The organism is Campylobacter sp. CNRCH_2014_2452 (genome assembly GCF_025772865.1).
GTDB classification, from domain to species: Bacteria; Campylobacterota; Campylobacteria; order Campylobacterales; family Campylobacteraceae; genus Campylobacter_D; species Campylobacter_D lari_D.
The window spans coordinates 1-115,343 of the sequence record NZ_JAKMSX010000002.1 but is presented as its reverse complement, the minus strand read 5'-3'; the positions used below and the strand labels follow the sequence as shown (position 1 = coordinate 115,343).

The following is a 115,343-nucleotide window of genomic DNA, read 5'->3' as shown; positions in this document are numbered from 1 at the left end:
TTCTTGAAGCTTGCAAAAGTGCATTACCTAAAAGATAAGGCAAGTGTGTTTTGGCTATTTGAGCGTGTTTGTAGTCTGCATAGGCTTTTAGTGGTGGTAGATTTTTTTGATCTTTTTGATTTTTAAAATGATCTTTTTTGACTTTTCTTAGTTCAAAGGGTATTTTAAAATACCCTAGATAACTTTTGCTATTTTTCATGATAGCTTCTCCAAGCTTATAGCTTAATCTTTCTTTTATCCTTAAACTAGCTCCATAAAGTTTATTGTTTTGGTGGATAAATATCTCATATTCATTTTTTAAGCCTTTGTGATTTAAAAAACGCAAAAGATTATGATTTTGACTTTGTAAAAATGTTTGCATATCAAGTTTTTTTAGTTCATGGTATTCTAGCACTAATTCTTTATAAAATGCTATAGGTGGTATCAAAAGCTCATAAGCATTTATAAGTTGAATTTTACATTCAATTTTTTTATCATCATCTTTTTCTAAAAGTAAAATTCCTATTAAGTCCACATAATCAAGTCTTGGTGTTTTTTCATTTGCTATGCTTAAGCCCGAACTTTCCTCGCTTTGCTTGATAATTTGTGTATTAACATACAAAAAGGTTTGCTCATCACAAATTGCTTTTTCATTTTGTATATCTTGAAAAGTATTGATAAGTCCAAAATTTTTTACTAATTTAAAAGATGAGTTTTCAATGCTTATAGATGATATAGCATGGGTTGATAAACTGGCGTGATTCCAAGTGTGTATGCCTAAGATTTGATAATTTTTGAACTCTTTTGGAAAAATGATTTTTTCATTAGCTTTAATCTTTGTAGTTTTTTCACAAAAAAATGAGTTTTTATGCTCTATTTTAGTTGAATTTGATGGCGTAAAGATATGAAATTTTCTTTTTGAGCAAATGATATTTTCTTTGGATTTTTTAAAGCTGTGTAAATTTTTAATGATGTTTTTACCAAGCTCTTGCATAGCTAGTGGCATAGGGTGGAATTTATAGTTTTGATCAAAATCATAAAGATTATTTTTTTGGTAGTAAAGATCTACATCGATTAGATTAAAACCATAATGAGCACAATTTTTCCTGTGAGCTTCATTGATAGCTTTTGATTTATCATTACAAGCTGGTATGGGGAGTATAAGTACTATAGTAATTTTGTTTGCTTTGTAAAGTTCTTCGTAAAAATAATCAATATTTCTAAGTATAATATTTAAACTCATATGGCTTAAATAATCATTGATATTTGATTCACTGATGAGAAAATCACTTTTATTTATAGTTTTTTCATGGCGTATTAATTCATAAAGATTTTGTAAAGAAGTACTAAGTCCTAAAGCGTAATTATGTAATGTAATGTCTTTATTTTCAAGACCTATCCTAAGACCATTTTTAACTACACTATTACTACCACCTAGTAAGATTACATCCATAAATTCTTTCTTTATTTTTTTAATTTTTATTTATTTTATAAAATATTTTTTAATGAATAATTTCAGAGTAAAAACCCCTCATTTTATCTTTAAATAGGTATTTGACAAAGATAACAACTTTAGCTATATTTTTAAATTCAGTATTAAATTTACTTAGGATGTTGATGGAAAAAATATGCCAAAAAAGAGATGTTTTTTATATAGCTGGTTATGATCCTAGAGGATATAGGCATTATTATGCTATGTTTAAAAAAAATTTAGCTGAGCAGAATATACTTTTAAATTATGATTATACTTTATCAAAAGCTCAAGTTAATATTTATCCTTTTTGGCAAATTCAAACCCCACATACAAGTACTTCTTACACCTTTTTAAGCTGGAATGATATAGTCAAAAAAAACTGGTCAGAGGGTATAAAAGATGCTCTGAGTGATTGTTATAGTTTTTTTAGAATTTATACCATCACAGGGCTTTTTTTAAAATTTGGTAAAGAATCCCCACATCAACTTATCACAGGTTATTATCCATTTTTTTATATGCTTTTGAGTTTGATTTTTACTTTATTTTGTGCTTTTGGAAGTTTATTTTATTTGCAAAATTTTCATATTATTTTAGGAATTTTAGCTTTTGTTTTATCGTTAGTGTTTTTACCAAAAATGCTTTATAAATTAGGCAAGAAATTAGCTGTTTTTTGGATAGCTAGAATTTGTTCTTTTTGTGCAAACTGGGAGAAAAATTCTCAAGGTGAACTTGAGTTAAGAATGGATGATTTTGCTAGAGTTATTTTTGAAAAACTAAAAGAAAATGCAAATGATAAAAACTATGAGCTCATCTTAAGCGCACATAGCGTAGGAACAGTACTTTGTATAAATGTTTTAGCAAAAGTGCTTAGAAAATGTGAAAAAGAAAATATTTCTTTTGAAAATTTAAAAGTTTTAACTTTGGGTGAGTGTATACCTTTGGTAAGCTATCAAAAAAGATCTTTTGAGTTTAGAAAAGACTTAGAGTATTTGGGAAGTAAGAATTTAATATGGTATGATTTTACTTCTATTATTGATGGGGCTTGTTTTGCACAAGTTGATTTTATACGCACAAGCGGAGTGAAAACACAATTTAGTCCAAAATACCTTTCGGCTAAATTTCATACCTTATATAAAAACAAAGATTATAAAAAAATCAAAAAAGATAAATATAAAGCACATTTTTTATATTTATTTGCCACACAAATTCAAGGAGTATATAACTTTTTTGAATTTATTATAGGTAAAAATAAATTAGAAGAAAAAATCAAATAGGAGGAAAACATGGGTCAGTGTCCTTTTCATCCAAAGCCTTATAAAAATAAAGCTTCTACATTAACTACTTTTTTACTAAAAAGAAGATCTTGGCTTGATGGACTTTATGAGCGAAGCTATAAAATGATGATGGGTAGAGTAAAAATGCCTGGATTTGATCTATATGTAGTAAATGATCCAAAAGAAGTTAGACGCATTATGGTAGATGAGGTTAGAGAATATCCAAAAAGCCAACTTTTACATGAGCTTTTAGAACCACTTTTGGGTATAAGTATTTTTACAACTAATGATAGAGTATGGGAAAAGCAAAGAGAACTTTTAAGACCTTCTTTTGAAATGACAAGGATTTCTAAGGTTTTTAATTTGATGAGTGAAGCAGCTTCTGATATGATGGCAAGATTTGCAAAGTATGAAGATAAAGCGATTGTAGAAGTAGATGAAGCTATGACTTTTGTGACTGCAGATGTGATTTTTAGAACTATTATGTCATCAAAACTTGATGAGCAAAAAGGTAAACTTGTTTTGGATGCTTTTGTAACTGTGCAAGAAGAAACAGTTAAAACAGCTATGCGAAGAATGTTTCGCTTTCCAACTTGGCTTTCAAATCTTTTGGGCGAGAAAAAAAGACTTAAAGCAGGTGGAGTTATACGCAAGGTTTTATCAGATATTATAAAGCCAAGATATGATAATGCCCTAAATGATCAAGGAAAATATGAAGATATTTTATCATCATTGCTTATGGTGGTAGATGCAGATACTAATGAGAGATTTTCTTTTAATGAAATTTTAGACCAAGTTGCCATGCTTTTCTTAGCAGGCCATGAAACCACTGCAAGCTCGCTAACTTGGACGCTATATATTTTAAGTATTTCTCCAAATGAACAACAAAAAGTTTATGAAGAAATCATGCAAGTTGCGGGTGATGAAGAGTTTAAAATAGAACATATTAGAGCAATGAAATATCTTACAAATGTGTTTAAAGAAAGTTTAAGACTTTATCCACCAGTTGGCTTTTTTGCTAGAGAAGCAAGAAATGATAACAAAATGAGAGATAAGCTTATTAAAAAAGGTTCGGGTGTAGTGGTAGCTCCATGGCTTATTCATAGACATGATAGTTTTTGGGAAAATCCACATGAGTTTGATCCAAGTCGCCATGAAGATAAAAGCAAGATTAAAAAAGACACTTATATGCCTTTTGGCATGGGAGAGCGTGTGTGTATAGGGCAGGGTTTTGCTATGCAAGAGGCTGTTTTGATTTTAGCTAATATTTTAAGGACTTATAAGTTAGAATTAGAAGAAAATTTTATACCCGATATAGTAGGAAGACTTACTATAAGATCAGCAAATGGTATGAATATAAGATTTATAAAAAGGCAAAAATGAAAGAAAAATTAGCAGGAACTATACTACTTTGTGCTATCGTTCCTTTGGCGGTGATTAGTTATCTTTTTATTGTTATAGTGGGTACTTTTGGTAATCCTGCTAGGGTTAGACAAGGTGTGAGAGCACTTGATCATTTTGTCAATGCTACTTTGTTTAATGGTTATGCTTGGGAGTCTTTATCATCTCATGCTTGGAGAGAACGCGATAAAAGATGGGCTAAAATAGTTATTAAAATCACAGATTTTTTTGATAAAAATCATTGCCAAAAGGCAAATAAAAGAGAACAACCTATAGTAGATTTAGTTTTAGAAAGAAAGCTTACCGAACAAACTGTCGGTAAGCAACTTTAATTTTCTCCAAATAAAGCTTTAAGATTTTTAAATGCTTCTTCTTGGTTATTAGTTTTATCTTCATTATTTACTTCATTAAGCTCTATCTCATATCCAAGAAGCATGCTAGCTAAGCGTATATTAATACCACTTTTTCCTATGGCTTTACTTTTTTGCTCGCTATTTAGTGTTACAATAGCTTTTTTATCTTCAATGCTAACTGAGTTTATAATGGCTGGAGCTAAGCTTCTTGTGATTAAAATTGCCATTTCATTAGAATACTCAATGCAGTCGATATTTTCATTTTTTAATTCTTTGCTTACAGCATTGATTCTAACTCCTTTTATGCCTACAGTTGCTCCTACTGCATCAACGCTTGGACTATTAGCTTGTAAGATGATTTTTGCTCTCTCGCCTGGAATTCTTGCACTTGCATAAATATTTATAAGACCATCTTTGATTTCAGGAACTTCAGCTTTTAATAAAGCTTCTAAAAATTTAGGGCTAGTTCTACTAAGCTCCATTCTCATACCCGATTTATCAATATATACATGTCTAATAACAGCTTTAATCACATCGCCTACTTTAAATTTTTCACCTTTGATACGATTTTTTCTAGGTAAATATGCACGAAACTCATCAATTTCTACATAAGTATTTTCTTCACTATCTACCCTTACTACGCTACCAAAAACCATATGTCCTACCATTTTTTGGTATTTTTCATAGATTTTTTCTTCTAAGAGTTTTTGTATATTGTATTCTAATTCTTTATGTAAGATATTTACAGCAGTACGACCTAAATTTTCTAAAGAACATTCATAAGTTAGCTCATCACCAATTTCTACATCTTTAGCTTCAGTCCTTGCTTTACTTAAAGCGATAAAATGCTCATTTTCATTTTCTAATCTTTCATCATTATCAGCTACTACGATGATTTTTTGATAAAGTTGTAAATTTTTACCTGAATCAACAAAAAATTCATACTTATCGCCATAAATTTTCTTAGCAGTATTAATAAGTGCTTTTTTAACTCTTTCTCTTACATCTTCTATTTGTAAATTTTTCTCATTAGCAATGGATTCAATTATATCTGTGATTTTTTCCATAATGACAATACAACCTTAATTTTGGATTTTAAAAGTTTGAAGAATAAAATTATATCTTTAATAAGTTTAATTAAAAGTAAAATTTGCTATAATTTCAGATTAAAAAAACTTGAGGATGATGATATGGACTTAAAAATAGCAAGAACCTCTGTTGATGAAAAGCCAAAAAGTATAAGTTTAGAAAGTATTGAAAAGGCTGTGGATAAAGAAGGTCAAAAATTTTTCTATTTCGATAAAGATAATGCCCATAAGCAATTAATCGCTTTGGTGGAGCATTTTGAAAAAAAAGGAAAATGTGTTTATCATAGAACAATCAAATATGGTTTAGATGATGCAGATTTTATGTATGAGGTACATATTCTTTGAGTAAAAAACTTTTTATACAAACTTTAGGTTGTGCTATGAATGTGCGTGATTCAGAGCACATGATAGCTGAACTTAAAGAAAAAGAAAATTATGAATTAACTCAAGATGCAAAAGAAGCAGATTTGATTTTAATCAATACTTGCTCGGTGCGTGAAAAGCCTGTACATAAGCTTTTTTCAGAAGTTGGAAGTTTTGAAAAAATCAAAAAAAATGGAGCTAAAATAGGAGTTTGTGGTTGCACTGCTTCACATTTGGGAGATGAAATTTTCAAGCGTGCTCCTAGTGTGGATTTTGTTTTGGGTGCTAGAAATGTTTCCAAAATCACAAAGGCCGTAAATACTCCAAAATTTTTAGGTAATGATATAGATTTTGATGAGAGTAATTATGCCTTTGCAGATTTTAGAAATAGCCTTTATAAGACCTATATTAATATCTCCATAGGTTGTGATAAGCATTGTACTTATTGTATAGTGCCTCACACAAGAGGAGATGAGATTTCTATACCTTTTGAGATTATTAAAAATGAAGCATTGAAAGCTGTTTCTAAGGGTGCTAAAGAGATTTTTTTACTAGGACAAAATGTTAACAATTACGGCAAAAGATTTTCTAATGCTCATGAAAAGATTAATTTTTCAGATCTTTTGGAAAAGTTAAGCGAAATCGAAGGTTTAGAGCGTATCCGCTTTACAAGCCCACATCCATTGCATATGGATGATAGATTTTTAGAGGTTTTTTCTAAAAATCCTAAAGTTTGTAAGTCTATGCATATGCCTTTGCAAAGTGGTTCAAGTGAAATTTTAAAGGCTATGAAACGCGGTTATACTAAAGAGTGGTATTTAGATAGAGCATTGAAACTTCGTTCTATGTGTAAAGATGTGAGTATTTCTACTGATGTGATTGTGGCTTTTCCAGGTGAGAGTGATAAAGACTTTGAAGATACCATGGATGTGCTTGAAAAAGTGCGATTTGAGCAAATGTTTTCTTTTAAATACTCTAAAAGACCGCTAACTAAAGCTGCAACTATGCCAAATCAAATTCCTGATGATATAGCTTCAAAACGCTTGAGTGTTTTGCAAGCAAGACATACAGAAATTTTAGATGAAATTGTTGTAAAACAAAAAGATAAAGAATTTGAAGTTTTATTTGAAGAATTAAGAAGTGAAGGTTTTGTAGCAGGTAGAAGTGATAATAACTTTTTGATTCAAGTTAAAGGTAGTGAAGAGTTATTAGGACAAATGAAAAAAGTAAAAATCACCAATCCTAGGCGTATGGTGTTAAATGGCGAAATCCTTTAAGATTAATCTTTTAGCTTTTGGAATTTTTTTATTACAATGGCTAATTTTTTTAACTTGTAGAAAGGTTTATTTAGGGCAAAAGCTTCCAAAAAGATCATGCGTGATACTTTTTTGGCATGGGCGTCTTGCTCTAATGCCTTTTGCTTATCGTAAAATGGGTATTAAAGGAAAAAAAGCTTATGTTATGATTTCACACCATAAAGATGGGGAGATCATTGCTAGAAATATTGCTTTTTTTGGTTTAGATACTTTAAGAGGTAGCACAAGCAAAGGTGCTTTGGCTTTATTAAAACAATCTTTTAAAATTTTAGATCAAGGCGATGATGTGATTATCACTCCAGATGGGCCAAGAGGACCTTATCATAGTGTTTCAGATGGTTCTGTGATGATAGCTTTGAAAAAAAATGCTCCACTTTTTTTGCTAAATTATGAAGCAAGTTCTTTTTGGGAATTTAAAAGTTGGGATAAAATGATTTTACCTAAGCCTTTTTCTAAGATTACTTATAGATTAAGTGAAGAAATCAAAATACAAAATTTGAATTTAGAAGAAGCTAAAGTATTGATAAAAGAAAAATTTGATATGATAAGTCAAATAGATAAAGGATAAACACCATGTTATCTTTTTTTAGAAAGTATATTTTGCAGCTTTTAATTTGTATTTGTTATGATGAAAAACAATACATTATAAGATGTCATACTTGGAAAAAATCTCAACCAGTTGATACTTTTGAAAAAAGTTTTGAAGATAAAGAAAAAGCAATAGAATATGTTAAAAATTTAAGTAAAGACTTTCAAATTTATTATATTTGTACTTTTTTTACACCTATTGCTCAAGGTGTAGTGCCAAGTTCAAATTTTAAAGAGCTTTCTAATTTTGGAGTAGAAGCAAATAATGTTAAATGTATTCCTTTTAATAATGCTTTGTTGTATGTTTCCAATCAATCTTTGAGTTCTTACAAAGAAGATTATGAGGCTTTTGGTGGTTTAGATTTGCTTTACTCACCTTTTTCTTTGCTTTATCATTGTATAGCAAATAGAGGTTTTGAAGAAAAAATAGGCCTTTATGTGTATAGATATCATGATTTTGTTGCGATGTTAATTTGTAAAAATGAGATTATATTATTTGGAAGTTATTTTAATATAGCTAGTCAAAATTATGACGAAGTTGATTTTTTTGATGACATTAAAGAAGAATTTGATTTGCAAATTGATGATGAAAGCCAAGAAGAAGAAAATGAACAAAATTATGATTTAAAAAGTTTAGAAGAGATGAGTAAAGAACTTGATAAGCTTGAAGATTTAGATGAGAATGAAGAGCAGCTTCCTATGGAATCTTTAGAAAATTTTAGTTCAGATATGAAAATGATAGAATACATCATTTCAAGTGTAAAAGAATTTTATCATAATCCTTTGTATGATAATAGTTTTTTAGAAGAAATTGTAATTTTTGATGAGGAAAGTTTTAGTGCAACCTCGCTAGATTATTTAGAAAATGAGCTTTTTATAAAGCCAAAAGTAGAGCTTATAGATACTTTAAATTTGATGAATGAGCTTGTAGTTAAGGATTTGAAGCTATGAGATATAGTTTAATAAAGCCTAAGATAAAACCAGTTTTTAATCTTTTTACTAGAATTTGGATTTATTTTACTAGTATTAGTGTGTCTTTGATTTTTGTGGTGTTTATTGTTGTTGTTTTTAAAAGCTACTATGCATCTGTGCAACTTGATGATAAGAAAAAAGAATTGGCTCAAATCATAGCTCAAATTAATTCCAATAAACTTAAATATCAAGAATTAGTAAGACAAAATAATAAAGCAGAAATGATTTTAGGGGATTTAGAACAAGAACGAGAGAATGGTAAAAATAAAGTTTTATTAAAAAGTATTCAAAACCTTTTTACTTTAGTGCCTAAAAATATATCTTTAGATGAGGTTTTAATGGAAGATAGGTCGCTTATTTTAAGAGGTATTACACCTACTAAAGAAATGTTTGCCTTGTTGTTAGAAGCCCCATTAAGAAGTATTTTTTCAAATTCTCAAACAAGCTATTATCAATTAGAAAATGGGTGGTATCGCTTTGTTAGTGTAAATATTACTATACCAGAGGAAATGTATGAACAAAAAAGATAAGAGCTTAGAAGAAGCTGATATATTAAAGATATTGATTTATTCTTTTTCATTTGTTGCACTTTGTGCAATATTGATTTTATTCTTAATTGTACCTTTTTTGAAGGATTATAAAATCGAACATTCCAGATTAGCTGCTCAACAAATTCAAAACACCAAAGCATTAAATGAATTACAAGCTTTGGAAAAGGTTATTAGAGATTTTCAAAGCACAAACGCGCAAAATTTAGCTCAAATCAATGCAGAATTTTCTCAAAAAGAATTAATGGATTTTATGAAAAATTATTTTGATGATGTCAAAATAAATCTTATTCCTATTAAAAAAAGACAAGAATATTTAAAATATCAATTTGGAGTTAGCGTAAAGATGAAAAATCCACAAGCTTTTTATTCTTTTTTAAATGATTTACAAAGATATAAAAATTTAATAGAAATAAGTACGCCTGTTGAATTTAAATCAGAAGAAAAACACATTGATCTTAAATTTAGAATCAAAGTGTTTCATGCTTTAGCTATTCAAAAATAATTACTTCATTATTTTGATAAGGAGAGATTTTTTCTTCCTTTTTACTATCTTGTTTTATATCTTGAGCTTCTAAATTTTCTTGTACTTTTGATTCTTCCTTGATTTCTTTTATATTGGTTTTTAAACTAGAAGTGATTTCTTTGTAGAAAGTAACAAAAACTTTATCAATTTCCAAAGCACTAGCTGCAAGACTTTCATTTACTTGGGTTGGGACAGCACTATAAACTTGTCTAAAACTTTCTATACTTGCTTGACCTTTTATAGGATAGTTTAAAATAATAGGATCATTTAATTTTGCTGAACTTGTTGTGCTTTGGAAAGTATCTTCTTGATGCAAATTATTTAAATGACTTTGAGCTTCTAAAATAATCATAAAAGAAGATTCTACACTATCGCCTCCAAGACTTGAATTTCTTGTAACTTTATCCTCATATAAGTTAGCACTGATGGTAATATTAAAAGCATAATCAGGATTTTCATTATCTATTGTATATCCTTTACTTTCTAATAGTGCTTTACTATCTTTAGATAGCTGTTTTTTTAGTAATTCTAGGCTTTTATTGATTCTTTGATTTAGGGTAGATTGTTCAAAATAAGAACTATAAAAAGTATTTTTAATAATTTCTATTTCATTGATTTTAATTTTTGGGCTATTTTCTTTTGTATTGTTATGTTCTTCAAAAGAACTTTTAAAACTTGGCATAGAAATATAATAAGTTTTTTGATTACCAGTGCAAGCACTTAAAAATAAAATTATGCTAAAAAATAATAATATTTTTTTCATTATCTCTCCTTGTTATTTTTATAATTATACAATTTTTTGCTATATTATGTGTTTTATTATAAAGGCTTTTTTATGGAATTTTGGCAAAATATTTATGCAAATTTTGATGTAGTGGCTTTTGAAATTTTTGGTTTAAAAGTGCATTGGTATGGTATTATGTATGTATTAGCCTTACTTGTTGCTTTAATGGTTGCAAAATACTATGCTATTAAAGACAATATGGGAATTTCAAAAGCTATGCTTGATAGTTATTTTATATGGGTGGAAATTGGTGTAATTTTAGGTGCAAGATTGGGTTATATTTTAATTTATGATGCAAATACTTTATGGTATCTTACGCATCCTTGGCAAATTTTTAATCCTTTTTATAATGGAGAATTTGTAGGAATTAGAGGTATGAGTTACCATGGTGCTGTTATAGGATTTTTAATAGCAACTTATGCTTTTTGTAAAAAAAATAAACAAAATTTATGGAAATATTTAGATTTGGTTGCTATTAGTGTGCCATGTGGTTATATTTTTGGGCGTATTGGAAATTTTTTAAATCAAGAGCTATTTGGTAGAGCTACGGATGTACCTTGGGGTATTTATGTAGATGGGGTATTGCGTCATCCTTCGCAACTTTATGAAGCATTTTTAGAAGGTTTTATAGTTTTTATCATTTTATTATTGATAAAAAAATATAAAAAATACAATGGAGAGCTTATTGCTTATTATACAATTTTTTATGCTTTAGCGCGTTTTGTTTGTGAGTTTTATAGAGAGCCTGACTTTGGTATAGGCTTTGTTGTTTTTGGTATGAGTATGGGTCAAATTTTAAGTATTATAATGTTTTTATTAGGACTAATTTTATCTTTTTATTTAAGAAATATTAAAAAAAATTTATAAATTTTTATTTTTTTTAAGAATAAAAGTTCTATAATTGCTCCGATATTATAAATTATCAACTTTTTAAAGGAGTAAATATGAGCCAACTCATTGAAGGTTTTTTAGGCAAGAGTGTTGATGGCAAAAAAAGCAAAATGCCAGCAAAACTTGACTATATTCAAAGTGCAACAGGCTTGATTTTAGGCTTGTTTATGTGGGCACATATGTTTTTCGTTTCTACCATTTTGGTTAGTGATGATTTTTTTGATTCAGTAGTTCACTTTTTGGAACTAAAATTTATCATTGATAGCCCTATGATGAGCTACATCACTTCTTTTTTAGCCGCCTGTGTTTTAGTGATTTTCTTTGTGCATGCAGGTCTTGCAATGAGAAAATTTCCTATCAATTTTAGACAATATCAACTTTGTAGAACACACTTAAAATATATGAATCATGGTGATTCTTCTTTATGGTGGGTTCAAGCTGCAACTGGTTTTGTAATGTTTTTCCTAGGTTCAGCGCATTTGATTTTTGTTATAACTAATGCAGATAAAATCAGTGCTGATATGTCAGGCGATAGAGTGGTAAGTCATTTTATGTGGTTATTTTATATTGCCTTATTAATCTGTGTTGAGTTACATGGAAGTATTGGTTTATATAGATTATGTGTAAAATGGGGTTGGTTTGAAGGTAAAGATGCAAAAGAAAGTCGTAAAAAACTTAAAAAAGCAAAATGGTTTATTAGTATTTTCTTCTTGGTTTTAGGTGTATTAAGCTTAGCTGCTTTTGCAAAAATAGGTCTTAATAATTACCAAAACAACTCTGTAGCGCAAATAGTAAAAACTTATGATGGAGCTAAATATGAACATACAATATAGTGATGCTTTAGTTATTGGTGGTGGTCTTGCAGGTTTAAGAGCTGCTATTGAAGTTGCAAAAAGTGGTCAGAGTGTAACTTTATTAAGTATTTGTCCGGTTAAAAGATCTCACTCAGCTGCTGTACAAGGTGGTATGCAAGCAAGTTTAGGAAATAGTGTAAAAGGCGAAGGTGATAATGAAGATGTGCATTTTGCTGACACAGTAAAAGGATCTGACTGGGGCTGTGATCAAGAAGTAGCTAGAATGTTTGCACAAACTGCTCCAAAAGCGGTTCGTGAGCTTGCTGCTTGGGGTGTGCCTTGGACTAGAGTTACAAAAGGACCTAGAACTGTTGTTATAAACGCTCAAAAAACTACTATCGAAGAAAAAGAAGAAGCACACGGTCTTATAAATGCAAGGGACTTTGGTGGTACTAAAAAATGGAGAACTTGTTATATAGCTGATGCAACAGGGCATTGTATGTTATATGGTGTGGCAAATGAAGCGATTAAACATCAAGTTAAAATCATTGATAGAATGGAAGCAGTAAGATTAATTCATGATGGTAAAAAATGTTTAGGAGCTATTGCTAGAGATTTAACTAATGGAGAATTAATTGCTTATGTTGCTAGAGGAACTATGATTGCAACAGGTGGTTATGGTAGAATTTATAAACAAACTACAAATGCTGTTATTTGTGAAGGTACGGGAGCTGCTATTGCACTTGAAACTGGACTTTGCAGACTTTCAAATATGGAAGCAGTGCAATTTCATCCAACTCCAATCGTGCCAAGTGGTATCTTACTAACTGAAGGTTGTAGGGGTGATGGTGGTATCTTAAGAGATGTTGATGGTTACCGCTTTATGCCTGATTATGAGCCTGAGAAAAAAGAACTTGCAAGTAGGGATGTTGTAAGTCGTAGAATGATGGAACATATTAGAAAAGGAAAAGGGGTAAAAAGCCCTTATGGAGATCATTTATGGCTTGATATTTCTATCCTTGGTCGTGCTCATGTTGAAAAAAATCTTCGTGATGTTCAAGATATTTGTAAAACATTTAATGGTATTGATCCTGCTGATGAGGGTCCAAAAGGCTGGGCGCCAGTTTTACCTATGCAACATTACTCAATGGGTGGTATTAGAACTAAACCAACCGGCGAAAGTCAATGGCTAAATGGTCTTTTTGCGTGTGGTGAAGCAGCTTGTTGGGATATGCACGGATTTAACCGCTTGGGTGGAAATTCATGTTCAGAAACTGTTGTTGCAGGTATGATCGTGGGAGATTATTTTGCACAATATTGTAAAGAAAATGGTTCAGAAATTGATACAAACATCGTTAAATCTTTCCTTTCTAAAGAGTATGATTACTTAAAATCTCTTGTAAGTAAAGAAGGAAAGCATGATGTCTTTGAAATCAAAAACAGAATGAAAGACATTATGTGGGAAAAAGTAGCTATCTTTAGAACAGGTCAAGGTCTTGAAGAAGCGGTTAAAGAGCTTGAAGAGTTATATCATAAATCACTTGATTTAAAAGTACATGATAAAGAATTAAAATGTGCAAATCCAGAGCTTGAAGAAGCTTATAGGGTTCCAAGAATGCTAAAAATTGCTTTATGTGTTGCTTATGGTGCGCTTTTAAGAACAGAAAGCCGTGGGGCTCATTATAGAGAAGATTATCCAAAAAGAGATGACTTAAATTGGATGAAAAGAACAAATACTTACTGGGTAGAAGGTGAAAGTATGCCTAGAGTTGAGTATGAAGATCTTGACATTATGAAAATGGAAATTCCACCTGCATTTAGAGGTTATGGTGCTAAAGGAAATATCATTGAAAACCCATTAAGTGAAAAACGCCAAGCTGAAGTTGATGCGATCCGTGAAAAAATGGAAGCAGAAGGCAAAGGTAGATATGAAATTCAACATGCTTTAATGCCTTATGAATTACAAGCTAAATTTAAAGCACCAAATCAAAGAATAGGAGTTGATTATGAGTAGAAAATTAACAATAAGAGCATTTAAATATAATCCATTAAGTAAAATTTCTAAGCCTCATTTTGTTACTTATGAGCTTGAAGAAACTCCATTTATGACGATTTTTGTGTGCTTAACTCAAATCAGAGAAAAAATGGATGCGGATTTGAGTTTTGACTTTGTATGTAGAGCAGGGATTTGTGGAAGCTGTGCTATGATGATCAATGGTAAGCCAAAACTTGCTTGTAAAACATTGACAAAAGACTATCCAGATGGTGTTATAGAGCTTATGCCTTTACCTGCATTTAGACACATAAAAGATTTAAGTGTTAATACAGGTGAGTGGTTTGATGGTATGTGCAAACGCGTTGAAAGTTGGGTGCATAATGAAAAAGAAACAGATATTTCTAAACTTGAAGAGCGTATTGAGCCAGAAGTTGCTGATGAGACTTTTGAACTTGATCGTTGTATAGAGTGTGGAATTTGTGTTGCTTCTTGTGCGACTAAGCTAATGAGACCTGATTTTATCGCAGCTACTGGACTTTTAAGAACAGCTAGATATTTACAAGATCCACATGATCATAGAACTATAGAGGATTTTTATGAATTAGTGGGCGATGATGATGGTGTATTTGGATGTATGTCTTTACTTGCATGTGAAGATAATTGTCCAAAAGAACTACCTTTACAAAGTAAAATTGCTTATATGAGAAGACAGCTTGTCGCTCAAAGAAACAAATAATCCTAGCCCCCAAGAAAAGGGGGCACTTAAAACCTTACTAAAACAAATTTGGCAAAATCATAGTGTTTATCTTGATACAAATACACTTTTTGATGAAAGTTTAATTGACGCTCAAAAAGCAGCAATTGTTTTAAGTACTAATCTTGATAATTATGAAAGATTTAGCGCTTTAAATGAATTTAAAAATTTGATGAAAAGTTTAAATTTACGCTTAGATCTTTATGGTATACAGTATGCACAGGTTTGTTTTATTAATGCTTTAAATTTGGGAATTTTAGATAAAAACGAGCTTTTAAAAGCCTTGGAAAAACTTCAAAAAATCACCGATAATACTTTAATATGTGCTTTTGTATCTAAACAAAAAGTTATTCAAAAAGATTACAAGCAAGAAGTTAAAAACTCACATCAAACACTAGATCTCATTAATCAAAACTTACAAGAGCTTTGCGAGGATGAAAAAGCTCAAAAACTTTTACAAGAAGCTTTGGTTAAATTTAGTAATATTGATTTTTCTATCGCGGTAACGGGTGTGGTAAATGCAGGTAAATCAAGCATGCTAAATGCGCTTTTAAAAAAAGATTTTTTAGGTGTATCTAATGTGCCTGAAACTGCAAATTTGAGTGTTTTAAAATACGGCAAAGATCAAAAAGCTAAGATATATTTTTGGAGTGATGAAGAATGGCAAGATATTTTAAAAAGCTCTAAAGATAATCAAGACATGCAAGAACTTATAAAACAATTAGAGCAAAATTTTAATCTAAATGAATATCTTGAAAAAGAAAATAAAAATATAGAAATAAAAATTGAAGAATTAAAAAATTATACTAGTGCAAAAAACAAAATCTCAGCACTTATTAAAAAAATAGAGCTTTTTTCATCGCTTGATTTTTTAAAAGATAATGTTTGTATAGTTGATACCCCAGGACTTGATGATGTTATTATCCAAAGAGAGCTTTTAACAAAAGCGTATATAAGCAAGGCTGACTTTTTAATCCACCTTATGAATGCTTCTCAAAGTCTTAGTCAAAAAGATTGTGATTTTATTATAGAATGTTTGCTAACTTCAAGGGTAAGTAAGCTTTTAATTGTGCTTACTAAGGCTGACTTGCTTAGTCAAAAAGACTTGCAAGAAGTAATTAACTATACTAAAAATAAACTCAAAGAAAATTTAGCACAAAAGCAGCTTAGCCAAGAATTATTAGATAATTTAGATTTTGTGTGTATTTCTTCAAAATTAGCTAATGATTTTTATCAAAAAAAAGGTGGAAATTTAGAACAAAGTAATATTTTAACACTAGAAGAACTTATAGCTAAAAGCTTATATGATAAAAACAAAATTGCTCTAAGTGCTTATAAAAAAGAATTATTATTACATTTAGAAAAAATAGAAGAAAAAATTAAATTTTCTAATAAAATGCTAAATTATGAAAGCTTTGAGCTTGATAAGCAAAATCAAACTATTATCAATAATTTTAAAGCAAAAAAAGAAAAATTAATGCAAGTAAAAGCAGAACTAAGTGCTATTTTTAACACAAAAGATGAAAATACTCAAGAAATTTTAACACTTTTGCATTTACTAGCTAAGAAATTAAAAGAAAAACTTATAGATGAGCTAAAATATAATCAAAATAATAAAATCAAAAACAACACTCAAAGACTAAATACTATCATTGATATGACTTTAAAAGATGGAATTTTTGATCTTTTAAGAGAGCTAAAACAGCAAAGTGAGTATAAAATTAATGAGCTTAAAACCACACTAAGTGTGAAATATGATTTTTTAAAAGCTATTTTAGAGCAAAATTGTGATGATTTTAAAAGTAAGGTTGAAACAAAAATAGAAAGCATTTTTACCAATGATCTTTTTATGGCATTAAAAGCGGAGCTTTTAAAAAATTTAGAATCCACGCAAGATATTTATAAACTAGAAAGCTCTTTAGAAAATCAAATTTTAGAAAAATTACAAACATTTAATATAGAAAAAATCGCCCTAGATTTAAAAAATAATCAAGAATTTTTTGCTAATTTAGAGCTTAGTTTAAATTTATATGAAAAAGAGCAAAAAGAACAAATCAAAGACTTAAAAGACTTGATTTTACAAATAGAACAAAATGAACAAAATTCCAAAGAGTTTTTAGAAAAAAATAATACAAAATTACAAAGTTTAAAGACTTTAAAAACGGAGCTTTTAAATGCAAAATGATTTGATTAATGATTTTTTAAAAGCTTATGAAAATGCTTATTGTAAAAGCTTTGATGATAGTTTTGAAGGAAAAATCTTAGCAATCAAAAATGCATTTTTAGAACCGAGTTTGCATTTAAATGATGTCTTTTTAAAAGATCTTGAGATGATTATAGCTAGCTATAAAAGAGCCATTAATGTGGCCATTATAGGGCAATTTTCCAGCGGTAAATCCACGCTTTTAAATTTGATTTTACAAAAAGAATGCCTGCCAACAGGCGTGGTGCCAGTGACTTTTAAGCCCACTTTTTTACGCTATGCTAAGGAGTATTTTTTAAGAGTTGAATATGAAGATGGCAGTGATGAGATTGTAGATATAGACGAGCTTGCTAAATTTAGTGATCAAAGAAATGAGCTAAAAGAAACTAAAAGTTTGCACCTTTTTGCGCCTATTGAACTTTTAAAAGATATCACACTTATAGATACCCCAGGTTTAAATGCAAACACCACCGATACGCTAACTACTTTTAAAGAGCTTTCTTTTATGCATAGTGCTATTTGGCTTAGTTTGATTGATAATGCAGGTAAAAAAAGTGAAGAAGATGCTATAAAGGCAAATGCTAAGCTTTTAGAGCGTGGTGGAATTTGCGTGCTTAATCAAAAAGACAAGTTAAATCAAGATGAGCTAGAAAATGTTTTAAATTATGCACATTTAGTTTTTGATAAGTATTTTGAAAAAATCATCGCAATTTCATGCAAAGAAGCAAAATTTGATTTGCAAAAGTCAAATTTACCTTTGCTTTATGAGTATTTAAAAGAACTTGATTATGAGTGCATTAAAAAAGATTTTATTAAAGAAAAACTTAGTAATTTATGCGAGCTTTTGTCAAATCAATATGATTTATTTCAAAATGCGCTAGAGCAATTAGAGCTTAAATTTAATACTATTTTGCAAACTTTCAAAACAAGCAAGCTAGAGCAAAAAATCAAAATTTTAAATCATAATTGTTTAGATAAATTAAAACTTGTTGGAGAAAAAATTGCTCAAGAAATTTTAAAATTTATCAAAGAAAAAGATAGTAGTTATTATAAAGAAGCTAAGGGTTTATTTAAGAAAAATCTTTATGAAAAAGTTGCTTATAAAGCACCATATCTTTCAAGTGATGATGCGTTTTTGGCTATGTTTTATAATTCTGAAGCAATGAATAAGGAATTTAAAAGATTAAAAAATGAAATTGCTTTAGAATTTAGTCAAATTAAAGATGATTTTTCCTTATTTTTTACTCATTTAGAAGAGCAAATTTTGCTTTTTAAGGCTCAATTTTCAAATTTACAAAAAGAAAATGCCTTAGAAAGTGAAAAAGAATTTGCTAGTTTTAGAAGCTTTGCTAGTGCTAGTGAAGAACTTTTTTTAAAAGATTTTAAACAATTATTGTTTAAAAGCCAACTTGAACTTGATCTATTTTTAGAAAAGCTTAATCTAAAGGCTTTGGCAAATTATGAAAGTGCTACTAAACTTACTTTGGGATTTTTTAGTACTAAAATGAATGCAAGTAAAGAATTTTACGAGCTTGATAGCACTGAGTTTAGCTTGTATCATCCTAAAGCAAGTGAAGTACATCAAAGAGTATTAACCGAGATTAATGTATATGAATTTGAAGATTTGCTTTTAAATAAGCCTGTGGTTTTAAAAATTTATAAAAATTATATGCAAAGTTTTGTTGATTTTATTGAGACTAAAAGACAGATTATTTTGAATTTAAAAAGTGAATTTGAGGCTAAAAAATCAATGATTTCTAGCATCAAATCCCAAATTTCTAAGCTTTAAAAATTTTTTCTAAGTGTGCTTTATAATTTGTGAAATATTCTTGTACTTGAGGATTTTTGATTACATCATTGGCTATAAAAGTAGGTAAAGCACTCATTCCTAAAAACTCATGTGCTTTGTGAAAGTGTAAATACACTCCATCAACTCCGGCTCCATTAAAGAATTCATTTTCATCATCAAAAGCTTGTATTGGAGCATTCCAAGTTAGTGAAAGCATGTATTTTTTATTTTTTAAAAGCCCACCTGTGCCATAATTTTTAGTAGGTTCATTATGACTTCTACCATCGTTTTTATAAAACACTCCATGCCCTGCTGTGAAAACATCGTCAATGTATTTTTTCACTATCCAAGGCTCTCCCATCCACCAACCAGGCATTTGCCAAATCAAAACATCAGCATTTAGAATTTTTTCTACCTCATCGTTTGTGTTATAGCCTTGATCTATGTGTGTTTGTTGAGTTTGTAAATCAAGCTCTTGTAAAGTCTTAAGTGCAAGCTCATGCAAGCTTGTGTTTAATCTTCCTTTGGAGTGTCCAAATTCTTTTGCACCATTTAATAATAATACTTTTTGCATATTTTTCCTTTTTATATTTTTAAAATTATAATTTAACTATAATTTTATTTCAATACTGAAATTTATGTAAGATACTATATAAAAGGAAAGTATATGGAAGAAAAGTGCGATTTTATGGAATGCGGATTTAATTATACTTTATCTTTGATTTCGGGAAAGTATAAGATGAGTGTTTTGTATTGTTTGTTTCGTTATGAAGTTGTAAGATATAATGAACTTAAAAGATATCTTGGTAATATTTCTTTTAAGACTTTGACACATACTTTAAGAGAGCTTGAAAATGATGATTTAATCACGCGTAAAGAATACCCACAAATCCCTCCAAAAGTAGAATACCGCCTTGCTAAAAAAGGACAAAGTTTAATTCCTATTTTACAAGCGATGTGTGATTGGGGCGAGGCAAATCAAAAGGAAGAAAAATGATAGAATTATTAGATGGTATAAATTTAGAAAAATACATGGGTACATGGTTAGAAATGGCTAGAAAACCTGCGTTTTTTCAAAAAACTTGCAAAAGTGCTAAGGCAGAATATGAGCTAGAGTATGAAGGCTCTACGCCTATAATTAAAGTCAAAAATATATGCACTAAAGAAAATGGAGAAATCTCTCAGGCAAATGGCAAAGCTAGGGTAAAATCACCAAGATCTTTAGCGGTTAAATTTAGTATTTTTATGAATGTTTTTAACAAGCCAAATTATGAGATTATTTACATTGACACAAGCTATCAAGTTTCTATCGTAGGTAGTCCTGATAAAAAATATTTATGGATTTTGTCAAGAGAGATTTTAGCAAAAGAGCAAATAAACTCTTTGCTTGAAATAGCCAAGCAAAGAGGTTTTGATACTAGCGATGTGATTTTTGATGAGTATTAATCCTGCTCACTCATATCGATTACATAACGGAATTTGGCTTTTCCTGAAGTGAGGTTTTCATAAGCTTTGTCAATCTCGCTTGGTTTGATGAGTTCAATTTCAGGATAAATTCCATGTTCTAAAGAAAAGTCAAGCATTTCTTGAGTTTCTTTAATGCCCCCAATAAGCGAGCCATATACTTTTTTACCGGCTTTATGTACAAAATGAATGATGTTAATGCTAGGACTTACTTCATGTGGAGGTAATCCTACTATAGCCATCTCACCACCAAATTTTAATAAATCCATATAAGCTAGCGGATCATAAGGGGTTGGTATGGTAGAGATGATGAGGTCAAATCTTTCTTTCACCACACTTTTATCTGTACTAGTATAAAAATTACTCACACCCATAGCTAGAGCTTCTGATTTTTTGTTCTCATTTCTTGCAAAAACACTTACTTTTGCACCCATTTTCACAGCATATTTTACTGCCATCATACCAAGTCCACCAAATCCTGCTACAGCTACGCTTGAGCCTTTTTTGATGTTTGAAAATTTAAGCGGTGAGTAGGTAGTAATACCTGCACAAAGTAAAGGCGCTACTTTGTCAAGTGGTGCATTTTGTGGCACATTGATAGCAAATTTTTCACTTACTACGATGTTGTTTGAGTAGCCTCCATAGGTGTTTTCATTATCATGAAATACATCTTTACAGTTATAAGTGTAGATGGTTTTACCATTTTCGCAAAATTGCTCTTGAGATTTTTTGCATGCTTCGCACTCTCCGCATGAGTTTACCATGCACCCAACCCCAGCATAATCGCCTACTTTAAATTTACTCACATTTTCACCTACTGCGATGACTTCTCCTGCTATCTCATGGCCAGGTACGCAAGGGTAGGTTGCTTCGCCCCATTCGCTTCTTGCAGTGTGTATGTCGCTATGGCAAATTCCTGCGTATTTGATAGCGATTAAGATGTCGTTTTTACCTACTTTATGGCGTGTAAATTCAAAAGGTGTAAATTTAGAATCTTTGCTAAGCATAGCATAACCTTTGCTTTTAACACGACCATTTTCTAAAAAGATTTTTGAGTCCATTTTATCTCCTTTGTGGTTTTTGAAATTATATTAAAGCTAGGTTTTTATTGCAATAGGGAAAATAAAGTAAGATACTATACTAAAGGTAAGTAAGTTTGTTTTTTTGAAATAATATAACTCAACTACCAATAAAAACTCGGTAGTTATGAATATTTTTTTATATTTTTATTATTTTTTCTCTATATAGTATGTACATCTTTATATCTAAAAGAATGTATAATTTTTTCTATATCTAAATAGATTTCAAGTTATATTTTATTTTTTTATAATCTTCACTTTGAAATCACCTTTTTGTGCTTTTAATATTTCTAAATTACCTTGTACTTTACCCAAAAACACCAAATCATCATTTGCCTTCTGTAATTCATAAAAAATACCAATATTTCCCCATGGTGCATAATAAAATAAATCCCCAACTTGTGGTTTATAGGTGCTATTTCCTTTTGCGTTTAATGTTTGTGGTAAATGAGCAATTTTTTCTTTTTTTGCAAAATCACTAAATTTTAATTCCATAGGTAAGGTATTGTAAAACTGCTTTGAAGTTTCATTTTCTTCTAAAATTATAAGCAACTCTTTATCGTCAAAAAGTAATTTTATCTGCATTTGTTCCCCTAGTAAAAAATTAAAACACATTAAACATGAAAACAATATTTTTATCATAATCAAGCCTTTAGAGTAAGGCTGTCAAGTACTACAATAGCGTTTAATGCCTTTGGATAGCCGATGTAAGGGATAAGCGCAGCTATGATATCTAGCAAATCTTCTCTACTTTGGCTCATATTAATATTCCCTTGCATATGAGCTTTTACTTGATTATCAGCTCCACCAAGTGAGATTAGATACACCAAGGTTAAAAGTTCTCTAGTTTTCAAATCAAGTCCATTTCTTGTGTAATAGTCTCCAAAGCAATTTGCACTTAAAAAATCATTTATAAAGTTTTTATCCTTAGGGGTAGATTCTATCATTTTAGTGATATTTACCTCGCCAAAAATCATATTTTGTATTTCTTTACCTTTTGTTTTACGATTAGATTTTGTAGTTGTACCTTGCGACTTTAAAGGCAGAGTAATATTTAACTCTTTAAATATATCATTACAAAGACTTAAAAAATCAAGTACCCTAGCAAAACCTATATAAGGTGTGGCTTGATAGATTATTTCTTTAATCTTAATAGGATCTATCTCATTTTTAATCGCCGCTTTAAGTAAAATTCCAAATTCTATTTTTCCACCCACTGCTAAAGTAGAAGCAAGTGTGATTAAAAAATATTTTTCTTTATCTAAATTTGCCTTTACAAAACTTTCGCCAAAAGTAAAATTAATGCGGTTGGTAAAATATTCTTTATCATTTTGTATAAGTGTCAAATTCTCTGTTTTTCCAAAAAATTTCTCAAAAATTTCTTTTGCTTTTTGTGTTAATTGCATGGTTTTTTCCTTAGTAGTTTTTAAAGTTTGCGAAAAAATCGTGTTAGATATTGCACTCAAAAATATAAAAGTTTTTATACTTAAATTTAAAAAGTTTCTACGTTTCATTTTTAAAATTTATCATATATTTGTAGAGATTTTATAAGCTTTACTCTTGCTTTCTTGCCTCTTTGAGTGCATTCTTATACTCTTCATCGCTAACTAATTCCAACCATTCTACATTTCTACCATCGATTTCACTTGTGAGTGCTATATGCACCCCTTTACTTGTATTCGTTGCTCCGTGGAAATGCTTTACTCCAATTGGACAGCTTATAACATCACCTTTTTTGGCTATTACAGCTTTTTGACCTGGTACTTTTGTAATAATTTCTCCTTCTGTTACGATTAAAGTTTGTCCTTTTGGATGGGTATGCCAAGCACTTCTGGCATTTTTGCTAAATTCTACTAAGCCACCACTAAAATCTCTCCATCCATTTGCTTTGAACATCATATGTATTTTAACATCACCACTAAAGATTTTAGAATCTCCTTTAAAGCTTTCATATTTTCCGGATTTTTCTATAGTTTGCATGTTTTCTCCTTTGTATGTTTGATTAGCAAATGTTAAAGTGACACTTGCAAGTGTTAAAAATAGAATTTTTTGCATATTCGCTCCTTATTTATAATAAATAAAATAGTTAATTTAAGGCATTAAAACAATATCCACTAAATCATTTTCTTTTATATCATCATGTGCTATCATAAGTGTAGCTTTGTTGTTTAAATTATTTATGATAGCGCTTGAGCCTTGTTTTTTGCCTTTTAAATTGGCATAAATTTTTCCATCTTTAAATTCTACATTACAAGCTACAAATTCTAAATGTGGACTTTTTTTCTTATAGTCAGTATTTGCAAATGCCTTAAATACATAGTCTTTTTCTTGTAAAAGCCAAACATTTAAAAGTTCTCTTACATATAAATTAAACATTACCATAGCCGAGTATGGAAAACCCGGCAGGGCAAAGATGAATTTATCTTCAAATTTGGCTATTTTGATGTGTTTGCCAGGCTTTACATCGACTTTATCTATGATGATTTCATACTCTTTAACAGCTTGCTTTAAAAAGTCAAAATCCCCCATGGAAACTCCACCAGTGGTGACTAAAATATCACATGCATTAAGTGCTTGTTTTAAAACACTCGGGGTTTTTTGCATATCATCTTTTAAAAGTGGGAAAATTCTAGCTTCAGCACCAAGTTTTTTTGCCATATTAGCTATGGCTACATGGTTTGATGAGCGAATTTGTGCAGGGTGTTCTAAGCTTTCGCCTAAGTCTTTGATCTCACTTCCGCTACTTAGCACGCCTATGATAGGTTTAGCAAAAACACTAATGTGAAAATATCCAAGCTCAGCTAAAAGTGCTATCTCGCTATAACCTAGTTTTGTGCCTTTAGTGAGTAAAATTTCGCCCTTGGTGTAGCTTTCGCCCACCTTTCTCACAGCAAAGCCTTGTGGAACTTTTTCTTTTATATAAACCACACCGTTTTTAACCTCAACTTTTTCCACAGGCACTAAGGTATCACAACCTTCACTCATCAAAGAGCCTGTAAAGGTTTTAACACATTCTTTATTTTGTATTTTAAAGCTTGGGAAAATTCCAGCAGGTACTTCGCCTATGATAGACAAAGGCTCATCTTGTTCGCTAAATTTGATCGCATAACCATCCATAGAGGCTGTGGGAAATTGAGGGTTGTTAGTAGAAGCTTTGATATCTATGGCTAAAATTCTATCTAAGCACTGTGTTAAAGCGATGTTTTCTATTTTTTCATATGTTTGTATGTGTGAATGAAGTATGTCTAAACTTTGACTATAAGAAGTTAGCATTTTAGTCCTTAGTGCTTAAAATTCCTGCTCCTTGAAGTTTCAAAGAGCGTTCTTTGGCATAAATTTTTTTGCCATTAATGATATCATATTTCCATATAGGTGCGCTTGCTTTAAAATCTTCTACAAAATCATTAATTAACTTAAGTCCTAATTTTCTTTGCTTGCTTAAAACCCCAGCAAAATAAGAACTCTCATGCACCTTAACCTCGCCGATAGAGTGAGCAAACATCAAGCTTACATTTTCATTTGCAAGTTTTTGGCACCATTTTTCAAACCAAGTTTTTAATAAAGGCTCATATATATCAAAACTCAAAGCCTCAATCTCATCTTCAGCCCTCACTATACCGCAAAATGTGATCAAAGCTCCGCAGTTTTTATCTTTAGCATATTCATACCATCTAGCATAAATGCTAGGAATTTCTAAGGCTCCTTGATGTAATTCAAACATAACTCATCCTCCACAAACCGGTGGTAATAAACAAATTTTATCCCCATCTTTTAAGGTAGTTTCATCATTAAAAACCATTTCATCGTTTAAGGCAACTGCACAAAGCTCAAGCCATTCTTTTAAGCTTTCATCTTGTCCTAAAATTGCTTTTAATTCTTTAAGATTATTTACATTTAGCTCCAAGCTTTCTTTGTTAATTGGCCCTAGAAATTCAACTTTTACCATTTTTTACCTTTATTCTTTGATTTCTAAAATTCCCATCATTCCAAGATCTTCATGCTCTAAAATATGGCAGTGAAACATTCTAATACCGGTAAATTTTTGACTCATTCTAAGTCTTAATTCTTCTCCAGGTCTTACATTAATCGTATCTTGCAATGCTCTGAATTTTGCTTTTGTTATTTTACCCTTAAATTTAGAAGATATGAGTTCAAATTGTGTTCCATGTATATGGAAAGGATGATCCATATGCGATTTGTTTTTTATTACCCATTCTTCTACTTCATTTAATTTTGAGGTTAAATCCGTTCTATTCATATCAAATGTTTTACCATTGATTAAAAACATAGAGGCAAGGCTTTTTTTGATTTCTTCTTCACTTTTTTTACTAATACCATGCATTTGCATATGATCTTCGCTCATAATCACTTCTTTAAAGCTTGTAGCTTCTTTTAAAGGTGAAAATTCTCGTAGCTTTTCAGGTATGTTTTCTATAGTTTTTTCTACTTTAAGATCAGCCAACATAAGAGTGTAAGGTTCTTCTTTAACAAGCATTTTATCGCGGTCATAATAAGTACTTTCAAGTTTAAATTCACCCTTACTTGCTTTGATTAGCACTTCTACTCTTGAAGCAGGACTTAAAAATAATTCATCTAATTCAACACCTTTTTCTATAAGCCCTCCATCAGTTCCTACTAAAATAAATTTAGCACCTTTAATGCGTAAATTTAAATATCTTGCCGCACAAAAATTATAAATACGAATTCTTTGAGCTTTGTCAAGTGTTATTTTTGGTTTTAATTGTCCATTGATAAGAACTAAATTTCCTTCTCTACCATTTAGCCAATCAAATAAATTATTATCAGGAATTTGTGCGTTTTTATCTAAACGCAGATCACTAATCACCCAATCTTGTTCTTGTAAATGCGACAACGCATCTTTTTTAGCTTTTACTACAAATACCCCTGCTAAGCCTTTATAAACTTGCTTTGCTGTGGTGTAGTGTGGGTGCGGATGATACCAGTAAGTTCCTGCTGAATTTTCTCCAAGTTTAAAGCGATAAATTCTTTCTCTACCAGGCATGATAGGATCGTGTGGGTTGCCATCTTGCTCAGGTGGTATGTCAAGTCCATGCCAGTGGATTGTAGTTGGTTCTTTTAAACTATTTTTTACCAAAATTTCTACAGTGTCACCTTCATAAACTTCTATTTTGGGTCCAGGTATAGAGCCATTGTAAGTGAAGCATTTTGTTTTTTTACCTTTAACAAGCTCTATTTGACTTTCTTTGATTTCTATACTTGATCTAAAGAAATTTTTCTTTGCACTTGTGTTTTTTAGAAGTTTTAAATTTGCTAATGTTTGTCCGCTAGGAAAGTCTTTTTCATCGAGTAGTTTAATGTTTGGATTTTCTAGTTTGATAAAAGAAGTATCGATTTCTTTTGTATCTTTTTGTGTATGTTTTGAGTGCATATTATGATGAGAATGATCCCCCATTGCATAAGCACTGCTAATACTTGCTAAACCTAAAGCATTAAATTTTAAAAATAACCTTCTATCCATTAAATTTTTACTCCTAAATTAATTTTGATTTGGATTTTGATTATAGCTATTATTTGATTAATGATTGTAAATTATAAAAACAAGATATAATGTTAATATGATTTGTTATACAAGTGGTTTTAAATCAAAAAATTAAGGACAAATAATGCTAATTAAAAATCATTTAGATAAAGACTTTCAAACCCCTGCTTATATTTTAGAAGAAGACAAGCTTAGAAAAAATTGTGAGCTTTTGGCTAAAGTGAGTGAGCAAAGTGGAGCAAAAGTCTTGCTTGCTCTAAAGGGTTTTGCTTTTTCAGGTGCTATGGATATAGTGGGTGAGTATCTATCAGGTTGTACTTGCAGTGGGCTTTGGGAAGCTAAATTCGCAAAAGAATATATGAACAAAGAAATTCATACTTTTTCACCTGCTTTTAAAGATGATGAAATAGATGAAATCATAGATCTTTCACACCATATAGTATTTAATTCTTTTAATCAGTTTAAAAAATTTAAAGATAAAGCAAGTAAAAAGTCTCTTGGTTTGCGTTGTAATCCAGAGCTTTCAGTGGCTCCAAAAGAACTTTATAATCCTTGTGGTAGATTTTCAAGATTAGGAATTCGTGCGATTGATTTTGAAAATGAAGATTTAAGTGCTTTAAGTGGGCTTCATTTTCATGCTTTATGTGAAGAAAGTGCGTATTCTTTAGAGCTTGTGTTAAATGCTTTTGAAGCTAAATTTTCAAAATTTATTAAAAATATGAAATGGGTTAATTTTGGTGGAGGTCATCATATTACTAAAGAAGGTTATGACACGCAAAAACTAATTGATCTTTGTAAAAAATTTAGCGATAAATATGGAGTGCAAGTGTATCTTGAGCCAGGTGAGGCTGTGGGTTGGCAGTGTGGGACTTTAGTTGCAAGTGTAATAGATATAGTAGAAAATGAGAAAAAAATAGCTATTTTAGATACTTCAAGTGAAGCTCATATGCCAGATACTATCATCATGCCTTATACAAGCGAGGTTTTAAATGCTAGAATTTTATCAAGTCGTGATGGACAAAATTACAGCGAGTTAAAAGAAAATGAATTTGCTTATTTACTTGGTGGTAATACTTGCTTAGCAGGGGATATCATGGGTGAGTATGCTTTTAATCAAGAGTTAAAAATAGGGCAAAAAATAGTATTTTTAGATCAAATTCATTATTCCATAGTTAAAAACACCACTTTTAATGGAGTAAGACTTCCAAATTTAATGTTCTTAGATAAGAATGAAAATTTATCTATGATAAGAGAGTTTTGTTATGAAAATTATTCAAAAAGAAACTAAAAATTGAGTTTTTTTGTAGTTTTTTGCAAATTTATGTTTTTTAAATAAAACTTTTTTTAAAATAAAAATGGAAACTGAAAATTAACAAAACTACAATGCTAAGCTTTTTCTAGCGTGTAATGTTTAGGAGTAATTTATGCATAGAGTTATACTAGCTCTTTTAGCCTGTTTTAACTTTCTATTTGCTCAAGAAAATTTTGAAGTTAAAAATACTCAAATTTGGGATGTGCAAAGAGTGATGAATATAGAAAGTTATCAAAATTTTGGTGCTTTGTGGACTAAACTGCAAGGTGAGTATATTGCAAGTGCTGTTTTGATTATACTTATAGTCGTAATTTCAGCTTTTGCTTTGCATTATATGGTCATAGGTCCAAAGAAATTTTCTCATGATGGTAAGAAAATTTACGCTTTTTCAGTATTTGAAAGATTGTTTCATTTTGTAGCAGCAATCTCTTGGATTATCCTTGTACCAACCGGACTTATTATGATTTTTGGATCGTATTTTGGCGGTGGATTTTTTGTAAGAATGTGTAAAAACTTACATGGTATTGCTACTATTTTATTTATCATTTCTATCATTCCTATGTTTTTGTGTTGGATTAAAAGAATGCTTCCTGCAAGTTATGATTTAAGATGGATGATGATAGTAGGTGGATATTTAAGCAAAGAGAAAAAACCTGTGCCTGCGGGTAAGTTTAATTTTGGTCAAAAATCTTGGTATTATATAGCTGTTTTTGGTGGCTTTTTGATGATAATCACTGGTGCGTTTATGTTTTTCCTTGATTTTAATTCTACTTCTTTGCAATCTATTTTTGGAATTTCTCATATAGATATTTTAAGAGCTTCAGCTATCATCCATAATATTTTGGGTATTTTATGTGCAGTATTTTTTGCTATTCATATTTATATGGCCGTATTTGCTATTAAAGGAAGTATCCACTCTATGATTAGTGGTTATAAAGAAGAAGAGGAAGTTTATATTTTACATTCTTATTGGTATAAAGAACTAAGCGATAAAAAACAAATCAATCCATCGTTTACTTACGATTCTAAAACAAAATTTTAAAATCTCACTTGATTTTTTTAAATTTTCCTTGTTATAATCAAATAAAAATAACAAGGAAAATTAATGATACAAGATATTGATCTTTCGCGTAAATATTTTTATGAATTTTTTTCAAAAGCTTTTAATTTTATCGATGAAAATGAGTTTAAAATTTGGCATGAGCAAGTTTTAGTTTTAGCTCAAAGTCCTTTAGATGATAGTTTAAAATTTGATTTTGAAAAACTTAGTGTATGTGATTTTGCAAGTTTTAAAGAAGAACAAAATGGAGTGTTTTTTGATTTTTCTTATGTGAATGTGCCTATTAGTGCTTCTTTTTATGATGAGGGTAGGGATGATGGCAAAATGAAGCTTCAAGCCTGTGAAATCATTAGAAAAACCAAATTTAGAAAAAAAGAAGATTGTAGGCAAAGTGAAGATGAATTTGGCTTTTTGTTTGCTTTTATGGCAAGTATTATTGAGCATGATTTAAAAGTTGCACAGCAATTATTTCGTTTTGTGATAAACCCTGTAATAGATGAGTTTATAGAAAAATTACAAATCCACAAAAACTCAAATTTTTACATTGCTATTGCCAATATTATGAAAGTCTTTTTTGTAAATGAAAGAGCTTATTTGGAAGTACAAGCACCTATAAAAAAAGAAGGTAAAAGTGTAGCAGATGAGGCTTTACAAAGACTTCCTTATGAGCCAAGACTTCCTACTAAATTTAGCAAAACAAATATAGAAGAACTTAGTAAATTATAGAAATTAATATGTATTTTGTTACCAAAATACATATTATCAAAATCATCTTTTTATGAAAATAGAAATTAAATAAAATCTTAAGTGAAAATATGCAAAATTTATTTTGTTAAGTGTATAAATACTTTGAAAATAAGTATTTATAGTTATTCTTTACTTTTATTTCAAAGGAGAGAACATGGAGGCCAATCAAAGAAGGGATTTTTTAAAAAAATCTTTGAAAATTGGTGCTTTAGGGGTAGTAGCTGGGGCAAGTGTGAATGCTTTAGCTAAAGATGATTACCAAGAGCAAAATACCGTAGTTTTAGGAAAAAGTACTAAAAAAGAAGTGCTTTATAAAAAAACTATGCATTGGGAAAAATACTACAAAATAGCTTATTAATTAAGAAAGGAAGAAGATGGCATTAGCAAGAAGAAATTTTCTTAAGCTTGCTGGTATTGCTGGTCTTGGAAGTGCGGCTTTTGGTAGTGAAAACAAAGCTATTAGAGCTGCAAGTGAACAAGAAGTAGCAAATCCTTATCCAGATTCTAAGATTGTTAGAACAATCTGTAGTATCTGTAGTGCAGGCTGTGGAATTAAAGCAGAAGTGCAAGATGGAGTTTGGGTGCGTCAAGAAAACGCTATAGAACATCCTATTTCTCAAGGATCACACTGCTGTAAAGGGATAGATCAAATCGATCTTACTAAATCAAAGCAGCGTATTAAATATCCTATGAAAAAAGAAAATGGCAAATGGGTACGTTTAACTTGGGAGCAAGCTATCAATGAAATTGGCGATAAAATGCTTGAAATCCGTAAAGAAAATGGACCTGATAGTGTTATGTTTTTAGGTTCGGCTAAATTTAATAACCAACAAGCTTATTATTTTAGAAAATTTGCAGCATTTTGGGGTACTAACAATATAGACCACGTTGCTAGAATTTGACACAGCGCAACAGTCGCCGGTGTGGCGAATACATGGGGTTATGGCGCTATGACAAATCATTTTGGTGATGTGACTAAACACTCAAAAATGATGATTATTTTTGGTGCAAATACTGCTGTGGCAAATCCTATCGGATTTAAACACTTATTGCAAGCAAAAGATCGTAATAATGCTAAATTGGTAGTTGTAGATCCTGTATTTACAAAAACTGCAGTACATGCTGATGAATATGTAAGAATTCGTCCAGGCACAGATATAGCTTTAGTTTATGGTATGCTTCATTTGATCTTCAAAAACGGTTGGGAAGATAAAGAATTAATCAAAACTAGAACTTATGGGGTTGAAGAAATAAAAGCAGAGGCTGCTAAATGGACTCCTGAAGTTGTAGAAGATGTAACAGGTGTTCCAGCTGCTCAACTTGAAAAAATCACAAGAATGTTAGCTACAATCAAACCTGCTACGCTATTTTGGGCTTTAGGTATTACTCAACACTCAGTAGGTAGCTCTAACACAAGAATTCTAGCTATCTTACAACTCGTTCTTGGTAATATAGGCAAACCAGGTGCAGGAACAAACATCATTAGAGGTCATGATAATGTTCAAGGTGCTACTGATATGGGCTGTTTGGCTGATACTTTACCAGCTTATTATGGGCTTGATGATAATGCGTGGAATCATTTTGCTAATTTTTGGAATGTAGATAGAGAATATTTAAATTCAAGATTTTATTCTAAAGAATGGATGCATGAAAAAGGTTTTTCACTAGCAAAATGGTGGCAAGGCGTTTTACATGAAGAAAAAACTTATTCTAACTCACCTATCCGTGTGCTTTGGGTGCAAGGAACGGGTATTACTTCTATGGCGCATACGGTAAAAATTCAAGAAGCGCTTAAAAAACTTGATATGATTGTAATCGCTGAACCTTTTGTAAATGAAGTAGCAGTTTTAGCAGATCGTTCTGATGGTATTTATATTATCCCTGCTTGTACTCAATTTGAAACAGAAGGTTATGTCACTGCGACTAATCGTGCTATGCAATGGCGTTCTCAAGTAGTAAAACCAATTTATGAAAGCAAAGAGGATCAAGAGATTATGTTTGCTTTTGCTAAAAAATTCGGTTTTTACAAAGAATACACTCGCGGTATGAAAATGGAATTGAAAGATCATAAGCTTGTGCAAACAAGAGATGATAATGATGATAATTTTATATGGCCTGATGATGCTACAAGAGAAATGAGTAATGGTCTTTTAAGCATAGGCTTAAGAGGTATTTCAGCTGAACGCTTAAGAAAACACCAGCAAAATTGGGAACATTTTGATCCTGATACTCAAAGAGGTATTGGTGGTAAAGTTAAAGGCGAATACTATGGTTTACCTTGGCCTTGTTGGGATGAACAACATCCGGGAACTTCTATATTATGGAATACTGATGTGCCTTATGAAGAAGGCGGTATGGGCTTTAGAAACCGCTTTGGTTTAGAGCATGAAGGACATTCTCAATTAGCAGATGATGCCTTTACTCCAAAAGGATGTAAAGTTAAAGGTGGTTACCCACAAATCACTAAGGCAAATATTGAAAAAGTATTTAATATCAAACTAAGTGATAGCGAAAAAGAATTAATGGGCGCTAGCTGGAGTACAGATATTTCAGGTATTATTTTAGAAAAATGTAGAGAAAAGAGTGCTTGCTGTTTAGGTAATGCAAGAGCTAGAATGAAAGTTTGGGAATTTGCAGATCCTATTCCGTTACATAGAGAGCCTATTCACTCACCTCGTTGGGATTTGGTTAAAAAATATCCTACTTGGGGTGATCAAGAGAAAAATTTCAGAGTTGAGAGTAAATTTATCAGCGAGCAACAAAAGAAAGATTGGAGTAAAGAGTTTCCAACTATCATTTCAAGTATGCGTTTAGTAAATTTAAGTGGTGCAGGTATGCTTGAGAGAACTAGTAAATATCTTGCTGCAATCACACCTGAAATGTTTGCTAATGTTCACCCTGAACTTGCCTTAAAATATGGTATAAATGATGGAGATATGATGTGGATTCATTCACCGCAAGGTACTAAGATTAAAGTAAAATGTGTGCATAATCATTCTGTTACACCGGATAGAATTTGCTTGCCTTATAACTTTGCGGGTATTATGCAAGGAGTGGATTTAAGTTATAATTATCCTGAAGGCACTAGACCTTATACTATAGGTGAAAGTTCTAACACGGTTACTAACTATGGTTTTGATATAAATACGCAAATTTCTGAATTTAATGCAGGACTTTGCAGACTTGAAAAGGCTTAAGGGGTAAGTTATGGCTAGAATGAAATTTTATGTAGATAATAATCGCTGTATTTCTTGCTTTGCTTGTCAAGTGGCTTGTTCAAGTGCGCACGAAGTGCCAGTGGGGATTAATAGAAGAAAGGTAATCACTCTAAATGAAGGCATAGAAGGAAAAGAGTTTTCAACAACTCTTGCCTGCCAACACTGCACAGATGCTCCATGTGAGCAAGTTTGTCCTGTAAAATGCTTTTATATTAGAGCTGATGGTATTGTTTTACATGATAAAAAAACTTGTATAGGTTGTGGGTATTGTCTTTATGCATGTCCTTTTGGTGCTCCACAATTTCCAAGAGATGGTGCTTTTGGTATTAAAGGTCAAATGGATAAATGTACTATGTGTGCAGGTGGTCCTGAACCTAGTAACTCTCATGAAGAAAGAGAACTTTATGGACAAAATCGTATCGCAGAAGGTAAAGTACCTATGTGTGCTGCAGTTTGTTCTACAAATGCACTTTTGGTTGGTGATGCAGCTGAAGTTAGTGCAATGTATAGAAAAAGAGTTTTGCTTAAGGGCCAAAATTTAGGACTTGATGCAAAATAACCCAAAGGGTGTTTACAGGCACCCTTTTTTACTACTTATAATCCAAGGTTAATTCATGGAAGAATTAAATTTACAAATTCAAAAAAATCTTGATGAAAATAATAAACTTACTTGTAAAAAAGCACTAGAGCTTTTAAAACAATACTCCAAAGAAGATTTTCAAGCTAGTATAAAAAAAATGGATGTAAAAATTTCAGATTGCGAGTTAGGTCAATTTGGAAAGTTAAATAAAAATATAGCAAAAAGTGAAATTTTAGAAAAATTAGAAACAAAACTAGATTCTAAGCGTCGCATATCATGTAAAGATGCTTTAGAATGTGCTAAAAACTTTAATATGGCTGATATGAGAGCTACGCTTAAAACTTATAAAATTGATATTAAATACTGCGAACTTGGTTGTTTTGAAGAAAAAAAAGGTAAAAAATTTCATATAAAAAGCAAAATTTGGGTAGAAAATCCTGATGGAGAATTACTTTTTGGTAAAGGGAAAACAGATATTTTAGAATTAGTTGGAGAATGCGGAAGTATTTCCCAAGCGGCTAAACAACTAGGGATGAATTATAAAAAAGCTTGGCTTTATATACAGGATTTAGAAAAAAATATGAAAGAAGAATTGCTCATTGCTAAAAAAGGAAGGGGAAGTCAATCAGGTAGTAAGCTTACTCCAAGAGCTTATGAGCTAATTCAAAATTTTAAAATTTTACAACAAGATGTAGAAGAATACACTAATAAACGCTTTAAAGAATTATTTTTCAAGAAAAATCAAGAAAAAGATAAAACTTAATTTGAATACAAGTTATAAAAATATATCATTAAGTAAAAAAGGTAAAAAATGAAAATTGATTGTAGAGATTTAGCTTGTCCGCGTCCTGTGATAGAGACAAAAAAGGCTTTAGAGGAGTTAAAAGAAAATGAAAATTTAGAAATTCTTTTAAATTCTCAAGCTTCTAAAGAAAATGTAATGAGGTTTTTAAAATCTTTAAATTTGAACTTTAGTGTGAAAGATGTAAATGATGAAAGTATTATTAGCATTATAAAAGATAGTAATATAGCTCAAACTCAAGAAAAAAATTTACAAGAATACAATGTGTTATTTTTAAAAAGTGATAAAGTAGGCGAAGGGGAACTTGGGAAAAATCTAATGCTAGGTTTTTTAAAAACCTTAAAAGATTTACCTAATAAACCTGTAAAAATCCTTTGTGTTAATGATAGTGTTTTAATGAATACTGATTGTTCTCATATGGCTTTTGAAGCTATGAAAGAGCTTGAAAATTTAGGGGTTGAAATTTATAGTTGTGGGGCATGTTTGGAATTTTTTGGTAAAACTAAAGAGCTTAAAATAGGTAAAATAGGTAATGCTTATGAAATTTTAAATGAACTTTTTGGAAAGGCAAAGATTATTTCTTTATGATATATAAAGACCAAAAACTAACTCAATATGTAAAAGCTGCGGGTTGAGCTGCCAAACTAGACTCGGTGGGTCTTAACAAAATTCTTGGCATTTTAAAACCGCATGAAAACATTTTAAGTGGTATTGATAATAACGAAGATGCAAGTGTTTATAAGCTAAATGAGGAATTAGCTTTAGTGCAAACACTTGATTTTATCACACCTGTGGTTGATAGTGCGTATCATTTTGGTGCTATAGCTGCTGCCAATGCTTTAAGTGATGTATTTGCTATGGGTGCTGAGGTGATTAATGCCTTAAATATTGTAGGCTTTGATACTTGTCATTTTAACAATGAAATTTTACTTGAAGTTTTAGAAGGTGCTAGAGCTAAGGTTGAAGAAGCTGGTGCTGTGCTAGTAGGTGGCCATACTATAGAAAATGATGAATTTATTTTTGGTCTTAGTGTGACAGGTGTAGTTCATCCTAAGAAATTTATAGCTAATAATAGTGCAAAAGATGGTGATGTTATTTTACTTACTAAGCCTATAGGTAGTGGCATTATTAGCACTGCTATCAAGGCTGGTTTGCTAGAAAAAGCAAAGATTTTAAAAGCAATAGAGCAAATGAGTTTTTTAAATCTTTACGCAAGTCGTATTTTAAAGGGGTTTAAAAGTCTTAGTGCTTTAAGTGATGTTACTGGTTTTGGCCTTTTGGGGCATTTAAAAGAAATGTTAAATGAAGAGATTATGATAGAAGTGTATAAAAATGAAATTCCTTTAATGGATGGAGTTTTGCCAATGGCTAATATGGGGATAATCCCAGCAGGAGCTTATAAAAATAAAGATAGCCTAAAAATTTGGGTTGATAATTTAAATGAAAAAGATGAAGATATAGTGTATTTTGATCCTCAAACTTCAGGTGGACTTTTAGCTGCAATGAGTGAAAAAGATGCAAATGAGGCTTTGAAAATTTTGAAAGATTACAATATAGAGGCAAAGATTATTGCTAGATGTGTAAGAAATACTCATAATTATTTATTATTACGCTAATATTTTATTTACAATTAAAAATATATGTTTATATTTGTTACTTTTTTACATAAAAAAATAAATTATAAATAAATATATGTTGATTTTTGTGGCTATTTTTGTATCATAAAAGATATTAATTACTAAATGGAGGAAGAAATGATACAAAAAGCTTTGCAATTAGCTGAAGAATTACAAAGAAAAATAGAAAGTAATATCTCTCAAAGTGAAAAAGAATTTCACGCCAAAATGCAAAAACTTTTAAACAATCCTAAAAATAAAGTGATGTTGATTGAACTTTTAGATCGCTCTTTTAGATGTAAAGATAAAAGTGCGAGTTTTGAGCTTATAGAGCATACTTTAAACAAATATGGTATAGCAGATTTTTTCAGTGCTTTTGAAAAATTTTTGCTTTTTTCATTTTTAAATTTTGGAAAATTTGCACCAACTCTTAGTGTGCCATTTTTCATTAAGCATTTAAGAGAAGATACTAAAGCTATGGTTTTAGATGCAAACCCTAGTGTTTTAGAGCCTCATATGCGTAAAAGAAAAGATGAAGATAAAATTACCTTAAATGTAAATTTAATTGGTGAAGAGGTTTTGGGTGAGGCTGAGAGTGCTTATAGAGTAAAAAAATATGAAGAAGCATTAAAAACAAGCTATATTACTTATATTTCAATTAAAATCACTACCATTTTTTCTCAAATTAATATCATTGATTTTGAATACTCTAAAGATGAAGTGGTAAAAAGATTGGATAAATTATATGCTCTTGCTTTAGAAGAAGAAAAAAAGCAAGGTGTGTCTAAATTTATCAATCTTGACATGGAAGAATTTAGAGATTTAGAATTAACCGTTGAAGCTTTTATGGAAAGTATTGCAAAGTATAATATTAAAGCAGGTATCGTTTTACAAGCTTATCTTCCTGATTCTTATGAATATTTGAAAAAACTTTTTGCTTTTTCAAAAGAAAGAGTTTTAAAAGGTATGAAGCCTATAAAAATTCGCTTTGTTAAAGGAGCGAATATGGAAAGTGAAGAAACTATAGCTTCGCAAAGAGGTTGGGCTCTACCTACTTTTTATAAAAAAATTGACACAGATAGTAATTATAAGAAAATGCTTGATTTTGTCTTAGAGGGTGATAATTATAAATATATTAATGTAGGTATTGCGAGTCACAATTTATTTGAAATTGCTTATGCTTATACTAGAATTTCACAAGCAGGAGCTTTATCATCTTTTACTTTTGAAATGCTTGAAGGTATGAGTTTGCAATGCTCTTATGAGCTTTCTAAAATGCATGATCTTATACTTTATGCACCGGTGTGTGATGAAGCGCATTTTAATAATGCCATTGCTTACTTAGTAAGAAGACTTGATGAAAATACTAGTGAAGATAATTTCATGAGATATTTTTTCAACCTTAAAATCAATGATAAAAATTGGCAAATGCAAAAAGAATTATTTATAAAATCTTTAGAAGGCGTTGCTAGTTTGGATAATTCTACTCATAGAACTCAAGATAGAAATAATGAGATAAAGGCTATTAGTTCTTATGAGAGTAAAGAATTTAAAAACGAACCTGATACAGATTTTATCTTAAAAGCAAATAGAGAATGGGCTAAAAATATAAGAACTAAATATGAAAATTTAGAAAATTATGATGTGTATCCGGTTGCAAAAGAAGAAATTAAAAATGAAAATTTACAAGTAATAGAAGTTAAAGATAAAATCAAAAATCGCACTATAGGTAAAGCACATTTAGCAGGCCAAAAAGAGATTAAATATGCTTTAGATGTAGCTAAGAGCTCAAATTTTAGTGATTTAAGTCATGATGAAATTTATAAAATTTTAGCAAAAACTGCTCAACTTGTTAGAGATCGTAGAGGAGATTTAATAGGTATAGCAGCTTTAGAAGTAGGAAAAACTTTCTTAGAGATTGATCCTGAAGTTAGTGAGGCTATAGACTTTTTAGAATTTTACCCACATTCTTTGGAAAAACTAAAAGAGCAAAATCCAAATACTACTTTTAAAGCAAAAGGCATAGGTGTGGTAATTGCACCATGGAATTTTCCAGTAGGTATTTCAGTAGGAACCATAGCAGCACCTTTGGCTGCAGGTAATAAAGTAATATATAAGCCATCATCTTTATCCATGCTAACAGGTTATATGCTTTGTAAATGCTTTTGGGATGCGGGAATTCCAAAAGATGCTTTGATTTTCTTACCTGCTAAAGGTAGTGATATATCAAAATACTTGCTTGTTGATCAAAGTGTGAAATTTTCAGTATTAACCGGTGGAGAAGAAACTGCTTATGCAATGCTCAAAGCTAATCCAACCTTACTTTTAAGTGCTGAAACAGGCGGTAAAAATGCAACTATTGTTTCTAAATTTGCTGATCGTGATAGTGCGATTAAAAATATCATTCATTCAGCATTTTCAAATTCAGGTCAAAAATGCTCTGCTACTTCTTTACTTGTTTTGGAAGAAGAAGTTTATGAAGATGAGGAATTTAAAAAGACCTTGGTAGATGCTGCTAGTTCTATGGCGGTTGGAAATCCATTTGTATTTAAAAATAAACTTGGAGCTTTAGCAGATAAACCAGATGTAAAACTGCAAAAAGCATTAGATGAGTTAGCTCCATATGAAAGTTGGGCTTTAAAGCCTAAATTTGTAGATGATAATCCTTATCTTTTAACTCCAGGGATTAAATATGGTACAAAAAAAGGTGATTTTACACACATGAATGAGCTTTTTGCGCCAATTTTAACTGTAATGAAAGCAAAAGATTTAAAAGAAGCTATTGATATAGTAAATTCTACAGGTTATGGACTTACAGCAGGATTTGAAAGTTTAGATGAGAGAGAATGGGAATACTTCCACACTCACATAGAGGCAGGAAATATTTACATCAATAAACCAACAACAGGAGCTATAGTTCTTAGACAACCTTTTGGTGGTATTAAAAAATCAGCCATTGGTTTTGGTAGAAAAGTTGGAATTTATAATTACATCACTCAATTTTTAGATATAGAGCAAAGTCAAGCTGATCAAAATGTTTTAGATAATGAATTAGTATCAAATTTAAATGCTTTAAGCTTGGATTTAAATGAAAAAGATAAAGCCGATTTTGAAGTCATTAAAGCTATGGCAAGAAGCTATGCTTATCATGCAAAACATGAATTTGCAAGTGCAAAAGATTATGTCAATATAAGAGGCGAGGATAATATTTTCTCTTATACAAAGGTTAAAAATATTGCTTATAGAGTACATAAAGATGATAGTTTAAAAGATATTTTAGGAGTTATTTTAGCAGCTAGTGTGCTAAATATTGATCTTATTTTAAGTTATGATGAGCATGAAAAAATAGATCTTGTGCAAAAGATTAATCAAAAAATTAGTTCAAAAACTTTATTCCTTAAAGAAAGTAAAGAAAATTTCATTAGCAAAATAGCTGATTATGAAAGAATTCGTTATTTTGCTCCATTAGATATTAATGATGAAATTTTCATAAAAGCAGCAAGTTGTGCAAAAATCATTGCCAATGCTAAGCCTTTAATGAACGGACGTTTTGAGTTGCTTTTATATCATAATGAAAAAGCTTTAAGTATATCTTTCCACCGTTATGGAAATTTAGGCATTCGTGCTTTAAAATAAAAAGGAGAAAAAATGGAGGTTGTGCACATTAATACTCAAATTGCGATAATGTTTGTCGCATATTCAGCATTAATGCTTTTTATTGGATTTTATTTTTATAAACAAAATAAAAATTCAGAGGATTATTTTTTAGGTGGTCGTTCTATGGGGCCGGTAGTTTCAGCACTTAGTGCTGGAGCTTCTGATATGAGCGGTTGGCTTTTAATGGGTTTACCGGGAGCTTTATATGTAAGTGGTTTAGCTGAAAGCTATATTGCAATAGGTCTTAGTATAGGAGCATTTTTAAACTGGGCTTTTGTAGCAAAAAGACTTAGAATTTATACTAGTGTGATTGCAAATTCTATTACAATTCCAGATTATTTTGAAACAAGATTTGATGATGATAAGCATATATTAAGAGTGGTTTGTGCTATTGTTATTTTGATATTCTTTACTTTTTATGTTTCTTCAGGACTTGTAGGTGGAGCAAAGCTTTTTGAAGCAACTTTTGGAATCCAATATGATTATGCGCTTACTACAGGAACTGTGATTATAGTTGCTTATACATTTTTGGGTGGATATAAGGCAGTTTGTTGGACGGATTTAATTCAGGGTTTATTAATGATGAGTGCCTTGATTATCGTACCTATAGTGATGATTTATCATTTGGGTGGCTTTAGTGAAGCTGTTAATATAGTCAAAGAAATTAAGCCAAATACTTTTTCTATGGGGGAAGGATTAAGCTTTTTGGGTATAGTTTCAGCGCTTTCTTGGGGGCTTGGGTATTTTGGTCAGCCACATATTTTGGTGCGTTTTATGTCTATAAGATCAACTAAAGATATTCCAACTGCTACTTTTGTAGGAATTTCTTGGATGGTTATATCTTTAATTGGAGCTTGTTTGATAGGTATTTTAGGTATAGCTTATGTGAGTAAATTTGAGCTTAGTTTGCAAGATCCTGAAAAGATTTTTATCGTAATGTCGCAATTGCTTTTCAATCCTTGGATAGCAGGTGTTTTATTAAGTGCTATTTTGGCAGCCATTATGAGCACAGCAAGTTCGCAATTGCTTGTTTCAAGTTCAACTATAGCAGAGGATTTTTATAAAAGAATTTTTAACAAAGAAGCGTCCAATAAAACAGTGATGACTTTGGGTAGATTTGGTGTTTTAGCAGTAGCTGTGATAGCTTTTATTATTTCTACTGATAAAAACTCAAGCGTATTAAGTATAGTAGCTTATGCTTGGGCAGGGTTTGGAGCAAGTTTTGGTTCTGTAATGCTCTTTTCGTTATTTTGGTCAAAAATGACTAGATATGCTGCTATTGCAGGTATGATTACCGGTGCAGTTGTAGTTGTAGTATATAAAAATTTCTTAGCAGAGTGGCTTGATTTTCCTATTTATGAAATCATTCCAGGATTTTTAGCTGCTTCTGTTGTGATTATTTTAGTGAGCATGGTAACTAAAGTTCGCCCAGGAACTAAAGCAGCTTATGAAACAATGCTAAAACATCTCTAATACTCTCGCAATATGCGAGAGTAACTATGAAAAAATATTAATCAAATAAGTATTTAAAGGTATTGCAACAATATCAATTAAAACAGCACCACATAAAGGTACTATTAAAAAAGCTTGTCTAGAAGTTAAATTATATCTAGAACAAACTGCATTCATATTTGCTACTGCATTTGGTGTTGCACCTAGACCATGTCCCATAAGTCCGGCACACATAATCGCACTATCATAATTTTTTCCGCATAATCTAAAAACTATAAAAATTGTAAAGAATAGTAAAGCTAAAACTTGCACAATCAAAGTAATAAAAAGAGGTGTAGCAACAGCACTTAGTTCGTTTATTTTTAAATTTATCATAGCCATAGTTAAAAAAATACCAAGGCTTAACTCACTTATAGTATCTATTGTATATTGATTTAGCTTAAAAATATTAAAAGAATCATTAATATTTCTTACAACAATAGCAACAAGCATGGCACCAACATAACTAGGCAAAGAATAGCCGCTATATTGTGTAAATTTGGAACTTAAAAAAAATCCAATACACATAATACATAATATTAAAAATAAAGATTTTAAAAAATCTTTATAATTTGCATTGTGAATTTCATGCTTTAGAGGATCTATATCTTTAATATCTTGATTAGTTGTGATTTTTAATTTGTGTTTATTTATAAGATATTTTGCTACAGGACCTCCGAGCAAAGACCCTGAAATCAGTCCAAAGGTTGCCGCTGCCACTGCTAAAACTTTAGCGTTATTTAAGCCACTTAATTCTTCAACCATACCTCCAAAAGCTATAGCATTTCCATGTCCTCCTTCCAAAGAAACAGCACCACATAAAATTCCATATAGTTTATTTAAATCGAATAAACTCATCATGGAAATGCCGATAAAATTTTGCATTAAAGCCATAAACCAGCAACAACCTAGATAGATTAAAAGTACTTTTCCTCCTACTTTTAAGAGTTTAAAACTTCCACTTAATCCTATTACGGTAAAAAAAGCTACCATTAAAGGAGTTTGTAAACTTGTATCAAAATCAACTTTAATCTCAATAAAACTTAAAATCCAAATGATTATACTGATTAAAAATCCACCTATAACTGGTGCGGGAATGCAAAATTTTTCTAAGATTAAAAAGCGTTTTTTCAAAAACATACCAAACAATAAAACCCCGATACTAATAGCTAATACGCTTAAACTATCAAATTTCATATCATTCCTTTACTTAATAAAAAATATGCTAGATAAGCAGCGATTTTTGCAGTGTGATTGTCTATATCAAATTTAGGATTAAATTCACAAATATCTGCTAAAGCAACTTTTTTGCTTTCAAAAATAATTTTTATCGGAGTTAAAATTTCTTTTAAATTGATACCAAAAACAGCAGGGGCGCTTACAGCAGGAGCTATGCTTTGTGAAAATACATCCATATCAATACTTAAATAAACAACTTCATTTTGTTTTAAGAAGTTTTTAATGACTTCTATACATTTTTCAAATTCAGTATCTAAAACATAACTTGCTTTCATATTATCCATAGTTTGAAAAAGTGCTTTTGTGTTAGATAATTTACTTGCACCCAAGCAAAGATAAGAAAAATTATAATTATTTTCTTTTGCATATTCATAAGCTTTGTAAAAAGAATTTCCAGAAGTATGTAACTCCTGAATTCTTACATCAAAATGTGCATCAAAATTTATAACTCCTACACTTTTTTTGTAATCTAAAAGCGCTTTAATACAAGCTAAAGATGTTTCGTGTCCACCTCCTAAAATTACACCATAATGATTATTATGTAAAATTTCTAAGCACTTGTGATAAAGTAGTTCATCGCCTAATTCTAGGGTATCAAAATTTTCAATATCTCCTAAATCATCAAAATCAAAATCATCATGTATAGCAAAATTTGCCATATTCTTTCTTATAATTTTTGGTGCTAATTCACTTCCAATTCTACCATTATTTCTCTGCACACCCAATGATGAACAAAAGCCTAATAATTTATTATTTGAAGAGTGATTTAAACATTTAAATAATCGTTTATGGATAATTTCATCACCATCATTTCTCCCTTGCCACATGTATTCCTCCTTTTTTGTGTTTAATTTCAATGTAAGATATTTTTTTAAATATTTTTGTATTTTGAGAAATAACATTATTTATTTGTGTATTTTAGTAGCAATAATTTATTGATTAAATAATTTTTTATTATAGTAAAAAATATTTGAAAATACTAAGGTATAGCTTTTAATGCATTTATGATAAAAGTTTCTTTAAGTTTTATTTTAAAATAAGAAAATACTATATATTTACTACTTGAAACAAAAAGGAGATTTATGCAAAAAAATAATCAAAAAACTTATGATTTATTTTTGATAGTGACATCTATTTTGGCGGTTTTTATGGTGATTGTAATTTTACTTATAAATCCTAGTAAAGCTTTAGAAGTAGCAAATTTTCTTTTTAGTAAGCTTACACATATGTTTGGCTCATTTGTTCAACTTTTTGAGTTTATTTGTGTAGTTTTTATTTTCTACTTGGCTTTTTCTAAAATAGGTAATATTAAATTAGGCGATGGGATAAATCCTTATTCAAATACTGCTTGGATTTTTATGTTTATTTGTGCAGGACTTGGATCTGCTACTATGTATTGGGCATTTATGGAATGGGCATATTATTATTTAGCACCTGGATTAAATATTACTCCAAAATCTACAGAAGCTTTAAGAAGTGCAACTTCTTTTGTGTATTTGCATTGGGGTATTACGCCTTGGGCTGTATATGCTTTAAGTTCTATTGCAATGTGTTTTCATTTTTATATTTTTAAAAATAAAAATTTAAAAATTTCAAGTTTAATAGCAAATATCTTGCATATTAATCAAAATATAGTGCTTGATAAAATCATCGATGTTGTGTTTTTATTTAGTACTTTTGGTGGACTTGTGCTTACTACAACCCTTTCTATAATTACAATTAGTGCTGGACTTTCTGGAATTTTTGATATTAATGATGGTTTTTATTTAAAATTTATTCTTTTAGCTATTGTTACAGCTGTTTTTACCTTTTCTAGTTTTGTTGGATTATCAAGTGGTATGGCAAAACTTGCTAAAATATCTTGTATCTTGTGTTTTGTGTTTGCAATATTGGTATTTATTTTAGGAGATAGTGTATTTATATTAAATAATATAATAAATAGTATAGGGGTATTTTTTAGTAATTATGTTTCAATGAGCTTATATAATGATATTGCTGGTGTAAGTAGCTTTAATTCTGATTGGACAGTTTTTTATTGGCTTTATTGGATTACTTACACTCCTGCTGTTAGTATTTTTGTGACAAAAATTTCTAAAGGAAGGACCATTCGTCAAGTAATTTTTGGTCTTATTGTGGGTGGATGTATTGGGACTTGGTTTTTCTTTGGAGTTTTGAGTTCATATGCAATAGATATTTTTCAAAGTGGAATCTTAGATGTTCCAAATTTTATTAGTTCAAATGCTGGAGAAGCTGGAGTGGTAGCATTGATAAAAACACTACCATTTGGTACTATTTTTGCTCTTTTTTATTTCCTGCTTATGATGGTATTTTTGGCTTCTCATATGGATGCTACTGCATTTACTATTTCTTGTGTAAGCACAAAAATAGATAGTGAAAATCCTAGTAAATATTTAAAAGTTTTTTGGTGTATTATGCTTGGATTAATTCCTTTAGCAATGCTTTATATAAATGCAGATTTAAATACCTTAAAAGTTGCAGTTGTTTTGAGTGCTGCTCCTTTTTTGGTAATACTTGCTATTAGCTTTTATGGGCTTATTAAATGGATAAAAAGGATGGATAATGAAAATTACAAAGGTTGAACCTATATGGTTAAGGACAAAAACTTTTGATGAGTCTTGTGAGTGGGGTGAAGATGCCTTTATATTAAGAATTTATACAGATAATAATCTTTATGGAATAGGAGAAAGTGATAGTGCTGCGGCAGTTTTAAAGATAATGTTTGAGCAACCTAGTACTCATGGATCTTGCAGAAATTTAAGTGAAATTTTAATAGGACAAGATCCAAGAAATATTAAGAAGATTATGGATGATTTGATTGAGGGAAGTGCGTATTATGGACTTAGCGGAGCATTAATTTGTGCTTTAAGTGCAATAAATATTGCTTTATATGATTTACTTGGAAAAATTTATGGTGTAAGTGTAGCTACTATACTTGGTGGAAAAAGAAAAGACTTTTTAAATGCATACGCTACTTTTATTCCGAGTAAAAATATGGAAGAAAATATTTCTAGAGTAAAATACTTAAAAGAAGAAGGTTTTAAACTATTAAAATTTGGTGGTGCAGGCTTTGGCAATAATGCATTAGCTGATAAAGAGATTATCAAGAATATTAGAGGTGCAGTGGGCGATGATATTAAACTTAGTATTGACTTAGTAGGGCTTTGGAAAAATTTTTCTTATGCAAGAGAAAGATTTTTGGAAATTGAAGAATATAACTTAGAGTGGATAGAAGAACCAGTTAGTGCAAATAATTTTTATGATTATGCAAGACTTAGTGAACACTTACCTTGTAAGATTACGGGTGGAGAGAGTTTTTACACGCTAAATGAGTTTGAAAATTTTATTAAAAAGTCAAAAGTTTCTATTGTGCAACCTGATATTACTAGATGCGGTGGTTTTGACACTATGTTAGAAATTGAAAAAATATCTTTAAAATATGGTTGTGATTTAGTCCCGCATGGTTTTTCTACAGGAATTTTACTTGCTGCTACGGTGCAGTTTCTAGCAAGTACTAAATATTGTAATTTGATAGAGTATTCTCAATCAACAAGTGTGCTTTTTACTCATTTGGTGAAAAATTTAATCCCTTGCAAAGATGGTATAGTTGAAGTCAATGATGCTGTGGGTATAGGAGTGATATTGGATGAAAATTTAATAGAAAAATATCGTATAAATATAAAGATTTGAGTAAATACTCAAATCTAATTTTTAAGGTTTTTGAATTAAAAATCTAAGCGTTGGTCCATCTTGATCTATCTCTAAAATTTCAAATCCGCGATTTTTCGCATCTTGAGGTATAGAATTAATACTTTGTGGGCAATCACATAAAATTTCTAAGACTTCACCTGATTTTAATTCTTTTAATGCATCAATGGTAGCTATAGCAGGATATGGGCATGCCTCACCTTCTAAATTTAAACTATAATGAATAATCATAATTTTCCTTTGTTGTGTTGGAAGAATAATCTTTTAAATTTTAAAACAAACAAAAATAAAATAGCAAACAAAGCTAAATTGATTAATAAGCCATTAAAATAACCAAAATCATTTAAAAGATGAATTTTTATACCATTTGTTAGTATTTTTGGGAAATGATCATAATTTAAAGCTAAGATTATAGTACCGATGATATTGGCAATACCCACTATAATAAAATGACTTTGTCCCTCGCAAGCTCTATACATCCAACCACACTCGCATCCTCCGGCAAAAACTATTCCAAATCCAAATAAAAAAGCACCTATAGCAAGGTTTGGTGATATTTCTATTACTTTACTAGTATGCCCTTGTAATATAAAAGCAAAAGCTATTAAACAAGCTATGATCATACCTATTAAAGCGCCTTTTATAGCATTGTCTCTACCAAATAAAAATAAATCTCTAAAGCAAGAAGTGAAGCAAATTTGAGCCCTAGAAATGATAAAACCAAAAACAAAACCAAATATTAACGCTAAAGGAAAAAAACTTTCTTTGTTTTTAATATCAATATTTTGTTTTTGTAGTATAAATACAACATAAGTTATAAAAATTATAAATACACCAAGTCCTATGTAAAAATATATTTTTGAAATTTTATTTTGTGTTTTTAATTTTTGATTTTCTTTGCAAACGCGTTGTAACTTTGCTTTTGGCTTAAATAAGGCAAGATTACAAACCTTAACACCTAGATAAATTCCTAAAATCATAAATAAAGTAAAAACCCAAGTATGTAAAGAAAAATAAGGTAAACCTGTAAAGAAATTTGCTAAATTACAACCAAAAGCAAGTCTTGCACCAAAGCCTGATAAAATTCCTCCTATAATAGCTTGAAAAATTCGAATTTTGCTAGCAGGCAAACGCCATTTAAATTTATTTGCTAAAAATGCAGCTACTAAGCACCCTATAAACATACCTATGAGCATGATACCATCAATTCTTGTTAAGGGACTGCCACTTAAATTTTGCTTTTGGTAGTAAGTGTAGGAGCTTAAATCCATACCAAAAAATTCTAAAATTTCTCCACCCCAGCGTGTCATTTCACCTGTAACAGCCCAAACACTACCAAAAATTCCAAAATAAATAGCACTTAAAATTCCAAGTATAATCATGCCTTTGGAGTTATCCCAAAAATTTATAAAAAAAGATTGTTTGAAAGAATGCATTGATATATCCAAAAATTGTAATTGTCAAAACTTGACACTGAAAAACAAACATTATAACTAAAAAATATAATATTTCAAAGTATTTTTACACGCTTATAATTTCATATGTTTAATTTTTGTTTCAATTAAAAATATTAAGATATAATATCATTTTTGGAAGGTTAGCTTATCTGGTGATGGCCACTGACTTCAAATCAGATGAAAGGGTAGTTGACTACTTTTTGGGGAGTTCGATTCTCTCACCTTCTCGCCAAATTTAAGTCAAAATGGAGTTTTTTTATGAGTAAAGCAGATATTGTCGTTGGTATCCAATGGGGTGATGAAGGTAAGGGTAAGATAGTTGATAAACTATGTGAAAATTATGATTATGTTTGCAGAAGTGCAGGTGGACATAATGCAGGTCACACTATATGGGTTGATGGTATAAGATATGCTTTACATTTAATGCCATCAGGTGTTTTAAATAAGCAATGTATTAATGTTATAGGTAATGGAGTTGTAGTTAATCCTGATGTATTAATTAGTGAAATGGCTCAATTTGAAAATTTAGAAGGAAGATTATTTATAAGCGATAGAGCTCATTTAAATTTAAATCATCATGCTTTGATTGATCAAGCAAGAGAAAGACTTAAAGGCGATAAAGCTATAGGAACAACAGGCAAAGGCATAGGGCCAAGCTATGAAGATAAAATAAGTCGTAATGGACATAGAGTAGGGGAATTGCTAGAGCCTGAAAAGCTTTGTGAAAATTTAATGAAAGATTTTGAACTTAAAAAAACTTATTTTGATGTTTTAGGTATTGCAATGCCTAGTTATGATGAAATTTTAAAAGATTTAAAACGCTTTAAAGAAGTGCTAGCGCCATATATTACAGATACTACAAGAATGCTTTGGAAAGCTTTAGATGAGGATAAAAAAGTATTGTTAGAAGGTGCACAAGGTTCTATGCTTGATATTGATCATGGAACTTATCCTTATGTAACTAGTTCAACGACTATTTCAGCTGGAGCTTTAAGTGGTTTGGGATTAAATCCAAAAGAAATTGGAAAAGTTATAGGCATAGTAAAAGCTTACACAACAAGAGTGGGAAATGGAGCTTTTCCAAGTGAGGATTTAGGTGAAGATGGTGAAAAAATAGGACTTATTGGTAAAGAAATCGGAGTAAGCACAGGTAGAAAAAGAAGATGTGGTTGGTTTGATGCGGTTGCGGTAAGATATACTGCAAGATTAAATGGCTTAGATACTTTATCATTAATGAAACTTGATGTATTAGATGGTTTTGAAAGTGTTAAAATCTGTAAAGCATATGAATATAAAGGACAAGAAATAGACTATGTACCTTGTGATTTAGAAAACGCTAAGCCTATTTATGAAGTAATGGAAGGTTGGGATAAAGTTGCAGGGATTAGAGATTATGATTTGCTACCTGAAAATGCTAAAAAATACATTAAGCGTTTGGAAGAATTAAGTGGCGTTAGAGTAGGTTATATCTCCACAAGTCCTGAAAGAGAAGATACTATCATTTTATGAAAAGCAAATATTCTTCTGTGATTAAGCTTAGAAAACAACAGCTTGATAAAGCAGAGGCAAATTTGACTAGAACAAGACAAAAGCTTTTGTTGTGTGAAGAAGAATTTAAAGAAGCTTTAAAAACATGCGAAAGCTTGACTTTGGCTGATAAAGGTTCGGTGGCTTTGTTAAGATCGTCTTTAAAAATGCAAGAGATTGCAAGAGAGGGTAAGCAAAGAATTAAACAAAAATTAGACCTAACTAAAAAAGAACTTGCACATCATCAACATTTATACAAAAAGGCTCATTTGGAATTTGAAAAAATTAAGGTTTTAGAAAATGAAGAATTAAAAAAAATCCAAAAAGCTTTACAAAAAGAAGAAGAAAAATTTATAGATGAACTTGCTATAACAAGACATTTTAATAAGGATAAATGATGAAAAAAATAATATTTTTATTGATTTTCTTAAATTTTGTAAATGCACAGCAAAATTGCGAGCAGTATTTTGAAGCAAGAAAAGAGCAAATGCAAGAGCAAATTAGAGAATATGATGAAGCAAGACAAAGTTTAGAGGCTTATAGAGCTTCTTTTGAAGCTTTGCAAAAAGAAAAAATGCAAGCTTTGGAGCAAAAAGAAGCTGATGTTAATGCAAGTTTAGAGCAAATAAAAAGTTTAAAAGAGCAAAATGAGCGTATATTAGAAGCGACTAAACAAAATCTTCAAGTTATTAATGATAAAACCATGGGGCGTATCACAGAAATTTATGCTAAAATGAAAGATGTGGCCGTGGCAGGTATATTAAGCGAAATGGAACCGGATGAGGCTTCAAAAATTCTACTTTCGCTAGATCCTAGAAAAATTTCATCCATTATGGCCAAGATGGATCCAAAAAAAGCTTCCGATTTAACACTACTTTTGAAAAATTTAGATCAAAATGCAAGTTCGCAGTAAGTTTTAAGCAGTTTTTACCTTTTTTTTAGTATTATTTCAAAATAAAAATAAAAAGGTGAATAAATGCGTATCAAACCAGCTCATATACCTTATATAGCAAATAAAATAATACTTGATTTAATGCATTCTTCTTTTGTTAAAATTAAAGATGATAGTCAAAAACTTTTAAAAACAGCAAAAGAAATTATAGAAATAGATGTTTTAAATGAGCGTAAACTTGATGAAAAAGCAAAAGAAATTTTAGAAAGCCAAGAAGATGAAATTGAGTTTATGCAAATAGATAGAAAAAGTATGTTTTGGATGATTAAGAAAAAACTAGCAAATGAGTTTAAATTTATGCTCGATAGTGAAGATAGATACAATAATCTTTCTCATAAAATTTTAGAAAATTTAGTGGAAGAAGATTTGATAAACTACAATGTGTCAGAAAATCGCGTGAAAAATCTCATTTTTTCAAGTATTATGTCTTATTTAAAAGAGTATGAAAATTTAGAAGATTTAGTCTATGAAAAAATTTCAAATTATAAAAGAAAACTTATTCCAGGTTCTGAAGAATATGAATTGGTATTTGAAAAGCTATATCAAGAAGAGCTTAGAAAAAAAGGACTTTTATGAAAGCATATATTTATATAGAGAATGATGTTTTTTTAAGCGCAAAGGCTTTTGGACAAAGTGGAACTTTTTTTGGAGAGCTTGTTTTTAATACTTCTTTAACGGGGTATCAAGAAATTATTTCTGATCCATCATATGCAGGTCAGTTTGTAGTATTTTCAATGCCAGAAATTGGTATAGTTGGTATTAATGATGAAGATAATGAAAGTAAAAATGTATTTGCTAGCGGAATGATTATAAGAGAATTAAATGAAGATTATTCTAATTTTAGAGCCAATGATTCTTTAAGTGCTTATTTGAAAAAGCATGAAAAAATAGGGCTTTGTGAAATTGATACTAGATTTTTAGTTAAAATGATCAGAGATCAAGGAAATTTGAGAGCGGTAATATCTACTGAAATTAAGGACAAAGAAGAGCTTAAAAAAATGCTTCTTTCTAGTGCTAAAATTGATGAGGTAAATTATGTAGCACAGGTTAGCACTAAAAGCTCTTATAAACATAGTAAAGGTGCTTGGGATCATAGCAACAAAGCTTATGAGAATGTAAAAGCAAATGGTAAAAAAGTAGCTGTGATTGATTATGGTGTAAAAGAAAATATTTTAAATGAGCTTGTAAGTGTTGGACTTGAGGTGGAGGTTTTTCCTTATAATACCAAGGCAAAAGATTTGATTGATTTATATCAAAAAGGTAAAATTCATGGTGTATTTTTATCAAATGGACCAGGTGAGCCAAAAATTTTAAAAGATGAAATCGCAGAGATTAAAAAACTAGCAGAAGCTAAAATTCCTATGCTTGGTATTTGTTTGGGACATCAACTTTTAAGTAATGCTTTTGGTTATGAAACTTATAAAATGAAATTCGGCCAACATGGAGCAAATCATCCTGTTATTAACCTTACTAATAACACAGTAGAAATTACAGCACAAAATCATAATTATAATATTCCTGAAGAAATAGCAGAGGTCGCAACTATTACTCATAGAAATTTGTTTGGTGATAATGTAGAGGGTGTGAGATATAAAAATTATCCTATTATATCAGTGCAACATCACCCAGAAAGTTCTTCAGGACCACATGAGAGCAAGTATATTTTTAAAGAATTTTTAGAGCTTTTGTGAGTTTAGATTTTATTGCTTTAGCAAGTATAGCTTTTCTTTCTAGTTTTGGGCATTGTTATGGAATGTGTGGAGGTTTTGTTTTAGCTTATACTCAGCTTTCAAAGCAAATTAAACTTCCTTTTTTTCTTTTAATTTTCTCATATCATCTATCTCGAATTTTTGCTTATGTTTGCTTGGGTATATTTTTTGGAGTTTTTGGAAGCTTGCTTTCATTTAGTGAATTTTCAAAAGGCATAATGTTTTTTATAATTGGAATTTTTATGATAACATTAGCACTTGCTTTGATTTTTAAAGGAAAATTTCTAAGTTTTTTTGAAAATTCTTTATTTTTTGAATGCGTAATTAAAAAAAACATCTCTAGATTGATTCAACAAAAATCTTTCAAGAGTACTCTTTTTTTAGGATTTTTAAATGGCTTTGTGCCTTGTGGTTTGGTGTATTTTTATATAGCCTTTGGAATGAGTGTGCAAAGTGTGTATTTATCGGCTTTAATTATGCTTGTTTTTGGTTTTTCAACTTTACCAGCATTGATATTTCTTGCGTATTTTTCTAAAACATTAAATGAAAAATTTCAAAAAATAGCTAGTTTAATTTCCTATATTTTAATTTTTTGTTATGGTGTGTATTTTTCTTATATAGGCTTTGTTTTTACGCGATAATTTATTAATAAATAATAAATAATTAGACATAGTTTAAGCTAAAAAAGATATTAAGTATCGTATAATATAAAGATCGCATAATTGCAGAAAAAAACTTAAGGAGAGGAAATGCACCCAGGAAATGCATTAAACTATGACTATACGGTTGCTAAATATTTTATGTTTGCTACCTTATTGTTTGGTGTTATTGGTATGGCTATTGGAACGCTTATTGCCTTTCAGATGGCTTATCCGGATTTAAATTATTTAGCCGGTGAGTATGGTACTTTTTCAAGACTTAGACCATTGCACACTTCAGGTGTAATTTTTGGTTTTATGCTCTCAGGAATTTGGGCTACTTGGTATTACATTGGTCAGCGTGTGCTAAAAGTTAGTATGGCAGAATCAAGCTTTTTAATGTTCATTGGTAAATTGCATTTTTGGCTTTACATGATCACTATGATTATAGCTGTTATTACTTTGTTTGCAGGTGTTAGCACTTCAAAGGAATACGCAGAGCTTGAATGGCCACTTGATATATTGGTAGTTTTAGTTTGGGTTTTATGGGGTGTAAGTATTTTTGGGCTTATTGGAATTCGCCGTGAAAAAACTTTATATGTTTCACTTTGGTATTATATAGCTACTTTCCTAGGTATAGCAATGCTTTATTTATTTAACAATATGGCTGTGCCTACTTATTTTGTGAGTGGAATGGGTGATTGGTGGCATAGTGTTTCTATGTATGCAGGGACAAACGATGCATTAGTTCAATGGTGGTATGGACACAATGCAGTTGCATTTGTATTCACTGTTGGTATTATCGCTCAAATTTATTATTTTCTACCAAAAGAAAGTGGACAACCAATTTTCTCATACAAACTATCTTTATTTGCATTTTGGGGCTTAATGTTTGTTTATTTATGGGCAGGTGGACACCACTTGATTTATTCTACAGTGCCTGATTGGATGCAAACTATGGGTTCAGTTTTTTCAATCGTTCTTATTTTACCTTCTTGGGGTTCAGCAATTAATATCTTACTTACTATGAAAGGTGAGTGGAGTCAATTAAGAGAAAGCCCATTAATCAAATTTATGATTTTAGCTTCAACTTTCTATATGTTCTCAACTTTGGAAGGTCCTATTCTTTCTATTAAATCAGTTAATGCATTAGCACACTTTACAGATTGGATTCCAGGACATGTTCATGATGGTACTTTAGGTTGGGTTGGCTTTATGACTATGGCTGCGCTTTATCACATGGTGCCTAGAATGTTTAAAAGAGAATTATATAGTAAATCGCTAATGGAAGCTCAATTTTGGATCCAAACTACAGGTATAGTATTGTACTTTAGTTCTATGTGGATAGCAGGTATTACTCAAGGTATGATGTGGAGAGCTACAGATGAGTATGGTAACTTACTTTATACTTTCATTGATACTGTTGAAGCTATTATTCCTTATTATTGGATTAGAGCTGTAGGTGGCTTGTTGTACTTAGTAGGATTTTTCATGTTTGTTTATAATATTTATAAATCAATTTCAGTGGGTAGAGTGCTTGATAAAGAGCCAAAAAGTGCTTCACCTATGGCAGCATAAGGAGGAAAAATATGTTTAGTTGGTTAGAAAAAAATCCATTCTTTTTTGCTGTGGCAGTATTTATAGTGATCGCATATGCAGGTATTGTGGAAGTTTTACCTGATTTTGCTCAAAATGCAAGACCAATTGAAGGTAAAAAGCCTTATACGGTTTTACAACTTGCAGGACGCCATGCTTATATTAAAGAAAGTTGCAATGCATGTCATTCACAACTTATTCGTCCTTTTAAATCAGAAACAGATCGTTATGGTATGTATTCAGTTAGTGGTGAATATGCTTATGATAGACCATTTTTATGGGGTTCAAAAAGAACTGGACCTGATTTATTGCGTATAGGTAATTTTAGAACTACAGATTGGCATGAAAATCACATGTGGGATCCAGTTTCAGTTGTTCCTGGTTCTATTATGCCAGCTTACAAACATATGTTTAGCAATAATGCAAATATAGAAACAGCTTATGCAGAAGCACTAACTGTAAAAAAAGTTTTCAATGTTCCTTATGATGTTGAAAATGGTACAAAACTTGGTACTTGGGAAGAAGCTCAAGCAGAAGTTAAAGCAGAAGCCCAAGCTATAGTAGATCAAATGAAAAATCAAGATGTTAAAGATGCGTTTGCTAGAGGTGAAATTAGAGAAATTGTCGCTTTGATTGCGTATCTTAATAGCTTGAAATAGGAAAAACTATGGATTTAGAACTAATAAGAGAGTTGCAAGCTTATGGCTTTTTTGCCCTTGTAGTATTCTTAGTGGTAGTTTTGTATTCTTATTGGTTTCATTTGTATAGATCTGAAAAAACAGGTAGAAGAAACTATGAAAAATATGCTGATTTAGCATTACATGATGAAATTGGCGATCGTGTTTTAGAGCAAAATAAAAGGAGTGCTTAATGCAATGGTTGAACTTACAAGATAATGTTAATTTATTATCTTTTATTGGAGCAATTCTTATCATATTGATTACGCTTGTTGTGGTAGGAAAATTGTTTAAAAGTATGAAAGAAGAAAAAAGTCAGGGTGAGCTAAGCGAACATAGTTGGGATGGTATAGGTGAATATAAAAATCCTATACCACTTGGCTGGGCTGTGGTATTTTTCTTAGCTATAGTATGGTGTATATGGTATTTTCTTTGGGGGTATCCTTTAAATAGTTATTCTCAAATTGGTCAATATAATAAAGAAGTGCAAGCGCATAATGAGAAATTTGCACAAAAATTTGCAAATTTAAACAATGAAGATAAGCAAGAAATGGGTAAAAATATCTTTTTAGTTCAATGCTCTTCTTGTCATGGTATTACAGGTGATGGTATCAATGGAAAAGCTCAAAATCTTAATGTTTGGGGTTCAGAAGAGGGACTTATAGAAGTAATTACTAAAGGTTCTAAGGGCTTAAATTATCCTATGGGTGAGATGTTAAGTGCAGCAGATAATGGTATAGATGAAGCTGATATTCCTGCAATTGCCGCTTATGTTGCTTCTGAAATTTCAGCAATTAAAAAAACTGAAAATCCTCAACTTGTGGCAAAAGGAAAAGAATTATTTGTCACTTGTACAGTATGCCATGGTGAAGATGGAAAAGGAACTATTGATGGTCAATTAGTGGCTCCAGATTTAACAAAATATGGTAGTGCAGAATTTGTAGTAGATGTGTTAAATCGTGGTAAAGCAGGTAGTATAGGTGTAATGCCTCATTTTAACAATGGCTTGTTAAATGAGCTTCAAAAAGAAGCGGTCGGCGAATATGTGATTTCTCTTTCAAGGGGCGAATAATGGAAAATTCAAACAGATGTGTATTTTCACTTTCAGGCGTTAGCGGAATGTTAATAGCAACTATTTTATTATTATCGATTTTAGCAGGATTAACTATTTTGGGTCTAAAAACACAACAAGATGTTATGCAAAAACCTTATAAAATAGAAAATGCAGAACAAATTAAAATGTTTGACTCTAAAAGAGAAGAACATATCATTATAAAGGAATGATTATGGCAAAAGTTCTTGAGTATTTAATCATAGCAGGTTTAGTTGTAGCGGCTGGAATCACTGCTTGGTCGGTTTTAACTGCAAATCATCTTTTTATAGGATGAAAAATATATTTAAAGGCGGTTTTTTAGCCGCCATTTTTATTTGTTTTGCTAATTTTTTACATGCTGAAATATTATTAAATGATAATATCTTAAACACTGCGATAGAACAAAATATCACTACAAGTTCTAGACAAATTTATGAATTAACTGGAGTAAATATCGCTTTAGCATTAAGTGATAAAAAAGATTTTGAAAGTTTAAAAAATTATGAAGCTAATTTAAGTAAGCCATATATTTTACTTGTATTTTCTAAAGCTTCACATAAGGTAGATATACTTGCAAGCGATGATGCTTTGGCTTTTTTTGATAAAGAAGGTGTTTTGAGTCCTTATCCTGAAAAAGGAACAATTTTACCTATACTTGCAAATCCTAAACAAAAAGATATTTATAATGCAGCTATTTTAAATGGTTATGCAGATATAGCCGATCAAGTAGCAAATTATTTTAATATAAAACCTTTTTATGGAAATTCAAATCGTGATACTTTAAATATCATGAGAATTTTAATCTATGGATTTTTATGTGTTGCAATTTTAATGCTAGTTCAAAGAAAAATCAAAAGGAGAAAATAAAAATGGAAAATAAGAAAACATTTTGGCCTTATGGTATTTTGATTTCTTTGGGGCTTATTGTTATAGCTTGTATTGTTACGATTTTTATTGCAAGTAAGGCTCCTGTGTATGAAGATAATTTTTATTTTGATTCTTATCAAAATGTAGAGTTAAATTATAATGAAATTCAAAACAGACAAAAGACTTTTGATGAAAATTTTAAGCTAAGCATTAAAGACAAAGAAAGCTTTATGCATAAGAAAAATCAAGTTTATTATATCAATGAAGGACAAAATGAGCTTAGGATTGCAATTGAAAATTTAAAAGATTATGACTTGAGTAAGCTTCAAATCCAAACTTTACTTTCGCGTCCACATACAAATGTAAATGATGAGAATTTGCAAGTAAGATTAGAAGGAAGTGATTTGGTGTTTGATTTTAATATCAAAGAAAAAGGTGTTTGGCAAATACTTTTAAAAATCACTCAAGATGAAAATAGTGTAGGATTTTTTAAATTCTTTTTGCAGACTAAATAATGAAACTTTTTGTATTTAGCTCACTAAGAGCTTTAAGAAAGTATTATGAGAAAAAACTACAGGTTGATAGTTTAGTAGAACCGGCTATGAGTATAGCCGAATTTATACAAAAGTTAGTTTTTTCTCCGCATTTTCAAGCAACACACTATGAGTGTTTACTTTTGATGAAAAAGGCTTGTGAGCAAACTAAAAATTTAGAGCAAAGCTTAAAAATACCGAGTAATTTTTTTGCTTTCTTAAAAAATAATGCTTATTTATTTAGTTTCTTTAAAGAGCTTAGTTTGGAAAAAAAAGATATCAACTCATTAAAATTTCATGATGCTTACGCTCAGTATGATGAACATTTGCAAATTTTAGAAGAACTTTTTAAAAATTATCTTACCTTGTTAAAAGAGCAAAATCTATATGATGATATTTCTTTGCCGCTAGATTATGAAATTAATAGTGATTTTTTAAAAAATTATGATGAGATTATTTTTGATTTTCAAGGTTTTTTAAATGCCTTTGAAGTAGAGCTTTTGTTAAAAGTTAAGGAAATACTTCCTCTTAAAGTGCAGTTTAATTGCACTAAATTTAATAAAGATTTTTTAAATACTCTTAGCTTTTTACAAGGACTTTCTCTTAAGGCAAATTATGCTTATTTGTTTGATTTAAATCAAAAAACAATTTTAAAAGAAGGGTGCTTTTTTAAAGAAAGTAAAATTAGTTATAAAAGTTTTCATTTAAGATCTTTACAAGCTGCTTTTGTTTTTGAAAAAATTAATTCTTTTTTAAAATCCGGTATAAGCGCAAAAGATATTGTAGTGATTACACCTGATGAGAATTTTGTAGATATTTTAAGACTTTATGATAAAAACAATGTTTTAAATTATGCAAGTGGAGAAAGTATTAAAAATACACTTTTTTATCACAGATTAAAGTCTTTGTATGAAAGTGCTAAAGATGATGAGTTTGAGTATGAAGAAGATGAAGAATTTTATGAAAGGTGTAATTTAAACAAACATTTGTGTAATTTACATTTTTTTTCTTCTAGTGTTGATTTTACAGAGTTTAAAAAGTTTTTTGATGAAAATATTTCTTTTGATTTTTTTGAGAATTTTATTTTTAATTTGCTAGAAGATAGTGATGAGGAATTAAAAAATTATATACATCAAGAGCTTATTTTTATCAAAGAGCTTGTAAAAACACACGAGTTAAGCTTTGTGCAAATTTTAGAATTATTTTTCATGCAAATTGATGGTATAAAATTAAGCAGTGTTGGTGGTGGTGAAGTTACTGTAATGGGGCTTTTAGAAAGTAGGGGACTTAGATATGACGGGGTGATTATAGTCGATTTTAATGATGAGTTTATCCCAAAAAGAGTTTCAAGCGAGTTATTTTTAAACAATGAAATTCGCAAAAAAGCAGGACTTATCACTCATACTCAAAGAGAAAATTTACAAAGACATTATTATTATACTTTAATAGCCAAGGCAAAATTAGTTGGAATTTCTTATGTGGAAAATGAAGAAAAAATCAAATCAAGATTTTTAAACGAACTTGAACTTCCATTTTATGAAGACAAGACTTATAGTAATAATGCTTATGTGAAATATTTTCAAACTTATCCATGTACTTTTAATCTTGAGCCTATTGTAAATATTAAAGCAAAGCACGATTATTTTCAAAACGATCTTTCTTTTTCAAGATTTCATCTTCTTGTGCATTATGGTTTGGATTATTATTATAAATATGTTTTAAGATTAAAAGAGCCAAAGACTTTAGACGATACACTTAGAGCAAATGAGTTGGGGAGTTTTATCCATAAGGCTTTAGAACTTTATTATACACAAAAATCTAAAAATCATTTTGATTATGAAGTTTTTATGCAAGTGGTAAAAAGCATTAAACAATACCGAGTTGATGCGCTAAATTTAGCTTTAATACAAACTATATTTAAAGAATTCCAAACACTTGAAAATGAGCATTTTAAGCAAGGTTATGTGGTAGAAAAATGTGAATTTAATCCACCAAGAAAAGAATTTATTACAGAAAATGGAGTGAAAATTCACGCCATAGGCTTTTTAGATAGAGTAGATAATAATGGTAATGAAAGATTGATTATAGATTATAAAAGTGGTAAGGCAGATGAAAAATCTTATCAACTTGCTTTTTATAAGTTTTTATTAGAAAATCAAAATACCTTATTAAATACAAAAGCTTGCTTTTATGATCTAAAAAATATCAAAATCATACATGAAAATGCTAAAAGTAAGAGCGTACAAGAACTTAAAGATTTGCTTAATGAGCTTGCTAAAGAACCTTTGGAAAAAGAATTTTTTAATCAAAAAAACGACAATACTTACAGCCCTTATACCATGCTTTATAAAAAGGAGTTTAAGCTTTGAGTTATCATTTTGAGCCTTTTTTAGCTTTGGAAGCTAGCGCAGGAAGTGGAAAAACTTTTGCATTAAGTGTGCGTTTTGTAGCTTTGGTTTTAATGGGAGCTAAGATTAATGAAATTTTAGCCCTTACTTTTACTAATAAAGCTACAAGCGAAATGAAAGAAAGAGTTTTTAAAACCTTTTTAGAATTTGATGTGCTTGAAAATGGGGAGAATAAAGCAGAGTGTAATGAGCTTATGAAAATGCTAGGTAAAAGCAAAGATGAGCTTATAGCTTTAAGAGAAAAATACAAAGATGAGTTTTTAAGATCTAAGCTTAATATCTACACTTTTGACAGCTTTTTTTCACAAATCATTCGTTCTTTTGCTTTAAATTTAGGTCTTATGAGTGATTTTGACATTATAGAAAGTCAAGATAGTTATAAAAATTTCATTTCTAAATTAGACGAAGAAGAATTAAGAGCTTTAGCTTATTACATTGTCCAAACAAAAAGTAAAAGTGATTTTTTGCAAAATCTTGAAAGCTTGTATGAAAGATCTTGTGAAATAAAATCTATACAAAATGCACATTTTCCAAATAAAACTTTTTTAGAAAAAAGCTTAAGTGAGTTTATAACTTATGCAAGAAATTTAAGCACAGATAAAAACTATCAAAAAAATTTTGAATTTGAAAACATAGAAGATTTCTTTACTAAACCTATTATTTGTGATTTAGATAAAAAATATTTTGTAAAAGTCATCGATAGTGAATTTTTACAAAAAAGAGCAGAGTTTTTACAAAGCGCAAAAGAGTATTTTACTCAAATGGAAAATTATCGCATTAGTATGCTTGCAAAGCTTTTGAAGCATTTTAAAGAAGCAAGAAATGAAAATAATGCCAAGCAAAATGCACTGACTTTTTCAGATATAGCTTTAAAAACTCATGAGTTAATTAGTGATGAAACTAATAAAGATTTGATTTATTTTAGACTCGATGGTTATATTTCGCATTTATTAATCGATGAATTTCAAGATACTAATGTTTTGCAGTATCAAATTTTAAAACCTATCATTGCTGAGCTTGTTTCAGGCGAGGGAGTGAAAAAAAATAGAAGCTTTTTTTATGTGGGGGATAAAAAGCAAAGCATATATGGTTTTAGAGGGGGCAAAAAAGAGCTTTTTGATAAGCTTTTAAAAGATTTTCCACAAATTAAATTAGAGCATTTAGATACTAATTATCGCAGTAAAAAGATCATTGTTGATTATGTAAATGAAGTCTTTAAAGATAAATTTTTTGATAGCTTTTTAAATCCTAGCTTTACTTTGCAAAAAAGCATTAAAGAAGGTGGATATGTGGAAGTTTTGCAAAATCATATCCCACCAAAAAGTTCTTTACATGAAGCAAGTGGCAAAGAAGTTTTAAAGATCATCCAAAAGCTTTTAGAAAAAGGCGTAAAGCTTAGTGAAATTTGCATTTTGGTGTGGATTAACAAAGACGCTACTTTAATGAAAGAATTTCTTGAAGAAAATGACATTAAAGCTTATACACAAAGCAATGTAGCTTTGATAGATTGTATTAGTGTAAGAGTGCTTTTTGAGTACGCAAAGGCTTGTGTGCTTAAAGATGAGTTTAGTTTGTACTTTGCAAGTAGTATTTTAGAAAAAGAACTTGAGTTTATAACGCTTGATTTAAACCGTAGTGTAAGTGAGATTTTAAAATACCTAGTGCATATTTTAAAGCTTGATTTAAGTGATGTTAATCTCATCGCATATTTAGAGTATGCAAGCACTTTTGATAATTTTTTTGATTTTTTATTTGCTCCATGTGAGCTAAAGTCTTTACAAGCTCAAGATGATGGAGTAAGTATTATGACCGTGCATAAATCTAAGGGGCTTGAATTTGAAAATTTAATCGTACTTGATAGACTTAGTAAAAAAGCTCCGGATAATGAAACTTTAATGTTTGAGTATGATTTAGAGCAAGGTTGGGAAGTAAAATACCGACACAGTGCTAGAAAATATCTTGAAGATCAAAATTACAATGCCTTTTTAGCTAAAAGAGAAAAACTTCAAGCAGAAGATGAGATAAATTGTCTATATGTAGCCCTTACTAGAGCTAAAAACTCTCTTTTTATCATAAAAAATGATGAGAGTTTTAAAACCTTTAAGAGCTATTTTCAAGACTATGAAGAAAAACAAATAGGCATTATAGAAGAACAGCTTGTCAAAACAAATGAGCCTTTAGAAAATTTAGAACAAATAGAGAGCTTTGAAGAATTTCAAAAGGTAAATTTGCAAGAAGTTAAAGTAAAAAGTCATCTTTCAAGCACGCAAATACATTTTGGCTTAGCTTTGCATGAGTTTTTGCAATATTTTGACTTTAACACTAAAAGTAATTTTGAATTTTGCAAGCAAATGGTGTATAAAAAATATCGTTTTTACTTAGATGATAAAGGTTTTAATGAGCTTTTTAAAAGACTTACCATGCTTTTAAAAGATGAGAGCTTTAACGCGCTTTTAGTGGGTAAAAAGCTACTAAAAGAGCAAATCATCACTTATAAAGGCGAACAAAAACAACTTGATATGCTTGCATTTGATGATAATGAAGCTATCATTATAGACTATAAAACAGGTTTAAATTTAAACGAGCATAAAAAGCAAGTTTTGCTTTACAAAGAAGCCATAGAAAAAATCTTAGCCAAGACTTCCACTAAGGCTTTTTTGGTATATATTTTAAAGGATAAAGTGGAGATAGTGGAGGTTTAAGGAAATTGTATGAGATGTTTTATTGTAAATTCAAATTATAAATCTACTGATGGTGAAAAATTCTTAATTAAATATTTAAATGATAATTTACCAGAGGATTATGAAATTTATGTCCAACCTAATTTGAATGGAAATAGACCTGATATTATTCTTTTTCACGAGCATAAAGGTGTATTTATTATCGAAATTAAAGATTGGAAATTAGAAAGATTTGAAAAAGATAGTAAAAAGAATAAATATTATAAATATACTAATGGTGGACGTTCTGAAATAGCTAATCCAAATTCTCAGCTTAGAAGATATAAAACTCAATTTAATTATTTTAAGCAACTTCCTGCTATTTGTATTCATTATTTTTATAATAGCTGCACCCAAGATGTCATTGACTTTATAGGGGAAAGAGGTATTGAAATTTTTGGATGTGATAAAAAATATAACTTAATTAAATTTATAATAAATTATCCAAATAGCTTTATTAAATCACCAAACGAAATAAGAGATTTTTTACTTCCAAAAAAACACAAAAAAGAAAATGGAGAATATATAAATTTAACACAACAACAAAAAAGACTTATAGAACATACTCCAAAAACATGGAGAAGATTAAAAGGGGTTGCAGGGAGTGGAAAAACCTTGGTTGTTGCACAAAAAGCGGTAAATATAGCAATAGCTAACAAAAAAGTATTAATTATTTGTTTTAATAGAACATTAAAAAGATATATAAGAGACCAAATAAATAAAACATGCAAAGATTTTGAATGGAAATTTATAGAATATAATCATTTTCATGAATTTATTAAATTATATGTAGAAGAAAATGGATTAGAAGTAAAAAAATATGGCAATAATTTTGATTTATATGAATGTGCTTTAATAGAGCAGGTTTTAAAACTTCAAGAAAAAAAATCAAATTCGAAAAATAGAAAATACGATGCAATATTAATAGATGAAGCACAAGATTTTAAAAAAGAATGGTTTGATATTTTGCTTTATTTTTTAGATGAAAATAGTGAAGTTTTATTAGCAGCTGATGATAGACAAAATTTATATAACAGAAGTGTATCATGGATTGAAGAAAGTATGGGTGGATATAAATACAAATTTAAAGGCGCTTGGGCTGTTTTAAAAGAAGTGAAAAGATCTACCCGTTTGCCAAGTTTAATTCACAAGACTAATCTATTTTTTGAAACATTCTTAAAGGATTATTTAGAAAATCATCCTGATAAGAACTTTGGTGATTTTTTAAATTCAGAAATTATCATAAATGAAAATACTTTAGATTTGTATTCGTTGGTTTGGGAGAATATTGAAGAAAAAGATCTGTATGATAAAATTTTATATTATTGTAGGTTTTTCATAAATGAGAAATATAATCTAAAAGATATAAGCATTTTAGTACCCAATAAAAATATAGGGCATAGCATGATGTGTTTTTTAGTTAAAAACAATATAAACATTGAACATATGTTTGATAATAAAGATGATTTCTCGTTAGAAAGTGATGCTGTGACAATATCCACCATAAACAGTTTTAAAGGTATGGAAAACAAAGTAATTATTTATGTTAGTGAAAATAAAAGTAGTATTTGTAATGACTTTAGAACCTATGTTGCATTAACAAGAGCCAAAGAAGCTTTAGTGGTGTTAAATAACAATAAAAAATATTTAGAATATTCTAAAGAATGGATGTAGCATAATTTACAGCCATTCTCAATTGTTTTAAATTTCTAAAGTTTTGCTATATTATTTTTTATTTTTCAACCCTAGTATGATAATTTAATCTTTTATAATATTACCTTTTTTGTCAATATATACCCATTTTCCGTTTAAGTTAACTTCCGCTAATCCTTCTCTAAAATCCAGTTTTACATTATCAAATGTAGGTTCTATTGCAATTTTTCCACTTGTATCAATAAAACCCCACTTACCATTCAGTTTAACACCAGCCAAACCTTCACTAAAACTCCACACACCATCAAAATTAAGTTTTATTATCAACTTTCCGTTTTTGTCTATAAAACCCCACTTATTATTCAGTTTAATTGCTGCTAAACCTTCACTAAAATATCCTATACCATCAAATTTAGGTTCTATTGCAATTTTTCCACTTGTATCAATAAAACCCCATTTACCATTCAGTTTAACACCAGTCAAACCTTCATTAAAACCCCACGTATAATCAAATGCATTTTCAACTAAAATTTTATTATTTTCATTGACTAAATTCCATTGATTATTATCTTTGATAGCTCTTAGATCCTTATGTTTGTGTATATAAGCACCTATACAAGCTTTACTATCTCCCTTGTCACATTTTTCTTTGTAGATAGCTTGGAGTATTTTACAACTTGCTTCATCGCTGTGGCATTTACTTTCAAGTTTGCTTGTGTAAATTCGGCTGTATTTTCCACCGTAAAAATACTGATACACACTTGCTAAGGCTATCAAAATCAAAATCATCACACTAGCTATGATTTTACTTTTGTGTTTTATGATGAATTCTTTTCTTTGTTTGAGTTTCTTTTCTCTTTCTTCTTGGGCTATTTTTATCTCTTCTTCGATTTTCTTCTTTCTTTCTTCTTCTAATCTTTTTAATTCTTCTTGTCTTTGTCTTTCTTTTTCTAGTTTTTCTTTTGCTTGTGGATCGTATAGTTCATTACTTCCACATCCTTTACAAAATTTAGCTACATCTAAATTTTTCATATTGCAATGTTTGCAAATAAGCATCATTCACCCCTTGCTTGTTTTATGATTTCATAGGCTAGGTTGATCTTTTTCATCATCTCTTGAGCTATCTTTAAAAGTTCAGGTGGAAGCTCTTTAGAATGAAGATTATCATAGTGGTATTCTTTAGCTAGTTTTCTATAATTTTTCTTTATACTTTCAAAATCATCATTTGGATGAGAATTTAAAATTTCATAGGCTTGTTCTAGGGTGATTTTTATTTCATCTTGGTGTTTTTCTTGTTTTTGCTGAGTGTTTTCATGTGTGAAATTATAAATTTGCTCATATCTTATTTTTATTTCCCTAAAGCTTATGAGGTTTAATCCAAGTCCTATGATGATATTTTCCATTAAGGTGTTTTCATTTGCACTCATTTGTTTATTATAATATATTAGATCAAGCAATAAACATATAAGAAAATCTGCTTCTTTCTTGCTTATGCGTATGTTAGAGCAAAGCTCACTAATGCTTCTACCTTGATTTTTCTCATACTCAAAAATACTTGCATAAGTATTTCTAAAGCCACTATACTCTTTAGTATAAAACATTTCTATCTTATCAAGTAAAGAAGATATAAATTTAGATAAATCTTGAGTAATGATTTTATTATCTACTTTGGCAACTTTTGCTAAAAAAGCAACCATGATAGCAGGATTTTTACTATAAATATAATCAAATTTTTGTCTTGCAACATGGTATAATTCTTTTCCGCAAAATATACAAAATTTAGCGTCTTTGTCGGGGTTAAATTCTGAGCAATGCTTACAAATTCTATATTCTTGAGTTTTAAATTTTAAAGAAAACAAAATAAAACCTTATTTTTAATATAATAAAAAGTTATTTTATAAAGAACTTACTTAAAATGTGCTATTTTACTTTTATCTGCAAGAATTAATCAAAATATTTAAGCTTTAAGTATTCTTAAATTAAGTATTAATTAAGCTAAAATAATTATAATCTCATTTTTTAAAAAAAATTTTTGGCAAAGGTAAGATGATGACAAAGATAACAAAGCCAAACGAAGTAAAACGCGAATGGATCGTTTTAGACGCTGAAGGAAAGCGTTTTGGTCGTCTTTTAACAGAAGTAGCGACTATTTTAAGAGGTAAAAATAAACCTTGCTATACTCCAAATGTTGACTGTGGAGATTATGTAATCATTATCAATGCTTCTAAAGCAGTTTTCACAGGTGCAAATAAAGCAGAAGATAAACTATATCACAGACATTCAGGGTATTTTGGAAGCGTAAAAAGTGAAAAATTTGGTGATTTATTAGAAAAAAATCCAGTTAAATTATATAAATTAGCAGTTCGTGGTATGCTACCTAAAACAAACCTAGGTAGAGCTATGCTTAAAAAATTAAAAATTTATGCAGGTAGCGAACACCCTCATACTGCTCAAATTGCTAATAAAGGAAAATAATCATGGCAACAACATACGCAACAGGTAAAAGAAAAACCGCTGTAGCTAAAGTTTGGGTAAAAGCTGGTAGTGGTAAAATCATCGTTAATGGTATGGATTTAAACACTTGGCTTGGCGGACATGAAGCTATAAAATTAAAAGTAGTTCAGCCTTTATTAGTAACTAAACAAGAAACTTCTATGGATATTAAAGCAACAACTTTAGGCGGTGGATACAGCGCTCAAGCTGAAGCTTTAAGACATGGTATTTCAAGAGCTTTAGCTGCTATGGATGCAGATTTTAGAGCATTATTAAAACCAAAAGGACTTCTTACTAGAGATAGCAGAACTGTTGAGCGTAAAAAATACGGTCGCAGAAAAGCAAGAAGAAGCCCACAATTCTCTAAACGCTAATATTTTTTGGATCCATTTTGGATCCATTTTCTCTATTTTTTTAAAAAAATCATATTTTTTTCATATATTTTTATTTTATTTAAAATCAAAGGATTTTTTGTTTAGAATAAATATTTATAATTCCAAGGTCCGATCAGGGAAACCTCCTTTTTGTAGTAAATTTAAGCCCCTTACCCAAAGGGGCTTATTTTATTTTAATCTTCTTTTTTATATAATCGCTCAATTTATTTTATAAGGATTGTTATGAAAAAAATTATAAGCTTAGTTAGTTTAGCTAGTGTTTTATTTGCTTTTGATGCTAGCAAAATAGAAATAACCCCGACCTTTAACTATACAACACCAGAAGGAAATTTAGATCTTAAAAATTATGGTGGAGTTGGCTTAAGATTTGGCTATCACTATGATGATTTATGGATAGATCAAGCTGAACTTGGTTTAGAGTATTATGATAATGCAAAATATAATAATCCAAATGATAATACACATACAAATACTAGTGTTTCGAGATTTTATGTGAATGCTATTAAAGGAATTGATTTAGCTAATCATGTGTATTTATATGGATTATTAGGAACAGGTTATGAGTATTTAAGTCATGGGGCTTATGAAAATAAAAGTGGTATGTTTGCTCAATATGGTGCGGGTTTTAAATTCGCACTTGGAGAAGATTTAGCTTTAAGACTTGAAGCAAGAGATCAAATTAAATTCAACAATGGCGAACATAATTTAATTTCTAGTGTTGGTTTAAGTTTTTATTTTGGCAATAAAGCTCCAAAAACTCCTAATGTTGAAACAAAGCAAATTGAAGAAAAGCCACAAGTAAAACAAATCGATAAAACATGTTCAGAACCAAGAAAAGGTGCTTTGCTTGATCATATAGGTTGTGAAAAAACAATAGCCCTTGAGGGACATTTTGGTTTTGATCAGACTAATATAAATCCAGAATTTGCTCAAAAAATTCAAGAAGTAGGTAAGATCTTAGAAGAAAATCCTCAATACTATACTATTTTAGAAGGCCATACAGATAGTACAGGTCCTAAGGCTTATAATCAAAAATTATCATTAGAGCGTGCTAATGCCGTAGCGAAGGAACTTGAAAAAACAGGTGTTGCTAAAGAAAAAATTGTAACTAAAGGCTATGGTTTTGAAAAGCCAAAAGCAAGCAATGATACCAAAGAAGGTCGTGCGCAAAATAGACGCGTTGAAGCAAAATTTTTTATTAAAGAATAAATTTTGCTAAAAAAGACAATTTTATTTGATTTAGATGGCACTTTGATAGATTCTACAAGTGCCATTTTAGATGGATTTGATGCTGCTTTTAAAGCTTTTAATGAGCCTTTAAGAGATCATGAAGCTATTAAGGCTTTGATAGGTTTTCCTTTGGATGTAGCTTTTGAAAAGCTTGGTGTGGCAAAAGAGAAAACAAGTGAATATATTAATGCTTATAGAAATGTATATCAAAAAATCTATATAGAACAAACTTCTTTACTTCCTTTTGCAAAAGAAAGTGTATATGAGGCTAGTTTATTTGCTGATTTAGCTGTTGTTACGACTAAAAGTTCTAAATTTTCTAAACCTTTACTTGATCATTTAGGTATAGGAGAGCATTTTAAAGTTATTATAGGTAGAGACGATGTAACTTGTCCAAAGCCAGATGCTGAGCCTATTTTATTAGCTTTGAAGAAACTTTCTAAAAACAAAGAAAATGCTTTTATGGTAGGTGATACTCATTTAGATATAAAAGCTGCTCAAAATGCCAATATTATTCCTGTGGCTGTAAGTAGTGGTTATGAAAGTAAAGAAAGTTTAGCTAAATTTGAAATTCCGCTTTTTAAAAATACCTATGAAGCCATAAAATATATAAGAAATATCCGATAATTTCCCATTTAAACTCTATACCTATAAATAATAAAAAATTTTTATTATTGTTTAAGACAATTAAAGATAAAGTAGTCGTTGACTTTAAGTAATTATTTAATTATAAGGATAGATTAAATGAGTAAAATAATGAAAACGATGGATGGTAATGAAGCAGCAGCTTACGCTGCTTATGCATTTACAGAGGTTGCTGGAATTTATCCTATCACTCCAAGCTCTCCTATGGCTGATTATACTGACATATGGGCTTCTCAAGGCAAAAAAAATCTTTTTGGAGTGCCAGTTAAAGTTGTAGAAATGCAAAGTGAAGCAGGTGCAGCAGGGACAGTTCATGGATCTTTACAAGCGGGTTCTTTAACCACGACTTATACCGCTTCTCAAGGACTTTTGTTAAAAATACCAAATATGTATAAAATTGCAGGTCAACTTTTACCTGGAGTAATTCATGTGGCAGCTAGAGCTTTAGCATCTCAAGCGCTATCTATTTTTGGAGATCATCAAGATATTTATGCTGCAAGACAAACAGGTTTTGCTATGCTTTGTTCGCATTCTGTGCAAGAAAGTATGGATTTAGCAGGTGTTGCACACCTAGCAGCTATTAAAGGTAGAGTGCCTTTTATGCATTTTTTTGATGGTTTTAGAACCTCTCATGAAATCCAAAAAATTGAAGTAATGGATTATGCACATTTTGATCGCTTATTGGATCGTAAGGCTTTATTGGAATTTAGAAATTCCTGTCTAAATCCAGAAAATCCAAAAACAAGAGGTACGGCTCAAAATGATGATATTTATTTTCAAACAAGAGAGTTGGCAAATAAATATTATGAAGCTGTTCCTGATATTGTTAATGAATATATGCAAGAAATTTCAAAAATTACAGGAAGAGAATACAGACCTTTTGTGTATTATGGGGATAAAAATGCAACGCGTGTTGTTGTAGCAATGGGTTCAGTGACTGAAGCTTTAAAAGAAGTTGTAGATTATTTGAGTAGCAAAGGTGAAAAAGTAGGGGTTTTAAAAGTTCATTTATATAGACCATTTAGTTTAAAATATTTATTTGATGTAATGCCTCAAAGTGTTGAAAAAATTGCTGTTTTAGATAGAACTAAAGAGCCAGGAAGTTTAGGCGAGCCACTTTATTTGGATTTAAAAAGTGCATATTATGGAAAAGAAAAAGCACCTTTAATCGTTGGTGGTAGATATGGACTTTCTTCAAAAGATGTGGATCCTGCTCAGTTAATAGCAGTTTTTGAAAATCTAAATCAAGCAAACCCAAAAGATGGTTTCACCATAGGAATTAATGATGATGTAACCTTTACCTCATTGCCTGTGGGAGAGAAAATTTCTTTGGGTGATGAAAGTACTATAGAGTGTTTATTTTATGGACTTGGTGCCGATGGCACTGTAGGTGCAAATAAAAACTCTATTAAAATTATAGGAGATAAAACAGACTTTTACGCGCAAGCTTATTTTGCTTATGATTCTAAGAAATCAGGTGGTTATACAAGAAGCCATTTAAGATTTTCTAAAAAACCTATTACTTCAACTTATTTAGTTTCTACACCACATTTCGTAGCATGCTCAGTGGCTGCGTATTTAGAAATTTATGATGTTTTAGCAGGTATTAGAAAAGGAGGAACTTTCCTTTTAAATAGTATTTGGAGTGCGCAAGAAACTATTGAAAAAATTCCAAATGCAGTAAAAAGAGTTTTAGCACAAAAAGAAATTAATTTTTATATCATTAATGCTACAAAACTTGCTAGAGAGATAGGACTAGGTAGTAGAACAAACACGATTATGCAATCAGCATTTTTCAAACTTGCTAATATCATTCCTTTTGAAGATGCGCAAAAATATATGAAAGAATTAGCTTATAAATCATATAGTAAAAAAGGTGATGCTATAGTTGAAATGAATTATAAAGCTATTGATGTAGGTGCAGATGGACTTGTAAAAGTTGATATTGATCCTTCTTGGGTAAATTTAGCTAATGAAGCAAAAGAAGAAACTATAGCTTATAAAGGCACTGAATTTGTTGAAAAAATCGCAAAACCTATGAATGCAGCTAAGGGCGATGATTTACCAGTTTCGGCATTTTTGGGCTATGAAGATGGTAGTTTTGAGCATGGTACTACTGAGTATGAAAAAAGAGGCGTTGGTGTTATGGTGCCAAGATGGATAGAAACTAATTGTATTCAGTGTAATCAATGTGCTTCAGTATGCCCTCATGCAGTTATCAGACCTTTCTTGATTGATGAAGAAGAATTAAACAATGCTCCAGCAGGTGTAAAAGAGCACAGCTTAAATGCAAAAGGCGTGAAAGAGCAAAAATTAAATTTCAAAATTCAAGTTTCGCCGCTTGATTGTACAGGTTGTGAGCTTTGTGTGCATGAGTGTCCTACCAAAGAAAAATCTTTAGTGATGGTACCACTAGGTGAAGAGCTTGATCATGGTGAGCAAGAAAATGCAGATTATTTATTCAAAAAAGTAAGTTATAAAGATAATATTTTAAATAGAGAAAATACCAAAGGCATCCAATTTGCTCAACCTTTATTTGAATTTCATGGAGCATGTCCAGGGTGTGGAGAAACTCCTTATATTACTTTAATTACTAGATTATTTGGTGAAAGAATGATTGTTGCTAATGCAACTGGTTGTAGTTCTATTTATGGTGGCTCAGCTCCTTCAACTCCATATAGAAAAAGCAATAAAAATGGTCATGGACCTGCTTGGGGCAATTCTTTATTTGAAGATAATGCTGAATTTGGTCTTGGTATGAAAATAGCAACTGAAACTACAAGACATAAAATAGAACACATAATGAATGAAAGTATGCAAGAAGTACCTAACGCACTTTCTGCATTATATAAAGAGTGGATTGCAAATAAAGAAGATTCTAAAGTTTCTTTGGAATTAAGAGATAAATTAGTTCCATTGTTAGAAGAAAATAAGCAAATCAAAGCAGTTAATGATATTTTAGAACTTAAAAGCTATTTAAGTAAAAAATCACATTGGATTTTTGGTGGTGATGGCTGGGCTTATGATATAGGTTATGGTGGACTTGATCATGTTTTGGCAAGCGGTGAGAATGTAAATATTTTAGTGCTTGATACTGAAGTGTATTCTAACACAGGCGGTCAGAGCTCAAAATCTTCAAGAACAGGTTCAGTAGCACAGTTTGCTGCAGCAGGTAAGCCAGTACAGAAAAAAGATCTTGGTCAAATTGCTATGACTTATGGTTATATTTTTGTGGCTCAAGTAAATTCTAATGCAAATTATGCACAATTGTTAAAAGCTGTAATGGCGGCAGAAGCTTATGATGGACCTTCTTTGATTATTGCTTATTCTCCTTGTATAGCTCATGGTATTAAAGGTGGACTTGGAAATTCAGGAAATCAAGCAGAGTTAGCTACAAAATGTGGATATTGGCCAACTTATATTTATGATCCGCGTTTAGAAGCTGAAGGTAAAAATCCTTTAACAATTTCTTCAAAAGAACCTGATTGGGATTTATATGAAAGCTTTTTAATGAATGAAGTTCGTTATAATTCTTTGAAAAAATCAAATCCTGAGCAAGCAAAAGAATTATTTGAAAAAAATAAAGCAGAGGCACAACGTCGTTACAGACAGCTTAAGCGTTTAGCAAGTGCTGATTTTAGCAATGAAAATTAATTTTGTTTCGAATTTTTATTCTTGTTTTATGGGTAATTAATGCTTTTGGTGTTAATTATCCATTTTTAAATCGAAATTGTTATGTTGATAATTTAATTTCAATTCAAGATCCTTTTTTTAAAAAGACTACAAATATAAAATCTAATTTTTCTTTGCAAGCTATTGTTTCAAATAAGATTAAGATTAATGATAAGTGGTATGCTTTAAACGATTATATTGATGGTTTTAAAATAGTTGAAATTAGAAATTCTCAAGTTGTATTAAAAAAGGAAGAAAAAATAATGGTTTTAAATTTGTATGAAAAAAATAGTATTTTTATGTATTAATTTTTTGTTTTTTACAAATGTATTTGCCATGCAGTGTAATCAGCATTTTTTTAATATAAGAGTAGAAGACAAAACTTCTTTGCTTGAAATTTTAAATGAACTCGGAAGAGAGTGTGATTTTAGTATTATTATCAAAGATATTTTTGCTCAAGAAAAATTAATGCATGTTCAAAATTATTTACATATAAAGAAAATGTCTTTAAGAGAGATTTTTAAGCTTTTATTGGTGGAAAACAATCTTGCTTATGAATACGATAAAAATGCTTTAAAAATTTATGGAAAACAAGTTAAAACTTTTAAAGTGCATTATATAAGTTCTATTAGAGAAGGACAAAGTATTACTAAAGCTTCAGTGGATTCTAGGCCAAAACAAGGAGATTATGATAATTATAAAGAAGTAGATAATTTAGTTATTAGTACTGATAAATTTGATTTTTGGGAGAAAATTTCAGAAGAAATTCAAGCTTTGTTGGATGAAAATACAACTAAACCTATTGTCAATACTAATGCAGGAATTATTACTTTAAATGCAACTCCATATGAACTTGCAAGAGTTGGAAAATATTTAGATGACTTAAATAAAAGACTTAAAAAACAAGTTTTAATTGATGTAAGTATTGTTGCTGTGCATTTAAACAAAAATCATTCAAGTGGAATTAATTGGCAAGAACTTGCTTTTAAACTTAATGGTGATGATAATGATTTTATAATTAATAAAGATGGTGTTAGAAATATTAACTTAAAAGCAAATATTGAAACTAAAGCTATTTTAAATTTATTACAAGAAAATGGTAAAACAACTATACTTTCTAACCCAAAACTTATGGCTTTAAACAATCAGCAAGCTATTATTTCTATAGGCGATACAATAAATTATCAAGTAAAAGAAAGTTCTAAAGGAACAGAAAATGGTACAGTAGTTAGTGAAATATATAATAATTATTCTATTTTTGTAGGAATTTTACTTAATATATTGCCTGAGATTTCAGATGATCATAAAATTATGCTTAGGATTAATCCAAGCTTGAGTGATTTTAAATATAGTTTTGATAATCATAGACAAAGCAAACCAAGAAATATAGCGCCAGATACTATACAAAAAAAGCTTTCTACTGTAGTTGAGGTTGATGATGGACAAACTTTAATTTTAGGCGGATTGATTAGTAAAAATACCATTAATAATCATAATGAAATAAGCATTTTATCTAAAATTCCACTTTTTGGAGCTTTATTTCAAGGAAAACAAAATTATGAAGATATTAGCGAAATAGTTTTTATTATCAAACCAAGTTTAGTAAAAACTAATAATAAAATTTTAAGTTTAAAAGACCTAGGTTTTCAGCATGAAGATGATATGTTTTAAAATCTTAATATGTTTTTCTTTTTTAAATGCTATAGAAATTCAAAACAATAGTTTCGATCAAAACATATTTTATGAAAAATTCATTAATCAACCAAACTATGAAAATGCTTTAAATTTAGCAAAATATTTTTATCAAAATAAAGAATACAAACAAGCAGTTTTTTGGGCTATAGAAGCTAATGATTTTGATTTATTGCAAAAAGAAGCTTGGCTTGTTTTTATTAATGCTAAAATAAAACTCGGAAGATATGAAGATGCTTTAATAGCTAAAAAAGAATACGAAAAGCTTTTGGAGATTTATTTTGAGTGATACACATCAAAAATTAAAAAACTTAAGTGAGTATTCTTTAAAAGAAATTGCTTCTCAATATAAAATGGAATTTTTAAATTTAAATCAAACTTTTGATTTTGAAAAATATCTTCACATTTTGCCTTTTTCTTTAATAGAACAACATGATATTTTTTGTTTTTATGAAGATGATGAAAAAATCCATATAGCTTCCTTTAAACCATTAGAAGAGAATGTTTTGGAAAAAATACAAAATTTATATCGTTTTAAAACTATCAAGATTTTTCTTTGTGTTTTTACACAATTTGAATTTTTGCTAGAAAGAGTTAAATTTTTAATTAAATTTCAAAATCATCTTAATAGATTAGAGCTTAGTTTGAAAAGTGATGAAAATAAAGATGAATTTTTATTAGAGCAGTTTTTGAATTTAATTTTAACTTATGCTTGTTTTTTAAGAGCAAGTGATATCCATTTAGAGCCTTTAGAAAATGAAGTATATATAAGATTTAGAATAGATGGGGAGTTAAAATATATATATAGTTTTGATGCAAAATCATACCAAGCCTTATTGTTGCATGTAAAAATTATTGCTTTGCTTAATGTAGCTGAACAAAGACAAGCTCAAGATGGGAGTTTTTCTAAAATCATTTTAGAACAAAAATATGATTTTAGAGTTTCAATTATGCCTTTATTATTTGGACAAAGCATAGTGTTTAGAATTTTAAAACAAGATGGATATGTTTTAAAACTTGATAAACTTTTTATCAAAGAAGAAAATTTAATTCAGCTGAAAAAACACACGAATGCACCTTATGGTCTGATTTTGTTTTGTGGGCCAACAGGGAGTGGTAAAAGTACTTTTATGCATGCTATTTTAAATGAAATTGAACAAAGTAAAAAAATCATCACTCTAGAAGATCCTATAGAATATAAACTTAAATATGCTCAACAAATTCTTTTAAATTCTAAAGCCGGATTTGATTTTCACAAAGCTTTAAGAGCAGTTTTAAGACACGATCCTGATGTGATTATGATAGGTGAAATTAGAGATGAGGATAGTTTGGATATAGTTTTAAAAGCTTCTTTAAGCGGACATTTAGTTTTAAGTACCCTACACACTAATGGCGCTATAGAAGCTATTTTTAGAATGAAGCATATGGGTGCAAGAGAATACTTAATAGCTCATTCTCTTAATTTAATTATAGCTCAACGATTAGTAAGAAAACTATGTGAATGTAAAGAACCTAACAAGGAAAAATTTTACTTTCAAAATCAAGTTTTTGAAGGAAAATTTTACAAAGCAAAAGGTTGTGTTGAGTGTATGTATAGTGGATATAAAGGGCGTTTGATGGTAGCTGAATTTTTGTTTTTAGATCATAATTTAAAAAATATGATAGAAAATAATGCAAATTATGAAAATATTTTAACATACGCTTTAAAAAAAGGTTTTTTGACTTTAGGTATGGATGCTTTAGAAAAGGCAAAACTTGGCTTAACAAGTATAGATGAGTTAAGAAAGATTAGTTTTTGAAAAAATTTGTTATTTTTTATGTATTAAATAAAGAGCAAAAACAATATATAATAAGGGCTAGAAATTTATATGAAGCTAGAAATTTTGCGTTAAAGTCATTTGTAAATATTATTAGTGTTGAAGAATATTTCAAACCGATAAAACATAAAATCAAAGAAGAAGAGCTTATTTTCATTCTTAAGGATTTAAATATGATCTTAAAGGCAGGATTAAGCTTACAGGAAGCAATTTTAGAATTTTTAAAATCAAGCTATGAAAAACAAAATATTAAAATTTTTAATACAATTTATAATAAACTCAATAATGGAAGTTCTTATAATGAAGCCTTTAAAGATATTTTAAATTCTAGAGAATGTGCTATTTTAAAAATTTGTGATGGCAGAGAAGATTTACATAAGGCTCTTGATATTATTATTAGTTTAAAAGAAAAAAATCTTTATAGTTTTAAGCAGTTAAAAAAGGCTATAGCTTACCCACTTTTCGTTTTTATGTGTATTATTTTTGCTTTTTTTATTCTTATAACTTTAGTTTTGCCTGAATTTAAAACTTTATTTTTACAACTTGAATTGGATTTGCCAAAAATCACTCAAATTCTTTTTATTATAGCTGATTTTTTTAGTCATTTTTACATGATTATTTTATTAAATATAGGATTTTTTATAATACTTACTTATTTTTTTAGGAAGTCTTTGTTTTTTCATAAAATTCTTCTTTATTTTCCCATTTTTGGAAAAATAATATTTTATCAAGATAAATTTTGCTTTTTCTTAATTTTTTCATATTTATTAAAAGCAGGGGTGGATATAAAAAGAGCTTTTAAACTTGCTTGTGAAGGTATAGAAAATCAATTCTTTAAAAACAAAATGTTTATTATAAAGACTTCATTTGAATCAGGACTTGATTTAGCTCAGGCTTTTTCTAACACAAAGCTTTTTGAGTCTTTTGTGATAAGAATGTTAAATTTAGCTTTAAAAAGTTCTAAATTAGATGAAAGCACTTATGAGCTTGCTTTGTTTTATGAGTATAAAAAAGAAAATTATACTCAAAAGCTTTTGAGTGTTTTGGAGCCTTTGATGACAATTTTTATGGCGAGTTTGATTTTAGTTTTAGCCTTGGGTGTATTTTTACCTATGTGGCAAATTAGTCAAGAAATTTAAGCAAGATAATCATAAGCAACCTTAGCTATAGTTAAAGCAACCATAATCAAAAAGAGTTTTTTGATAAAAGTTCCTTGCGTTTTTAAGACTAGTTTTGATCCTATAAAAGCACCTAAAATTTGACCTATACCCATTAAAATACCAACTTTCCAAAGCACCTCATAAGAGTATAAAAATACCCCTAAAGCTACTACATTGCTAGTAAAATTTAAGATTTTAGTATTAATGCTTGCATTTTTCATGCTAAAACCAAGAAATATCACGCAAGCAAAAATCCAAAAAGAACCAGTACCAGGTCCTAAAAAACCATCATAAAAACCAAGTAGCAAGCCAAAGATGATTTGAAAGCTTGTAGTACTCATTTTAGCTTTATTATGTACATGGCCTAAATCAGGCTTGAAAATAGTGTAAAAAAAGATTAAAACAAGGCAAATTAATACAATGATTTTAACAGCATTTTGATCTATTAGTAAGACTGCATAAGTTCCAATGGCAGCTCCAATAGCAGTAAATAAAATTCCCAAAGCTATCTTTTCTATATGCATAGATTTTCTATAAGCTAAAACCGCAGTGAGTGATCCAAAGGTACTTTGAAGTTTATTAGTAGCTAGGGCTAAATGAGGAGGAATACCACAAGCAAATAAAGCAGGTATGGTAATAAGCCCACCACCACCTACAATCGCATCAACACAACCTGCAAAAGCAGCAACAAAGAATAAAATCACATAATAAGTTAATTCAAGCTCCATAAGCTTTCCTTGTTTTGTCCGATTCTATATAGAGCAAAATCATATTTTATAGGATCAGCAGGATCGAATTTTTTAAGACTTTGCGTAAGTTCTAAAACACTTTTAAAATCATAAATCTTACGCTTTAAAAGCTTAAGTTTTAATGAAACTTTATGAGTATGAGTATCTAAGGGTATGAGTAAGTCTTTTTTATCGATATTTTTAAACAAACCTAAATCTAATTCATCTTTTCTTACCATCCACCTAAGATACATATTGTATCTTTTTAAAGGACCTTTTGGAATGTTAAATTCTTTTGAAAAGAAAAATTCATAACCATAACTTTTATAAGGATTAAGCTTGTAAATTGTTTCTATGAAAGCTTTTATCGCTTGTGTTATGTTTTGTTCTTTTTGATAAGTTTTGGTAAAAATATTTTCTATACTATCTTCATTTTTTAAGCGCTTGAGTGTGATGAAAATTTGAGCTATATCTTGAGAGTTTTGAAAGCGGTATTTTAGATTTTTACATTCTTTTTTAATAATCTCATCGCTTTTCTCAAGCAAGGAAAAATCAAGTTTATTTAAAAAATTTACAATATTTTTAGCATTTCCATAGGCAAATAAAGCACAAAGCAAGGCTATATTTTCATCTTTATAAACACTTGCAATTTGTAAAGGATCAGGATGAGAGAAAAGCTCTTTTTGAGTGTTTTTGCTTAAAATTGCTTCATCTAAAAGAGCTTTAATTTGCATTAAGATTTTAAACCAAGTAAGGTTTCAAGCATTTGATCAACGGTAGTTACGATTTTAGCTGCAGCGCCATAACTTGCTTGATATTGTATGAGTGCTGCTAATTCTTCATTGGTATTTACACCACTTTTTGATTGATATTCTGCATAAGCTGTATTAAATACCGTCATATTAGTTGCATGCGCAAAGCCATTGCTTTCAGCATCTGAAGCAATTTGGCCTGTAAATTTTCTATAATATCCATCTAAAGTCATAGTATCTACTGTACCATCTTTATTATAAAAATTTACTTTTTGATTTTGAAGTTGCAACATAGCATTAGCTACATCGTTATTTCCATCAACTCCATTTGAACTAGCTTTTAAGCTATTTGGATCATTTCTAATGCTTGAATTTACATTAATGCTACTTGCATCTTGACCATTGAAAAATGAAGATACATTTAAAGCGCCTGGGAAATTTGTGCCATTATCCTTAAAAGCTATTTTATAACCTTTTTTTAAGCCATTGATTTGGAAATTTCCACTATCACTTTTTCCATCATAATGATAAAAGGCTTGAAAATAATCATTTAAATCATTACCGCTAACACCATCTTTATTATCATCAACATCTGCATTGATTTGTTTAATAACATCTTCTATAGTGGTATTGACATCTATTTTTATAGTTCTAGTAGCTACTGCATTACCTTTTTCATCATAAACTGTGATGTCAAAGCTTCCTGCTTGGATGTTTTTATCATAACTCATTAAAGAAGTATCAGATTTTAAACCTTTTAAATCATCTGAATTTACTTTATCGGTTGCTGCTTGAGCATAGACATTATTAGTTTGAGTTATGAGTGTTTTTGTAAAGGTATTGAGCATATCTTTATACTCTTGTAATTTTCCATCGCTGTAAGTATCATGATTGCCATCATAATTTCTACCTCTAAGATCAAGTTGAGCACCAAGCTGCCCACCTGAAATTTTGCTTGTTAAATCATAGCGGTTTTCATCATTTACTTCATAATAAATTTGATAAAAACCATTAGGGTTGTTATTATCTAATTTTAAAGGGTGAAAGCTAGAGCCATTTACTATACTAAAGCCTTGAATGCTTAAATCATAATATCTTCCAGAATCAGTCATGGTAGATTCTAAAGTACTATCTTGAGAGCTTGTTCCTTTCCAAGCAACAGCATTAACTAACTTTGAAAGTCTAAGTTCAAGTTCATCTCTTTTATCTCTTAGTTGATTTGCATTATCGGTAGGTAAAACTTCTTCATTTTCAAGTTGTTTATTAATATTTGCAATTTCTTGACCAATGTTATTAATCTCATCTACGGTTTGTTGAATTTGCTCATTAACTGTTTGTTGCATTTTGCTAAGATCTTGTAATGTTTTTTGTATGTTTTGAGCTAATGTGTTTGCGCTATTAACAAGATCTATTTTACTTGCTCCATCGCTTGGGTTGGAAGCAAAGTTATTCCACGCATCATAGTAATTTTTATAATCTTGTAAAATACCAGTTCCTTGCATATCAGGAAATCTTTGACTTGCTTCTTGTAAAATTTGTCCTAAATAATTTGTATAGTTTTGTTGAGTAGTGGCGTTTTTTAGCTCATAATAAGAATGCTCATCATGCAATCTTTTAATAGTATCAATTTGCGTACCTGTTCCTAAGTGTAAGCCACCTCTATCAAGAGACATACCTGAACTTTGCACCGCTCTTTGTCTAGTATAAAATACTGCATTTGCATTAGAGATATTGTTACCTGTGGTATTGATTTGAAGTTCAGCAGCTCTTATACCACTAACCCCTGTATATAAACTATCAAAAATTCCCATGACTTAGCCTTTAAACATTGATCTTAAATAATGAATCTGGAATTGTCTTATTATCCCCATAAGCATTATTTGTTCCATTTTGTTCAAACATTGTATTTAAAAGATTGTCGTAAAAATTTTTAATAATAAGAGCCAATTTAGCATATTCTTTATTTTTTTGATGTAAGGTGTTTAAATTTTGCTTTAAAAGAGCAAGTTTTTCTTTATCTTCATCATCTAAAAGTTCGTCTAAACCTTTATTGTTTCCTTGATTACTAAGTTCTACTAAAGCCTTATCAAGATTTTTTTTAGCAATTTGAAAATCATTTACAAGTTTAGTTTTTTCTTCTACGCTTTTGCTAACATGTTGGTGATTAGCAGCTTGAATTTGAGCTATATCTTCTAAAGTAAGATTGATGAGTTTTTCTAAAATAGAATTTGTTTTGTCTAAGTGTTGTTTAACCATTTTTATCCTTTCTTAGGCACTAACCCAAAAAAGGATAAAAATTATAATAAAGAATCTACTATTGCTTTTGAAGTGGCTTGCAAGTCTATTTTATACTCGCCATTCTTTATTTGTGAAGCAATAAAAGATGCCTTATTTTCTTCTACCTTTTGAGTTTCTTTTGCCTTGTTATTTTCTTTGTTTTCTGTTTTATTTATATCGCTAGTAGCAACTTGAGCCACATAGCTTTGATGTATAGGGTTTATCATTTTAAGCCTCCAGTTCTATTGAAAAACTCTAAGAACCATATCGACACTTAAAAAAATAACTTAACGCCTTTCTTTTAAATAATCAAATAATAATTTTGAAAAACCTAAACCACCACTTAATGCTTTACTCATAGTATCATTATACATAGATGAATAAATTTCATCACTTGCATCTTTTCCAAATAAAGAATTTTCTTGTTTTAAAGAAATATCCAAAACACTTTTAATTAAGAAAGCTTCAAAAGCATCGGTTTGTTCTTTTAAAGCTTTATCTTCATCATTTAATGCTTGTATATGAGTTAAATCATTTTTAAAAGCACTATCTGCATAGTTTTTAGCAGCCTTATAGCTATTATTATGCTTGGTAATGTTTTCATAAAGCTCACTGCTGTAATTTTTGCTCGCTAAATAATTATCAACTCTCATCATATCACCTCTAATTCAGCACTGATTGCACCAGCTCTTTTTAGATTTTGCATAATAGCTATGATATCATTTGGTGCTGCTCCAAGTTTATTTAACATTCTAGCTATGTTTGCTACTGTTGTTTTATTGTTTGTGATTTTTAAAGTATTAGATACAGGGTCTAAAATACCACCATCTTTCATATCGATTTCATTTTGTCCTAAAGCTACGGTATTGTTTGGATCAATTTTTATAGTAATATCTTTATGAGTAATTAATATAGGTTCAACTTCTATATTTACTCCCGCTACGATAGTTCCTGTTCTTTCATCAATAATCACTTTGCTTTCTGGGGTATAAGCTATATCTTGTTCTAATACTCTTGCCATAAATTCAACATGAGAAAATTCTTCAGGTTTTGTTAATTTTATAGTTCTAGAATCTAAAGCTTTTGCTATATCTGTGTCAAAAATAGTATTTAAAACTCTTTCTATATTATTAGCTGTTTTAAAATCTGCTTCTTTTAAGCTTAAAATCAAATCTTCACTTTGGCTAAAGTTTTGTGGAATTTCTCTTTCTACTACAGCGCCATTAATAACATTTGCTGAGGTTGAGTGTGTTCCTGCTGCACCCGGTCTTGGGCTAAGTCCACCTATAGCTAATGAACCTTGAGCTACTGCATAAATCTCTCCATCAACTCCTTTTAGAGCTGTCATAAGTAAGGTTCCACCTTGTAAAGATTTTGCATCACCTAAAGAAGCCACACTTACATCAAGCTTATCCCCACTTCTTGCAAAAGCAGGAAGCTTTGCTGTTACCATTACTGCTGCTGTATTTTTTGATTTTATATCACCTGGGCTAACTTTTACATTCATACCCTGAAGCATATTTGAAATAGATTGTAGAGTAAATTCACTACTTGTACCATCTCCACTTCCGTTTAAGCCAACAACCAAACCATATCCTATAAGTTGGTTATCTCTAACACCTACTACATTAGTAAGTTCTTTAATAGTAGCTGCAAAAATGCTTAGATTTAATACCAAGCAAAATAGTAATATTCTCATCGATTCTTCCTTTAATCTATGCTATTTTCATAAAATTAAAGCAAAAAAAGTTCCAAATTTATATAAAGGAGTAAAAACTTAGAGTAGTTGAGCCAAATTTTTTTTCTTTAGTTTTTTCATAATCTTGTATTTTAGTTGGAGTTTTAAAAGTGCTGTGGTGTTCTATGATAATGATTTTTACATTTGAATTTTGTATATTTTCTATCAATTTTAAAGTTTTTTCATAAATATCAAAAAAACCTTCTCTAATATCAAATGGAGGATCAAGATATAAAATAATATCTTCTTTAGAATTTTGAATAATTTGAGGAGTTTTTTTAAAAGTATCATCATTAAAACAAAGGGTATTTTGATCAACACCAGAAGCGTTTTTTAAAGCTATTTCATAAGCCTTTTTATCTTTTTCTATGGCATAACTTTTTAAACAACCATTGCTTCTTGCTTCTAATGCCATCAAAGCACTTCCTCCAAAGGCCTCTATAAAAACCTTATCTTGTAAAGAAAAACGCAAAACATTAAAAACACATGATTTTACTATGCTTTTAGTGCTTCTTGTGGTATCTAGGCTAGGAAGTAAAATTTTTTTACCCTTATAAATTCCACTTTCTATAGTGGTGTAAATTTTTTGAGCTTGTTTTTTTGAGCTTGTTTTTTTATCCTCTTTGTAATTTTTTAAAAAATCTCTTACGCTTTGATATTCTTGTGTTTTATGCATTATTATTTTCTTCTTTGATAAGATTTTTTAACTCTGTTTTATAAAGATCAAATATTGCATCGATTTTTTCATGACTTTCTTGGCGTAGTTGTTCTAAAATGGCTTCACATTTTTGATTCATAATTTTTTTCTCACGCATTGCTATTTTATAGGCAATATTTTGCAAGCTTGCATTGAAATCATTTAAAGCACATAGCAACTCTTCTATGTTAAAAGGGTGAGTTAAGAAATTTGATTTTTTGTTGATGATAAATTGTGGCTTTTGTGTGTTGATTTTTTCATCACAGACTAAAAAATCACAATCTTTTTTTAAAACTAAAAAATCTTTTAAAGCAATTTCTAAAGTTTTTTCTAAAATTAAATCCTTGCATTCAAGAGCGATTTTCATTGACTAAACTCACTTTTAATTTGTGTTTTTTTAAAGTGTATGGTACTATACCTAGAGCTAAATTTGCAAGCTCTGCGAAACTTAAAATATAAAAATCTTCAAAATTTCTATTTGAAATTGCTTGTAATTCTTTAGAACACTTATCAAACATATAAAAAGAATAAAAATCTTCTACAACTAAAAAATCACAACCACTATCATAAGCATCTAAAATGATTGCTGCTGCACTTTTATAAGCTAATTGCGCATTTAAACTTAAGAACCCATAGCCACAACTCTTATATTTTCTTTCAAAATCAATTATATTTGCTTTAAGAATCTTAGCAAGTTCTAAAGAGCAATTAGCATAGGAAAATCCTTGATATACACCTATGTTAAATTTATCAAAAAAATATTTAATGTGTTCTGTTTTTAAGTATTTTAAAAAAAACTCTGGAGCGTATTTAATCTTATCGATTTTACTCATAATTTCATAAGAGCTATATTCGCAAGCTAAGATATTATTCTCATCCATCATTCTAGAATATTCATCTAAAATATCTTTAGGATCATAGTCAATAATAAAATAATTTTTACCCAAAGGTTTTTCACATAATGTGCTTTCAACACTGACTGTATCTAAGACATTTTTGATAATATCAAAATAACAAAATAAATCATTATTGCTATTGGTGTAAATTTTATACATTTTAATTCCTTAAAAAATACTTCTTGCAAGACCTGATTTTACAAGCATAACTTTTAATTCTTTGATGTAAGATTCATAGTCAAGCTCATTAGATGAAATAAAATTTTTGAATTTAGTATGATAATAAATTCCTTTTTCTTCATCTGCTATCAATTTTAAAAATTGTGGAGTTTTTTCTGGATATTTAAGTAGCATTTTATAGGCAAATATAAAGAAACTATCTCCTAAATATTCAGGTAGAAATTCTCTTACTTCGCTTGTATAATATAAAAAGTCATATTGCTTGTAAAGCTCTATATCATGTATGTCAATAAGTCCTTTAAAAAGCTCAAGTTTTTCTAAAAAATCACTCTTATCCATGATCAAGTCTTTAATAGCTCTTTTAGTATCGAGTGGTTCTATGATGAGTTCTTTTCCAAATCTTTCAATAATATTACTTAAATCTCTTCTTTGTCTAATGGTAACTTGATTAACTTTAATACAACTTTCTGGGTTTTCTTCAAAATCAAAATATATATCATCTTTTTTAATCTGACTTAAAATATCATAAACACTTTTAAAATTTTTACTATCATAAACATATGGTTTATAATAAGCTAAATAATCACTATCTTTATCAAAACGAAAAATTCTTAAAGTTATTTGCATTTTTTATCCTTGGTATTATTTTTGATTATATACATTTTAAACTTATAAAAATTTGATTATTATATAAAATTAAAAGCTTTTTGTATAAAATATTCACATGGATAAAGAAAAATTTATTATAAATGCTTTTGCAAATTCTATCAACGGAGATGATGGAGCAATCATCGATGGATATTGTTATTCTAAAGATTTATTTTGTGAGGATGTGCATTTTAAACGATCTTGGATGAGTTTAGAGCAAATTGGCGCAAAAGCTATGCTCGTTAATATTTCTGATGCAATTGCTATGAATGCTACACCAAAATACGCTCTTTTGGGGCTTTCTTTACCAAAATGTTTAGAAATGAAACAAGTTAAAGCTTTGCAAAAAGGCTTGCTAGATAGCGCAAAAGAATTTGGGGTGCAAATTATAGGCGGAGATACTATAGCAGATAGGAAAATTAATATTAGTATAACTATTATTTCTAAAGTGAATAAAAGGGCTATTTTTAGAAAAGGTTTAAAAAAGGGAGATTTGCTTGCTTTTAGTGGGAAATTAGGTGAGAGTTTAAAAGGTTTAAATATACTATTTCGCGGTGGAAAATTGCATTCTAAACATCGTTTTATAAAACCGAATTTAAGGCAGAAATTTTTTTATGATATAGCAAAAAAAGTCAGAGTGAGTATGGATATTTCAGATGGTTTAAATAAGGATCTATCGAGAATACTCTTTATAAATCAACTTGGTATAAAATTTCTTAAAAAATTAGATAAATTTAGCTTAAATAGTGCAGAAGAGTATGAAATTTTATTTGCTTTTGATAAAAAACATAAAGTATTTATACAAAATATGGCTAAAAAACATAGAATTAAACTAAATATTTTTGCAAAAACAACAACAGGAAGGTATAAATTTTATGGAAGAGAACATCATTTTTAAGCCCTTATATACTTTAAAACACAGCCCGATAAATGTGTATTTTTCAAAAAATAGTAATGATTTTGTAGTAAGAGAAAAGCCTTTGTATGAATTTAGTGGTAAAGGTGAACATCTTATTTTACATATACAAAAAAAAGATCTAAGCACCAGTGAAGCTTTGAGAATTTTAAGTGAGCAAAGCGGTGTTAAAATGAGAGATTTTGGTTATAGTGGTTTAAAAGATAAACAAGGCTTAACTTTTCAATATATTTCTATGCCTAAAAAATTTGAAGAGGGCTTAAAAAATTTTAAACATGATAAGATGAAAATTTTAGAAAGTTTTTATCATGATAATAAACTTAGAATAGGGCATTTAAAAGGAAATTCATTTTTTATAAGATTAAAAAAAGTTTCAAAAGTAGATGCTTTAAAAATAGAACAAGCTTTCAAAAATATCCAAGAACAAGGTTTTGCTAATTATTTTGGATATCAGCGTTTTGGTAAATTTCAAGATAATTTTTTACAAGGACTAGAAATTTTAAAAGGTAAAAAAATCAAAAATAAAAAAATACAAGAATTTTTAATTTCTGCCTTTCAAAGCGAACTTTTTAACAGATATTTGAGTAAAAGGGTGGAATTATCACATTTTATCAATGATTTTAGTGAAAAAGAAATAAAACAAATTTATGATTTAGATAAAGATGAAATCAAAAGTTTAAAAAATCAAAAGCAGTTTTTTAAGATTTTAAAAGGTGAAGTTTTAGGGCATTATCCTTTTGGTAAATGCTTTGTATGTGAAGATTTGTCAAGTGAAGTAGAAAGATTTAATCAAAAAGATATTAGTTCTATGGGGCTTTTAATAGGCTCTAAAGCTTATGAAACAAATGAAGGTCTAGCTAAAAAATTAGAAGATGAGATTTTTTCTTTTGCATATGAGTTTAAAGATAAAATGCAAGGTTCAAGACGCTTTATGTGGTCTTATTTGCAAGATTGTAAAAGTTATTATGATGAAGAAAAAGCTCATTTTACTTTAGAATTTTTCTTGCAAAAAGGTTCATATGCTACAGTGGTTTTAGAAGAGATTTTACACGCAGATATTTTTGATCAAACCTATAATACATAATTTTAAAAATTGATATTGAGTATCAGTTAAAATTTATCTTTTATAAATTATAATAACAATTATCATTTTTATAAAAGGAAAGCTCAATGTCAGTTTTGGTTATAGGTGCAGATGAAATTACTCCAATTAAGGCAGTTTTGACAAATTTAGGCGCAAAAAGTATAGAGCATTGGGATGCTAGAAATGAAAATAGGGTAAATAGAAAACCCATTCCACAAAATACTGAATGCATAGTCATGCTTACTAGTTTTTTAAATCACAACACCATGAAAAAAATTAAAACAGAGGCAAAAAAACGCAATATACCTTTGGTTTGTGCTAAACGCAGTGTGAGTTGTGTATATTGCGAATATTGCAAGGTTTTTGGTCTTGAACAAACTTATGAATGTACAAAAAAGGCATAATATGTTTGGTTTTAATAACAAAGAGGATTTGGTACCTAAAATATTTAGAGATTTAGAACAAGAAAATATTAATTTTATTTTTTTGAATTTGTATAATTCTTTGGTGGAAAATGATCTAAAAATACCTTATATTTATGCAAAAAAAGCTACTAGTTTAAGAAATATTTTTGAGTTAAAAATCCAAAATATGATCACAGAAAGGGTTTTGAAATTTAGTAAAATAAAACAATTTTGTCCATATTCTCATAAAATCATCAAAGCATATAAAGAAGGAAATTTAAATAAATTACAGCTTGAAGCAAAGATGCCAAAATATGCTTTAGCTAGATTAATACAAAATGTTTTTATGTCATCAAATTTTATCTTAGATCCACAGGTGGCTTTTGAGTCTTTTGTGTATGATAAAATTTGTAAAAGCAATGTAAAGGCTAGGGTAGATATTCAAGAAAATATCATTATTATCAATGATAAAATGGCTATTATGCCTTCTTTTTTTGAAGATAATAAAAAGGATATAAATTTAGCTTTGCAAATTATCAAAAAAAATGTTTTTGAAATATTTTATATTGTGTATCCAAGAAATAAAAATTTTACTCAACATAAAGAAATAAGACATAATTTATGTGAAAATAACAAAACTTTGCTAAAATTAGTTCCCTATACTATTAATAATCAAATTTTAAGGAGATGTTAAATGTCAGTAGCAGTAATTTATGGTAGCTCTATGGGAAATACCGAAGGTGCGGCAAATATGATCGCTCAAAAATTAGGAATTTCAGATGTGTTAAATATTGCAGATATTAATGCAGAAAAAATCAATTCTTATGATAAATTAATCTGCGGAACTTCTACTTGGGGAAGTGGAGATTTTCAAGATGATTGGGATAGTTTTGATTTTTCAGCTTTAAATCTTAGTGGAAAAACCGTTGCAGTTTTTGGTATGGGAGATAGTGAAAGCTACTCAGATACATATTGTAGTGCTATGGGAAAACTTGCTCAGGCTTTAAAAGCAGCAGGTGCAAATTTAGTAGGTTCAGTTTCTACAGGTGGTTATACTTTTGAATCAAGTGATGCGGTAGAAGGAGATAAATTTGTAGGGCTTGCATTAGATAATGATAACCATGAGGATTTAACCGAAAGTAGAATTGATGCTTGGTTAGAACAAATTAAACCTTCTTTTTCTTAAATCTAGATGCCAAAAAGGCATCTTTTAAAATTTCCTTTTTTTTGTTTCACTTAATATATCTTGTGCTAAAGAATCTACTTCATTTGCAATAGCATTTGTATGTATTGCTGTTTGAGAATTTTGTTGTGTAAGTTTTTCTATAGTAGCTACTGACTCATTAATTTGGCTAATATCATTAGCTTCTTCCTTTATAGCTTCACCCATATCATTTATAGACTGGGCTAAGATATTAGTATTAGCTTCAATCTCACCTAAAGACTTTTGAGTTCTTTCTGCTAAGTTTCTAACTTCATCAGCAACAACAGCAAAGCCACGACCATGTTCTCCTGCACGAGCTGCTTCAATAGCTGCATTTAATGCAAGTAGATTAATTTGATCAGCAATATCTGAAATCATAGTGGTAACACTTTTAATATCATTACTTTGTTTAACTACATCTTGTGCTTTGATAGAAATTTCACTCATAGTTGAATTCATTTGCTCTAAAGCTCTTGCGCTTTCTTGTAATGATGAGGTTTGATGTGTGGCATCATTTGTAAGTTCATGCATACTTTGTTTGAGTGCTTCAGCTTTTTGATTTAATAATTCACCTTGGTTTAGTGATTTTGAAAGCATGTTTTTGATTTCATTCCCAAGGGCATTGATTGCTTTTTCAACATCGCCTTTTGGGGTATTAATAGCTGCAGTAAAATCTAATTGTTTATAACTATCAAATACCGCTTGAATTTCGTTTAAATTATTACCAATTTTTTGTTGTAAAGTATCAAGCATTTTATTTAAAACATCTATGAGTTCTTGAATTTGTGGATTGTTAGCATGAGAGCTAATGTGTAAATTAAGCTCACCTGTTTCTATTTTTCTAGCAACATTTACAGATTCTTCAATAGCTTTTGCATCTTTACTTAAAGCCTCTTTGATAATATTAATATTTTCATTAATCTCATCAGCCATTTTTCCAAATTCATCTTGAGTTTTTAGTTTAATAGGGTGTGAATGAATGTCTTTATGATTTAAATAGTTAAAGAAATTATGCAAGCCTGAAGATATAATAGCAATTGGCTTAAGATTATAAGAAATGATTATTCTAATAAAAATCAAAGTAATAAAAATAGCAATTAAGGAAATAATAATTTGTTCCATCAATGTTTGTTTAGCTGTATCGCTGTAAAAATCATAATCAGCTATAGAGCAAATAGTATATTTTGGATTGATACTACCATTACAAATTAAAGCTTTGATCCCTTCTTCTTTAGTTTGAATTTTGAAAATATCCCTAGAAAGACCTTTGTTTGCACCTTCAGTTGTTTTAAAATAATTTGAAATAATATCTTTACTAATATTAGTTGAGGTTAAGATTTTGGAAGAATCGGTATGAAAAAGATAAGTTCCATCATCAGCTAAAACAGCAGCATGTGAATAAGGTGTTTTACCTATAGCCAAAACTTCTTCTGAGAATTTTTTCAAATCATAATCAGCAGCAACTACACCTATAACTTTTCCATTGTCTATAATAGGACTAGCATAAGAAATGGTTGGTTTTTGCATGCTAGATGATATGTAAGGATCTGTGACAATTAACTCTCTTTTTTCCTTGGCTTCTTTATACCATCCTCTAGATCTAGGATCATAACCACTTTCTGGAGTTTGATTATTGCCATTTGATCTAAATATAGTTCCATCTTCAAAACCCACATAGGTTAAATCAAAACCCAAAGAATTTCCTATAGAATTTAATAAACTAGTATATTGTGTTGAATTTAGATTATTTTTATTTTCTTTGATGTATTTTGTTAAAGAATTGATCACATTGCGTCTATCGCTTGCGTATAAATCAAATCTTTTACTCACATCAAAAGCAACCTTTTGTTGAAACTGAACTAACAGTGTATGGCTATTGGATTTAGATTTAACATAATTAAAAAAACCTAAAACACATAGTAAAACTACAACAAAAATACAAACTAAGAAAGCTATTTTGTTGGAAAAATTACCTAGTAGGTATTTCTTAATAGAAGAGAGCATTTTTTCTCCTTGATAAAGTCAATATTTGACTTTATGATTATGATGGTTTGTATGATTTTATTAAAAAAATATTTAAAAAATTATAAAAAAATTAATTTTTATTAAAAAATATTATATTTTTAGGATATTTTTAAATAAAAAATTCTAATTTTTTAGAAAGTAGAATTTTATTATCGGTATATTTTGCCCATTGTATATTTAGAGCAAAAATACAAGCTTTTGCAAGTTTTGCAAAGGGAAATTTTTCATAATATATTTTTTCTTGTTCTGCGGTAGCTTTTCTAAAAATAGCTTTAATTTGCACTCCTTTAATAAGATTGATAATATTTGTATCTAGTGCTATATTAACTCCTACTTTTGGATTTTTATAAGAAAGCTGAATGTGTTTAGTATGTTCTTCGCTAGCAAAAATCAATGCAAGATTTTTATCATCAAAAGCATAATAGCAACTTGCGCAATATATTTCATCATTATCTTGCACGCTCAAGGTTAAGAGTTTTTGAGAATGAATGAATTTTTTAATTCTCTCATCCATTATTTTTAGCTTCTAAATTTAAGATCTTTTGGTAACTTAAATGAGTTAAAAAAATTACATAAAATACTTGTAAAAATAGTCCAAGTAAAGGAATGCTTGATAAAATAAAAAATATTAAAGTACTTATTTTAAAGTTCAAAGGTGAAGAGTTCTTATAAAAATTATTAAAAGAATTTTTATCCAAGACATTGCTTAATACATCTAAGAGTAAAAGTTTATGAAATAAATAATAAAAAACTCCATAATAAATCACAATACTTATAAAAGGTATGATTAGTAAAAAAGTAGCGATTATAAATAATACGCAAAAAGTCAATATAAATTTAAATGTTTTGAGTAAAACTTCTAAAGAATTTACTTCTTTTTGTATGAAATAGTTGTAGTATTTTTGATTTATTTTTTTTACTATATAAGGCGTTAAAAAAGAAATAATTAGCATGGATAAAAATACTGAGGCAAAAACTACTATGAAAAATCCACCTATGGCACTCAAAAATGTAAGTGAAAATTGTACTATGGAAAAGCTAAAAAACCAAGCCATGAAAGTTCCGCTAATGACATCTTCAATATAAGAAAAAAAGATATCATAGGTGTAGAATACAAGCAAGGCTAAAATAATCAAACTAACAAAAAAAGGCAAAAAAGAAAATTTTAAAAAAGGTTTACTAAAAAAATTTTGCAAGCTTAGATATAAAATATTCATTTTAATTCATCGTAATAATTTTGAAGTTTTTTGTAAATTTCTTTATAATCTAAGGTTTCTTTTAAAATTTGATTTAAAACTTCATTATCTTCTACACCATTCCATGTTTTTTTATATGTGCCTTCTTTATAGCCATTTTCTTGTCTGAATTGATTTAAAATATTTTTTCCAATATATGTTTTGTAAAGTTTAAAGAAATTTAAGCCACATTTTCTAGCTAGAATAAAATAGACACTTAAAAGCTCACCTAAATCATAATCAAATCCACTGCATTTATGGATAATAAGCTCAATATCATTTAAAATTCCATAAATATCTGCTTCATTTGGATTAGAAGTTTCTTTGCAAAAATCATCAAAAAAACTTACAGAAGAAACTTCTTCTGCTATGAAATTTTTATCATTAATTTGTTTTTCTTTGTATTCTTCTAAAATTAAACTCAAGATAAAATGCCATATATCTACTATTTCAATACATACATTATCCCAGTTTGCAGGAGTGTGTATACTTTTCCAATGCTTCCAAGCAAAAGAGTCAATAAGTTCAGCACACTCCATATAAATACATCTTCTAAAGCTAATTAATTTACCTTCTTTGGTATAGCCATTTTCCCATCCTATACCATTAGTATCATCATTTAATTTTTGCTGGAGTTCTAGCATGCTTTTTAAAATATCTTTTACTTGCATTTATTTTCCTTCTTAAGCGTAAAATCCAAATTCTTTATTATTTTCTTCTTCTTTTTTCTTTTCTTGATTGTTATATTGCTTCCAAATTTCTTCTAATAATTTAGCACTATCTTGGAAAATCTGTTTTTTAATATCTTCAAGATCAGTTTTTGTCATTTCTTTATTTAAACTTTTATCCATAATATTAAATAACTCATGCAAGGTTGCTTTTTTATGCTCTTCATTTTTTGGTATAGGCAGAGCATCGCCAATTTTCATCGCAGTGGTGATAAGCTCTTTTGGCTTTAAGGTTCCTACTCTTGAGTTTTTCATAAATTCATCAATTTGAGGCTGTATTTTGGCTACTGCTTCTTTAATTTCTTCAATTTCTTCTTGTAAAAGTTTTGTGCCACTATATGAAAACGAAAAACCAAATTGATTTCTTAAACTCAAAGATGCTGAATTTCCATCTTTATCTAATTTTGCTTCTTTTTTATCGTACATAGAAAAAGAAAGATGATTGCCGTTTTTTGTTTTTATATCCATAGAAAAATTTTGAGAGTTGTAGCTAGAAATTTGCATAATGTTCCTTTCAAATCAAGATAAAGTTATATCGTCAAAATAACTAAATCTTAAATAAATTCGCAAAGTTTTTAAGCTTTGCAAATTTCAAATACTAGGGAGATAAATATTTTATCATTAAGTCTTTAAACACTCGTTAAATCCCAAAATAATTTTAGTATTTTTTCATTATTTGAGTGTATTAAAATTTGTTTTTTGTTATGTATATTTTTACATGCTTTTAAAGCCTGTTTTAAATTTTCTTTTAAAGAAAAAATCAATCCAAAAGCAATAGCTTCTTTATCTAAACCACCTAAAATATAAATCAAAGGCATACGCATTGACTTAGAAATATCAAGCTTTGCTTGTTCATTAATGGTAGTTTTAAAATCAAATTTGCTAGGATGTTTGAACTTATAAGCTAAAGCAAGATCTAAAAACTCATCTAAATGGCTTAATTTTTTTCCGCTAATAAAAGGATATATAAAATAAAATAAATCTAAGATGTTATTGCTAATTTTGCCTTCATTATTATAATTTTCTTGTATAAAATTATAATATGTTTTAAATTGCTCTTGGTAATTTTGCACTAAAGTCATAGCCATTTTGGTTTTTGCGAAATTATTTAAAAAAACTTTAGGATTAGCTTCAAAACTAAAATCTAAAAAATTAATCTTTGTATCATTTTGATAAAAAATCCCACTAGTATCACTTTCTAAATCTAGTAAAATATTATCTGAATTAAGCTCATTGTTAGAACTATTATGAATTATTTTATCATCTAATATAATAGAAAAATCATTATAAGCAAATTCATTGCTCATAGGTTTTTCATAAAAACCAAAATCATCCCAAAAATTCTCTTCACTACAGGCAATACAGCCATGTCCTGCAGCTACTGGCCAAGAGGTTTTGGAGTTAAATTTAACCTTAGGGCAATTATTATAAGCATAAGGTCCTTTACAACCTACTTTAAAAAGACAATAACCTTGTTTTATATTTTCATCGTTAAAACTTTGAGCAAAATTGCCTGCTTCAAATTTAGCTTTTCTTTCACATAAATCATGCAAACATTTACCATAAAAAGCCAAAGGTCTATTTTGTTCATCTAAAGCCATGTCTTGCTCAAATAATATATAAAAGCAAAGCGCTGCGATGATATTTACATCACTTGGAGGACAACCTGGTATATTGATTACTTTTTTTTCCAAGACTTTAGAAATTCCTATGCTTTTGGTAGGGTTTGGATGTGCAGCTTGAATTCCTCCATAGCTTGAGCAAGTTCCCATAGCAAAGATTGTTTTAGCATTTTTGGCACATTTTTGTAAAATTTCATATCCATTTTCACCATGTGCTCCTATAGTTAGATAAAAAGGATCTATAGCACAAACCCCGCCTTCAACGGCCAAAAGAAAATCTTTTTTTTCTAAAACTTCTTCTAAATGCGATTCTGCCTGGTGTCCGCTTGCACTCATAAAGGTTTCATGATATTCTAAAGAAATGAAATCAAAAATCAGATCTAAAAAGTCAGGCAATGAAGTTCTAAGCAAACTCTCACTACATCCTGTGCATTCACTTAAATGAAGCCATATGAGACTAGGTGGGGTGTGAAGTTGAAAATATCTATGTGCTAAAGGGCTAAAATCATTTGGCAAACCTAAAGTTTTAATGATAGAATTTACGGCTTCTAATGAGATATTTTTCTCTTCTTTATGCGAGTTTTCTAATAGAGCAATTTTATGCTCTAATATGCTTTTTAATTCTTCATTGCTTAAAGACATTTTTTAACCTTTGGCTATTTGTATCATATTTAAAAAATCATTTGCAATTAATGCGGCTGAACCTATTAATACTCCATCACAATTTTTTAAAGCACAAATTTCTTTAATATTGTTTTGATTAACACTTCCGCCATATAAAAGCTTAGCGTTAGTAAATTCTCTTAAAAAATTAAGTATGGTATTAATATCATCAAGATTAGCACTAACTCCTGTGCCTATAGAATAAATAGGCTCATATGCTATGATAAGTTTTTTATAAGATAAATCAATATTTTCAATTTGTTTTTTTAAAAAATCTAAGCTTTTATTAGTATTTTTGGTTTCTAAACTTTCGCCTATACAATAAATGATATTAAAATCAAGATTTTTTGCAAAATCAAATTTAGCTTTTAAAAAGCTTTCATTTTCATTTAAAGCTCTTCTTTCAGAATGACCTATTAAAACACTTTTGATATTAAATTCTTCTAAGTGAATTTTACCAATTTCTCCGGTATAGGCTCCATTTTCACAAGGGTAGAAATTCTGCGCGCCTTGCTGAAATGAAAAATTGTCTTTTAAAAAAGCTATGCTAGGAGGGAAGATGAAAATTTCATCTTCTTTGTTTAAGTTTTGGTTTAATTTTTGAGCGTAAAGTTCAAAGCTTGATCTTGTATGATTACACTTTAAATTTGCTGCAAAAATCATTCATTATCCTTTATGGTCAAAGGTTTTACACCAGGAAGTTCTTTTCCTTCTATAAGCTCTAATGATGCTCCACCACCGGTTGAAATGAAAGTCATCTCATCAGCATCACCTGCTCTTGCTACAACATCAGCAGTATCACCACCACCTATTACAGTTGTTGCGTGAGATTCACTAATATAATGGCTCATTTTAATGCTACCTTTTGAGAATTTATCGATTTCAAAAACCCCCATAGGCCCATTCCACCATATAGTTTGAGCATCAGAAAGTGCCTCTTTAAATAATCTTACGCTAGCAGGACCTATATCAAGTCCCATCCAACCTGCAGGAATTTCTTGCACAGGGGTGTATTTCATCACTGCCTCTTGGGAGCAAGTTTGCGCTGCTGTAACATCCACAGGAAGATAAATTTTTACACCTAGATTTTTACCTTTGAGTAAGATTTTATTTGCTTCTTCAATTAAATCTTCTTCTAAAAGAGAATTTCCTATATCATAACCTTGAGCTTTTAAGAAAGTAAAGGCCATACCTCCGCCTATGATTAATTTATCTACTTTTGGAAGTAAGTTAGTCAAAGCTTGTAATTTCCCACTTACTTTAGAACCACCTACTACGGCCACAAAAGGACGCGCAGGGTGTTTGATAAGATTGCTTGCAAACTCAATTTCTTTTTGGAGTAAAAATCCCGCACCCTTGTTTGTATTATCAAAGTATTTTGTAATAGCTTCAACGCTAGCATGGGCTCTATGACAAACCCCAAAAGCATCATTAATATAAACATCAGCCATAGAAGCAAGTTCTTTGGCTAAATTTTCATCATTCTTAGTTTCACCCTTTTCAAAGCGTAAATTTTCTAAAAGCAAAATTTCACTTGATTTTAATTCGCTAGCTTTTTTCTTTGCATCTTCACCTATAACATCTTTAGCCATGATGACTTCTTTAGCCATTAAGCGTGCAAGTCTTTTTGCAACTGGTTCTAAAGAGTATTTTGAAGCTATTTCTTTTGGACGCCCTAAATGTGAAGCTAAAATAACTGCACAGCCATTATCTAAACAATACCTTATAGTAGGGATGGCCGAGCGAATACGACGATCGTCGGTGATATTTAAAAACTCATCTTGAGGAACATTAAAATCACATCTTATAAATACTTTTTTCTTTGCAAGATCAATATCTTTAATCGATAAAATACTACTCATCTTAAGCCTTTGCTATAAATACTGCCATATCTACTAAACGAGAAGAATAACCCCATTCATTATCATACCAAGCAACCACTTTAACAAAATCATCACAAATAACTTGAGTTAAATCACTTGCTACAATTGCACCATAAGAGCAAGTTATAAAATCACTAGAAACTCTTTCTTCATCATCTACCAATAATATGCCTTTTAAATTACTAGCAGCTGCTTTTCTAAAGGCTTCATTGATTTCTTCTTTACTTACTTTTTTCTTTAAAGTTGCAGTTAAATCTACAGTTGATACATCAGCTACAGGCACACGCATGCTTTGACCATGTAATTTTCCATCAAGTTCAGGCATAACAAGCTTCATAGCTTTTGCTGCACCGGTAGAAGTAGGGATGATATTTTGTGCAGCAGCGCGTGATCTTCTTTTATCTCTTGCTTTTGCATCAATAATACTTTGACCATTGGTGTAAGCATGTATAGTAGTCATTAAACCTTTTTCTATGCCAAAATTATCTTGCAAAACTCTACAAATTGGTCCTAGGCAGTTGGTGGTACAACTTGCATTTGAGATGATATTTTCGCCTTTGTATTCATGTGCATTTACTCCTAAAACATAGGTTGGAGTTTTATCTTTTGCAGGTGCACTCATGATGACTTTTTGCACCCCATGATCTAAAAATCCTTGACATTTTTCCATAGTTAAGTGTGCACCGGTACACTCTAAAACAATTTGTGCGCCATATTTTGCAAAGTCCAAATCTGCTACATTTCTACTTTTTAAAACTTTTATTTTTTTATTATCAATTATTAAATCATCATTTTCATTTTCAACACTACCATCATATACCCCATGAACGGTGTCGTATTTAAAAAGATATTTTGTGAGTTCAATATCAGTAGTATCATTAATCGCTACAAGTTCTATATCATCGCGTTTCATGATAATTCTTGCAACACATCTTCCAATGCGTCCAAAGCCATTTATTGCAACTTTTACAGCCATTTTCATTTCCTTTTTATGATTAAGTAGATAAAATTCTACTAAAAAAAGGTTAAATTTTAATGAAAATCGCACTTTTTGGCGGTAGTTTTGATCCGCCTCATTTAGGTCATAATGCTATAGTCTTAAATGCATTAGAAAATTTAGAGCTTGATAAGCTCATTATTATGCCTACTTTTATTAGTCTTTTTAAACAAGAATTTACTGCAGATGAACAAAGACGCTTAAAATGGTGCAAGGAAATTTGGGGAAGCTTAATAAAAGTTGAAATTTGTGATTTTGAAATAAAAAAGCAAAGACCTGTACCTAGTATAGAAAGTGTTGAATTTTTATATAAGCAATATGAAATTTCAAAATTTTATCTTATTTTAGGAGCTGATCATTTGCAAAGTCTTGAAAAATGGCATGAATTTGAAAGATTGCAAAATTTGGTAGAATTTGTTATAGCTAAAAGAGATGATATTTTTATACCAAAACATTTTAAAACTTTAGATACTAAAGTAAATATCTCTTCATCTTTTATAAGACAAACTTTACAAACAACGCAAGTTTGTGAGCAAATCAAAGAAGAAGTTAAGCTTTATTATTCTAAATTTAAAAATATTTAACAAAAGGAAAACAATGCAAGAAAGAATTAATAATATAGTGCAGATTTTAGATGATAAAAAAGCAGATTTAATAGAAAGCTTTGATATGCAAGATAAGGATTATTTTGTTAAATTTGTAGTGATTGCTACTACTATGGGGGAAAGACACGCGCTTTCTTTGATTGATGATTTAAAAACTAATCTTAAAAGCAAAGGTGAGGAGTTTTTAAATATAGAAAGTAGTGAAGAATGGACTGTGCTTGATTTAGGAGATATTTTGATTCACTTAATGAGTGAAACTTATAGAACAAAATATAATATAGAAGAATTTTTGAAAAGTTTAAATAAAGAAAATCAAAACTAGGGTTAAGATTTGGATAATTTAATTACTGAGTTATCAGATTTAGCTAAAGAATATTTTGAAAATTCAGAATTTGAAAAATGTGATGAAGTTTTAAGCGAGCGTATTGTTTTTGGAAGCTTATCATAATAGAGCATTTTGTGGATTTAATTGTTTGAAATTTCAAGAAGTACTTTTGGCTTTCAATAAAACCATGTACTAGATAATACATATTATTTAGTATATTTTAACAGAGCTAGAGTTTATATACTTTTAGATAAGCAAATAAAAGCCTTAAAAAAATTGTAAACTTGTATTGATCTAGCTCTTGTTAAGAAGTGACTTTGAGAATTTGGAAGATTATCAAAAGGCTATAGAATTTTTTAATAAAATGATTGAGTAAACAAGTTTTAGAATATACCAAAGAATTACCAAAGCTTGATGGAGAAAATGAGTTTGCATTAAAAAATCAAAATATTTTAATGCAAAAATTAAAACAACAAAATAAAAAATGGTGGCAAATTTGGAATTAAATTAGAGTTTGTTGATATATTCTTCAATCTCTTTTTTGATTTTGTCTTTTTTGTCTTTTAAAGCTTGTTTTTTATTTTTATATTCTGTTTTACTCATATAATCTTTTTGTTTTTTTAATTCTTTTAACTCTTGTTCGATTTTTTCTATCTCTTGCTCTTTAAGTTTTTTAGCCTCTAATTTTTTATCATAAAAAAGAGGATCTTTTGCACAATCTGCTTGAACTTCTTTTAAGGCTAATTCTAAACTTAAAGCTTTTTCTTGATGATTGTAATTTTTAGCATAAGCTATTTCTTTTTGAATTTGCTTTATTTTAACCTCACATTGCGTGGAAAATGCAAGTGAGCAAAGCGTAAGTAAAAATAACAATTGCTTCATAGTTTAAACCTTTCTTTTTTCAAATTTTAGTTTATTATATTAAATAATTTATTTGCTGTTTTTAATAAAAACATGAGTTTTAAAAAAAGTTATTTGACCTTTTATAAAAATAAAGATGAATTATTATCAAGCTTATAGTTTGATTTTCTCATATTTTAAACTTATATGATTTTTATACTAAAATAATCCTAAGTAGATAATGTAATAGGATTTGATAACTAGAATTAATAAATTTTTAAACATGAATATTGTTTATTTTTTTAAGTAAAATTGATACAAATCCTTCAAAATCAGGCAATTTTAAATCCTTAATTTCTCTTTGTTGTTTTCCCCACATACTTTCAGGAAAAAACCCATCTTCTTTAAAGCGTGCCATAACATGAAAATGCACTCTTGGCACATAGTTTGCAAAGGAAGCTATGTTGATTTTTTCTGGGTTGTAGTATTCTCTAAGGCTTAACTCACAAGCTAAAACATACTGAAAAAGCATATTTTGCAAAAAGGCTGGACAATCACTTAATTCTCTGTAATTTTCTTTAGTAAAAATTTTTACCCAAGGAATTTGAGAATCTTCTTTTTCTATAAATAAAAAATCATTTTCATAAATCATCTAAATCCTTAAAAAGACTAGGGTTATTCCTAGTCTTTTGATTATTTTTTTACTCCTATCATTTTTGTAGGATCTACAAATTTAGCAAAGTCTTCTTCGCTTACTAAGCCAAGTTCCATAGCACTTTCTTTTAAAGAAATACCTTTTTTATGAGCATTTTTTGCTACTTTAGCTGCATTTTCATAGCCAATATGTGGATTTAGTGCAGTTACTAGCATTAAAGAATTATGCAAGTTAAAATCAATTTTTTCTTTATTTGGCTCTATACCAACAGCACAATGGATATTAAATGAATGCATAGCATCAGCTAATAAATTAAGGCTTTGCAAGAAGTTATAAATAATCACAGGTTTGAAAACATTAAGCTCGAAATTTCCTTGGCTTGCTGCAAAGCCAATAGCTGCATCATTTCCCATAACTTGCACTGCAACCATAGTTAAAGCTTCGCATTGAGTAGGATTAACCTTGCCTGGCATGATAGAACTTCCTGGTTCGTTTTCAGGTATGTTTAACTCTCCAAGACCACATCTAGGGCCACTTGCTAACCATCTAATATCATTTGCTATTTTCATTAAATTTGCAGCTAAGCCTTTCATGGCTCCATGAGTAAAATTAATAGCATCATGGCTTGTTAGGGCATGGAATTTATTTGGACTTGAAACAAATTTAGTGCCTATTAGCTTGCTTAATTCTTCGCTTACTTTTTCACTAAGTTCTGGATGCGCATTCAATCCTGTACCAACAGCTGTCCCACCTATTGCAAGTTCTCTTAATGTAGGTAAAGAAGCGATGATTTGCTCTTTTGAGTGAAGTAACATAGAAAGATATCCGCTAAATTCTTGAGCTAGGGTAAGTGGTGTAGCATCTTGAAGGTGAGTTCTTCCTATTTTAATAATTCCTTCAAATTCTTTTACTTTTTTTTCAAAAGTTGCAATAAGCTCATCTAAAGCAGGGATAAGTTTTTTCTCTACTTGCTCTACCGAAACTATACTCATAGCAGTTGGAAAAGTATCATTTGAACTTTGACTCATATTTACATGATCATTTGGATGAACAAGCTTTTCTTTTCTAAAATCTCCACCCATAATTTCAGTTGCACGGTTTGCTATAACTTCATTCATATTCATATTGCTTTGAGTGCCTGAACCTGTTTGCCATATTGCTAGTGGGAAATTATCGTCAAATTTTCCTGCTACAATTTCATCGCAAGCTTGCACGATAGCATTTTTTTTAGCATCATCTAATTTACCAAGTTTATTATTTACCAAAGCCAAAGATTTTTTAAGATTTGCAAAAGCATAAATTAAAACTTTTGGCATTTTTTCACAACCAATTTTAAAATTTTCAAAACTTCTTTCAGTTTGTGCTCCCCAATATTTATCATTAGGAACTTTAATCTCTCCCATAGTATCGTGTTCGATTCTGTATTCCATGGCCTTTCCTTGTAATAAAATAAGTTGTGATATTTAAACTAAATAAACCCTAAAGTTTGCTTATAATTTAAGAAGTATTTATAAAATTTTTGAAGAAAGGTGTAGTTTTTTTCAAAACTACACAAATACTATTCTACTGTAACACTTTTTGCTAGATTTCTTGGCATATCCACATCATTGCCAAGTCTTATAGAAACTTCTAAAGCTAGAAGCTGTAAGATTACCATCATTTCGAAAAATTCGCACATATAGTGCTCTTGTTTTGAAGTTTTTATAAAATCATCACTTAAATCAAAATCAAGTGGAGAGATAGCAAGTAAAGTAGAATCCCTTGCAGCTAATTCTTCTACATTTGATTTTGTTTTTTCATAAAGACAATTTTGCGGCATTAATGCAACGGTAAAAAGCTCACTATCTGCTAGAGCAATAGGCCCATGTTTCATCTCTCCTGCTGGATAGCCTTCTGCATGTAAGTATGAAATTTCTTTAAGTTTTAAAGCTCCTTCTAGTGCTAATGGATAAAACACATCTCTTCCTATAAAGAAAAAGCCATGGCCATGTAGGTATCTTTTTGAAATTCTATGTACTTTTTCATGCAAGTTTTGTTCAACTTTAACTATACTTGGTAAACTTCTTAGAGCTTTGATTTCTTTACTCATATCTAAATTTGCTTTTTGTGCAAGATAGATTGCAAGCATCCATAAAGTTGCTACTTGAGTGGCAAATGCTTTAGTTGAAGCTACGCCTTTTTCAATACCCGCTCTAGTAAGTAAAGATATATCAGCCAAACGCACGATGTTAGAATTATCCACATTGCATATTGCTAAAGTTTTAACTCCTTGTGTTTTTGCTATTTTTAAAGCTTCTAGTGTATCAGCTGTTTCGCCGCTTTGAGAGATTACTATAAAAAGAGTATTTTTACCTATAATGGCTTCTCTGTATCTAAATTCACTTGCTACTTCAACTTTAGTTTTAATTTTTGCAAGTCTTTCAAATAAATAAGCCCCACTTAATGCTGCATGATAGCTTGTACCACAAGCACAAAGTGTGATTTCATCTATGTTTTGTAAAAGAGTTTCATTTATATCTTCAAAAACAATCTGCTCACCTTGTAATCGTCCCATTAAAACTTCGCCTAAAACTCTACTTTGCTCATAAATTTCTTTTTCCATGAAAAACCTATAACCATCTTTTTGAGCATAACTTTTATCTTGACTTAAAGCCACAAAAGTAGGTTGTATACAAGCTTGATCATGACAAATTTTGCATTCATTTAAATTAACATATCCATAATCTCCATCTTCAAGATAAGCTACTTTATCCACTAAAGAAACTAAAGGTGCATCACTTGATGCAAAATAATATTCATTTTCATCGCCATTTTTTCCGATGATGAGTGGCACAGCATTTTTAGCAAAATAAATTGTATTAGGATCTTTTTTACTCACAAGCAAGATTGCAAAAGCACCTTTTAGTTCAGCTATGGTCTTTTTAAAAGCTTCAAATGGTTCTAAATTACTCGCATGATATTCAAATAAATGTACAATAACTTCAGTGTCAGTTTGACTTAGAAAATTAATACCTTCTTGTGTGAGTTTTGTTTTTAATTCTTGGTAATTTTCTATGATTCCATTATGTATTACACAAGAGTATTGTCCTAAATGTGGATGCGCATTTATTTCGGTTGGTTTTCCATGAGTTGCCCAACGCGTATGGCCTATAGCAAGCCCAAATCCATCACTATTAAAATTAGCAGTTTTGTTAGCTAAATTTTCTAATTTTCCAACTGCTTTAAAAAAGTCTAATTCTCCATCTTTCATTACTGCTATACCGGCGCTATCGTAGCCTCTGTATTCAAGCTCTTTTAAACCTTCTAATATGATTTTTTTCTTTTCTTTAGTTCCTATATAACCTACTATTCCACACATCTTTTACTCGCTTATTAGTGATTTAAGAATTTGATCTTTATGATCTTGCAAGCTTTCATTTTTATGCAAAATCAAAACATTTCGCGTTCTTTCTTTTATGGTTTGAATTTTTGCTGCACTTAAGATAATATCATATCTTGCAAGTACATCCATTACATAAGCCATTAAACCTTTTTGATCTTTTGTGTTTAAGGTTATTTTGGCATAGCTTTTGGAATAATTCATGTCTAATTTTAATTCATCTTTTTTAATGTTTGGTTTTTTTGCCTTTTTTTGTACTTTTAAATGCAATTTAGAATTAAGTAAATTTTCTAAACTTTGTTTTTGATTATCACTTACTATATCTGAATATTCAAATTTCAGATAAACTTTTTCATCAAATAATTCAAAAAAACTCATAAAGACTAAATTTAAAGAACTTAAAGTGTTGAGTATATTTTCAAGATTATTTTTTCTATTCATTATAAGCTCTAGAGTAAAATTATCTTGATTGTCAAGCCAAAAAGTAAAATTTTCTTTTTGCGCAATCTGTGTTATTTTAATAATTTTTTCAAAGCTATTTTTTATAAAAAAGAGATTAGATTTAATATGAGTGATATTGTTTTGAGTTTGCTCATCAAGATCTAAAAAAGCCTTGCTTCTTTTTAGAGTTTGTTCTTTTTTTACCCTTCTTTGACTCTCATCAATTAAATTTTCATCCTCAAAACCTTCTAGTGCATTTTGAAACAATCTTTCTAAACTTTTATAATAAAAATGATTTTCTATACCCAAAGCTTTAGCATTGCAAAAAGATAAAAGATGTAAGGTTTTTAGGGTATGAGTATCATTTAATTTGGAAATAAAATTTAATACAATAGTAGAATTATAAATATCTTCTTTTTCTATAATATCTTTAAAAGCATTGAAATTTTTAAATAATCTTAAGCCAAAATCTAAAAGTTCATTATCAACTTGGAATTTTCCAACATAAGCTCTGTAAATATTAGCTAAAGAAATTTCATTTTCTTCATGAATAGCACTTAAAAGTATGGTAAGCTTTATTATTAGAAGTGTTTTTTTATCAAATTTGCAATCTTTTTCTTCAAAGTATTTTAAGCAAAGTAATGCTCTATCTAATGCACTATAAATACCTTCTTCTTCGAGTAAAAATTTACTTTGAATTAATGGTTTGCAAAAATCTTTTAAAATGTTTGCATTGTTTAGTAGTTTTAAAATACTAAAAGAATGTTTTTTTTCTAATATACCTTTAAATAACTCCAAATTTTCATCATTATTTTTTGCTCTTTTTAATGCAAAAATTAGTTTAATATCAAAAATAAAATCCTCATCTTCTAGTTTTAAAAGTCGATTGAGTATTAAATTTAAATTTTCATTTTCATCTGAATGAGTAAAAAAGTTATCTTGTATTTCATAAAGTTTATTTTCTTTATAATGTTTTTCCTGGATGCATCTTGCTAAAAAATGTGTATAAATTCCACAAATTTGCATACTTTGCATTGCTTTTTGAATGAGTATGGATTTAAGATCTAAATTTTTCTTTTCTTTTTTATGCATTAAGTTGGCAAGTTCTTGTGAATTTTGTATTAAAAATAAATTTGTGTTTTTACCTTCTAAAAGATTCATTGCACATTTAAGTGAAAATAAAAAATCACTCGCAAGCTTAAATTCGCTAAATTCTTTTTCATTGATAAAATTAAGCATATAATTTTTGGGAGAATCTTTAAATAAAATATTTAAATTTTCTATATTAAGTTGCTCATCTAAACCGCCAAAATTTTTATTAATATCAAATTCTTGCTTGATTAAAGGTTGATAATAAGGGTTAAATTCTTGCAAGATTTTTAGAGCAAATTCTTCTTTTAACTCATCTTGAGCTTGGGAAATTTTTTCTTTGATTTGTTTAAATAAAATCTTAGAGCCACTAATATAGCGGTATTGTAAAATATTTTGTTTAAGCTCATTTTTAGCTATATTATAAAGTCCATTTATTTCACAAATTTGATAGTTAATGCTTAAACCAATATCGTTTAAAAAAGTAATAAATGCTTTCATTAAAGGCTTAATATTATAAGCTTTTATATCTTTATAAATGAGCAATAAATCAATATTTTCTTTTATGCTTAAATTCATTTTAGCATATTGTTTAATGGCGATAATACAAAAAGGAATTTTGTCATTATGTGGAAAAAAATCATCAAAAAAATCATTTAAAACAAGTTCATAAATATCTTCTATAAAACGATCAATCTCTTTAGAATGGTAAAAGCTAAAAGAGCCTTGCTTTAAAAAAAGTCTAGAACAATATGCCTCATAGTCTTTTAAAGAATTTTTTAATTTTTGAATTTTTTGCATATCCATTTTTGAAAATTATTCCTTGCTTTAAATTTTTGTTAAAATCATACCAAAAAATACTTTGTATTAAATTTTAAGTAAGTTAAAATTATAATTGTAGTTTAAAATTAAAAATATGGTAAGAATATGCAAACAATTATAGAAAAATTAGAAAATCAAGAAAGATTAAACGAAGAAGAGGCTAATAAACTTTGGGATTTAGAGCTTTTTACTCTAGCTAAATATGCACAAAAAATTCGTACTAATTTGCATGGCAAAAAGGTTTATTTTAATATCAATCGACATATTAATCCTACAAATATATGTGCAGATACTTGTAAATTTTGTGCTTTTTCAGCACATAGGAAAAATCCTAATCCTTACACTATGACACATGAAGAGATAATGAAAATAGTTGATGAGACAGTTTTAAGAGATACGAAAGAAATTCATATTGTTTCAGCGCACAATAAAAATACATCATGGCAGTGGTATTTAGAAATTTTTAAAATGATTAAAGAAAAATATCCATTTTTACACATTAAAGCTCTAACTGCTGCTGAGGTTGATTTTTTAAGTAGAGCTTTTGATATGAGTTATGAAGAAGTGATAGAAAAAATGCTTGAGTATGGTGTTGATTCTATGCCAGGTGGTGGAGCTGAAATTTTTGATGAAGAAGTTAGAAAAAGAATTTGTCATGGTAAGGTAAGTAGTGAAAATTGGTTAAAAATTCACAAACTTTGGCATGAAAAAGGCAAACAAAGTAATGCTACTATGTTATTTGGGCATATAGAAAGTAGAGAAAATAGAATTAATCACATGATAAGATTAAGAAATCTCCAAGATCAAACAAGTGGGTTTAATGCTTTTATTCCTTTAGTTTGGCAACAAGATAATAGTTTTATTACAGGTAAAAAGCCACTTGGCTCGGTGGAAATTTTAAAAACTTTAGCTATAGCAAGAATAGTGCTTGATAATATTAAAAATATCAAAGCTTATTGGGCAACTATGGGTATAAATTTAGCTATGGTGGCTCAAGATTTTGGCGCAAATGATTTAGATGGTACCATAGAAAAAGAAAGCATACAAAGTGCAGGTGGAGCAAAAAGTTCAAATGGCTTAAGTTTAAAAACCTTCATAGAGATGATTCAAAGTTCAGGTTATATAGCAATAGAGCGAGATAGTTTATATAATGAACTAAAAATTTATTAAGGATTAAAATGGATTTTTTTAAACTTAAAGAGCATAATAGCGATGTAAAAACTGAAATTTATGCAGGTATTGCTACCTTTTTAGCAATGATTTATATTATACCAGTTAATGCTAATATAATGAGCAATTCAGGTATGCCACTAGAAGCTTTAATCGTAGCAACCGCTTTGGTAACTATTATAGCTACTACTTTAAGTGCTTTTTTCTCTAATACTCCTGTGGCTATGAGTGTAGGCATGGGATTAAATGCGTATTTTACTTTTAGCGTGTGTAATACTTATCAAATTCCTTGGCAAAGTGCTTTGGGGGCTGTTTTTTTATCAGGTATTGTTTTTACTTTATTATCTTTTACTAATTTTAGAATTTGGGTTATAAAAAGCATACCAAATGATCTAAGAAAAGCTATATCAGCGGGTATTGGAACTTTTATAGCTTTTATGGGACTTGTGCAAATGGGAATTATTACCAAAAGCGAAGCAACTTTAGTAGGCTTGGGAGATTTTTCAAGCACTAAAGTACTTTTTGGATTATTTGGTTTGTTTTTAGTTTTTGTTTTTTGGGCTTGGAGGATTAAAGCTGCTTTTATCTTAGCTGTTTTTGTAAGTGCTTTGTGTGCTTGGATTTTTGGTATTGATGGAGCTAGGTTTCCAGAACAACTTTTATCGATGCCAGTTATAAACGGAGATAATGGCTTAAGTGCAATATTTGGTAAGCTTGATATTAAAGGAGCTTTAGAGCTTAGTATGATTCCTATAGTGCTTACTTTTTTTGTTACTCAGCTTTTTGATAGCGTAGGGACAATCACAGGCGTAGGCTCAAGAGGAAAAATATTTGATGATCCAAAACAAGGTGATAAAAAACTAGGAAAAACTTTAGGAGTAGATGCTGTTAGTTCAGCTATGGGAGCAGTTGTTGGCACCTCTACTGTAACGGCATTTGTGGAGAGTTCAGCGGGAGTTGAAGCAGGCGGTAGAACAGGTCTTACAGCTTTAGTTACTGCTATATGTTTTGTTTTCACTTTATTTTTACTACCGGTATTTAAAGCTATTCCTGCAAATTCTATTTATCCTGTATTGGTTCTTGTTGGAGTTTTAATGTTTATGGAAGTTGCAAATATTAATTTTAAAGATAAAGCAATAGCTGTGAGTGCGTTTTTTATTATTATTATGATGCCGCTGACTTATTCTATTACAACAGGTTTTGCTTTTGGTTTTATTGCGTATTTATTTATGCGTATTATGCAAAAAGAATTTGATAAAATTAATCTTGGAATTATCATTTTAAGTGCAATTTCATTATTGGTATTTTTATTACAATTTTTATAGGAAGTGATTATGTATTATTATGCTTATGAAGAATTTCAAAAAGAAATTATCCCTTTTACGCGCAAAATAAAAGAGGAATTTAATCCCGATGTTTTACTTGCTATAGCAAGAGGTGGTATGACTTTAGGCCATTTTTTAGCAGAAGGTATGGGTAATAGAAATTTATTTTCTTTAAATTCTATCCATTATGAAGATACTCAAAAATTAGATACGATTAAAATTTTTAATATTCCTGATCTTAGCTCATATAAAAAAGTTCTTTTGGTAGATGATATCATAGATAGTGGTGAAACTATGATAGAAATTAAGAGAGTCTTAAGTCAAAAGTTTCCTCATTTAGAGCTTAAAGTAGCAAGTGTTTTTTACAAAACTTCAGCATTATTAATCCCTGAATTTTATATTAAAGAAGCTAAAGAATGGATTGATTTTTTCTGGAGTATTAAAATTTAGTTTATTATTAGCTATAAATAATACAATATAATTAAATACTAAACTAAAAGGAAGGACAAACATGAGTTTAACAAGAAGAAAATTCTTAAAAGGTCTTGCTGCAACTTCAGCAGTTGCTTCCGTTAATCCTTTAATGGCAGCACAAACAAAATTTTACGATACTAAAAAAATTCCTCATGCAACTCACTTTGGTGCTTTTTGGGCTGAAGTAAATTCAGAAGGAAAAATAGTAAAAGTTACTCCACAAAAATCTGATAAACATCCTTCAGTAATAACTGATGCCATTATCGATAGAACTTATTCAGACACTAGGGTAAAGTATCCTTGTGTTAGAAAAAGCTTTTTAGAAGGTAAAAAAAGACCTAAATTAAGAGGTAAAGAACCTTTTGTAAGAGTAAGTTGGGAGAAAGCTTTAGAGCTTGTATTGGAAAAATTAAAAGAAACCCCTATTGAAAATTTATTTAATGCAAGTTATGGTGCATGGGGACATGTAGGTTTATTGCACAATTGTAACTCAGTAGCAGGAAGATTTTTTAATACCGCTTTAGGTGGCCATATTGGTACTGATGGTGAGTATAGTAATGGTGCTGCTGGTAAAGTAAATGCTAGTATAGTAGGAGATTTGGAAGTTTATTCTTTACAAACTTCTCATGAAGTTATTTTGGAAAACACTCAGGTTTATGTTTTATGGGGAGCTGATCTTTATAAATGTAATCAAATTGATTTTAAAGTTGCAAATCGTGGTAATGATGATTATTATAAAAAATACAGCAAATCAAAAATTAAATTTATAACTATTGATCCTCAATATACTCAAACAGCAGAAATTTTAAATGCCCAGTGGATTAAGATTCGTCCAAATACTGATGTTGCTTTAATGCTTGGTATGATGAATTATTTATATAAAAGTGGAAAATATGATAAAAAATTCATTGAAAAATACACTGATGGTTTTGACAAATTCTTACCTTATTTGCTTGGAAAAACTGATGGTATTGATAAAACTCCAGCTTGGGCTGCAAATATTACCGGCGTTGAAGAAAAAGTTATTACCGCATTAGCAGATACTTTTGTAAAAAATAGAACCTTTTTAGCAGGTAACTGGGCTATGCAAAGAGCACACCATGGTGAGCAAGCTGATTGGACTTTAATGGTTTTAGCTTCAATGATAGGTCAAGTAGGCTTACCTGGTGGTGGATTTGGTTTTTCTATGCATTATTCAGGTGGTGGTCAAGCATTTTCAGGTGTAAGATTACCAGTAGGTTTACCACAAGGTAAAAATAATCTTGATACTAATATTCCTGCAAGTAGAGTTTCAGAAGCTATTTTAAATCCAGGTAAAACAGTTAAATTTAAAGGTAAAGAAATCACTTATCCTAAAATTAAACTCATGTATGTAGTGGGCGCTTCTGTATTGGGCCATCATCCAAATACAAATGAACTTATCAAAGCTTTAAGAACACTTGATACATTAATTGTACATGAGCCTTGGTGGACTCCTATGGCAAAAATGGCAGATATTGTATTACCTTCAACTACAACTTTAGAAAGAGATGATATTAGCTTTGGTGGCTCTTATTCTCAAGATTATGTTTATGCTATGAAAAAAGTAATTGAGCCTTATTTTGAAAGTAGAAATGACTATGATATTTTCGAAGAATTAGCAAAAAGAATTGGCGAGAGAGAGCATAAAAAATTTACAGGTAATAAAACAAAACAACAATGGCTTGAAGGTTTTTATGGAAGAAGTGATTGTCCTTATTATATGGAATTTGCTGACTTTTGGAAACAAGGTTTTATCCATTTTGAACCACCAAAAGAAGCTTATAATTTTGTAAGACACTCTGAATTTAGAGCCGATCCTGTGGCAAATAAACTTGCAACAGAAAGTGGAAAAATCCAAATTTATTCTCCAAAATTTGAAAAATACAATTTAGATGATTTTAAAGCACATCCAACATGGTTTGAGCCTGCAGAGTGGCTGGGTAATGAAAAATTAGTTAAAAAATTTCCTTTCCATTTAGTAAGTCCACATCCAAGATATAGAGTGCATTCTCAACTTGATAATACTTGGGTGAGAGATTTGTATAAAATTCAAGGTAGAGAACCTGTGATGATTAATACAAATGATGCCAAAAAACTTGGTATTACCCACGGAGAAGTTGTAGAAGTATATAACGATCGTGGATCACTTTTAGCAGGTGCTTTTGTAACAGATAATATCATGGAAGGAGTTGTTAGTATCCAAGAAGGTGCTTGGTATGACCCTGAAGATGTAAGCGATAGCAAGCCAAGATGTAATGCAGGTCATGTAAATGTTTTAACAAGCTCAAGACCAACTTCAACTATGGCTCAAGCAACTAGTGTAAATACTTGCTTAGTGGGTATTAAAAAGCTAAAAGAAGTTATAAAACCTTATAATTCAACTACACCACCAGAAATCATAGGAGCTTAAAATGAAGAAAATTATATTGACATTAACTTTTTTAGCTAGTGCTTTGTTTGCTAAAGATATGTTTATTTTTAATGAAAAAGTAGATCTTTTAGATAGTGCTAGTAAAAAAGTAGTAGGACAAATTTATGAAGGCTCTAAAGTGGAGCTTATAAAAGAAGAAGGTGAATACTCTTTAATTAAAGTCAAAGGTGAGGTTGTGGAGTCAAATCCAAAAAGCCTTGCTTATACCAAAGATGGAATTTATCTTTTACTTACTTTAAATGGTAAAAATGCAAGTAATGAAATGGAATTTTTAGTTAAAAGTAAAGATTTGACCGATCAAGAAATTCTTGCTTGGGATGAGATAGAATTAACTTATTATGATACTTGCACAAGTTGTCACGCAGCACATAAACCAAAAGAACATTTAATGGAAGAATGGGATGCATATTTATCTGCTATGCAAGGTTTTGCTAAAATCACTGATGCGGAAAAAGATAGAATTTTAAGATTTTTACAATCTCACGCAAGTAATGGGCCTGTAAAACTTGACTAATCAAAAATGAAAAGGTATTTATTAGCCGTTTTATTTTTTGATTTTTGTGCTTTATTATATGGTGTAAGCACTTTATCTATCAGCTACAATGAAGCACAAATTTATTTTTACGATCATAGCTTAATTGCTATGATTGCTAGATTTGGTACTGCTCTTCTTGGACAAAATGATTTTGGATTAAGACTTCCGTTTGTTTTGTTGCATTCTTTAAGTTGTATTTTGTTGTATATTTTGGCTTTAAGATACACCAAAACTTCTTTTGATGCTTTTATTTCTGTTGTGCTTTTTATATTGCTTCCTGGTAGTGTAGCCAGCGCTTTGCTTATCAATGAATCTAGCATAGTAATATTTTTTACGCTTTTGATTTTGGTGCTGTTTGAATATAAAAAATTCTTTTTATTTTATATCTTGTTTTTTTTAGTTCTTTTTGTAGATGGAAATTTTGTAATTTTATATTTATCTTTTTTCTTTTTTGCTATATATAAAAAAGATAAATTACTTATTGCATGCTCTTTGATTTTATTTGCTATTGCAATGAGTATTTATGGTTTTGATGCAAGTGGAAAACCTAAAGGATATTTTTTAGATACTTTAGGTATTTTTGCAGCTTGCTTTTCACCTTTAATTTTTCTTTATTTTTTTTATGTTATTTATAGAATTCTTTTACAAGATGATAAACCTCTTTTATGGTTTATTAGTGCAACTACTTTCGTTTTTTGTTTGATTTTTTCTATAAGACAAAGACTTTTTTTAGAAGACTTTTTACCTTTTTGTGTAGTTTGTACTCCATTATTAGTTCGTTATTTAATGTCTTCTTATCGCTCAAGAATGCCACAATTACGCCTAAAACATAAAATTTTTATAGAATGCTCTTTAGTTTTTTTACTATTTTTTTATCTTGGTATTATTTTTAATCAAAGTTTTTATTATTTATTAAAAGATCCAAAAAAACATTTTGCTTATGATTATCATATTGCTAAAGAATTGTCTTTAAAGTTAAAACAAAGAAATTTTACACATATTTTCACTAAAGATAAAGAGTTAGCTTTAAGACTTAAATTTTATGGTATTTCCAAAGGTAAATTAGAACTTCATTCTAGTAAAAAAACTAGTAAGATATATGTTAGTTTAGGTAGGCATAAAATTTATTATTATATAAAATGAAACAAGCTTTTACTTTAATGGAATTAGTTTTTGTTTGTATTATATTATCTTTATTGTTTTCTATGGGGTATTTTTATTACAAACCTGACTATTTGCGTTTAGGGGCTGAACAAATTTTAAATGATATTAAATACACAAGACATTTAGCATTAATACAAAATGATTTTAGAGTAAAAGAATTTAATATTGCTAAACGAGAGTGGTTTAAAGCCAAATGGCAATTATATTTCATACGCTCAAAGTCAGCTACAAATAATGAACAAACTTATACTATTTTTTTAGATAAAAATGGTGATGGTAATGCAAATATAGGTAAAAACATGATTAATAAAGACAGAGAAATAGCTGTTGATTTAATTAATCCAAACTTATTGATGAACTCAGGACAAAGCGGAGTAATAAATCAAAATGATTCTAAGGCGAATTTAAAATATAATATAGAAAAAACATATGGTATTTCAAAAGTTTTGTTTGAAGGTGCTTGCAAGGGAAGTACGCGTTTAATTTTTGATGATTATGGTCGCTTATATACACCTTTGAAAAATGCTATGCGTCCTTATGATAAGCTCTCATCTTTTAATAATAACTGCATTATAAGATTATCTAATAAACAAGATCAGCATATATGTATAGTTATAAATCCTATTAGTGGTTATGCTTATATACCTAATTTTTCTTCACTAAACCAGCAGAGTATTATTTTAAATAATAAACAAATATTTTGTCATAATATATAATTTTTATTAAAATTTATTATTTTTTTGATAAAATATATTTACTAAAATACTTCAATTTAAATACAAAAAAGGAGATACATGAATGCAAATACACAAATGAGTGTGAAAAATAAATTGTCCATTGTTGTTGGTGTTATTGTCTTTTTAGCTTTATCAATAATCACTATAATGGCATTTGTTTCTAGTAGAAATAATTTAATTTCAAACAGTAAACAAGCGAATGAAGATTATTTATTGATCACAGAAACTCAAGTAGAAGGATATGTTGATGGCTATATAGATATTTTACTTGCCATAAAAAAATACATTGATTCTTTGGGAAAAAATCAAGTTTTAAATTTTGATTCTATGGAGCAAATGCTAGGAGATGATTTAAAAATTTTTAAAGATGGATCAAATACTTTAGCTGTCTATGTTGGTTTTCCCGATGGAACTATGCTTGTAAGTGATACTGTTTCTGATAAAAAAGGGGTTAATTTTAGAAAAAGAGGTGGTGGAATTTCTTCTTATGATGATCCAAGTTACGATGCTACTTCTAGAGACTGGTATAAAGGGGCTATTGCAAATGATGGAGTGTTTATAAGTGATGTTTATGAAGATTCTGTTACAAAATTACCTAGTTTTACTTATTCTACCCCGATTAAGAAAAATGGTAAGTTGATAGGTGTTTTAGGTGTTGATTTACTACTAACATCTTTGCAAAAGACCTTTGAAAAACTTCCAGGAAATGTTTTTGTTTTTGATACAACAAGCTCTATTCCTTTTGCTTCAAATAATAAATCACTAATCTTAACTCAACATCCAAGTATAGAAGAGATAAAAAAATATCATCAACAATTTGGAGATTATAAAACATTTGAATATATAAGCGTTGATACACAAGAAGAAAGATTTGGAATTTGCGCTAATATAGATAATTCAAAAGCTAAAGTAAGCTATATTGCTTGTGCAACTCAAAAGCAAGATGAGTTGGAAATGTTGGTTTTAAAAGACGCATATAAGCAAATTATTTTTTCTATTATTATATTGTTTATTTCATGTTTTGCTATTTACTTTTTTTCTTCAAAATTACTATCCCCTTTACAAGCAATCCAAAAAGGTATCAATTCTTTCTTTGACTTTATCAATCATAAAA

General features: G+C 29.5%; 115 protein-coding genes, 1 tRNA gene and 2 pseudogenes (1 of these 118 running past the window's edge). 73 read left to right on the top strand and 45 right to left on the bottom strand.

Annotated features, from left to right (window positions below):
• On the bottom strand, window positions 1-1,432 hold the 5' portion of the coding sequence (locus L8X38_RS01685) for an SGNH/GDSL hydrolase family protein (protein WP_263661093.1). 77 nt of this gene lie to the left of the window's left edge; only the first 1,432 of its 1,509 coding nucleotides appear in the window; the start codon lies at window positions 1,430-1,432; its stop codon lies beyond the left edge, outside the window.
• Between the two features lie 164 nt (window positions 1,433-1,596).
• On the opposite strand from L8X38_RS01685, the gene L8X38_RS01680 reads away from it, so the two are divergent.
• Genes L8X38_RS01680 through L8X38_RS01670 form a run of 3 tightly spaced genes read left to right on the top strand, consistent with a single transcriptional unit; the run spans window position 1,597 to window position 4,460 of the window.
• On the top strand, window positions 1,597-2,727 hold the full coding sequence (locus L8X38_RS01680) for a DUF829 domain-containing protein (RefSeq protein WP_263661092.1): 1,131 nt from the start codon (window positions 1,597-1,599) through the stop codon (window positions 2,725-2,727).
• A gap of 9 nt (window positions 2,728-2,736) precedes the next feature.
• Window positions 2,737-4,110 carry a cytochrome P450 gene (locus L8X38_RS01675; RefSeq protein ID WP_263661091.1) on the top strand — a complete coding sequence of 458 codons (1,374 nt, stop codon included), beginning with the start codon at window positions 2,737-2,739 and terminating at the stop codon, window positions 4,108-4,110.
• The gene (locus L8X38_RS01670; RefSeq protein ID WP_039627957.1) at window positions 4,107-4,460 is read left to right on the top strand and encodes a membrane protein; all 354 of its coding nucleotides are present in this window, start codon (window positions 4,107-4,109) and stop codon (window positions 4,458-4,460) included. Before L8X38_RS01675 ends, L8X38_RS01670 begins: the two co-directional genes overlap by 4 nt.
• Here L8X38_RS01670 and nusA read toward each other — a convergent pair.
• Window positions 4,457-5,548, bottom strand: coding sequence for a transcription termination factor NusA (gene nusA / locus L8X38_RS01665; RefSeq protein WP_173788122.1), 1,092 nt, complete (start codon window positions 5,546-5,548; stop codon window positions 4,457-4,459). The genes L8X38_RS01670 and nusA overlap by 4 nt on opposite strands.
• Window positions 5,549-5,671: 123 nt before the next feature.
• Here nusA and L8X38_RS01660 point away from each other — a divergent pair, with 123 nt between their 5' ends.
• Genes L8X38_RS01660 through L8X38_RS01635 form a run of 6 tightly spaced genes read left to right on the top strand, consistent with a single transcriptional unit; the run spans window position 5,672 to window position 9,861 of the window.
• Window positions 5,672-5,914 carry an HP0268 family nuclease gene (locus L8X38_RS01660; RefSeq protein WP_070255886.1) on the top strand — a complete coding sequence of 81 codons (243 nt, stop codon included), beginning with the start codon at window positions 5,672-5,674 and terminating at the stop codon, window positions 5,912-5,914.
• Window positions 5,911-7,209: a tRNA (N6-isopentenyl adenosine(37)-C2)-methylthiotransferase MiaB gene (gene miaB / locus L8X38_RS01655; RefSeq protein ID WP_220566266.1), complete on the top strand. Its 1,299-nt coding sequence runs from the start codon at window positions 5,911-5,913 to the stop codon at window positions 7,207-7,209. Before L8X38_RS01660 ends, miaB begins: the two co-directional genes overlap by 4 nt.
• Window positions 7,193-7,816: a lysophospholipid acyltransferase family protein gene (locus L8X38_RS01650; protein ID WP_039617569.1), complete on the top strand. Its 624-nt coding sequence runs from the start codon at window positions 7,193-7,195 to the stop codon at window positions 7,814-7,816. Before miaB ends, L8X38_RS01650 begins: the two co-directional genes overlap by 17 nt.
• Window positions 7,817-7,821: 5 nt before the next feature.
• On the top strand, window positions 7,822-8,787 hold the full coding sequence (locus tag L8X38_RS01645; RefSeq protein ID WP_133319440.1) for a hypothetical protein: 966 nt from the start codon (window positions 7,822-7,824) through the stop codon (window positions 8,785-8,787).
• Window positions 8,784-9,338 (top strand): hypothetical protein, encoded by a 555-nt coding sequence (locus L8X38_RS01640; protein ID WP_220566268.1) that lies wholly within the window; start codon window positions 8,784-8,786, stop codon window positions 9,336-9,338. Before L8X38_RS01645 ends, L8X38_RS01640 begins: the two co-directional genes overlap by 4 nt.
• The gene (locus tag L8X38_RS01635; protein WP_070255897.1) at window positions 9,322-9,861 is read left to right on the top strand and encodes a hypothetical protein; all 540 of its coding nucleotides are present in this window, start codon (window positions 9,322-9,324) and stop codon (window positions 9,859-9,861) included. Before L8X38_RS01640 ends, L8X38_RS01635 begins: the two co-directional genes overlap by 17 nt.
• Here the strand turns inward: L8X38_RS01635 and L8X38_RS01630 are convergent.
• A complete protein-coding gene (locus L8X38_RS01630; protein WP_263661090.1) occupies window positions 9,848-10,645 on the bottom strand; it encodes a membrane lipoprotein lipid attachment site-containing protein in 798 nt (265 codons plus the stop codon). The two genes, L8X38_RS01635 and L8X38_RS01630, sit on opposite strands and share 14 nt — an antisense overlap.
• Before the next feature lie 72 nt (window positions 10,646-10,717).
• Here L8X38_RS01630 and lgt point away from each other — a divergent pair, with 72 nt between their 5' ends.
• From lgt to L8X38_RS01600, 6 genes are all read left to right on the top strand, one after another.
• Entirely contained in the window at window positions 10,718-11,533 is an 816-nt protein-coding gene (gene lgt / locus L8X38_RS01625) for a prolipoprotein diacylglyceryl transferase (protein WP_220566270.1), read from the top strand.
• Between the two features lie 77 nt (window positions 11,534-11,610).
• Complete coding sequence (locus tag L8X38_RS01620) at window positions 11,611-12,390, top strand: fumarate reductase cytochrome b subunit (protein ID WP_070255907.1); 780 nt, start codon at window positions 11,611-11,613, stop codon at window positions 12,388-12,390.
• Window positions 12,374-14,365, top strand: coding sequence for a fumarate reductase flavoprotein subunit (locus tag L8X38_RS01615; RefSeq protein ID WP_220566271.1), 1,992 nt, complete (start codon window positions 12,374-12,376; stop codon window positions 14,363-14,365). Before L8X38_RS01620 ends, L8X38_RS01615 begins: the two co-directional genes overlap by 17 nt.
• A complete protein-coding gene (locus L8X38_RS01610; protein WP_012661078.1) occupies window positions 14,358-15,083 on the top strand; it encodes a fumarate reductase iron-sulfur subunit in 726 nt (241 codons plus the stop codon). The genes L8X38_RS01615 and L8X38_RS01610 overlap by 8 nt, the downstream gene beginning before the upstream one ends.
• Window positions 15,061-17,286 carry a dynamin family protein gene (locus L8X38_RS01605; protein ID WP_263661089.1) on the top strand — a complete coding sequence of 742 codons (2,226 nt, stop codon included), beginning with the start codon at window positions 15,061-15,063 and terminating at the stop codon, window positions 17,284-17,286. The genes L8X38_RS01610 and L8X38_RS01605 overlap by 23 nt, the downstream gene beginning before the upstream one ends.
• Window positions 17,276-19,093, top strand: coding sequence for a dynamin family protein (locus tag L8X38_RS01600; protein ID WP_263661088.1), 1,818 nt, complete (start codon window positions 17,276-17,278; stop codon window positions 19,091-19,093). Before L8X38_RS01605 ends, L8X38_RS01600 begins: the two co-directional genes overlap by 11 nt.
• On the opposite strand, the gene L8X38_RS01595 is transcribed toward L8X38_RS01600, so the two are convergent.
• Window positions 19,083-19,667 (bottom strand): NAD(P)H-dependent oxidoreductase, encoded by a 585-nt coding sequence (locus L8X38_RS01595; RefSeq protein WP_263661087.1) that lies wholly within the window; start codon window positions 19,665-19,667, stop codon window positions 19,083-19,085. The two genes, L8X38_RS01600 and L8X38_RS01595, sit on opposite strands and share 11 nt — an antisense overlap.
• Before the next feature lie 93 nt (window positions 19,668-19,760).
• On the opposite strand from L8X38_RS01595, the gene rrpA reads away from it, so the two are divergent.
• Together rrpA and L8X38_RS01585 are read left to right on the top strand one after the other, a co-directional pair.
• Window positions 19,761-20,090: a MarR family transcription factor RrpA gene (rrpA, locus tag L8X38_RS01590; RefSeq protein ID WP_263661086.1), complete on the top strand. Its 330-nt coding sequence runs from the start codon at window positions 19,761-19,763 to the stop codon at window positions 20,088-20,090.
• Window positions 20,087-20,539, top strand: a complete 453-nt coding sequence (locus L8X38_RS01585; protein WP_263661085.1) for a lipocalin family protein — start codon at window positions 20,087-20,089, stop codon at window positions 20,537-20,539. The genes rrpA and L8X38_RS01585 overlap by 4 nt, the downstream gene beginning before the upstream one ends.
• Here L8X38_RS01585 and L8X38_RS01580 read toward each other — a convergent pair.
• From L8X38_RS01580 to L8X38_RS01545, 8 genes are all read right to left on the bottom strand, one after another.
• Entirely contained in the window at window positions 20,536-21,618 is a 1,083-nt protein-coding gene (locus L8X38_RS01580; protein ID WP_263661084.1) for an NAD(P)-dependent alcohol dehydrogenase, read from the bottom strand. The genes L8X38_RS01585 and L8X38_RS01580 overlap by 4 nt on opposite strands.
• A gap of 255 nt (window positions 21,619-21,873) precedes the next feature.
• On the bottom strand, window positions 21,874-22,278 hold the full coding sequence (locus L8X38_RS01575; RefSeq protein WP_318529578.1) for a cyclophilin-like fold protein: 405 nt from the start codon (window positions 22,276-22,278) through the stop codon (window positions 21,874-21,876).
• A 2-nt stretch (window positions 22,279-22,280) separates the two neighbouring features.
• Window positions 22,281-23,042, bottom strand: coding sequence for a carboxymuconolactone decarboxylase family protein (locus L8X38_RS01570; protein WP_263661082.1), 762 nt, complete (start codon window positions 23,040-23,042; stop codon window positions 22,281-22,283).
• A gap of 148 nt (window positions 23,043-23,190) precedes the next feature.
• On the bottom strand, window positions 23,191-23,616 hold the full coding sequence (locus tag L8X38_RS01565; protein WP_087700461.1) for a cupin domain-containing protein: 426 nt from the start codon (window positions 23,614-23,616) through the stop codon (window positions 23,191-23,193).
• 111 nt (window positions 23,617-23,727) lie between these two features.
• Window positions 23,728-24,909, bottom strand: a complete 1,182-nt coding sequence (locus tag L8X38_RS01560) for a molybdopterin molybdotransferase MoeA (RefSeq protein ID WP_263661081.1) — start codon at window positions 24,907-24,909, stop codon at window positions 23,728-23,730.
• Window position 24,910: 1 nt separating this feature from the next.
• Complete coding sequence (locus L8X38_RS01555) at window positions 24,911-25,357, bottom strand: molybdopterin synthase catalytic subunit (RefSeq protein WP_133319421.1); 447 nt, start codon at window positions 25,355-25,357, stop codon at window positions 24,911-24,913.
• A 3-nt stretch (window positions 25,358-25,360) separates the two neighbouring features.
• Window positions 25,361-25,582 (bottom strand): MoaD/ThiS family protein, encoded by a 222-nt coding sequence (locus L8X38_RS01550; RefSeq protein WP_133319420.1) that lies wholly within the window; start codon window positions 25,580-25,582, stop codon window positions 25,361-25,363.
• A gap of 9 nt (window positions 25,583-25,591) precedes the next feature.
• Window positions 25,592-27,136, bottom strand: a complete 1,545-nt coding sequence (locus L8X38_RS01545) for a multicopper oxidase family protein (protein ID WP_133319419.1) — start codon at window positions 27,134-27,136, stop codon at window positions 25,592-25,594.
• 145 nt (window positions 27,137-27,281) lie between these two features.
• Here L8X38_RS01545 and nspC point away from each other — a divergent pair, with 145 nt between their 5' ends.
• The 11 genes from nspC (at window position 27,282) to putP (ending at window position 41,622) form a co-directional block, all read left to right on the top strand.
• Window positions 27,282-28,445 (top strand): carboxynorspermidine decarboxylase, encoded by a 1,164-nt coding sequence (nspC, locus tag L8X38_RS01540; RefSeq protein ID WP_263661080.1) that lies wholly within the window; start codon window positions 27,282-27,284, stop codon window positions 28,443-28,445.
• Between the two features lie 136 nt (window positions 28,446-28,581).
• Window positions 28,582-29,511 (top strand): formate dehydrogenase subunit gamma, encoded by a 930-nt coding sequence (locus tag L8X38_RS01535; protein ID WP_263661079.1) that lies wholly within the window; start codon window positions 28,582-28,584, stop codon window positions 29,509-29,511.
• A 63-nt stretch (window positions 29,512-29,574) separates the two neighbouring features.
• Window positions 29,575-30,255: a molecular chaperone gene (locus L8X38_RS01530; RefSeq protein WP_263661078.1), complete on the top strand. Its 681-nt coding sequence runs from the start codon at window positions 29,575-29,577 to the stop codon at window positions 30,253-30,255.
• A gap of 175 nt (window positions 30,256-30,430) precedes the next feature.
• Complete coding sequence (locus L8X38_RS01525; RefSeq protein ID WP_012661099.1) at window positions 30,431-30,634, top strand: twin-arginine translocation signal domain-containing protein; 204 nt, start codon at window positions 30,431-30,433, stop codon at window positions 30,632-30,634.
• 16 nt (window positions 30,635-30,650) lie between these two features.
• Window positions 30,651-33,473 carry a formate dehydrogenase subunit alpha gene (locus L8X38_RS01520; RefSeq protein ID WP_263661077.1) on the top strand — a complete coding sequence of 941 codons (2,823 nt, stop codon included), beginning with the start codon at window positions 30,651-30,653 and terminating at the stop codon, window positions 33,471-33,473.
• Window positions 33,474-33,483: 10 nt separating this feature from the next.
• The gene (gene fdh3B, locus L8X38_RS01515) at window positions 33,484-34,053 is read left to right on the top strand and encodes a formate dehydrogenase FDH3 subunit beta (RefSeq protein WP_263661076.1); all 570 of its coding nucleotides are present in this window, start codon (window positions 33,484-33,486) and stop codon (window positions 34,051-34,053) included.
• Between the two features lie 55 nt (window positions 34,054-34,108).
• Window positions 34,109-34,837 carry a winged helix-turn-helix domain-containing protein gene (locus tag L8X38_RS01510; RefSeq protein ID WP_263661075.1) on the top strand — a complete coding sequence of 243 codons (729 nt, stop codon included), beginning with the start codon at window positions 34,109-34,111 and terminating at the stop codon, window positions 34,835-34,837.
• 48 nt (window positions 34,838-34,885) lie between these two features.
• Window positions 34,886-35,464 (top strand): sulfurtransferase-like selenium metabolism protein YedF, encoded by a 579-nt coding sequence (gene yedF / locus L8X38_RS01505; RefSeq protein WP_263661074.1) that lies wholly within the window; start codon window positions 34,886-34,888, stop codon window positions 35,462-35,464.
• A complete protein-coding gene (gene selD / locus L8X38_RS01500; RefSeq protein ID WP_263661073.1) occupies window positions 35,461-36,492 on the top strand; it encodes a selenide, water dikinase SelD in 1,032 nt (343 codons plus the stop codon). Before yedF (L8X38_RS01505) ends, selD begins: the two co-directional genes overlap by 4 nt.
• 138 nt (window positions 36,493-36,630) lie before the next feature.
• Complete coding sequence (locus L8X38_RS01495; RefSeq protein WP_263661072.1) at window positions 36,631-40,128, top strand: bifunctional proline dehydrogenase/L-glutamate gamma-semialdehyde dehydrogenase; 3,498 nt, start codon at window positions 36,631-36,633, stop codon at window positions 40,126-40,128.
• A 12-nt stretch (window positions 40,129-40,140) separates the two neighbouring features.
• The gene (gene putP, locus L8X38_RS01490; protein ID WP_220566430.1) at window positions 40,141-41,622 is read left to right on the top strand and encodes a sodium/proline symporter PutP; all 1,482 of its coding nucleotides are present in this window, start codon (window positions 40,141-40,143) and stop codon (window positions 41,620-41,622) included.
• A gap of 24 nt (window positions 41,623-41,646) precedes the next feature.
• Here putP and gltS read toward each other — a convergent pair whose 3' ends face one another.
• Complete coding sequence (gene gltS / locus L8X38_RS01485; protein ID WP_133319408.1) at window positions 41,647-42,837, bottom strand: sodium/glutamate symporter; 1,191 nt, start codon at window positions 42,835-42,837, stop codon at window positions 41,647-41,649.
• The gene (locus tag L8X38_RS01480) at window positions 42,834-43,706 is read right to left on the bottom strand and encodes a formimidoylglutamase (RefSeq protein ID WP_263661071.1); all 873 of its coding nucleotides are present in this window, start codon (window positions 43,704-43,706) and stop codon (window positions 42,834-42,836) included. Before L8X38_RS01480 ends, gltS begins: the two co-directional genes overlap by 4 nt.
• A 255-nt stretch (window positions 43,707-43,961) precedes the next feature.
• Here L8X38_RS01480 and L8X38_RS01475 point away from each other — a divergent pair, with 255 nt between their 5' ends.
• Window positions 43,962-45,479 (top strand): BCCT family transporter, encoded by a 1,518-nt coding sequence (locus L8X38_RS01475; protein ID WP_263660528.1) that lies wholly within the window; start codon window positions 43,962-43,964, stop codon window positions 45,477-45,479.
• On the top strand, window positions 45,460-46,587 hold the full coding sequence (locus L8X38_RS01470) for a mandelate racemase/muconate lactonizing enzyme family protein (RefSeq protein ID WP_263661070.1): 1,128 nt from the start codon (window positions 45,460-45,462) through the stop codon (window positions 46,585-46,587). The genes L8X38_RS01475 and L8X38_RS01470 overlap by 20 nt, the downstream gene beginning before the upstream one ends.
• 21 nt (window positions 46,588-46,608) lie before the next feature.
• Here L8X38_RS01470 and yedF (L8X38_RS01465) read toward each other — a convergent pair whose 3' ends face one another.
• Window positions 46,609-46,836, bottom strand: a complete 228-nt coding sequence (gene yedF, locus L8X38_RS01465; protein WP_133319404.1) for a sulfurtransferase-like selenium metabolism protein YedF — start codon at window positions 46,834-46,836, stop codon at window positions 46,609-46,611.
• Complete coding sequence (gene yedE, locus L8X38_RS01460; RefSeq protein WP_263661069.1) at window positions 46,833-48,041, bottom strand: selenium metabolism membrane protein YedE/FdhT; 1,209 nt, start codon at window positions 48,039-48,041, stop codon at window positions 46,833-46,835. Before yedE ends, yedF (L8X38_RS01465) begins: the two co-directional genes overlap by 4 nt.
• A 155-nt stretch (window positions 48,042-48,196) precedes the next feature.
• On the opposite strand from yedE, the gene L8X38_RS01455 reads away from it, so the two are divergent.
• From L8X38_RS01455 to L8X38_RS01370, 17 genes are all read left to right on the top strand, one after another.
• Window positions 48,197-48,294 (top strand) — tRNA-Sec (locus L8X38_RS01455).
• 26 nt (window positions 48,295-48,320) lie between these two features.
• Window positions 48,321-49,571 (top strand): adenylosuccinate synthase, encoded by a 1,251-nt coding sequence (locus L8X38_RS01450; RefSeq protein ID WP_133319402.1) that lies wholly within the window; start codon window positions 48,321-48,323, stop codon window positions 49,569-49,571.
• The gene (locus L8X38_RS01445; RefSeq protein ID WP_133319401.1) at window positions 49,568-49,987 is read left to right on the top strand and encodes a flagellar FliJ family protein; all 420 of its coding nucleotides are present in this window, start codon (window positions 49,568-49,570) and stop codon (window positions 49,985-49,987) included. Before L8X38_RS01450 ends, L8X38_RS01445 begins: the two co-directional genes overlap by 4 nt.
• A complete protein-coding gene (locus tag L8X38_RS01440) occupies window positions 49,984-50,502 on the top strand; it encodes a MotE family protein (protein WP_165955271.1) in 519 nt (172 codons plus the stop codon). Before L8X38_RS01445 ends, L8X38_RS01440 begins: the two co-directional genes overlap by 4 nt.
• A 63-nt stretch (window positions 50,503-50,565) precedes the next feature.
• Window positions 50,566-51,117, top strand: a complete 552-nt coding sequence (locus L8X38_RS01435; protein WP_133319399.1) for a DUF507 family protein — start codon at window positions 50,566-50,568, stop codon at window positions 51,115-51,117.
• Window positions 51,114-52,232 (top strand): glutamine-hydrolyzing carbamoyl-phosphate synthase small subunit, encoded by a 1,119-nt coding sequence (gene carA, locus L8X38_RS01430; protein WP_263661068.1) that lies wholly within the window; start codon window positions 51,114-51,116, stop codon window positions 52,230-52,232. Before L8X38_RS01435 ends, carA begins: the two co-directional genes overlap by 4 nt.
• Window positions 52,229-52,891: a sulfite exporter TauE/SafE family protein gene (locus tag L8X38_RS01425; protein ID WP_133319397.1), complete on the top strand. Its 663-nt coding sequence runs from the start codon at window positions 52,229-52,231 to the stop codon at window positions 52,889-52,891. Before carA ends, L8X38_RS01425 begins: the two co-directional genes overlap by 4 nt.
• A 108-nt stretch (window positions 52,892-52,999) precedes the next feature.
• Complete coding sequence (gene ccoN, locus L8X38_RS01420) at window positions 53,000-54,466, top strand: cytochrome-c oxidase, cbb3-type subunit I (RefSeq protein ID WP_039617631.1); 1,467 nt, start codon at window positions 53,000-53,002, stop codon at window positions 54,464-54,466.
• Window positions 54,467-54,477: 11 nt separating this feature from the next.
• Complete coding sequence (gene ccoO, locus L8X38_RS01415; RefSeq protein WP_087700416.1) at window positions 54,478-55,143, top strand: cytochrome-c oxidase, cbb3-type subunit II; 666 nt, start codon at window positions 54,478-54,480, stop codon at window positions 55,141-55,143.
• 8 nt (window positions 55,144-55,151) lie between these two features.
• Entirely contained in the window at window positions 55,152-55,355 is a 204-nt protein-coding gene (locus L8X38_RS01410) for a cytochrome c oxidase, cbb3-type, CcoQ subunit (protein WP_133319395.1), read from the top strand.
• Window positions 55,355-56,233 (top strand): cytochrome-c oxidase, cbb3-type subunit III, encoded by an 879-nt coding sequence (gene ccoP, locus L8X38_RS01405; RefSeq protein WP_263659490.1) that lies wholly within the window; start codon window positions 55,355-55,357, stop codon window positions 56,231-56,233. The genes L8X38_RS01410 and ccoP overlap by 1 nt, the downstream gene beginning before the upstream one ends.
• Entirely contained in the window at window positions 56,233-56,445 is a 213-nt protein-coding gene (locus L8X38_RS01400; RefSeq protein ID WP_133319393.1) for a DUF4006 family protein, read from the top strand. Before ccoP ends, L8X38_RS01400 begins: the two co-directional genes overlap by 1 nt.
• A gap of 100 nt (window positions 56,446-56,545) precedes the next feature.
• Window positions 56,546-57,121, top strand: a complete 576-nt coding sequence (locus L8X38_RS01390) for a hypothetical protein (RefSeq protein ID WP_261529512.1) — start codon at window positions 56,546-56,548, stop codon at window positions 57,119-57,121.
• Between the two features lie 2 nt (window positions 57,122-57,123).
• On the top strand, window positions 57,124-57,636 hold the full coding sequence (locus L8X38_RS01385; protein ID WP_165955270.1) for a FixH family protein: 513 nt from the start codon (window positions 57,124-57,126) through the stop codon (window positions 57,634-57,636).
• Window positions 57,636-60,023 (top strand): PD-(D/E)XK nuclease family protein, encoded by a 2,388-nt coding sequence (locus L8X38_RS01380; RefSeq protein WP_263661067.1) that lies wholly within the window; start codon window positions 57,636-57,638, stop codon window positions 60,021-60,023. Before L8X38_RS01385 ends, L8X38_RS01380 begins: the two co-directional genes overlap by 1 nt.
• Window positions 60,020-62,764 carry a RecB-like helicase gene (locus L8X38_RS01375; RefSeq protein ID WP_263661066.1) on the top strand — a complete coding sequence of 915 codons (2,745 nt, stop codon included), beginning with the start codon at window positions 60,020-60,022 and terminating at the stop codon, window positions 62,762-62,764. Before L8X38_RS01380 ends, L8X38_RS01375 begins: the two co-directional genes overlap by 4 nt.
• 9 nt (window positions 62,765-62,773) lie before the next feature.
• A complete protein-coding gene (locus tag L8X38_RS01370; RefSeq protein WP_263661065.1) occupies window positions 62,774-64,456 on the top strand; it encodes a UvrD-helicase domain-containing protein in 1,683 nt (560 codons plus the stop codon).
• Between the two features lie 84 nt (window positions 64,457-64,540).
• Here L8X38_RS01370 and L8X38_RS08430 read toward each other — a convergent pair whose 3' ends face one another.
• The 3 genes and pseudogenes from L8X38_RS08430 to L8X38_RS01360 all read right to left on the bottom strand — a co-directional run bounded on the left by L8X38_RS08430 (window position 64,541) and on the right by L8X38_RS01360 (window position 66,294).
• Window positions 64,541-64,837 (bottom strand): WG repeat-containing protein, encoded by a 297-nt coding sequence (locus L8X38_RS08430; RefSeq protein WP_412175440.1) that lies wholly within the window; start codon window positions 64,835-64,837, stop codon window positions 64,541-64,543.
• Window positions 64,829-65,491 (bottom strand): annotated as a pseudogene (locus L8X38_RS08500) (WG repeat-containing protein); the annotation flags it as partial. The pseudogene L8X38_RS08500 and the gene L8X38_RS08430, both read right to left, overlap by 9 nt.
• Complete coding sequence (locus L8X38_RS01360) at window positions 65,491-66,294, bottom strand: DnaJ domain-containing protein (protein ID WP_263661063.1); 804 nt, start codon at window positions 66,292-66,294, stop codon at window positions 65,491-65,493. The pseudogene L8X38_RS08500 and the gene L8X38_RS01360, both read right to left, overlap by 1 nt.
• 190 nt (window positions 66,295-66,484) lie before the next feature.
• Between L8X38_RS01360 and rplM the strand changes: the two genes are divergently transcribed.
• From rplM to L8X38_RS01310, 10 genes are all read left to right on the top strand, one after another.
• A complete protein-coding gene (rplM, locus tag L8X38_RS01355; protein WP_039617653.1) occupies window positions 66,485-66,910 on the top strand; it encodes a 50S ribosomal protein L13 in 426 nt (141 codons plus the stop codon).
• 2 nt (window positions 66,911-66,912) lie between these two features.
• Entirely contained in the window at window positions 66,913-67,302 is a 390-nt protein-coding gene (rpsI, locus tag L8X38_RS01350) for a 30S ribosomal protein S9 (protein ID WP_039617655.1), read from the top strand.
• A gap of 243 nt (window positions 67,303-67,545) precedes the next feature.
• Window positions 67,546-68,532, top strand: a complete 987-nt coding sequence (locus L8X38_RS01345) for an OmpA family protein (RefSeq protein ID WP_263661062.1) — start codon at window positions 67,546-67,548, stop codon at window positions 68,530-68,532.
• A 3-nt stretch (window positions 68,533-68,535) separates the two neighbouring features.
• The gene (locus L8X38_RS01340) at window positions 68,536-69,180 is read left to right on the top strand and encodes an HAD family hydrolase (RefSeq protein WP_263659498.1); all 645 of its coding nucleotides are present in this window, start codon (window positions 68,536-68,538) and stop codon (window positions 69,178-69,180) included.
• Between the two features lie 117 nt (window positions 69,181-69,297).
• Window positions 69,298-72,852 (top strand): pyruvate:ferredoxin (flavodoxin) oxidoreductase, encoded by a 3,555-nt coding sequence (gene nifJ / locus L8X38_RS01335; protein ID WP_133319384.1) that lies wholly within the window; start codon window positions 69,298-69,300, stop codon window positions 72,850-72,852.
• Window positions 72,853-72,854: 2 nt separating this feature from the next.
• A complete protein-coding gene (locus L8X38_RS01330; protein WP_263661061.1) occupies window positions 72,855-73,178 on the top strand; it encodes a hypothetical protein in 324 nt (107 codons plus the stop codon).
• Window positions 73,150-74,541 carry a pilus (MSHA type) biogenesis protein MshL gene (mshL, locus tag L8X38_RS01325; protein WP_263661060.1) on the top strand — a complete coding sequence of 464 codons (1,392 nt, stop codon included), beginning with the start codon at window positions 73,150-73,152 and terminating at the stop codon, window positions 74,539-74,541. The genes L8X38_RS01330 and mshL overlap by 29 nt, the downstream gene beginning before the upstream one ends.
• Window positions 74,522-74,851, top strand: coding sequence for a CDC27 family protein (locus L8X38_RS01320; protein WP_133319381.1), 330 nt, complete (start codon window positions 74,522-74,524; stop codon window positions 74,849-74,851). Before mshL ends, L8X38_RS01320 begins: the two co-directional genes overlap by 20 nt.
• Window positions 74,844-76,361: a GspE/PulE family protein gene (locus L8X38_RS01315; RefSeq protein ID WP_263659501.1), complete on the top strand. Its 1,518-nt coding sequence runs from the start codon at window positions 74,844-74,846 to the stop codon at window positions 76,359-76,361. The genes L8X38_RS01320 and L8X38_RS01315 overlap by 8 nt, the downstream gene beginning before the upstream one ends.
• Window positions 76,358-77,518 carry a type II secretion system F family protein gene (locus L8X38_RS01310; RefSeq protein ID WP_263661059.1) on the top strand — a complete coding sequence of 387 codons (1,161 nt, stop codon included), beginning with the start codon at window positions 76,358-76,360 and terminating at the stop codon, window positions 77,516-77,518. Before L8X38_RS01315 ends, L8X38_RS01310 begins: the two co-directional genes overlap by 4 nt.
• Here the strand turns inward: L8X38_RS01310 and L8X38_RS01305 are convergent.
• The 11 genes from L8X38_RS01305 to L8X38_RS01255 are packed head-to-tail and all read right to left on the bottom strand — an operon-like array spanning window position 77,515 to window position 85,434.
• Window positions 77,515-78,267, bottom strand: a complete 753-nt coding sequence (locus L8X38_RS01305) for a TSUP family transporter (RefSeq protein WP_220566448.1) — start codon at window positions 78,265-78,267, stop codon at window positions 77,515-77,517. The two genes, L8X38_RS01310 and L8X38_RS01305, sit on opposite strands and share 4 nt — an antisense overlap.
• The gene (locus L8X38_RS01300) at window positions 78,252-79,001 is read right to left on the bottom strand and encodes a TIGR02757 family protein (RefSeq protein WP_263659836.1); all 750 of its coding nucleotides are present in this window, start codon (window positions 78,999-79,001) and stop codon (window positions 78,252-78,254) included. The genes L8X38_RS01305 and L8X38_RS01300 overlap by 16 nt, the downstream gene beginning before the upstream one ends.
• Complete coding sequence (gene flgK, locus L8X38_RS01295) at window positions 79,001-80,830, bottom strand: flagellar hook-associated protein FlgK (protein ID WP_263659835.1); 1,830 nt, start codon at window positions 80,828-80,830, stop codon at window positions 79,001-79,003. The genes L8X38_RS01300 and flgK overlap by 1 nt, the downstream gene beginning before the upstream one ends.
• A 10-nt stretch (window positions 80,831-80,840) precedes the next feature.
• On the bottom strand, window positions 80,841-81,275 hold the full coding sequence (gene flgN / locus L8X38_RS01290) for a flagellar export chaperone FlgN (RefSeq protein WP_133319375.1): 435 nt from the start codon (window positions 81,273-81,275) through the stop codon (window positions 80,841-80,843).
• 41 nt (window positions 81,276-81,316) lie between these two features.
• The gene (locus L8X38_RS01285; RefSeq protein WP_133319374.1) at window positions 81,317-81,523 is read right to left on the bottom strand and encodes a flagellar biosynthesis anti-sigma factor FlgM; all 207 of its coding nucleotides are present in this window, start codon (window positions 81,521-81,523) and stop codon (window positions 81,317-81,319) included.
• A gap of 60 nt (window positions 81,524-81,583) precedes the next feature.
• Window positions 81,584-81,949 (bottom strand): rod-binding protein, encoded by a 366-nt coding sequence (locus L8X38_RS01280; protein ID WP_207921002.1) that lies wholly within the window; start codon window positions 81,947-81,949, stop codon window positions 81,584-81,586.
• A complete protein-coding gene (locus L8X38_RS01275; protein WP_263659834.1) occupies window positions 81,949-82,995 on the bottom strand; it encodes a flagellar basal body P-ring protein FlgI in 1,047 nt (348 codons plus the stop codon). Before L8X38_RS01275 ends, L8X38_RS01280 begins: the two co-directional genes overlap by 1 nt.
• Before the next feature lie 58 nt (window positions 82,996-83,053).
• The gene (locus L8X38_RS01270) at window positions 83,054-83,710 is read right to left on the bottom strand and encodes an RsmD family RNA methyltransferase (RefSeq protein ID WP_133319372.1); all 657 of its coding nucleotides are present in this window, start codon (window positions 83,708-83,710) and stop codon (window positions 83,054-83,056) included.
• On the bottom strand, window positions 83,703-84,098 hold the full coding sequence (locus tag L8X38_RS01265; protein WP_263659833.1) for a hypothetical protein: 396 nt from the start codon (window positions 84,096-84,098) through the stop codon (window positions 83,703-83,705). Before L8X38_RS01265 ends, L8X38_RS01270 begins: the two co-directional genes overlap by 8 nt.
• Complete coding sequence (locus L8X38_RS01260) at window positions 84,082-84,786, bottom strand: hypothetical protein (protein ID WP_263659832.1); 705 nt, start codon at window positions 84,784-84,786, stop codon at window positions 84,082-84,084. Before L8X38_RS01260 ends, L8X38_RS01265 begins: the two co-directional genes overlap by 17 nt.
• Window positions 84,787-84,795: 9 nt before the next feature.
• Complete coding sequence (locus L8X38_RS01255) at window positions 84,796-85,434, bottom strand: DUF5644 domain-containing protein (RefSeq protein WP_133319369.1); 639 nt, start codon at window positions 85,432-85,434, stop codon at window positions 84,796-84,798.
• A 97-nt stretch (window positions 85,435-85,531) separates the two neighbouring features.
• On the opposite strand from L8X38_RS01255, the gene L8X38_RS01250 reads away from it, so the two are divergent.
• The 5 genes from L8X38_RS01250 to fldA all read left to right on the top strand — a co-directional run bounded on the left by L8X38_RS01250 (window position 85,532) and on the right by fldA (window position 89,045).
• Window positions 85,532-86,353, top strand: a complete 822-nt coding sequence (locus tag L8X38_RS01250) for a thiamine-phosphate kinase (RefSeq protein ID WP_263661058.1) — start codon at window positions 85,532-85,534, stop codon at window positions 86,351-86,353.
• On the top strand, window positions 86,322-87,455 hold the full coding sequence (truD, locus tag L8X38_RS01245; RefSeq protein ID WP_263661159.1) for a tRNA pseudouridine(13) synthase TruD: 1,134 nt from the start codon (window positions 86,322-86,324) through the stop codon (window positions 87,453-87,455). The genes L8X38_RS01250 and truD overlap by 32 nt, the downstream gene beginning before the upstream one ends.
• An 86-nt stretch (window positions 87,456-87,541) precedes the next feature.
• Window positions 87,542-87,859, top strand: a complete 318-nt coding sequence (locus L8X38_RS01240) for a DUF2325 domain-containing protein (RefSeq protein ID WP_133319367.1) — start codon at window positions 87,542-87,544, stop codon at window positions 87,857-87,859.
• A 1-nt stretch (window position 87,860) separates the two neighbouring features.
• Window positions 87,861-88,553 carry a hypothetical protein gene (locus L8X38_RS01235; protein WP_133319366.1) on the top strand — a complete coding sequence of 231 codons (693 nt, stop codon included), beginning with the start codon at window positions 87,861-87,863 and terminating at the stop codon, window positions 88,551-88,553.
• Window positions 88,554-89,045, top strand: coding sequence for a flavodoxin FldA (gene fldA, locus L8X38_RS01230; protein ID WP_133319365.1), 492 nt, complete (start codon window positions 88,554-88,556; stop codon window positions 89,043-89,045).
• A 24-nt stretch (window positions 89,046-89,069) separates the two neighbouring features.
• On the opposite strand, the gene L8X38_RS08495 is transcribed toward fldA, so the two are convergent.
• The 10 genes and pseudogenes from L8X38_RS08495 to gap form a co-directional block, all read right to left on the bottom strand.
• On the bottom strand, window positions 89,070-89,594 hold the full coding sequence (locus L8X38_RS08495; RefSeq protein WP_393921402.1) for a methyl-accepting chemotaxis protein: 525 nt from the start codon (window positions 89,592-89,594) through the stop codon (window positions 89,070-89,072).
• Window positions 89,595-90,398: 804 nt separating this feature from the next.
• A pseudogene (locus L8X38_RS08490) lies at window positions 90,399-91,067 on the bottom strand (cache domain-containing protein); the annotation flags it as partial.
• A 130-nt stretch (window positions 91,068-91,197) separates the two neighbouring features.
• Entirely contained in the window at window positions 91,198-91,602 is a 405-nt protein-coding gene (locus L8X38_RS01220) for a hypothetical protein (RefSeq protein ID WP_263661056.1), read from the bottom strand.
• On the bottom strand, window positions 91,595-92,305 hold the full coding sequence (locus L8X38_RS01215) for an EI24 domain-containing protein (protein ID WP_133319362.1): 711 nt from the start codon (window positions 92,303-92,305) through the stop codon (window positions 91,595-91,597). Before L8X38_RS01215 ends, L8X38_RS01220 begins: the two co-directional genes overlap by 8 nt.
• Entirely contained in the window at window positions 92,302-92,994 is a 693-nt protein-coding gene (locus L8X38_RS01210) for a dUTP diphosphatase (RefSeq protein ID WP_133319361.1), read from the bottom strand. The genes L8X38_RS01215 and L8X38_RS01210 overlap by 4 nt, the downstream gene beginning before the upstream one ends.
• Window positions 92,995-93,006: 12 nt before the next feature.
• Complete coding sequence (locus L8X38_RS01205) at window positions 93,007-93,555, bottom strand: ATP-binding protein (RefSeq protein WP_263661055.1); 549 nt, start codon at window positions 93,553-93,555, stop codon at window positions 93,007-93,009.
• Window positions 93,556-93,680: 125 nt separating this feature from the next.
• The gene (locus tag L8X38_RS01200) at window positions 93,681-95,315 is read right to left on the bottom strand and encodes a hydrogenase small subunit (protein WP_263661054.1); all 1,635 of its coding nucleotides are present in this window, start codon (window positions 95,313-95,315) and stop codon (window positions 93,681-93,683) included.
• Between the two features lie 3 nt (window positions 95,316-95,318).
• Window positions 95,319-95,999, bottom strand: coding sequence for a triose-phosphate isomerase (locus L8X38_RS01195; RefSeq protein ID WP_263661053.1), 681 nt, complete (start codon window positions 95,997-95,999; stop codon window positions 95,319-95,321).
• Window positions 95,996-97,198: a phosphoglycerate kinase gene (locus L8X38_RS01190; RefSeq protein WP_263659824.1), complete on the bottom strand. Its 1,203-nt coding sequence runs from the start codon at window positions 97,196-97,198 to the stop codon at window positions 95,996-95,998. Before L8X38_RS01190 ends, L8X38_RS01195 begins: the two co-directional genes overlap by 4 nt.
• A gap of 1 nt (window position 97,199) precedes the next feature.
• Window positions 97,200-98,195, bottom strand: coding sequence for a type I glyceraldehyde-3-phosphate dehydrogenase (gene gap / locus L8X38_RS01185; RefSeq protein WP_220566300.1), 996 nt, complete (start codon window positions 98,193-98,195; stop codon window positions 97,200-97,202).
• A gap of 59 nt (window positions 98,196-98,254) precedes the next feature.
• On the opposite strand from gap, the gene nadD reads away from it, so the two are divergent.
• From nadD to L8X38_RS01170, 3 genes are all read left to right on the top strand, one after another.
• On the top strand, window positions 98,255-98,800 hold the full coding sequence (gene nadD, locus L8X38_RS01180) for a nicotinate (nicotinamide) nucleotide adenylyltransferase (protein WP_220566299.1): 546 nt from the start codon (window positions 98,255-98,257) through the stop codon (window positions 98,798-98,800).
• Between the two features lie 13 nt (window positions 98,801-98,813).
• Window positions 98,814-99,143 (top strand): ribosome silencing factor, encoded by a 330-nt coding sequence (rsfS, locus tag L8X38_RS01175; protein ID WP_133319354.1) that lies wholly within the window; start codon window positions 98,814-98,816, stop codon window positions 99,141-99,143.
• Window positions 99,144-99,514: 371 nt separating this feature from the next.
• Window positions 99,515-99,652, top strand: coding sequence for a hypothetical protein (locus L8X38_RS01170; RefSeq protein ID WP_263661052.1), 138 nt, complete (start codon window positions 99,515-99,517; stop codon window positions 99,650-99,652).
• 1 nt (window position 99,653) lies between these two features.
• On the opposite strand, the gene L8X38_RS01165 is transcribed toward L8X38_RS01170, so the two are convergent.
• From L8X38_RS01165 to L8X38_RS01145, 5 genes are all read right to left on the bottom strand, one after another.
• Window positions 99,654-100,028 (bottom strand): DUF1090 family protein, encoded by a 375-nt coding sequence (locus L8X38_RS01165; protein WP_220566297.1) that lies wholly within the window; start codon window positions 100,026-100,028, stop codon window positions 99,654-99,656.
• A gap of 235 nt (window positions 100,029-100,263) precedes the next feature.
• Window positions 100,264-100,638, bottom strand: coding sequence for an HIT family protein (locus L8X38_RS01160; RefSeq protein WP_263661051.1), 375 nt, complete (start codon window positions 100,636-100,638; stop codon window positions 100,264-100,266).
• A gap of 41 nt (window positions 100,639-100,679) precedes the next feature.
• Window positions 100,680-102,071 (bottom strand): class II fumarate hydratase, encoded by a 1,392-nt coding sequence (fumC, locus tag L8X38_RS01155; protein ID WP_263661050.1) that lies wholly within the window; start codon window positions 102,069-102,071, stop codon window positions 100,680-100,682.
• A 128-nt stretch (window positions 102,072-102,199) separates the two neighbouring features.
• On the bottom strand, window positions 102,200-103,999 hold the full coding sequence (glmS, locus tag L8X38_RS01150; protein ID WP_263661049.1) for a glutamine--fructose-6-phosphate transaminase (isomerizing): 1,800 nt from the start codon (window positions 103,997-103,999) through the stop codon (window positions 102,200-102,202).
• A 3-nt stretch (window positions 104,000-104,002) separates the two neighbouring features.
• Window positions 104,003-106,357, bottom strand: a complete 2,355-nt coding sequence (locus L8X38_RS01145) for a nucleotidyltransferase (RefSeq protein ID WP_263661048.1) — start codon at window positions 106,355-106,357, stop codon at window positions 104,003-104,005.
• 120 nt (window positions 106,358-106,477) lie between these two features.
• On the opposite strand from L8X38_RS01145, the gene mqnE reads away from it, so the two are divergent.
• From mqnE to L8X38_RS01105, 8 genes are all read left to right on the top strand, one after another.
• Window positions 106,478-107,542 (top strand): aminofutalosine synthase MqnE, encoded by a 1,065-nt coding sequence (gene mqnE / locus L8X38_RS01140; protein ID WP_133319349.1) that lies wholly within the window; start codon window positions 106,478-106,480, stop codon window positions 107,540-107,542.
• 8 nt (window positions 107,543-107,550) lie between these two features.
• Window positions 107,551-108,867: an NCS2 family permease gene (locus tag L8X38_RS01135; protein WP_263661047.1), complete on the top strand. Its 1,317-nt coding sequence runs from the start codon at window positions 107,551-107,553 to the stop codon at window positions 108,865-108,867.
• A gap of 9 nt (window positions 108,868-108,876) precedes the next feature.
• Window positions 108,877-109,317, top strand: coding sequence for a phosphoribosyltransferase (locus tag L8X38_RS01130; protein ID WP_133319347.1), 441 nt, complete (start codon window positions 108,877-108,879; stop codon window positions 109,315-109,317).
• Between the two features lie 61 nt (window positions 109,318-109,378).
• A complete protein-coding gene (locus L8X38_RS01125; protein WP_263661046.1) occupies window positions 109,379-111,772 on the top strand; it encodes a molybdopterin guanine dinucleotide-containing S/N-oxide reductase in 2,394 nt (797 codons plus the stop codon).
• 1 nt (window position 111,773) lies between these two features.
• On the top strand, window positions 111,774-112,307 hold the full coding sequence (locus L8X38_RS01120; protein WP_133319345.1) for a hypothetical protein: 534 nt from the start codon (window positions 111,774-111,776) through the stop codon (window positions 112,305-112,307).
• A gap of 6 nt (window positions 112,308-112,313) precedes the next feature.
• Window positions 112,314-113,471 carry a hypothetical protein gene (locus tag L8X38_RS01115; protein WP_263661045.1) on the top strand — a complete coding sequence of 386 codons (1,158 nt, stop codon included), beginning with the start codon at window positions 112,314-112,316 and terminating at the stop codon, window positions 113,469-113,471.
• On the top strand, window positions 113,468-114,208 hold the full coding sequence (locus L8X38_RS01110; RefSeq protein WP_263661044.1) for a Tfp pilus assembly protein FimT/FimU: 741 nt from the start codon (window positions 113,468-113,470) through the stop codon (window positions 114,206-114,208). The genes L8X38_RS01115 and L8X38_RS01110 overlap by 4 nt, the downstream gene beginning before the upstream one ends.
• 78 nt (window positions 114,209-114,286) lie before the next feature.
• The coding region (locus tag L8X38_RS01105) for a cache domain-containing protein (RefSeq protein WP_263661043.1) at window positions 114,287-115,343 on the top strand (1,057 nt) is incomplete at its 3' end.

Excerpts from the sequence above, each read along its gene's own strand:
- L8X38_RS01680 (WP_263661092.1), top strand. The coding sequence starts at position 1,597 with ATGGAAAAAATATGCCAAAAAAGAGATGTTTTTTATATAGCTGGTTAT.
- L8X38_RS01675 (WP_263661091.1), top strand. The coding sequence starts at position 2,737 with ATGGGTCAGTGTCCTTTTCATCCAAAGCCTTATAAAAATAAAGCTTCT.
- L8X38_RS01670 (WP_039627957.1), top strand. The coding sequence starts at position 4,107 with ATGAAAGAAAAATTAGCAGGAACTATACTACTTTGTGCTATCGTTCCT.
- nusA (WP_173788122.1), bottom strand. The coding sequence starts at position 5,548 with ATGGAAAAAATCACAGATATAATTGAATCCATTGCTAATGAGAAAAAT.
- L8X38_RS01660 (WP_070255886.1), top strand. The coding sequence starts at position 5,672 with ATGGACTTAAAAATAGCAAGAACCTCTGTTGATGAAAAGCCAAAAAGT.
- L8X38_RS01650 (WP_039617569.1), top strand. The coding sequence starts at position 7,193 with ATGGCGAAATCCTTTAAGATTAATCTTTTAGCTTTTGGAATTTTTTTA.
- L8X38_RS01645 (WP_133319440.1), top strand. The coding sequence starts at position 7,822 with ATGTTATCTTTTTTTAGAAAGTATATTTTGCAGCTTTTAATTTGTATT.
- L8X38_RS01640 (WP_220566268.1), top strand. The coding sequence starts at position 8,784 with ATGAGATATAGTTTAATAAAGCCTAAGATAAAACCAGTTTTTAATCTT.
- L8X38_RS01635 (WP_070255897.1), top strand. The coding sequence starts at position 9,322 with ATGAACAAAAAAGATAAGAGCTTAGAAGAAGCTGATATATTAAAGATA.
- L8X38_RS01630 (WP_263661090.1), bottom strand. The coding sequence starts at position 10,645 with ATGAAAAAAATATTATTATTTTTTAGCATAATTTTATTTTTAAGTGCT.
- lgt (WP_220566270.1), top strand. The coding sequence starts at position 10,718 with ATGGAATTTTGGCAAAATATTTATGCAAATTTTGATGTAGTGGCTTTT.
- L8X38_RS01620 (WP_070255907.1), top strand. The coding sequence starts at position 11,611 with ATGAGCCAACTCATTGAAGGTTTTTTAGGCAAGAGTGTTGATGGCAAA.
- L8X38_RS01615 (WP_220566271.1), top strand. The coding sequence starts at position 12,374 with ATGAACATACAATATAGTGATGCTTTAGTTATTGGTGGTGGTCTTGCA.
- L8X38_RS01610 (WP_012661078.1), top strand. The coding sequence starts at position 14,358 with ATGAGTAGAAAATTAACAATAAGAGCATTTAAATATAATCCATTAAGT.
- L8X38_RS01600 (WP_263661088.1), top strand. The coding sequence starts at position 17,276 with ATGCAAAATGATTTGATTAATGATTTTTTAAAAGCTTATGAAAATGCT.
- L8X38_RS01595 (WP_263661087.1), bottom strand. The coding sequence starts at position 19,667 with ATGCAAAAAGTATTATTATTAAATGGTGCAAAAGAATTTGGACACTCC.
- rrpA (WP_263661086.1), top strand. The coding sequence starts at position 19,761 with ATGGAAGAAAAGTGCGATTTTATGGAATGCGGATTTAATTATACTTTA.
- L8X38_RS01585 (WP_263661085.1), top strand. The coding sequence starts at position 20,087 with ATGATAGAATTATTAGATGGTATAAATTTAGAAAAATACATGGGTACA.
- L8X38_RS01580 (WP_263661084.1), bottom strand. The coding sequence starts at position 21,618 with ATGGACTCAAAAATCTTTTTAGAAAATGGTCGTGTTAAAAGCAAAGGT.
- L8X38_RS01575 (WP_318529578.1), bottom strand. The coding sequence starts at position 22,278 with ATGATAAAAATATTGTTTTCATGTTTAATGTGTTTTAATTTTTTACTA.
- L8X38_RS01570 (WP_263661082.1), bottom strand. The coding sequence starts at position 23,042 with ATGCAATTAACACAAAAAGCAAAAGAAATTTTTGAGAAATTTTTTGGA.
- L8X38_RS01565 (WP_087700461.1), bottom strand. The coding sequence starts at position 23,616 with ATGCAAACTATAGAAAAATCCGGAAAATATGAAAGCTTTAAAGGAGAT.
- L8X38_RS01560 (WP_263661081.1), bottom strand. The coding sequence starts at position 24,909 with ATGCTAACTTCTTATAGTCAAAGTTTAGACATACTTCATTCACACATA.
- L8X38_RS01555 (WP_133319421.1), bottom strand. The coding sequence starts at position 25,357 with ATGTTTGAATTACATCAAGGAGCCTTAGAAATTCCTAGCATTTATGCT.
- L8X38_RS01550 (WP_133319420.1), bottom strand. The coding sequence starts at position 25,582 with ATGGTAAAAGTTGAATTTCTAGGGCCAATTAACAAAGAAAGCTTGGAG.
- L8X38_RS01545 (WP_133319419.1), bottom strand. The coding sequence starts at position 27,136 with ATGGATAGAAGGTTATTTTTAAAATTTAATGCTTTAGGTTTAGCAAGT.
- nspC (WP_263661080.1), top strand. The coding sequence starts at position 27,282 with ATGCTAATTAAAAATCATTTAGATAAAGACTTTCAAACCCCTGCTTAT.
- L8X38_RS01535 (WP_263661079.1), top strand. The coding sequence starts at position 28,582 with ATGCATAGAGTTATACTAGCTCTTTTAGCCTGTTTTAACTTTCTATTT.
- L8X38_RS01530 (WP_263661078.1), top strand. The coding sequence starts at position 29,575 with ATGATACAAGATATTGATCTTTCGCGTAAATATTTTTATGAATTTTTT.
- L8X38_RS01525 (WP_012661099.1), top strand. The coding sequence starts at position 30,431 with ATGGAGGCCAATCAAAGAAGGGATTTTTTAAAAAAATCTTTGAAAATT.
- fdh3B (WP_263661076.1), top strand. The coding sequence starts at position 33,484 with ATGGCTAGAATGAAATTTTATGTAGATAATAATCGCTGTATTTCTTGC.
- L8X38_RS01510 (WP_263661075.1), top strand. The coding sequence starts at position 34,109 with ATGGAAGAATTAAATTTACAAATTCAAAAAAATCTTGATGAAAATAAT.
- yedF (WP_263661074.1), top strand. The coding sequence starts at position 34,886 with ATGAAAATTGATTGTAGAGATTTAGCTTGTCCGCGTCCTGTGATAGAG.
- L8X38_RS01495 (WP_263661072.1), top strand. The coding sequence starts at position 36,631 with ATGATACAAAAAGCTTTGCAATTAGCTGAAGAATTACAAAGAAAAATA.
- putP (WP_220566430.1), top strand. The coding sequence starts at position 40,141 with ATGGAGGTTGTGCACATTAATACTCAAATTGCGATAATGTTTGTCGCA.
- gltS (WP_133319408.1), bottom strand. The coding sequence starts at position 42,837 with ATGAAATTTGATAGTTTAAGCGTATTAGCTATTAGTATCGGGGTTTTA.
- L8X38_RS01480 (WP_263661071.1), bottom strand. The coding sequence starts at position 43,706 with ATGTGGCAAGGGAGAAATGATGGTGATGAAATTATCCATAAACGATTA.
- L8X38_RS01475 (WP_263660528.1), top strand. The coding sequence starts at position 43,962 with ATGCAAAAAAATAATCAAAAAACTTATGATTTATTTTTGATAGTGACA.
- L8X38_RS01470 (WP_263661070.1), top strand. The coding sequence starts at position 45,460 with ATGAAAATTACAAAGGTTGAACCTATATGGTTAAGGACAAAAACTTTT.
- yedF (WP_133319404.1), bottom strand. The coding sequence starts at position 46,836 with ATGATTATTCATTATAGTTTAAATTTAGAAGGTGAGGCATGCCCATAT.
- yedE (WP_263661069.1), bottom strand. The coding sequence starts at position 48,041 with ATGCATTCTTTCAAACAATCTTTTTTTATAAATTTTTGGGATAACTCC.
- L8X38_RS01450 (WP_133319402.1), top strand. The coding sequence starts at position 48,321 with ATGAGTAAAGCAGATATTGTCGTTGGTATCCAATGGGGTGATGAAGGT.
- L8X38_RS01445 (WP_133319401.1), top strand. The coding sequence starts at position 49,568 with ATGAAAAGCAAATATTCTTCTGTGATTAAGCTTAGAAAACAACAGCTT.
- L8X38_RS01440 (WP_165955271.1), top strand. The coding sequence starts at position 49,984 with ATGATGAAAAAAATAATATTTTTATTGATTTTCTTAAATTTTGTAAAT.
- L8X38_RS01435 (WP_133319399.1), top strand. The coding sequence starts at position 50,566 with ATGCGTATCAAACCAGCTCATATACCTTATATAGCAAATAAAATAATA.
- carA (WP_263661068.1), top strand. The coding sequence starts at position 51,114 with ATGAAAGCATATATTTATATAGAGAATGATGTTTTTTTAAGCGCAAAG.
- ccoN (WP_039617631.1), top strand. The coding sequence starts at position 53,000 with ATGCACCCAGGAAATGCATTAAACTATGACTATACGGTTGCTAAATAT.
- ccoO (WP_087700416.1), top strand. The coding sequence starts at position 54,478 with ATGTTTAGTTGGTTAGAAAAAAATCCATTCTTTTTTGCTGTGGCAGTA.
- L8X38_RS01410 (WP_133319395.1), top strand. The coding sequence starts at position 55,152 with ATGGATTTAGAACTAATAAGAGAGTTGCAAGCTTATGGCTTTTTTGCC.
- ccoP (WP_263659490.1), top strand. The coding sequence starts at position 55,355 with ATGCAATGGTTGAACTTACAAGATAATGTTAATTTATTATCTTTTATT.
- L8X38_RS01400 (WP_133319393.1), top strand. The coding sequence starts at position 56,233 with ATGGAAAATTCAAACAGATGTGTATTTTCACTTTCAGGCGTTAGCGGA.
- L8X38_RS01390 (WP_261529512.1), top strand. The coding sequence starts at position 56,546 with ATGAAAAATATATTTAAAGGCGGTTTTTTAGCCGCCATTTTTATTTGT.
- L8X38_RS01385 (WP_165955270.1), top strand. The coding sequence starts at position 57,124 with ATGGAAAATAAGAAAACATTTTGGCCTTATGGTATTTTGATTTCTTTG.
- L8X38_RS01380 (WP_263661067.1), top strand. The coding sequence starts at position 57,636 with ATGAAACTTTTTGTATTTAGCTCACTAAGAGCTTTAAGAAAGTATTAT.
- L8X38_RS01370 (WP_263661065.1), top strand. The coding sequence starts at position 62,774 with ATGAGATGTTTTATTGTAAATTCAAATTATAAATCTACTGATGGTGAA.
- rplM (WP_039617653.1), top strand. The coding sequence starts at position 66,485 with ATGACAAAGATAACAAAGCCAAACGAAGTAAAACGCGAATGGATCGTT.
- rpsI (WP_039617655.1), top strand. The coding sequence starts at position 66,913 with ATGGCAACAACATACGCAACAGGTAAAAGAAAAACCGCTGTAGCTAAA.
- L8X38_RS01345 (WP_263661062.1), top strand. The coding sequence starts at position 67,546 with ATGAAAAAAATTATAAGCTTAGTTAGTTTAGCTAGTGTTTTATTTGCT.
- nifJ (WP_133319384.1), top strand. The coding sequence starts at position 69,298 with ATGAGTAAAATAATGAAAACGATGGATGGTAATGAAGCAGCAGCTTAC.
- mshL (WP_263661060.1), top strand. The coding sequence starts at position 73,150 with ATGAAAAAAATAGTATTTTTATGTATTAATTTTTTGTTTTTTACAAAT.
- L8X38_RS01320 (WP_133319381.1), top strand. The coding sequence starts at position 74,522 with ATGAAGATGATATGTTTTAAAATCTTAATATGTTTTTCTTTTTTAAAT.
- L8X38_RS01305 (WP_220566448.1), bottom strand. The coding sequence starts at position 78,267 with ATGGAGCTTGAATTAACTTATTATGTGATTTTATTCTTTGTTGCTGCT.
- L8X38_RS01300 (WP_263659836.1), bottom strand. The coding sequence starts at position 79,001 with ATGCAAATTAAAGCTCTTTTAGATGAAGCAATTTTAAGCAAAAACACT.
- flgK (WP_263659835.1), bottom strand. The coding sequence starts at position 80,830 with ATGGGAATTTTTGATAGTTTATATACAGGGGTTAGTGGTATAAGAGCT.
- flgN (WP_133319375.1), bottom strand. The coding sequence starts at position 81,275 with ATGGTTAAACAACACTTAGACAAAACAAATTCTATTTTAGAAAAACTC.
- L8X38_RS01285 (WP_133319374.1), bottom strand. The coding sequence starts at position 81,523 with ATGATAAACCCTATACATCAAAGCTATGTGGCTCAAGTTGCTACTAGC.
- L8X38_RS01280 (WP_207921002.1), bottom strand. The coding sequence starts at position 81,949 with ATGAGAGTTGATAATTATTTAGCGAGCAAAAATTACAGCAGTGAGCTT.
- L8X38_RS01275 (WP_263659834.1), bottom strand. The coding sequence starts at position 82,995 with ATGAGAATATTACTATTTTGCTTGGTATTAAATCTAAGCATTTTTGCA.
- L8X38_RS01270 (WP_133319372.1), bottom strand. The coding sequence starts at position 83,710 with ATGCATAAAACACAAGAATATCAAAGCGTAAGAGATTTTTTAAAAAAT.
- L8X38_RS01265 (WP_263659833.1), bottom strand. The coding sequence starts at position 84,098 with ATGAAAATCGCTCTTGAATGCAAGGATTTAATTTTAGAAAAAACTTTA.
- L8X38_RS01260 (WP_263659832.1), bottom strand. The coding sequence starts at position 84,786 with ATGTATAAAATTTACACCAATAGCAATAATGATTTATTTTGTTATTTT.
- L8X38_RS01255 (WP_133319369.1), bottom strand. The coding sequence starts at position 85,434 with ATGCAAATAACTTTAAGAATTTTTCGTTTTGATAAAGATAGTGATTAT.
- L8X38_RS01250 (WP_263661058.1), top strand. The coding sequence starts at position 85,532 with ATGGATAAAGAAAAATTTATTATAAATGCTTTTGCAAATTCTATCAAC.
- L8X38_RS01240 (WP_133319367.1), top strand. The coding sequence starts at position 87,542 with ATGTCAGTTTTGGTTATAGGTGCAGATGAAATTACTCCAATTAAGGCA.
- L8X38_RS01235 (WP_133319366.1), top strand. The coding sequence starts at position 87,861 with ATGTTTGGTTTTAATAACAAAGAGGATTTGGTACCTAAAATATTTAGA.
- fldA (WP_133319365.1), top strand. The coding sequence starts at position 88,554 with ATGTCAGTAGCAGTAATTTATGGTAGCTCTATGGGAAATACCGAAGGT.
- L8X38_RS08495 (WP_393921402.1), bottom strand. The coding sequence starts at position 89,594 with ATGCATGAACTTACAAATGATGCCACACATCAAACCTCATCATTACAA.
- L8X38_RS01220 (WP_263661056.1), bottom strand. The coding sequence starts at position 91,602 with ATGGATGAGAGAATTAAAAAATTCATTCATTCTCAAAAACTCTTAACC.
- L8X38_RS01215 (WP_133319362.1), bottom strand. The coding sequence starts at position 92,305 with ATGAATATTTTATATCTAAGCTTGCAAAATTTTTTTAGTAAACCTTTT.
- L8X38_RS01210 (WP_133319361.1), bottom strand. The coding sequence starts at position 92,994 with ATGCAAGTAAAAGATATTTTAAAAAGCATGCTAGAACTCCAGCAAAAA.
- L8X38_RS01205 (WP_263661055.1), bottom strand. The coding sequence starts at position 93,555 with ATGCAAATTTCTAGCTACAACTCTCAAAATTTTTCTATGGATATAAAA.
- L8X38_RS01200 (WP_263661054.1), bottom strand. The coding sequence starts at position 95,315 with ATGTCTTTAAGCAATGAAGAATTAAAAAGCATATTAGAGCATAAAATT.
- L8X38_RS01195 (WP_263661053.1), bottom strand. The coding sequence starts at position 95,999 with ATGATTTTTGCAGCAAATTTAAAGTGTAATCATACAAGATCAAGCTTT.
- L8X38_RS01190 (WP_263659824.1), bottom strand. The coding sequence starts at position 97,198 with ATGAGTAGTATTTTATCGATTAAAGATATTGATCTTGCAAAGAAAAAA.
- gap (WP_220566300.1), bottom strand. The coding sequence starts at position 98,195 with ATGGCTGTAAAAGTTGCAATAAATGGCTTTGGACGCATTGGAAGATGT.
- nadD (WP_220566299.1), top strand. The coding sequence starts at position 98,255 with ATGAAAATCGCACTTTTTGGCGGTAGTTTTGATCCGCCTCATTTAGGT.
- rsfS (WP_133319354.1), top strand. The coding sequence starts at position 98,814 with ATGCAAGAAAGAATTAATAATATAGTGCAGATTTTAGATGATAAAAAA.
- L8X38_RS01165 (WP_220566297.1), bottom strand. The coding sequence starts at position 100,028 with ATGAAGCAATTGTTATTTTTACTTACGCTTTGCTCACTTGCATTTTCC.
- L8X38_RS01160 (WP_263661051.1), bottom strand. The coding sequence starts at position 100,638 with ATGATTTATGAAAATGATTTTTTATTTATAGAAAAAGAAGATTCTCAA.
- fumC (WP_263661050.1), bottom strand. The coding sequence starts at position 102,071 with ATGGAATACAGAATCGAACACGATACTATGGGAGAGATTAAAGTTCCT.
- glmS (WP_263661049.1), bottom strand. The coding sequence starts at position 103,999 with ATGTGTGGAATAGTAGGTTATATAGGAACTAAAGAAAAGAAAAAAATC.
- L8X38_RS01145 (WP_263661048.1), bottom strand. The coding sequence starts at position 106,357 with ATGGATATGCAAAAAATTCAAAAATTAAAAAATTCTTTAAAAGACTAT.
- mqnE (WP_133319349.1), top strand. The coding sequence starts at position 106,478 with ATGCAAACAATTATAGAAAAATTAGAAAATCAAGAAAGATTAAACGAA.
- L8X38_RS01135 (WP_263661047.1), top strand. The coding sequence starts at position 107,551 with ATGGATTTTTTTAAACTTAAAGAGCATAATAGCGATGTAAAAACTGAA.
- L8X38_RS01130 (WP_133319347.1), top strand. The coding sequence starts at position 108,877 with ATGTATTATTATGCTTATGAAGAATTTCAAAAAGAAATTATCCCTTTT.
- L8X38_RS01125 (WP_263661046.1), top strand. The coding sequence starts at position 109,379 with ATGAGTTTAACAAGAAGAAAATTCTTAAAAGGTCTTGCTGCAACTTCA.
- L8X38_RS01120 (WP_133319345.1), top strand. The coding sequence starts at position 111,774 with ATGAAGAAAATTATATTGACATTAACTTTTTTAGCTAGTGCTTTGTTT.
- L8X38_RS01115 (WP_263661045.1), top strand. The coding sequence starts at position 112,314 with ATGAAAAGGTATTTATTAGCCGTTTTATTTTTTGATTTTTGTGCTTTA.
- L8X38_RS01110 (WP_263661044.1), top strand. The coding sequence starts at position 113,468 with ATGAAACAAGCTTTTACTTTAATGGAATTAGTTTTTGTTTGTATTATA.